This window comes from Streptomyces yerevanensis, assembly GCF_000716805.1.
In the GTDB taxonomy this organism is placed as follows: domain Bacteria; phylum Actinomycetota; class Actinomycetes; order Streptomycetales; family Streptomycetaceae; genus Streptomyces; species Streptomyces flaveus.
Genome location: NZ_JNWJ01000003.1, coordinates 114139 through 227190, shown reverse-complemented (window position 1 = coordinate 227190; position 113052 = coordinate 114139). Strand labels below are relative to the sequence as shown.

The 113052-nt window shown below is 70.7% G+C and carries 106 protein-coding genes and 1 pseudogene (1 of these 107 only partly in view); 55 read left to right on the top strand and 52 right to left on the bottom strand.

The features are described 5' to 3' along the window. From OP79_RS04605 to OP79_RS04595, 3 genes are all read right to left on the bottom strand, one after another. Positions 1–1081 carry the 5' portion of a sensor histidine kinase gene (locus tag OP79_RS04605; protein WP_078491607.1) on the bottom strand. It extends 632 nt beyond the left edge of the window, so only the first 1081 of its 1713 coding nucleotides appear in the window; its start codon is at positions 1079–1081; its stop codon lies off the left edge, out of view. 728 nt (positions 1082–1809) lie between these two features. After that, positions 1810–3165, bottom strand: coding sequence for an FAD-dependent oxidoreductase (locus tag OP79_RS04600; RefSeq protein ID WP_033318617.1), 1356 nt, complete (start codon positions 3163–3165; stop codon positions 1810–1812). Between the two features lie 89 nt (positions 3166–3254). Beyond that, positions 3255–3437 carry a hypothetical protein gene (locus OP79_RS04595; RefSeq protein WP_033318616.1) on the bottom strand — a complete coding sequence of 61 codons (183 nt, stop codon included), beginning with the start codon at positions 3435–3437 and terminating at the stop codon, positions 3255–3257. A gap of 31 nt (positions 3438–3468) precedes the next feature. Here OP79_RS04595 and OP79_RS04590 point away from each other — a divergent pair, with 31 nt between their 5' ends. Next, complete coding sequence (locus OP79_RS04590) at positions 3469–3669, top strand: hypothetical protein (RefSeq protein ID WP_157857279.1); 201 nt, start codon at positions 3469–3471, stop codon at positions 3667–3669. Positions 3670–3834: 165 nt separating this feature from the next. On the opposite strand, the gene pgm is transcribed toward OP79_RS04590, so the two are convergent. Beyond that, complete coding sequence (pgm, locus tag OP79_RS04585; protein WP_033318614.1) at positions 3835–5475, bottom strand: phosphoglucomutase (alpha-D-glucose-1,6-bisphosphate-dependent); 1641 nt, start codon at positions 5473–5475, stop codon at positions 3835–3837. A 258-nt stretch (positions 5476–5733) separates the two neighbouring features. Between pgm and OP79_RS04580 the strand changes: the two genes are divergently transcribed. After that, on the top strand, positions 5734–6696 hold the full coding sequence (locus OP79_RS04580) for a threonine ammonia-lyase (protein WP_033318729.1): 963 nt from the start codon (positions 5734–5736) through the stop codon (positions 6694–6696). A 180-nt stretch (positions 6697–6876) separates the two neighbouring features. After that, positions 6877–7068 carry a hypothetical protein gene (locus OP79_RS04575; RefSeq protein ID WP_033318613.1) on the top strand — a complete coding sequence of 64 codons (192 nt, stop codon included), beginning with the start codon at positions 6877–6879 and terminating at the stop codon, positions 7066–7068. 99 nt (positions 7069–7167) lie between these two features. Here OP79_RS04575 and OP79_RS04570 read toward each other — a convergent pair whose 3' ends face one another. The 4 genes from OP79_RS04570 to OP79_RS04555 are packed head-to-tail and all read right to left on the bottom strand — an operon-like array spanning position 7168 to position 12458. Next, entirely contained in the window at positions 7168–8397 is a 1230-nt protein-coding gene (locus OP79_RS04570; protein ID WP_425428550.1) for an MFS transporter, read from the bottom strand. 46 nt (positions 8398–8443) lie between these two features. Beyond that, a complete protein-coding gene (locus tag OP79_RS04565; protein WP_033318611.1) occupies positions 8444–9688 on the bottom strand; it encodes an NAD(P)/FAD-dependent oxidoreductase in 1245 nt (414 codons plus the stop codon). Then, positions 9685–11136, bottom strand: coding sequence for an amidase (locus OP79_RS04560; protein ID WP_051744411.1), 1452 nt, complete (start codon positions 11134–11136; stop codon positions 9685–9687). Before OP79_RS04560 ends, OP79_RS04565 begins: the two co-directional genes overlap by 4 nt. Then, positions 11133–12458 carry an Nramp family divalent metal transporter gene (locus OP79_RS04555; RefSeq protein ID WP_033318610.1) on the bottom strand — a complete coding sequence of 442 codons (1326 nt, stop codon included), beginning with the start codon at positions 12456–12458 and terminating at the stop codon, positions 11133–11135. Before OP79_RS04555 ends, OP79_RS04560 begins: the two co-directional genes overlap by 4 nt. Positions 12459–12600: 142 nt before the next feature. Between OP79_RS04555 and OP79_RS04550 the strand changes: the two genes are divergently transcribed. From OP79_RS04550 to OP79_RS55900, 3 genes are all read left to right on the top strand, one after another. Then, positions 12601–13599 (top strand): Lrp/AsnC family transcriptional regulator, encoded by a 999-nt coding sequence (locus OP79_RS04550; RefSeq protein ID WP_033318727.1) that lies wholly within the window; start codon positions 12601–12603, stop codon positions 13597–13599. 154 nt (positions 13600–13753) lie between these two features. Beyond that, positions 13754–14095, top strand: a complete 342-nt coding sequence (locus OP79_RS04545; RefSeq protein WP_033318609.1) for a hypothetical protein — start codon at positions 13754–13756, stop codon at positions 14093–14095. Between the two features lie 204 nt (positions 14096–14299). Beyond that, on the top strand, positions 14300–14476 hold the full coding sequence (locus OP79_RS55900; protein WP_169786179.1) for a hypothetical protein: 177 nt from the start codon (positions 14300–14302) through the stop codon (positions 14474–14476). Between the two features lie 116 nt (positions 14477–14592). Here OP79_RS55900 and OP79_RS04540 read toward each other — a convergent pair whose 3' ends face one another. Next, positions 14593–16113 carry a purple acid phosphatase family protein gene (locus OP79_RS04540; protein ID WP_051744410.1) on the bottom strand — a complete coding sequence of 507 codons (1521 nt, stop codon included), beginning with the start codon at positions 16111–16113 and terminating at the stop codon, positions 14593–14595. A gap of 200 nt (positions 16114–16313) precedes the next feature. On the opposite strand from OP79_RS04540, the gene OP79_RS55180 reads away from it, so the two are divergent. After that, positions 16314–16487, top strand: a complete 174-nt coding sequence (locus tag OP79_RS55180) for a hypothetical protein (RefSeq protein ID WP_157857278.1) — start codon at positions 16314–16316, stop codon at positions 16485–16487. A 36-nt stretch (positions 16488–16523) separates the two neighbouring features. On the opposite strand, the gene OP79_RS04535 is transcribed toward OP79_RS55180, so the two are convergent. Beyond that, entirely contained in the window at positions 16524–17420 is an 897-nt protein-coding gene (locus tag OP79_RS04535; protein WP_033318608.1) for a helix-turn-helix transcriptional regulator, read from the bottom strand. Between the two features lie 231 nt (positions 17421–17651). Here OP79_RS04535 and OP79_RS04530 point away from each other — a divergent pair, with 231 nt between their 5' ends. The 3 genes from OP79_RS04530 to OP79_RS04520 all read left to right on the top strand — a co-directional run bounded on the left by OP79_RS04530 (position 17652) and on the right by OP79_RS04520 (position 19468). Then, positions 17652–18059 carry a (R)-mandelonitrile lyase gene (locus OP79_RS04530; RefSeq protein ID WP_033318607.1) on the top strand — a complete coding sequence of 136 codons (408 nt, stop codon included), beginning with the start codon at positions 17652–17654 and terminating at the stop codon, positions 18057–18059. 184 nt (positions 18060–18243) lie between these two features. Continuing rightward, positions 18244–18570: a carboxymuconolactone decarboxylase family protein gene (locus tag OP79_RS04525; protein WP_033318606.1), complete on the top strand. Its 327-nt coding sequence runs from the start codon at positions 18244–18246 to the stop codon at positions 18568–18570. Positions 18571–18742: 172 nt separating this feature from the next. Then, the gene (locus OP79_RS04520) at positions 18743–19468 is read left to right on the top strand and encodes an SDR family NAD(P)-dependent oxidoreductase (protein WP_033318605.1); all 726 of its coding nucleotides are present in this window, start codon (positions 18743–18745) and stop codon (positions 19466–19468) included. A 119-nt stretch (positions 19469–19587) separates the two neighbouring features. Here OP79_RS04520 and OP79_RS04515 read toward each other — a convergent pair whose 3' ends face one another. Continuing rightward, a complete protein-coding gene (locus tag OP79_RS04515) occupies positions 19588–20808 on the bottom strand; it encodes an acyl-CoA dehydrogenase family protein (RefSeq protein ID WP_033318604.1) in 1221 nt (406 codons plus the stop codon). Positions 20809–20980: 172 nt separating this feature from the next. On the opposite strand from OP79_RS04515, the gene OP79_RS04510 reads away from it, so the two are divergent. The 7 genes from OP79_RS04510 to OP79_RS04480 all read left to right on the top strand — a co-directional run bounded on the left by OP79_RS04510 (position 20981) and on the right by OP79_RS04480 (position 28566). Continuing rightward, complete coding sequence (locus OP79_RS04510) at positions 20981–21805, top strand: enoyl-CoA hydratase/isomerase family protein (protein WP_033318603.1); 825 nt, start codon at positions 20981–20983, stop codon at positions 21803–21805. 92 nt (positions 21806–21897) lie between these two features. Next, positions 21898–22530, top strand: coding sequence for a hypothetical protein (locus tag OP79_RS04505; protein WP_245685216.1), 633 nt, complete (start codon positions 21898–21900; stop codon positions 22528–22530). Continuing rightward, entirely contained in the window at positions 22527–25097 is a 2571-nt protein-coding gene (locus tag OP79_RS04500) for a putative PEP-binding protein (RefSeq protein ID WP_033318601.1), read from the top strand. The genes OP79_RS04505 and OP79_RS04500 overlap by 4 nt, the downstream gene beginning before the upstream one ends. After that, a complete protein-coding gene (locus OP79_RS04495) occupies positions 25094–26215 on the top strand; it encodes an acyl-CoA dehydrogenase family protein (protein ID WP_051744409.1) in 1122 nt (373 codons plus the stop codon). Before OP79_RS04500 ends, OP79_RS04495 begins: the two co-directional genes overlap by 4 nt. A 58-nt stretch (positions 26216–26273) precedes the next feature. Next, positions 26274–26693: a Zn-ribbon domain-containing OB-fold protein gene (locus tag OP79_RS04490; RefSeq protein WP_033318599.1), complete on the top strand. Its 420-nt coding sequence runs from the start codon at positions 26274–26276 to the stop codon at positions 26691–26693. Then, a complete protein-coding gene (locus OP79_RS04485; protein WP_033318598.1) occupies positions 26690–27844 on the top strand; it encodes a thiolase family protein in 1155 nt (384 codons plus the stop codon). Before OP79_RS04490 ends, OP79_RS04485 begins: the two co-directional genes overlap by 4 nt. Before the next feature lie 17 nt (positions 27845–27861). After that, positions 27862–28566: an SDR family NAD(P)-dependent oxidoreductase gene (locus OP79_RS04480; protein ID WP_033318597.1), complete on the top strand. Its 705-nt coding sequence runs from the start codon at positions 27862–27864 to the stop codon at positions 28564–28566. Positions 28567–28586: 20 nt separating this feature from the next. Here OP79_RS04480 and OP79_RS04475 read toward each other — a convergent pair whose 3' ends face one another. Then, complete coding sequence (locus OP79_RS04475) at positions 28587–29243, bottom strand: TetR/AcrR family transcriptional regulator (protein WP_033318596.1); 657 nt, start codon at positions 29241–29243, stop codon at positions 28587–28589. A 140-nt stretch (positions 29244–29383) separates the two neighbouring features. Between OP79_RS04475 and OP79_RS58440 the strand changes: the two are divergent. Next, positions 29384–29557 (top strand): annotated as a pseudogene (locus OP79_RS58440) (helix-turn-helix domain-containing protein); the annotation flags it as partial. Between the two features lie 470 nt (positions 29558–30027). Here OP79_RS58440 and OP79_RS04465 read toward each other — a convergent pair. From OP79_RS04465 to OP79_RS04450, 4 genes are all read right to left on the bottom strand, one after another. Beyond that, the gene (locus OP79_RS04465; RefSeq protein ID WP_033318725.1) at positions 30028–31458 is read right to left on the bottom strand and encodes a dihydrolipoamide acetyltransferase family protein; all 1431 of its coding nucleotides are present in this window, start codon (positions 31456–31458) and stop codon (positions 30028–30030) included. A 4-nt stretch (positions 31459–31462) separates the two neighbouring features. Further along, entirely contained in the window at positions 31463–32488 is a 1026-nt protein-coding gene (locus OP79_RS04460) for an alpha-ketoacid dehydrogenase subunit beta (protein ID WP_033318594.1), read from the bottom strand. A 5-nt stretch (positions 32489–32493) separates the two neighbouring features. Beyond that, on the bottom strand, positions 32494–33531 hold the full coding sequence (locus tag OP79_RS04455) for a thiamine pyrophosphate-dependent dehydrogenase E1 component subunit alpha (protein ID WP_169786178.1): 1038 nt from the start codon (positions 33529–33531) through the stop codon (positions 32494–32496). Positions 33532–33643: 112 nt separating this feature from the next. Continuing rightward, entirely contained in the window at positions 33644–34180 is a 537-nt protein-coding gene (locus OP79_RS04450) for a VOC family protein (protein ID WP_245685215.1), read from the bottom strand. Between the two features lie 245 nt (positions 34181–34425). Here OP79_RS04450 and OP79_RS04445 point away from each other — a divergent pair, with 245 nt between their 5' ends. The 4 genes from OP79_RS04445 (at position 34426) to OP79_RS04430 (ending at position 38668) form a co-directional block, all read left to right on the top strand. After that, on the top strand, positions 34426–35691 hold the full coding sequence (locus OP79_RS04445; protein WP_033318593.1) for an aromatic ring-hydroxylating oxygenase subunit alpha: 1266 nt from the start codon (positions 34426–34428) through the stop codon (positions 35689–35691). After that, complete coding sequence (locus OP79_RS04440; RefSeq protein ID WP_078491605.1) at positions 35688–36512, top strand: SDR family NAD(P)-dependent oxidoreductase; 825 nt, start codon at positions 35688–35690, stop codon at positions 36510–36512. The genes OP79_RS04445 and OP79_RS04440 overlap by 4 nt, the downstream gene beginning before the upstream one ends. Continuing rightward, positions 36509–38281, top strand: coding sequence for a PEP-utilizing enzyme (locus tag OP79_RS04435; protein ID WP_245685214.1), 1773 nt, complete (start codon positions 36509–36511; stop codon positions 38279–38281). The genes OP79_RS04440 and OP79_RS04435 overlap by 4 nt, the downstream gene beginning before the upstream one ends. Positions 38282–38353: 72 nt before the next feature. Further along, complete coding sequence (locus OP79_RS04430; protein WP_033318592.1) at positions 38354–38668, top strand: putative quinol monooxygenase; 315 nt, start codon at positions 38354–38356, stop codon at positions 38666–38668. 18 nt (positions 38669–38686) lie between these two features. On the opposite strand, the gene OP79_RS04425 is transcribed toward OP79_RS04430, so the two are convergent. From OP79_RS04425 to OP79_RS04410, 4 genes are read right to left on the bottom strand one after another with little or no spacing between them, the layout of a single operon-like run. Further along, positions 38687–39739 (bottom strand): NADP-dependent oxidoreductase, encoded by a 1053-nt coding sequence (locus OP79_RS04425; protein ID WP_033318591.1) that lies wholly within the window; start codon positions 39737–39739, stop codon positions 38687–38689. Positions 39740–39743: 4 nt separating this feature from the next. Beyond that, positions 39744–39959 (bottom strand): hypothetical protein, encoded by a 216-nt coding sequence (locus tag OP79_RS04420; protein ID WP_033318590.1) that lies wholly within the window; start codon positions 39957–39959, stop codon positions 39744–39746. 5 nt (positions 39960–39964) lie between these two features. Beyond that, positions 39965–40294: a 2Fe-2S iron-sulfur cluster-binding protein gene (locus OP79_RS04415; protein ID WP_245685213.1), complete on the bottom strand. Its 330-nt coding sequence runs from the start codon at positions 40292–40294 to the stop codon at positions 39965–39967. Continuing rightward, on the bottom strand, positions 40291–41700 hold the full coding sequence (locus tag OP79_RS04410) for an aromatic ring-hydroxylating oxygenase subunit alpha (RefSeq protein WP_033318589.1): 1410 nt from the start codon (positions 41698–41700) through the stop codon (positions 40291–40293). Before OP79_RS04410 ends, OP79_RS04415 begins: the two co-directional genes overlap by 4 nt. Before the next feature lie 334 nt (positions 41701–42034). Here OP79_RS04410 and OP79_RS04405 point away from each other — a divergent pair, with 334 nt between their 5' ends. From OP79_RS04405 to OP79_RS04390, 4 genes are read left to right on the top strand one after another with little or no spacing between them, the layout of a single operon-like run. Beyond that, positions 42035–43177 carry a sugar ABC transporter substrate-binding protein gene (locus OP79_RS04405; RefSeq protein WP_033318588.1) on the top strand — a complete coding sequence of 381 codons (1143 nt, stop codon included), beginning with the start codon at positions 42035–42037 and terminating at the stop codon, positions 43175–43177. A 60-nt stretch (positions 43178–43237) separates the two neighbouring features. Further along, positions 43238–44836, top strand: a complete 1599-nt coding sequence (locus tag OP79_RS04400) for a sugar ABC transporter ATP-binding protein (protein WP_051744407.1) — start codon at positions 43238–43240, stop codon at positions 44834–44836. A 16-nt stretch (positions 44837–44852) separates the two neighbouring features. Further along, on the top strand, positions 44853–45968 hold the full coding sequence (locus OP79_RS04395; protein ID WP_051744406.1) for an ABC transporter permease: 1116 nt from the start codon (positions 44853–44855) through the stop codon (positions 45966–45968). Then, positions 45968–47011 (top strand): NAD(P)-dependent alcohol dehydrogenase, encoded by a 1044-nt coding sequence (locus OP79_RS04390; protein ID WP_033318587.1) that lies wholly within the window; start codon positions 45968–45970, stop codon positions 47009–47011. Before OP79_RS04395 ends, OP79_RS04390 begins: the two co-directional genes overlap by 1 nt. 253 nt (positions 47012–47264) lie before the next feature. Here OP79_RS04390 and OP79_RS04385 read toward each other — a convergent pair whose 3' ends face one another. The 3 genes from OP79_RS04385 to OP79_RS04375 are packed head-to-tail and all read right to left on the bottom strand — an operon-like array spanning position 47265 to position 50145. Continuing rightward, positions 47265–48092 carry a ThuA domain-containing protein gene (locus OP79_RS04385; protein ID WP_078491602.1) on the bottom strand — a complete coding sequence of 276 codons (828 nt, stop codon included), beginning with the start codon at positions 48090–48092 and terminating at the stop codon, positions 47265–47267. Between the two features lie 3 nt (positions 48093–48095). Further along, the gene (locus OP79_RS04380; RefSeq protein WP_033318586.1) at positions 48096–48860 is read right to left on the bottom strand and encodes an SDR family NAD(P)-dependent oxidoreductase; all 765 of its coding nucleotides are present in this window, start codon (positions 48858–48860) and stop codon (positions 48096–48098) included. Positions 48861–48915: 55 nt separating this feature from the next. Continuing rightward, positions 48916–50145: an acyl-CoA dehydrogenase family protein gene (locus OP79_RS04375; protein WP_033318585.1), complete on the bottom strand. Its 1230-nt coding sequence runs from the start codon at positions 50143–50145 to the stop codon at positions 48916–48918. A gap of 196 nt (positions 50146–50341) precedes the next feature. Here OP79_RS04375 and OP79_RS04370 point away from each other — a divergent pair, with 196 nt between their 5' ends. The 5 genes from OP79_RS04370 to OP79_RS04350 all read left to right on the top strand — a co-directional run bounded on the left by OP79_RS04370 (position 50342) and on the right by OP79_RS04350 (position 56388). Next, positions 50342–51880: an AMP-binding protein gene (locus OP79_RS04370; RefSeq protein ID WP_033318584.1), complete on the top strand. Its 1539-nt coding sequence runs from the start codon at positions 50342–50344 to the stop codon at positions 51878–51880. 49 nt (positions 51881–51929) lie between these two features. Next, positions 51930–52535: a histidine phosphatase family protein gene (locus tag OP79_RS04365; protein ID WP_033318583.1), complete on the top strand. Its 606-nt coding sequence runs from the start codon at positions 51930–51932 to the stop codon at positions 52533–52535. 32 nt (positions 52536–52567) lie between these two features. Further along, positions 52568–53761 carry an acetyl-CoA C-acyltransferase gene (locus OP79_RS04360; RefSeq protein WP_033318582.1) on the top strand — a complete coding sequence of 398 codons (1194 nt, stop codon included), beginning with the start codon at positions 52568–52570 and terminating at the stop codon, positions 53759–53761. Between the two features lie 58 nt (positions 53762–53819). Then, positions 53820–54779, top strand: coding sequence for a PDR/VanB family oxidoreductase (locus OP79_RS04355; protein ID WP_033318581.1), 960 nt, complete (start codon positions 53820–53822; stop codon positions 54777–54779). Positions 54780–54909: 130 nt separating this feature from the next. Then, a complete protein-coding gene (locus OP79_RS04350; protein WP_033318580.1) occupies positions 54910–56388 on the top strand; it encodes a glutamate-cysteine ligase family protein in 1479 nt (492 codons plus the stop codon). A 12-nt stretch (positions 56389–56400) separates the two neighbouring features. Here OP79_RS04350 and OP79_RS04345 read toward each other — a convergent pair whose 3' ends face one another. Both OP79_RS04345 and OP79_RS04340 read right to left on the bottom strand, forming a co-directional pair. Continuing rightward, positions 56401–57513, bottom strand: a complete 1113-nt coding sequence (locus OP79_RS04345; protein WP_033318579.1) for a Gfo/Idh/MocA family protein — start codon at positions 57511–57513, stop codon at positions 56401–56403. Then, complete coding sequence (locus OP79_RS04340; RefSeq protein ID WP_033318578.1) at positions 57492–58193, bottom strand: ThuA domain-containing protein; 702 nt, start codon at positions 58191–58193, stop codon at positions 57492–57494. Before OP79_RS04340 ends, OP79_RS04345 begins: the two co-directional genes overlap by 22 nt. Positions 58194–58628: 435 nt before the next feature. Here OP79_RS04340 and OP79_RS04335 point away from each other — a divergent pair, with 435 nt between their 5' ends. After that, complete coding sequence (locus OP79_RS04335) at positions 58629–59567, top strand: pectate lyase family protein (protein WP_425428551.1); 939 nt, start codon at positions 58629–58631, stop codon at positions 59565–59567. Positions 59568–59762: 195 nt separating this feature from the next. Continuing rightward, positions 59763–60326 carry a hypothetical protein gene (locus OP79_RS04330; protein WP_078491615.1) on the top strand — a complete coding sequence of 188 codons (564 nt, stop codon included), beginning with the start codon at positions 59763–59765 and terminating at the stop codon, positions 60324–60326. Between the two features lie 78 nt (positions 60327–60404). Here the strand turns inward: OP79_RS04330 and OP79_RS04325 are convergent, their stop codons facing one another. The 4 genes from OP79_RS04325 to OP79_RS04310 all read right to left on the bottom strand — a co-directional run bounded on the left by OP79_RS04325 (position 60405) and on the right by OP79_RS04310 (position 64275). Beyond that, entirely contained in the window at positions 60405–60722 is a 318-nt protein-coding gene (locus OP79_RS04325; protein ID WP_033318577.1) for an antibiotic biosynthesis monooxygenase family protein, read from the bottom strand. A 77-nt stretch (positions 60723–60799) separates the two neighbouring features. Then, the gene (locus OP79_RS04320; protein WP_245685212.1) at positions 60800–62143 is read right to left on the bottom strand and encodes a D-arabinono-1,4-lactone oxidase; all 1344 of its coding nucleotides are present in this window, start codon (positions 62141–62143) and stop codon (positions 60800–60802) included. A 72-nt stretch (positions 62144–62215) separates the two neighbouring features. Then, positions 62216–63448: an amino acid deaminase/aldolase gene (locus OP79_RS04315; protein WP_051744403.1), complete on the bottom strand. Its 1233-nt coding sequence runs from the start codon at positions 63446–63448 to the stop codon at positions 62216–62218. 224 nt (positions 63449–63672) lie between these two features. Beyond that, on the bottom strand, positions 63673–64275 hold the full coding sequence (locus tag OP79_RS04310; protein WP_033318576.1) for a TetR/AcrR family transcriptional regulator: 603 nt from the start codon (positions 64273–64275) through the stop codon (positions 63673–63675). Between the two features lie 218 nt (positions 64276–64493). Between OP79_RS04310 and OP79_RS04305 the strand changes: the two genes are divergently transcribed. The 3 genes from OP79_RS04305 (at position 64494) to OP79_RS04295 (ending at position 67131) form a co-directional block, all read left to right on the top strand. Next, positions 64494–65378: an SIS domain-containing protein gene (locus tag OP79_RS04305; protein ID WP_033318712.1), complete on the top strand. Its 885-nt coding sequence runs from the start codon at positions 64494–64496 to the stop codon at positions 65376–65378. Between the two features lie 34 nt (positions 65379–65412). After that, positions 65413–66267 (top strand): class II fructose-bisphosphate aldolase, encoded by an 855-nt coding sequence (locus OP79_RS04300; protein ID WP_033318575.1) that lies wholly within the window; start codon positions 65413–65415, stop codon positions 66265–66267. Positions 66268–66339: 72 nt separating this feature from the next. Then, positions 66340–67131 carry an AraC family transcriptional regulator gene (locus OP79_RS04295; RefSeq protein ID WP_033318574.1) on the top strand — a complete coding sequence of 264 codons (792 nt, stop codon included), beginning with the start codon at positions 66340–66342 and terminating at the stop codon, positions 67129–67131. Here OP79_RS04295 and OP79_RS04290 read toward each other — a convergent pair. Beyond that, entirely contained in the window at positions 67121–68281 is a 1161-nt protein-coding gene (locus OP79_RS04290) for a methyltransferase (protein ID WP_211270733.1), read from the bottom strand. The two genes, OP79_RS04295 and OP79_RS04290, sit on opposite strands and share 11 nt — an antisense overlap. A gap of 80 nt (positions 68282–68361) precedes the next feature. On the opposite strand from OP79_RS04290, the gene OP79_RS04285 reads away from it, so the two are divergent. Together OP79_RS04285 and OP79_RS04280 are read left to right on the top strand one after the other, a co-directional pair. Then, on the top strand, positions 68362–69024 hold the full coding sequence (locus OP79_RS04285; protein WP_033318573.1) for an alpha-ketoglutarate-dependent dioxygenase AlkB family protein: 663 nt from the start codon (positions 68362–68364) through the stop codon (positions 69022–69024). Positions 69025–69063: 39 nt separating this feature from the next. Next, positions 69064–70305 (top strand): ROK family protein, encoded by a 1242-nt coding sequence (locus tag OP79_RS04280; protein WP_033318572.1) that lies wholly within the window; start codon positions 69064–69066, stop codon positions 70303–70305. On the opposite strand, the gene ilvY is transcribed toward OP79_RS04280, so the two are convergent. Continuing rightward, positions 70292–71143 carry an HTH-type transcriptional activator IlvY gene (ilvY, locus tag OP79_RS04275; protein WP_033318571.1) on the bottom strand — a complete coding sequence of 284 codons (852 nt, stop codon included), beginning with the start codon at positions 71141–71143 and terminating at the stop codon, positions 70292–70294. The two genes, OP79_RS04280 and ilvY, sit on opposite strands and share 14 nt — an antisense overlap. A gap of 88 nt (positions 71144–71231) precedes the next feature. On the opposite strand from ilvY, the gene OP79_RS04270 reads away from it, so the two are divergent. Continuing rightward, positions 71232–72710: a ketol-acid reductoisomerase gene (locus tag OP79_RS04270; protein ID WP_033318570.1), complete on the top strand. Its 1479-nt coding sequence runs from the start codon at positions 71232–71234 to the stop codon at positions 72708–72710. A 6-nt stretch (positions 72711–72716) separates the two neighbouring features. Here OP79_RS04270 and OP79_RS04265 read toward each other — a convergent pair whose 3' ends face one another. The 3 genes from OP79_RS04265 to OP79_RS04255 are packed head-to-tail and all read right to left on the bottom strand — an operon-like array spanning position 72717 to position 74332. Continuing rightward, positions 72717–73130: a tautomerase family protein gene (locus tag OP79_RS04265; RefSeq protein ID WP_033318569.1), complete on the bottom strand. Its 414-nt coding sequence runs from the start codon at positions 73128–73130 to the stop codon at positions 72717–72719. A gap of 24 nt (positions 73131–73154) precedes the next feature. Further along, positions 73155–73733, bottom strand: coding sequence for a DUF4865 family protein (locus OP79_RS04260; protein WP_033318568.1), 579 nt, complete (start codon positions 73731–73733; stop codon positions 73155–73157). Between the two features lie 11 nt (positions 73734–73744). Further along, positions 73745–74332, bottom strand: coding sequence for a TetR/AcrR family transcriptional regulator (locus tag OP79_RS04255; RefSeq protein WP_051744401.1), 588 nt, complete (start codon positions 74330–74332; stop codon positions 73745–73747). Between the two features lie 194 nt (positions 74333–74526). On the opposite strand from OP79_RS04255, the gene OP79_RS04250 reads away from it, so the two are divergent. Genes OP79_RS04250 through OP79_RS04240 form a run of 3 tightly spaced genes read left to right on the top strand, consistent with a single transcriptional unit; the run spans position 74527 to position 78124 of the window. After that, complete coding sequence (locus tag OP79_RS04250) at positions 74527–74808, top strand: SHOCT domain-containing protein (RefSeq protein WP_033318566.1); 282 nt, start codon at positions 74527–74529, stop codon at positions 74806–74808. After that, positions 74805–75566, top strand: coding sequence for an ABC transporter ATP-binding protein (locus OP79_RS04245; RefSeq protein WP_033318565.1), 762 nt, complete (start codon positions 74805–74807; stop codon positions 75564–75566). Before OP79_RS04250 ends, OP79_RS04245 begins: the two co-directional genes overlap by 4 nt. Beyond that, positions 75563–78124, top strand: a complete 2562-nt coding sequence (locus OP79_RS04240) for an ABC transporter permease (RefSeq protein ID WP_033318564.1) — start codon at positions 75563–75565, stop codon at positions 78122–78124. Before OP79_RS04245 ends, OP79_RS04240 begins: the two co-directional genes overlap by 4 nt. Before the next feature lie 26 nt (positions 78125–78150). Here the strand turns inward: OP79_RS04240 and OP79_RS04235 are convergent, their stop codons facing one another. Together OP79_RS04235 and OP79_RS04230 are read right to left on the bottom strand one after the other, a co-directional pair. Further along, positions 78151–78693 (bottom strand): ATP-binding protein, encoded by a 543-nt coding sequence (locus OP79_RS04235; RefSeq protein WP_033318563.1) that lies wholly within the window; start codon positions 78691–78693, stop codon positions 78151–78153. A 185-nt stretch (positions 78694–78878) separates the two neighbouring features. Continuing rightward, the gene (locus tag OP79_RS04230) at positions 78879–79202 is read right to left on the bottom strand and encodes a hypothetical protein (RefSeq protein ID WP_033318562.1); all 324 of its coding nucleotides are present in this window, start codon (positions 79200–79202) and stop codon (positions 78879–78881) included. Positions 79203–79571: 369 nt separating this feature from the next. Here OP79_RS04230 and cds1 point away from each other — a divergent pair, with 369 nt between their 5' ends. Next, positions 79572–80669 (top strand): L-cysteine desulfhydrase Cds1, encoded by a 1098-nt coding sequence (gene cds1 / locus OP79_RS04225; RefSeq protein WP_106972291.1) that lies wholly within the window; start codon positions 79572–79574, stop codon positions 80667–80669. A 167-nt stretch (positions 80670–80836) separates the two neighbouring features. Here the strand turns inward: cds1 and OP79_RS04220 are convergent, their stop codons facing one another. Both OP79_RS04220 and OP79_RS04215 read right to left on the bottom strand, forming a co-directional pair. After that, a complete protein-coding gene (locus OP79_RS04220) occupies positions 80837–81316 on the bottom strand; it encodes an SRPBCC family protein (RefSeq protein WP_033318560.1) in 480 nt (159 codons plus the stop codon). Positions 81317–81412: 96 nt separating this feature from the next. Next, positions 81413–82243: a DeoR/GlpR family DNA-binding transcription regulator gene (locus OP79_RS04215; protein ID WP_033318559.1), complete on the bottom strand. Its 831-nt coding sequence runs from the start codon at positions 82241–82243 to the stop codon at positions 81413–81415. A gap of 324 nt (positions 82244–82567) precedes the next feature. Here OP79_RS04215 and OP79_RS04210 point away from each other — a divergent pair, with 324 nt between their 5' ends. Then, positions 82568–84997 (top strand): hypothetical protein, encoded by a 2430-nt coding sequence (locus OP79_RS04210; protein ID WP_051744400.1) that lies wholly within the window; start codon positions 82568–82570, stop codon positions 84995–84997. Here the strand turns inward: OP79_RS04210 and OP79_RS04205 are convergent. The 4 genes from OP79_RS04205 to OP79_RS04190 all read right to left on the bottom strand — a co-directional run bounded on the left by OP79_RS04205 (position 84967) and on the right by OP79_RS04190 (position 89718). After that, complete coding sequence (locus OP79_RS04205) at positions 84967–87411, bottom strand: right-handed parallel beta-helix repeat-containing protein (protein ID WP_033318558.1); 2445 nt, start codon at positions 87409–87411, stop codon at positions 84967–84969. The genes OP79_RS04210 and OP79_RS04205 overlap by 31 nt on opposite strands. 181 nt (positions 87412–87592) lie before the next feature. Next, on the bottom strand, positions 87593–88198 hold the full coding sequence (locus OP79_RS04200; protein ID WP_033318557.1) for an Rv1733c family protein: 606 nt from the start codon (positions 88196–88198) through the stop codon (positions 87593–87595). A gap of 162 nt (positions 88199–88360) precedes the next feature. Beyond that, positions 88361–89185, bottom strand: a complete 825-nt coding sequence (locus OP79_RS04195; protein ID WP_033318556.1) for an MOSC domain-containing protein — start codon at positions 89183–89185, stop codon at positions 88361–88363. A 65-nt stretch (positions 89186–89250) separates the two neighbouring features. Next, on the bottom strand, positions 89251–89718 hold the full coding sequence (locus tag OP79_RS04190) for a DUF6643 family protein (protein ID WP_033318555.1): 468 nt from the start codon (positions 89716–89718) through the stop codon (positions 89251–89253). A 299-nt stretch (positions 89719–90017) separates the two neighbouring features. On the opposite strand from OP79_RS04190, the gene OP79_RS04185 reads away from it, so the two are divergent. Then, complete coding sequence (locus tag OP79_RS04185) at positions 90018–91316, top strand: TerD family protein (protein WP_033318554.1); 1299 nt, start codon at positions 90018–90020, stop codon at positions 91314–91316. Positions 91317–91332: 16 nt separating this feature from the next. Here the strand turns inward: OP79_RS04185 and OP79_RS04180 are convergent, their stop codons facing one another. Continuing rightward, positions 91333–92508: a glycosyltransferase gene (locus tag OP79_RS04180; protein WP_211270732.1), complete on the bottom strand. Its 1176-nt coding sequence runs from the start codon at positions 92506–92508 to the stop codon at positions 91333–91335. Between the two features lie 59 nt (positions 92509–92567). Here OP79_RS04180 and OP79_RS04175 point away from each other — a divergent pair, with 59 nt between their 5' ends. Then, positions 92568–93353 carry a glutamate racemase gene (locus OP79_RS04175; protein ID WP_033318552.1) on the top strand — a complete coding sequence of 262 codons (786 nt, stop codon included), beginning with the start codon at positions 92568–92570 and terminating at the stop codon, positions 93351–93353. Positions 93354–93449: 96 nt separating this feature from the next. After that, on the top strand, positions 93450–94013 hold the full coding sequence (locus OP79_RS04170) for a hypothetical protein (protein ID WP_033318551.1): 564 nt from the start codon (positions 93450–93452) through the stop codon (positions 94011–94013). 10 nt (positions 94014–94023) lie between these two features. Here the strand turns inward: OP79_RS04170 and OP79_RS04165 are convergent, their stop codons facing one another. Continuing rightward, positions 94024–95088: an O-antigen ligase family protein gene (locus OP79_RS04165; RefSeq protein WP_106972286.1), complete on the bottom strand. Its 1065-nt coding sequence runs from the start codon at positions 95086–95088 to the stop codon at positions 94024–94026. A 218-nt stretch (positions 95089–95306) separates the two neighbouring features. On the opposite strand from OP79_RS04165, the gene lnt reads away from it, so the two are divergent. The 4 genes from lnt to OP79_RS04145 all read left to right on the top strand — a co-directional run bounded on the left by lnt (position 95307) and on the right by OP79_RS04145 (position 100306). After that, positions 95307–96920, top strand: a complete 1614-nt coding sequence (lnt, locus tag OP79_RS04160; protein ID WP_033318550.1) for an apolipoprotein N-acyltransferase — start codon at positions 95307–95309, stop codon at positions 96918–96920. A gap of 67 nt (positions 96921–96987) precedes the next feature. Continuing rightward, positions 96988–97461: an NUDIX hydrolase gene (locus tag OP79_RS04155; RefSeq protein WP_033318549.1), complete on the top strand. Its 474-nt coding sequence runs from the start codon at positions 96988–96990 to the stop codon at positions 97459–97461. Positions 97462–97521: 60 nt separating this feature from the next. Further along, positions 97522–98322: a 3-hydroxybutyrate dehydrogenase gene (locus OP79_RS04150; RefSeq protein WP_033318548.1), complete on the top strand. Its 801-nt coding sequence runs from the start codon at positions 97522–97524 to the stop codon at positions 98320–98322. Between the two features lie 58 nt (positions 98323–98380). Then, entirely contained in the window at positions 98381–100306 is a 1926-nt protein-coding gene (locus tag OP79_RS04145; protein WP_033318708.1) for a helix-turn-helix domain-containing protein, read from the top strand. Positions 100307–100364: 58 nt separating this feature from the next. On the opposite strand, the gene OP79_RS04140 is transcribed toward OP79_RS04145, so the two are convergent. After that, positions 100365–101765, bottom strand: coding sequence for an MFS transporter (locus OP79_RS04140; RefSeq protein WP_033318707.1), 1401 nt, complete (start codon positions 101763–101765; stop codon positions 100365–100367). Positions 101766–102130: 365 nt separating this feature from the next. Between OP79_RS04140 and OP79_RS04135 the strand changes: the two genes are divergently transcribed. Next, positions 102131–104350, top strand: coding sequence for an NADP-dependent isocitrate dehydrogenase (locus OP79_RS04135; RefSeq protein WP_033318547.1), 2220 nt, complete (start codon positions 102131–102133; stop codon positions 104348–104350). 177 nt (positions 104351–104527) lie between these two features. Then, positions 104528–104809 (top strand): metal-sensitive transcriptional regulator, encoded by a 282-nt coding sequence (locus OP79_RS04130; protein ID WP_033318546.1) that lies wholly within the window; start codon positions 104528–104530, stop codon positions 104807–104809. 42 nt (positions 104810–104851) lie between these two features. On the opposite strand, the gene OP79_RS04125 is transcribed toward OP79_RS04130, so the two are convergent. Next, entirely contained in the window at positions 104852–106117 is a 1266-nt protein-coding gene (locus OP79_RS04125) for an alpha-L-fucosidase (RefSeq protein WP_033318545.1), read from the bottom strand. Between the two features lie 200 nt (positions 106118–106317). Between OP79_RS04125 and OP79_RS04120 the strand changes: the two genes are divergently transcribed. Then, the gene (locus OP79_RS04120; RefSeq protein WP_033318544.1) at positions 106318–106716 is read left to right on the top strand and encodes an SseB family protein; all 399 of its coding nucleotides are present in this window, start codon (positions 106318–106320) and stop codon (positions 106714–106716) included. A gap of 13 nt (positions 106717–106729) precedes the next feature. On the opposite strand, the gene OP79_RS04115 is transcribed toward OP79_RS04120, so the two are convergent. Together OP79_RS04115 and OP79_RS04110 are read right to left on the bottom strand one after the other, a co-directional pair. Then, entirely contained in the window at positions 106730–107125 is a 396-nt protein-coding gene (locus OP79_RS04115; RefSeq protein ID WP_033318543.1) for a MarR family winged helix-turn-helix transcriptional regulator, read from the bottom strand. 103 nt (positions 107126–107228) lie between these two features. Next, positions 107229–107828 (bottom strand): TMEM165/GDT1 family protein, encoded by a 600-nt coding sequence (locus OP79_RS04110; RefSeq protein ID WP_033318542.1) that lies wholly within the window; start codon positions 107826–107828, stop codon positions 107229–107231. 367 nt (positions 107829–108195) lie between these two features. On the opposite strand from OP79_RS04110, the gene OP79_RS04105 reads away from it, so the two are divergent. Next, entirely contained in the window at positions 108196–108570 is a 375-nt protein-coding gene (locus tag OP79_RS04105; RefSeq protein ID WP_033318541.1) for an SseB family protein, read from the top strand. A gap of 26 nt (positions 108571–108596) precedes the next feature. Here the strand turns inward: OP79_RS04105 and OP79_RS04100 are convergent, their stop codons facing one another. From OP79_RS04100 to OP79_RS04085, 4 genes are read right to left on the bottom strand one after another with little or no spacing between them, the layout of a single operon-like run. After that, entirely contained in the window at positions 108597–109628 is a 1032-nt protein-coding gene (locus OP79_RS04100) for a LacI family DNA-binding transcriptional regulator (protein ID WP_033318540.1), read from the bottom strand. Next, positions 109625–110530, bottom strand: a complete 906-nt coding sequence (locus OP79_RS04095) for a carbohydrate ABC transporter permease (RefSeq protein WP_033318539.1) — start codon at positions 110528–110530, stop codon at positions 109625–109627. Before OP79_RS04095 ends, OP79_RS04100 begins: the two co-directional genes overlap by 4 nt. Next, on the bottom strand, positions 110527–111450 hold the full coding sequence (locus OP79_RS04090) for a carbohydrate ABC transporter permease (RefSeq protein WP_033318538.1): 924 nt from the start codon (positions 111448–111450) through the stop codon (positions 110527–110529). The genes OP79_RS04095 and OP79_RS04090 overlap by 4 nt, the downstream gene beginning before the upstream one ends. After that, entirely contained in the window at positions 111447–112766 is a 1320-nt protein-coding gene (locus OP79_RS04085) for an ABC transporter substrate-binding protein (RefSeq protein WP_033318537.1), read from the bottom strand. Before OP79_RS04085 ends, OP79_RS04090 begins: the two co-directional genes overlap by 4 nt. Positions 112767–113052: the final 286 nt, after the last annotated feature.

Below are 113052 nucleotides of genomic sequence, written 5' to 3'. Positions count from 1 at the left end.
GTTCCTCCACATAGACGTGGACCTGGTCGATCGGCGCGGAGAAGCTGGTCGCGTTGTCCATCAGTTCGGCCAGGAGGTGCATCACGCCCTCGGCCGCGAACCCGGCCACCGCCGCGTTGCTCGAGCAGTTGAGGCTGACCCTGCGGTATGCGGCGATCCGTCCCACGGCGCCGCGCAGGATGCTCTCCATCGGGATCGGCTTGTTCCAGGACCGGCTCGCCCGCCCGCCCATGAGTAGCGCCAACCGGTCGGTGAGAAGGCCGAGTTGGGAGGTGCTGTGGTCCAGCTCGAGCAGATCGCCGAGGACCGCCTCGCCGTGCCGGTCCTGCATCTCCCGCAGATCCGCCAGGATGCCCACGGCCTGGGCCTGCACCCGGCTCAGCGCCTTCGCGCCGGCGGCCCGGGCAGCCGCGGAACGCCGCTCGCTGACCGCGAGTTCGCGTATGCCGGCCTCCACCAGATCGCGTACGACGGCGTTGGAGAACTCGGACAGCCGTAACTCCGCGCGGACCGTGTCCAGCGAGGCTCCCTCACCCAGTCTCCGTACCGCCGTGGGCAGGGTCTGCGACCTCGCCTTCAGCAGATCGTCGGTGATGCCCGCCAGGGCCCGCACCGCCTGCTCGCGTTCGCCGTCCGCGGTGGCCGCGCGCCGCTGTGCAGCGCCCAGTGTCTCCTCCACCGCGCGCTGCACAGCCCTGAGTTGAGGCTCCGTCGGATGCCAGGCACTGCCCGTTCCCATCGCAGCGGATACGGGATCTCTCGCGGGGTCCTTCATCGCCGCGGACAGCTCCGGGAGCACCGCGTCGGCCAGGTGCGCCGCCTCCGAGCGATGCCGTGCCGACTCCGCCACCGACCTGTCCACCTGCGTTGAGAGCTTGCGGTGCAGCCGGGTGGCCGCCGAGGCGAGCAGAACGAGACAGCTCCCCGCCCCCACGACCGTGCCCGCGACCCAGACGCGTGCGGCGTCCGGTGCGGCGAGCACGAGAGGAGTACCGACAGCCGCGGTCACCACCAGTGAGGCGACCGGCAGAAGCCGCCATGCCGACCTCTGGCGTGGGCTGGACGCGTCGGGATGTGCCATGCCGCGTTCCTCGATGCTTGTCGGGGGTGGTGTGCTTGCCGCGCACGCGTGGGATGCCAAGTCGCCTACGTGCAACGGCGGTTGATGTGTGAACCATGCTAACCACGCATTCCTGGCCGGAACTCGGAACTCCACATCGCCCACACATGCGGAAACAGGTCGACGCATACTGAGCGACGGCGGCCGTACCTGTGATACGCCCCAACCGATGCCGCATCGCTTTCGAATCACGCTGAACACACCCCAGCCAGGGGTGGAGCCGACGTTTTCGGCATTCATCGATACACGCGACCATTACGCGGAATTCCGGGCGGAAGAATGCCGCACGGTGGTGCCGAATTCACGCGGCGACAATCGAACTTCAGCCATTTCGGGCAACGGACGACTGGAAACGGGTCGTCGGGCGCGCGGACGTCAGCGCTTCGCCATATGCCGTGTCGTGGGCCCGCGTACCGGCGGTCAGGTCGTGAGGGCAGCGACCGCGACACCGACAGCGCAGTCCGCCTCTTCGCCGCCCATCGCCGGCACGCCGTCGATGTGATCACCGGGGCCTCCGAACCGAGCTGACTCCGCTCGAGCTCCGCACCGATGCTTCGGCTTTGAGCGGGGCGAGGTCGGGCGGGCAGCCCTTGGCGCGGAGCCAGGTGTCGAGGGCCAGGGCGACGGTACCTTCGCCGCGCCGGGCGCACGCGCAGGGCTCGGCGCCGATCCCGTGCTGCCGACCTCGCTCAGGTACCCGGTTCCTCCGGTGTCGCCGGCGGCTCTGTGGGCGTGGGCGCGGGCGGGCGGAAGAGGACGGCCCGGGCCACGGGCGGGGCGAACAGGGCGGTGACGGGCGCGGAGAGGGTCACTACGGAGCGGAAGGCGCGACCCACGACAGGGGCGCCGGGGGAGCGCTCCTGGACCCGGCGCAGGTACCAGTCGGCGACGCGGTCCGCGGGCCCGCCGGCGACCGCGGTGCCGACCGCGCCCGGCATCTTGCGGTCCGCCCCGGCGGAGATGTCCCACGCCTGCCGGGACGCCGCGAGGAGCGCCCGCTGCACGCGGCGCGTCGTGGGCGTCCGGCGCCGGTCGGCCAGCGCGTCGCGCAGGGCGACCGCGCTCATCGCGGCGACGGCCATGCCCTGCCCGTAGATCGGGTTGAAGGTGCACAGCGCGTCGCCGGTGGCGAGGAATCCGGCCGGGCGGCGGCCGGGCAGGTCGTAGCGGCGGCGGATGTTCGCGGTCCGCCGGTAGCCGAACGCCGGCGAGAGCGGCTCGGCGTCGTCCAGCCACCGGTGCAGGAGCGGATGCGGCAGCCTCTTGGTGTACGTCACGAACTCGTCGTCGTCCGTGGGCGGTTCGTCGCCGCGCAGCCCCGAGACGATGACCAGATGGGTGCCGTCCTCCAGCGGCAGCGCACCGCCGGCGTGCACCTGGTCGGGGTCGGGATAGACGTAGTAGCCGAGGGTCTCGCCGTCGAGGACGCCGCTTCTGCCGCGGTAGACGCGGGAGGCGTACGCGAGCCCCGTATCGATGGTCTCCTCGGGCGGGGTCTCGGCGCCGATCGCCGCGAGCCACTGCGGAGCCTTCGTGCCGCTGCCGGAGGCGTCGACGACCAGGTCCGCCTCGAGGGCCCGCTCCTCCGCGCGGGCGTCGCCGGAGCGGCCCCGCAGCAGCACACCCCGCACGCGCGAGGCGTCACCGAGGAGCCCGACGACATCGGTCCCCTCCACCACGCTGATCACCGGGCTGGCGAGAACCCGCCGCCGCACCCGCTCCTCGAGCTGCGCGCGCGAACCGGTGTAGATGTGCGTCGTCGCGGGCACCCGGCGGAACCAGCGGCCGTTCTGCCACAGCACCATGTCCGAGGGCATGCCCACCCGCGGTGCCCCCGCTGCCCGCAGCTCCGCCAGGAAGCCCGGCAGTAGCGACTCCAGGGCCACCTGGCCGCCCTGCAGCAGGACATGCGGATGCCGACCCTGCGGTACACCGGACCGCGGCTTGGTGCCGTCCGGTAACCGGTCGCGCTCGACGACAGTCACCCGCTCGGCGTGCCCGGCAAGGACGTGCGCCGCGAGCAGTCCCGCGAGGCTCCCGCCCACGACGACCGCATGCCGCCCGCCCCGGCCGCCGTCCTCGCCCCGACGGCCCGTTTCTCCGGCAGAGTTCACCGATCCGCCCTCCCTGGTCGTCACGTCGTGAGAAAGCACCAGTATCCCGCTCTGCAGGGCCAGTTGACCGCGATCCGGCCGTTCTGCACGCCCTGAACACACCCCGTCGGACTGCCGTCGGGCAGCACCGCCGTGAAGTCCGGGATGTGCTGGCTGCGGCCCTGCCTGCGCTCGAAGGCCAGGTTGAACGGCTGCGGCAGCACGTCCCGGAACCAACACGACGAGATGGACGGGATGTTCCGCGATCAGGCACGGAGGCTGGGCCGGACCGCCTACGCGGTCGAGCGCACCATCACCGACTACCTCGACCACCGGATGCGGGTCGTACTCCGCAACCTGAGCGAGGAACTGGCGCGCGCACAGCGATCGCTGGAGAGGACCAACGACGACCTGAAGTCCAAGGCCCACCGCAAGCTGCTGCAACTGGCGCGGTGACGCGGACCGTTGCGTCCATCGGTGCTGCCCATCCGGGGATGGGCAGCCCCGTACCAGGGCCCGCAGTTGATGGCAGCGCGGGCCCATTCGGTATCTCCGCCGCGAACACCCATGACCGATCGCGGCCCCGGCGGCGATCAGCGCCGTCCCCACGGCCTCGTCGCGTCAGGTGCCCAGCGCCGCGAGCACCACGGACCTGGCCTCCTCCTGGACCTGGCGCAGATGGTCCGGGCCGAGGAAGGACTCCGCGTAGATCTTGTAGACGTCCTCGGTGCCCGAAGGGCGGGCCGCGAACCAGGCGTTGGCGGTGGCGACCTTGATGCCGCCGAGGGCGGCGCCGTTGCCGGGGGCCTCGGTGAGCACCGTGGTGACCGGCTCGCCGGCGAGGGTGTCGGCGGTGACCTGGCGCGGGGACAACTTGGCGAGCAGCGCCTTCTCCTCGCGGGAGGCCGGGGCGTCGACGCGCGCGTAGGCGGGGGCGCCGAAGCGGTCGGTGAGCTGCGCGTAGTGCTCCGAGGGCGTCTTGCCGGTGACGGCCACGATCTCGGAGGCGAGCAGGGCCAGGGTGATGCCGTCCTTGTCGGTGGTCCACACCGAGCCGTCGCGGCGCAGGAAGGACGCGCCCGCCGACTCCTCGCCGCCGAAGCCGAGCGTTGCGTCGGACAGGCCGTCCACGAACCACTTGAATCCGACCGGCACCTCGACCAGCTGCCGGCCGACGTCCGCCGCGACCCGGTCGATCATGCCGGACGACACCAGAGTCTTGCCGATCCCGGCGCCCGCGGGCCACTGCTCCCGGTGCGAGAACAGGTACGAAATCGCCACGGCCAGATAGTGGTTGGGGTTCATCAGACCCGCGTCCGGCGTGACGATGCCGTGCCGGTCGGCGTCGGCATCGTTGCCGGTGGCGATGTCGAACCGGTCGCGCTGCTCGATGAGCGAGGCCATGGCGTACGGCGAGGAGCAGTCCATACGGATCTTGCCGTCCCAGTCCAGCGTCATGAAGCGCCAGGTGGGGTCGGTGAGCGGGTTGACCACCGTGAGGTCGAGCGCGTGCTGTTCGGCGATCCGGCCCCAGTAGGCGACCGAGGCACCGCCCAGCGGATCGGCGCCGATGCGTACGCCGGCGGACCGGATCGCCTCCAGGTCCAGCACGTTCGGCAGGTCGGCCACATAGGCGCCGAGGAAGTCGTGGCGGCCGGTGCCGGATGCGGCAAGGGCGCGGGTGTAGGGGATGCGTCGTACGTCCTTCAGGCCGCCGGTGATGATCTCGTTGGCGCGGTCCTGGATCCAGGAGGTCGCCTCGGAACCGGCGGGGCCGCCGCTGGGCGGGTTGTACTTGAAGCCGCCGTCGGCGGGCGGGTTGTGCGAGGGGGTGACCACGACCCCGTCGGCGAGGCCGGAGGTGCGGTTGCGGTTGTGGGTGAGGATGGCGTGCGAGACCGCCGGGGTGGGCGTGTAGCCGTCGGCCTGGTCGATGAGGACGGTCACGTCGTTGGCGGCGAACACCTCCAGTGCCGTGATCCGTGCCGGCTCGGACAGGGCGTGGGTGTCGGCGCCGAGGAAGAGGGGGCCGTCGGTGCCCTGGGCGGTGCGGTACTCGCAGATGGCCTGGCTGGTGGCCGCGATGTGGTCCTCGTTGAACGCCGCCACGAGGGACGAGCCGCGGTGTCCCGAGGTGCCGAACGCCACCCGTTGCCCGGGCTCGGCGGGGTCGGGGTGCAGCGCGTAGTACGCCGTGACCAGGCGGGCCACATCGATGAGGTCCTCGGGTCCGGCGACCTGCCCTGCTCGTGCGTTCTGCATTTTCCCGCTCCTCCGCAAGGGTCGACCTTGTCGTACAGCCCTCATTCTCCCCTGCCCGCCCGCCGGGACGCCCAGCGGGCGGCTGTTGTGGCACGTGTCCAGCGGTCGCGACGACGCAGGTCGGCGAGCGAAGGGACACCGACGTGAGGCGTGAGGACCAACGGCCGCCCACCACCGTGCTGTTCGACCCGCCGGGCCCCGACTACGGGAAGCATGAGTCGGCGGTTGGCGACGCCGCAGTGCGGTACGTTGCTCGTCATGCTCACGACGCGCCTCGATCTTGCCCGGATCCGCGCGGCCCGCCGGGATATCAACCCGGTCTTTCTGGATACTCCGCTGTACCAGTGCGACGCGTTGGGACGCGAGCTCGGCTGCACGGTGAGTATCAAGCTGGAAACGGCGAACCCGGTGCGCAGCTTCAAGGCCCGCGGCACCGAACTTGTCGCCGGCCTGCTGACCGGCCAGGGCCGCACCGCCGCGGTGTGCGCCAGCGCCGGCAACCTCGGCCAGGCACTCGGCTGGTCCGGTCGCCGCCGTGGCCTGGACGTGACGGTCGTGGCATCCCGCAGGGCGCCCGCTGCCAAGCTCGCTCGAATCCGCGCGCTGGGTGCTGAATTGGAGCTGGTCGACGGCGACTTCGAGATGGCCCGCGAACGGGCCGTGACTATCGCTGAGCGGCGCGGCGTCCGGCTGGTCGAGGACAGCCTCGACATCGAGACCTGCGAGGGCGCGGCGACCATCGGCCTGGAACTGGCCAGTGGGGCGTCATCCTTCGACGCTGTCTTGATCGCCCTGGGCGGCGGCGCGATGGCCACCGGCGTGGGCTACGTCCTGAAGACCCTCTCGCCCGACGTCGAGGTGATCTGCGTGCAGCCCCTCGGCGCACCCGCGATGACCCGCTCCTGGCACCAGCGCCGGGTCGTCACCACCGACTCGACGGACACCATCGCCGACGGCGTCGCCGGCCGGTACCCCATCCCCGCGGTCCTGGACGACCTCCTCACGGTGGCCGACGACGCCGTCCTGGTCCACGAGGCGTCCATCGTCACGGGCATGCGGATGCTCCTGGAGCGCGCGGGCCTGGTCGTCGAACCCTCGGCGGCCCTCGGCGTCGCGGCCGTCCTGGAAGACCGTGACCGCTTCGCCGGCCGCCACGTGGCCACCATCATCTGCGGCAGCAACGTCGACCTGGACGCCTACCACCGCTGGGTCCGCACGTGAGCCGGCGAGACGGCAGGCGAGCCACGCAAACGTGAACGCCGCCGGCTCATCCAACCACTTCGACCTGGACGCCGCGGGGGACCCTCCCCGGTGTGCGGTGGTAGGACGGGGCTGTGATCGGCGCTGCGGACAGCAGCCAGAGCGCAGGCCGAACGAGGGGACCGCGAGAGGGAGTTGGGCATGGCGGCGGAGAACATCGATGATGTCGTGGACGGGCTTGCCGGGATCGTGCGGTTGACAGCGCGACCGGGTGGCCTCGTCCGGCCGGCCCTGCAGCTGATCCGGAGCACCGAGAGTGACGACGTGCCGGCCGTCATCACTCATCTGGACAACGCCATGGAGGGGCCCTCCGCCCGGCAGGGGACGAGGTGAGGCCGGCGGATTGACCGTCCGGCATCCCACTGGAGCCGGACCCGCGCACGGCTGGAGCAGCCCACCGCCGAACTGTCGGTGAGGCGGCTCAAGTTGGTGTCAGCTGAGGCGGCGGCAAGCGCGCCCGTCCGCTGCCGCATTTCGTGTCATGAATCCGATGACCGCAGCCGATGCGGCCAGTGCCGCCACACTGATGAGGGCGGTGGGCAGGGAGAACCAGTCCGCCATGAACCCGATGGCGGGTGGTCCCAGGAGCATGCCGCCGTAGCCGAGCGTGGAGGCGATCGCGACTCCGTCGGGGCCGGCCAGCGTGCCGGCGCGTTCGATGGCGACGGGGAAGAGGTTGGCGAGGCCGAGCCCGGTGATCACGAAGCCGAGGAGTGCTGCCCACAGGGAGGGGGCGAGCGCGCCGAGCAGCATGCCTGCGGCGGCGGTCGTGCCGCCGTATGCCAAGGTGCGGGTCTGGCCCAGGCGTTCGAGCATCTTTGTGCCGGTCAGCCGGCCGATGGTCATGGCGAGCGCGAAGCAGGAGTAGCCGACTGCCGCGACGCCCGGTGTGGCGTCCAGGTCCTGCTCCAGGTGCAGTGCGCTCCAGTCGGCCAGGGCTCCCTCGCCGTATGCCGTGCACAGGGCGATCAGACCGAAGGTGATCACAAGACCGCGGGTGCGGGTGTCCATGCGGCGGGGCGCGGACTCCTCGTGCGAGGCGTTCTCCGGCGGTGCCGGGGGACGGAGGCGCAGCAAGGCGGGACCCGCAAGGGTGGTGACGAGCAGACCGATCGCGGTGAGACCGAGCAGATGATGCGTTGGCGACAGCGTCCCTGCGACCAGCGCGCCGAGCCCGGCGCCGATCATTCCACCGAGGCTGAAAGCGGCGTGGAAGCTGGGCATGATGGGCCGTCGCAGCGCACGTACCAGGTCGACGGCGGCGCTGTTGAAGGCGACGTTTATCCCGCCGTATGCGGCGCCGAACGCGAGGAGTACGGCGCCGAGGGCGGGTGCTGAGTGGGTGAGTGGGGGCAGGGCGACGCTCAGCGACAGCAGGACGCCGCAGACCACCGTCACCGGGTGGCTCCCGAAGCGGCGGCAGAGTCGTCCGGTGAGGATCATCGTGACCACAGCGCCCGCAGAGACTCCGAGAAGTGCGAGGCCCAGTGCGCTGGCCGAGGCGCCGGTCTGCTCCTTGATGGCGGGGATGCGGACGACCCAGCCGGCGAAGATGAAGCCGTCCAGGGCGAAGAAGGTGGTGAGGGCGATACGGAGTCGGGTGAGGTCGTTGCCGTTGCCCGGCACGGCGTTGTGCGTTCGGGTTTTGTTTATTAGCGGCACAAAACGAGGCTAGAAGGCGTGCTGCAAGCGAAGCAAGAGCTGCGCTTCAGCGCAGTGGATGCAACGGGGTGAGTTCGGCGGCAGGTCTGCCTGTGACGATCGATTCGGCGAGGAGTCTGCCGCTCAGCGGCCCCAGGGCGATGCCCCACATCCCGTGGCCGCCGCAGACGTGGACGCGCGGTGAGCGGGTGGGGCCGACGAGGGGGAGGCCGTCGGCGGTGCAGGGGCGTGGTCCCACCCATGCGTCGGTGCGGCGGCCGAAGTCGGCGGCGGGCAGCAGGGGGCGCGCGGCGTCGACGATCGCCCGCACCCGGCGGGGGTCCGCGGGACGGTCGGGCCCGGTGAACTCCATCATTCCGGCGACCCGTACGCGGTCGCCCGCCGGAGTGCAGACCACGCGCTGCGCGGCGAAGTAGGTGGGCCGTGAAGGAAGACCCTCGCGCGGCAGGAGGAAGCTGTAGCCCCGGCCGGACTGGACCGGGGCGCGCACGCCGAAGGGTGCCGCCAGCCGGTCGAGCCAGGCTCCCGCGGCCAGGACGGCCACATCGGCGCGCACCTCGGTTCCGTCGGCGCTCCGCGCGGCGATCCCGGTACCGATGTCCCGGATCCGGGTGACCTCCCGCCCCGTGACGATCTTTCCGCCCCGGTCGCGGACCGAGTCGGCGAGGGCCGCGACATAGGCCCCGGGGTTGAGGTGGCGCTGGCCGTGCAGCCGTACCGCCGCATCGATCCGTTCGGACAGCGTCGGCTCCAGGTCCCGTGCCTCGGTGCCGGTGAGCAGGTCGTAGTCGACGCGCTGGCCCGCGGTGCGCACGGCCTCCAGTTCCTCGACGAACGGCGTGCGACCGGCCTGAGTGGTGAAGGCGATGAGGCACGGGTCGCTCGCCCGGGTCGGTTCCGTGACTCCGCCCCGGGCGAGCTCGTCGTACGCGGTGAGGGCACCGCGGTTGAGTGCGGCGAAGGCGCTCATCGCGACCTGCCAGCGCCGGCTCGTGCAGTTCCGGCCGAAGGACAGCAGGAAACGGGCCAGACGGGCGTCGGCGCGGGGCGGAACGTAGAGCGGCGAGGTGGGTGAGAACAGCGTCCGCAGTCCCAGCCGTAGGGCGCCCGGCTCGGGCAGCGGCACGGTGAGGGCCGGGGACAGCCAGCCGGCGTTCCCCCAGGAGGCCCCTGCCGCCACGCCCCGGCGGTCGACGACGGTGACCTCCACGCCTGCTTCCTGGAGATACCAGGCCGTGGCCAGTCCCGCCATGCCCGCGCCGACCACGAGCGCGCTGCGAGGCGTTGTCATGTTTCATCCCCTCCCGCCGAAGCGACGGCCGGCCTGCGCTCCCCTGTACGGGTCGCCCTCTCGAAGGCGTATCCGGCGTCGAGGACTGCCCGGTCCTGTCGGTGCGGACCGACCATCTGCAGTCCGACCGGCAGACCCGCCGGGGTGAAACCGGCCGGCACCGACAGCGCCGGACAGCCGGTGACGGAGATCAGGTAGGCCGAGCGCATCCAGTCCAGATAGGTCTCCATCGGCGTGCCGTCCACGGAGGCCGGGTAGGGCAGCCGGATGTCGAACGGGGCGACCTGGCTCACCGGCAGCAGCAGGAGGTCGTACGACTCGAAGAACTCCCGGATCCGGTGGAAGAGGGCGGCCTGCAGCATCTGCGCACGCCCGAGGTCCGGACCCGTGAGCTTGCGGCCTTCCTCGATGTTCCACACCACGTCCGTCGCCATCCGGTGGCGGTGCTCGTCCAGCAGGGAGCCGTAGGCGAGTTCCATCTGCCAGGCACGCTGGACGAGGAACACCTCGTCGGCCCCGGACAGGTCCGGGCAGGCCTCCTCGACCTCGCAGCCGAGCGAGGCGAAGACGTCGACGGCCGGGCGCAGCGCGTCCCGTACCTCCGCGTCGACGGGGACGGTCCCGCCGAGATCGGGTGACCAGGCGACCCGCAGACCGCGTACGTCCCCCTCCAGCGGCCCGGCGAAGGCGGAACCCGGTGTTTCGAGGGCGAGCGGGCTGCGCGGGTCGGGGCCCGCGAGCACGGACAGGGACAGCGCCACGTCCGTCACCGTGCGGGCCATCGGGCCCTTCACCGAGAGCTGCCCCCACGGCGCCTTGTCGGGCCACGAGGGAACCCGCCCGGGGGAGGGGCGCAGTCCGACGACGTTGTTGAAGGAGGCGGGATTGCGCAGCGAGCCGCCGGTGTCGCTGCCGTCGGCCAGCGGCTGCATCCCGCAGGCCAGGGCCGCGCCGGCACCGCCGCTGCTGCCGCCCGCGCTGCGGAAGGGGTCGTACGGGTTGCGGGTGGCCCCGAAGACGGGGTTGACGGTGTGTGAACCCATGCCGAGTTCGGGCACGTTGGTCTTGCCGACGGTGATCGCCCCGGCCCTCCTCAGGCGTTCGACGACCAGGTGGTCCCGGCCGGGAACGCGGTCGGCGAAGAGCGGTGAGCCGTACGTCGTGCGGATGCCCGCGGTGTCGTGGAGGTCCTTGTGCGCCACGGGCAACCCGTGCAGCGGGCCGACCTCCGCCCCCGCCGCCAGCCGCGCGTCGGCCTCGGCCGCCTGCTCCAGCGCCCGCTCGGGGACGAGGGTGACGATGGCGTTCACCGCCGGATTGACGCGCTCGATCTGTTCGAGGTGGGCGGCGACGACCTCCCGGGCGGACACGTCACGGCGCCTGATGGCGGCGGCGAGTTCGGTGGCGGTCCAGAAGCAGAGATCCGTGGTGGTCACGGTGTGGTTCACAACCCTCCGATCGTTTCCTTGAGTTGTACGACGGCCAGCACTCCGAAGAGGACGAAGGAGCCGGCCAGCAGCACGTTCGAGGCGGCCTTGTTCCGGAACGGCCGCTGGACGCCCCGGCGGTTGAGCAGGACCAGCAGCGCCCCGGACAGCAGAGGCAGGATCAGTGAGCCGACGGCGGCGTACGTCAGGACCAGACGCACCGGCCGTCCCAGGAACGTGACGGCGACGGCGGCGGCCGCCACGTAGAGAAGGAAGGCGCGGAACGGGCGGCTGTACTGGGCGATGTGGGGCTCGGCCGCGTCGTCCGGGACGCCGCGCATGGTCCGCAGGGAGTCGGCCAGCAGATAGCACAGGGCGTTGAACCCGCCGACCAGCGCGCTCAGCGTCACGAGGAAGAACGTGCCGAGGAACAGCACACGGGCCACCGATCCCAGATCGGCGCCGAGTGGGTCGGCGAGCGCGGCCAGCCCTTCGTTGCCTGTGATGGTCCGCCCGCTGCCGTGGAGCAGGCCTGTTCCCACCACCGTGGTGCACAGCACGAACAGGAAGGTGAGGGTGTAACTCACCGCGGAATCCGCGCGCATGACGGGCAGTCGGCTGCGGTCCCGCCAGCCCTTCTCCCGCACCCAGTAGCTGTACGAGGCGATCCCGGCCGTGCCGCCCACGCCGCCGATGAGGGCGAGCACCGTCACCAGGTCCCCCTCCGGCAGCCTCGGGCGCACCGAGGAGAGCAGGCCCGGCAGGTCGTCGGCGGTGGCGAGGGTGGCGACCGCCAGGACGACCATGCCGAGGAACTTGGCCAGCATGAAGACGCTCATCACCCGCTCGAACACCGCGTACCGGCCGACGTACACGATCGCGGCGGACGCCAGCGCGATCCCGATGGCCACCGGCCGCAGCGGCAGGGCGGGGAACAGCGTGGTCAGCGCCAAGGACGCCACCGAACTCAGCGCTGCCCCGTAGAGCAGCCCGATGACCAGGACGAACACGAAGAACGCCACCGGCAGCCAGCGGCCGGCCGAACGCAGGCTCGCGATCACGGTCTGCCCGGAGGCCATGTACAGGCGCCCCACCGCCTCGGTGAGCGCGAACTTCAGGACGACGCCGATGAGGATCGCCCACAGCAGGGCCATCCCGTAGCCGGCGGCGCCCGCGAGCGAGGTCACCATGTCGCCCGCGCCCACGCTCGCGGCCGCCAGCACCAGTCCGGGGCCCAGAAGCGCGAGCCGCCCGCGCAGGGAGGTGGGGAGGGGCGCGGGTTCGGTGGATTCGGCCGCTTGGTGCCGAAGGGAACTTCCAGGCGTCGCAGTCACGTCGACCATCTCCGTACGTGGGTGAGTTACGGGGTCATGGGTTCGTGCGGCTCATGAGGTCCTGTCGGTCCCCATGGCAGGTTCAGGCATGCTGACGGAAGGGAACAAGAATCTCGGCCGAAGTGACGGAATCGGCCATATGCTTGGTCCGATGGACGCACCACAGACCGGTCCCGTGGCGGATTCGCTGGACCGGCGCATCATCAGCGCGCTGCAGATCGACGGCCGGGCCTCCTGGCACCGCATCGCGGCGGCGCTCGGCGAACCCGAACGCACCGTGGTCCGCCGGGGCGCCCGGCTGCTGGAGTCCGGACTGGTGCGCATCGGTGCCATGGAGGCGCGCGGCCGCAGCACGGTGGTCGGCGTGCGCTGTTCTCCCGGACAGGCACGGGTGGCCGCGATGGCACTGGCCCGCCGCCCCGACTGCGTTTTCGCCCACGTGCTGACCGGAACCCCGGACTGCGTCGCGGAGTTGCTCTGCCCGCGTGACCGTCTCGCCGGCCTGGTGATGGACGAGTTGCCGGGGCTGCCGGGCGTGGTGGAGACCTTCACGTACCCGGTGCTGCGCCATGTCCGGACGATCCGCGAATGGCACGCGGGCCTGCTCACCGATACCGAGATCGACGAACTGAGGGGAGCGTCGTCCGAGGCCTCCGCGCCCCCGCTCACCGGTGATGTGCTGCCGACCGGCGATGCGACACAGGAACTCTCCCGCCAGGACCGGCTGTTGCTGCACGCCCTGGCCGAGGACGGGCGCTGCACGTACGACGAACTCGCCCGTATCGCCGGGGTCTCGGAAGCCACCGCCAGACGGCGGCTGGGTGCGCTGAGGCGGGAGGGCAGGGTGCGCATCCGGGCCGTGATCGAGCCGACGCTCCTCGGACTGCCCGTGGAAGCGGTGCTGTGGGTGCGCACCGCGCCGTCCAGGGTCGAGGCGGTCACGGCGGCACTGACGCAGTCCGTCCACGTCCGGTACGTCAGCTTCATCGCCGGTGAACGTCAGATCCTGGTCCTGGGGGCCTTCCCCGACGAGCCGGCCCTCTACGACTTCGTGACGGGGTCCGGCTGGCTGGAGGACGTGATGTCGTTGGGAGTCTCGATGGTCCTGACCTCGCTGAAGCGGGGCGGGATGCTCGCCCCGTGGCTGTGAGACGGGTGCGCGGCCCGGAAGCAGTCCGTCCACGGGACAGGTTGCGTCCAGGGAAGTGGTGTACGTGTTCTCGCCGTCGGGTGAACGGTGACCCTCTGACGGCGGGGCACAGCGACCGCGTACCGTGGAGGCATCACAACCGGAGGTCACGCACATGTCCGCGCTACCGCACGAGCCGGGCCCGCAGGCCGCGGATCCGCACCGACTCGAACACGCCGAGGGCCCGCAGACGCTCGCCGAGCTGCGCACCGCGCTCGCGGTGATCAGCCCCGAAGTGTTGACCGCTTTCAATGCGCGGCTCGACGCCGCGACGTTCGGTGAGGAGCACGCCGAGGTCATCGCCAAGGCCCGCCGCACCGTGGCGTTCTCGAACCGCGCCGAGGTGTCGGCCCCCGAAGCGGCCTCCACCGACGATACGGATGGGGCCGACGGTACGGACGGGGCGCGGCCGACCGAGGATCTGTGGGCTCACCTTGACGTGCGGGACAACGCCTGACGACCCCATCACGCAGGCCCGCCGGCTCGGCCTGGCCAAGCGCTTGCCGGTCGTGCCGCTCCTCGTACCAGGCGCACCCCTCACATCGCATCCGCGTCGAGCACGGCAGCGCCGCCGACGCCAGCCTCTGAACACGCAGTGCCGCACTGGCCCCGTTGCGGTCCCGGGAGGAGCATGGGAGGTGAGCGACCAAGGAGGGTCGTCATGGAGACCGGAGCCTCGGATTACGACCGCTGGCTGTACTCGCACACGCCATCCCAGGCCGAGGGCGAGCGCGACGAACCGGCCGAGCGTGCGGCCATGGAGCAGCACCCGGACGTGCCCAGAACCGAGCCGTCCCAGGCGGAGGGCGAGAGGGTGGACGACATCCGGACCACATGACCGCCGATAAATGATCAACGAAGGGTACAAGCGGCAGAGCCCCGGTACCGCGCGACGCGGTCCGGGGCTCGACAGCGTTCGGCACCGACTGAGAGCGATTGAGCCCGCGCTCAATATCAGGCTGGAAGGGTGCCGGAAGCGGGACAAGGGGCCGCAAGCCGAACAGGGCTGACGCCGGACAGATCGTGCGCCGTCATGCTGTTGCGGTCGGCGACCGAGCGGCCTAGTGCGTGGTGCGGCCACAGGCCTCCGGCCACCCGGCGGCTGCGCTCGCCCCATTCGCGGGCCGCGGCGCTGCTGGTCTTGTAGTGGTTGAGGGCGTAGCCGCCGGAGTGGATCCTCAGCAGGCAGAAGCCGCCGGGATAGTCCTTGACGGCGCTGACCTCCTGCAGGGTGACGTGCGGGGCCTGCGGCAGGACGGTGCGCTTGTTGCGGTGGGTGTGGCCCGCGTGGTGCAGGAAGACACCGGGCGCGGCGGCATAGGCCTCGAGGATGGAGCGGGCCTGGCGGCGGCCCAGGCGCTGCCCCCGGGACACGGGGAAGAGGGAGTCCCGTACGGTCAGCGGATGGTGACCGAACACGATGGTGGGCTGGTCCCTGTGCTCCTTCAACCGGGCCCGGAACCAGGACAGTTGCTCGGCACCGAGCCCGCCCGCGTCGGCGCCGTTGCCGTCCTTCTCGTACGTGTCGAGCCCGATGATCCGCAGCCCGCCGAGGTCGCGGGCGAAGTACGCGGGACCCTCGCCGCCGAGGAACCCGTCACGGAAGGCGTCATCATCGCCGCGGCGACGGGGCCGGTCGTGGTTCCCGCGTACGACGAAGTAGTCCTGCCCGTGTGGGCCGAAGCCGTCCAGGATCCGCTTGGCCTCGGCCAGGTCCCGCGGCGCACCGCCGGCCGAGATGTCTCCCGCGGCCAGCAGCAGGTCAGCCCCACGCCGCCGGGCCTCCTCCACCAGGGCGCGGCTCATGATCTCCGGATACGGCGCGAGCCCCGGCTCCTGCGCCACCCCGCGCATCAGGGGTACGCCGGCCATGAGACCGGAGGTGGTCTCCCCGACATGGAGGTCGTTGCAGAGCGCGATCGACAGCAGATGCCGCCCCGGCGGGGGCTGCGGTGTGGTGAAGGAGTACGGACCCCCGCTCGAGCCGAGCCCGTAGAGGTTGGTGCCGACGGCGTTGCCGCGGATGAGGTGCAGCGGTGTGGGCGTGGCGGCCCTGCCTCGCGAGCGGGCCTGGTAATAGTACGTCTGCCCCGGCTCCAGGCCCGTGAGCTCCACCTGGTGGTGCGCGGTGGGCCGGTCTTCTGCCGCGCTGCGGTCCAGCCGGGCGGGGTGAGTGCCGTAGACGACCTCGCCCTCCGTGACGGCGGGGAGCATGTGGCCCAGCCCGTCGTCGGTGCCGGGTATACCCGTGTACCAGGTGATGACGGCGCTGTCCTCGGTCAGGGTGCCCAGCTCCAGGTGGACGGCGGCCAGGGTGTCGGGGTGACGGTGCTGGCTTTTGCGTGCGGGGCCGTGGAGGGCGGCGGCAGCGGCCCGCAGCAGAGTGGGGGCGAGGAGGGCGCCGGATCGTACGACTTCACACGGTGAGGGCAGGGCCGACAGGGCCGCGAGGGGGGCGGAGAAACAGCAGCGCATGCCTGAGTATGTGCCCGCGCGCAGTGAACACCGACGGCGGTGTCGGCGGCGGTGCCGGGTATGGAATGCGACAACTCCGCCCTGTTGCCGACTTTTCGATCTTTCTCCGTGCTTCGCGCTCTAGTTCACGCAGGCTCAACAGCGTTGTACCGCAAGGGGTTTGGCGGGACCTTGGGGGGCGTCCCGCACGCTGCTTCGGAGTGGCACACCGGCAAGCCGGCCGCGCCTCTCACCCGGACGTGTTTTTCGCCACCTTCTTCACGCGGTTGCCCTGGGCCATAGCCGGGTTGAGCGCGTCGCGCCTCGACAGCGCCTTCTACGAGGACTTCAAGCGCGTCTGCGCCAACTACGGCGGCGGGACGGTCCAGTCGTAGGACGACCGGGCCGGTTCGTGGTGGAGGCAGGCGCGGTCAGCTGTCCGGCGTGGTTTCGCGGGTGCTGCGGTCGGTGGGCAGGGGCTGGTCGCGGGTGGCGGCCCAGGAGGCGAGGAGCTGCAGGGCGTCGTGCTCGGGTGTGCCGGGAGCGGTGCTGTAGGCGGTGAGGGTCAGGCCGGGCTGGGCGGGCAGTTCCATGGCGTCGAAGTCGAGGGTGAGGACGCCGACGGCGGGGTGGTGGAAGGATTTGCGGCCGGTGTGGTGCAGGCGCACGTTGTGCTTGGCCCAGGCGGTGCGGAACTCCTCGTTGCGGGTGACGAGTTCGCCGATGAGTCCGGTCAGGTCACGGTCGTGCGGGGCGCGTCCTGCCTCGGTGCGCAGCAGGGCGACGGTGGTGTTCACGGACTCCTCCCAGTTGGGGAAGAAGTCGTGGCCGCGCGGATCGAGGAACTGGAAGCGGGCGATGTTGGCCGTCTTCGTGGCGTGGTCGGAAAAGAGGGGCGAGTACAGGGCGCGGCCGAGGCGGTTGGCGGCCAGGATGTCCAGGCGGCCGTTGCGTATGAAGGCGGGGGAGTCGGTCATGGACTCCAGGACGCGCAGGACGCTGTCGGGCAGGGGGCCGCGGCGTTTGGCCCGGCGGGCGGGACGCTTGGCGGCGGCGCGCGCCAGGTCGTAGAGGTGGGCGCGTTCGGCGTCGTCGAGCTGGAGGGCGTTCGCCACGGCGTCCAGGACTTCCTCTGAGGCTCCGGCGAGGTGTCCGCGCTCCAGTCGGACGTAGTAGTCGATGCTGACGCCGGCGAGGAGGGCGACTTCTTCGCGGCGCAGGCCCGGCACGCGCCGGTTGCCGCCGTAGGCGGGCAGGTCGGCCTGCTGGGGTGTGATCTTGGCGCGGCGGGAGGCCAGGAACTCGCGGATGTCGCCCTCGGTACTCACGCATTCAAGGCTAGATCGGGCGGCGTACGCGTGGGGGGTTCTGTCAGTACCGGTAACGGCAGACCCTTCTCCAGCTCATTGGCCTGCGTTTTCCTCGATGACGAAGCGGTCGGGGCCGAGGCCGAGGACCTCCTCGCCCAGGTCGACGCCTCTCGCGCGCTGGGCTCGGGCCTCGCCCACACCGACGCCGCCTGACCCATCCCCCAACCCCGCCCATCTGAGAGAGACACCATGGAATTCGTCAAGCAGCAGGCCACTGTCAAGGCTCCCGCGGACTGGTTCACCGGCGACGTCTGGTTCGACGTGATCTACGCGGGCCAGGAGCCGTCCCGGATGCGCGCCAACATGGTCCGCTTCTCCCCGGGCGCCCGTACCCACTGGCACTCGCACGTGCTGGGCCAGACCCTGCACGTCGTCTCCGGCATCGCCCTGATCGGCACCCGTGACGGCACCGTCTTCGAAGCCCATCCCGGCCAGACCGTCACCTGCCCCCCGAACGAGGAGCACTGGCACGGCGCCACCCCCGACCGCTTCATGGAGCACATCGCCATGTGGGAGGGCAAGGGCGACGGCAGCGAGGAGACCACCTGGAACGAGCCGGTCACCGACGAGCAGTACAGCCGCCCCCGCAGCCGCTGACCGGCCCGTGCCGGGAGGCGGCGGACCGGCTCCCGCTCTGTCACCCGGCCGACGTACGAGCCGGCGGCCCGAGTATCTGCGGCAGTCGGGGCGGCGCCACACCACCGACGAGGAAAGCAACGGTCCGTACGTGAGCACGGGCTCCCTGGGCCTGTGACCCGCGGATCGAACGAGAGGAACTTCGATGACCGACCAACAGAAGCAGATCGGCGGCGGACGCCGCACGATCGGTGATTTCGCTCCGAAGCTCGCCGAGCTCACCGACGACGTCCTGTTCGAGGACGTGTGGAATCGTACCGAGCTGGCCGCTCGCGACCGCAGCCTGATCACCGTCGCCGTCCTCGTCGCAGGCGGCGACGCGGACCAGCTCAGCTTCCACCTCGGACGAGCGAAGGAGAACGGCGTCACCGAGACCGAACTCATCGAGGCGATCACTCACCTCGCCTTCTACGCCGGCTGGCCCAGGGCGATGACGGCGATCACGACCGCGAAGCAGGTCTTCTCGGCCTGAATGCCAGGGTAGGAGCTGCCAGGGCGCCTCCCGGAGGCGAACCCGTACAGCGGCTTGGAAGAGAAGGAGGCACTCCCATGCGGGGAGCAGGCGTGCACGTTGCCGATGAGGCTCTCGGGCTCCCAGGGGTGGAGCCCGGCCGTGCCTCTCGGTTGCGAGGGGTGGTGCGATCGTGAGCCGGATCCTGGTGACCGGTTCCGCCGACGGCCTGGGACGTGCCGCGGCGGATTCGCTGCTGTCCGCGGGACACGACGTGGTGGTGCACGCCCGGAACCGCCGGCGCGCGGCGGGCCTCGACGCGCTGGTCGGCCGTGGGGCACAGGTCGTGGTGGGCGACTTCATGGAACGTGACGCCGTACGGGGCGTCGCCGCCGAGCTGAACGACGCCGAGCCGCTCGACGCGGTCATCCACAACGCCGGCGTGTGGAGCGGGCCGGCGGTCATGCCGGTCAACATCGTCGCACCGTACCTGCTCACGGCCCTGCTCCGCGGCCCCCGCCGGCTGGTGTACCTGAGCAGCGGCTCCCATTTCGGGGGGCGTCCCTCGCTCGACGGCGTGGACTGGCGGGGCGAGAGCGCGGGCTCGTACTCCGACAGCAAGCTGTTCGTCACGACACTGGCGGCCGCGGTGGCTCGTCTGCGCCCCGGGGTGCTGAGCAACGCCGTGGACCCGGGCTGGGTGCCGACGAAGATGGGCGGACCGGGCGCACCGGACGATCTGGAACTCGGCCATCGCACGCAGGAGTGGCTCGCCGCCGGCGACGAACCCGAGGCCCTGACGACCGGCGGGTACTGGTACCACCGCCAGCGGCAGCAGCCGCACCACGCGGTGAACGACGAGACGTTCCAGGACCGCCTCCTGGAGGCGTTGGCCGAGGAGACGGGCACCACACTTTGAGCGGTCACCGCCGACAGCGTTGAGGGACTCCACGTCCCTCGTGGTGTGTGGTTCATGCCGTGCACGTGGCGTCGGTGGTGTTGGCACGTCGGCCCCGGCAGGCGCCGGGGCCGACCCGGTCACGAGCCGGCAGCGGCCTCCGGGCGTGGTTGCCGGTAGGGCTTCACCGCGCGGCGGGCGATGGCGAAGCGGTGCGTCTCCGACGGGCCGTCGTAGATCCGAAACGGCCGTACCTCCCTGAGCAGGCGTGCCAGGGGAGCGTCGGCGGCCGAGATGCCGAGTGCTCCGCAGATCTGCACCGCCCGGTCGACGACCCGGTTCACGGCCTCCGCCACGAAGGTCTTGGACACCGACGTGAGTTGCGCGGCGGCGGCGGAGCCGGTGTCCAGTTCCCAAGCGGTGCGCAGGATCAGGGCGCGGCTCGCCTCGATGTCGATCTCGGAGTCGGCCAGCATCTGCTGCACCATGCCGAGGTCCCCCAGCACGGAGCCGAACGCCATCCGGGTGCCCGCCCGCTCCAGCGCGACGTCCTGGGCGCGACGGGCGGCTCCCAGCCAGCGCATGCAGTGGGTCATACGGGCGGGGCCGAGCCGGACCTGGGCGTTCTCGAAGCCGCGGTCCACGGCTCCGAGCACCCGGTCATCGCTCACCACGCAGTCCTCGAAGGCGAGTTCGCTGTGTCCGGCGAAGATGCTCTCGTCCAGGGTCTCGATGTCCCGGACGACGCGCATGCCCGGGGTGTCGGCGTCGACCAGGAACATGGTGGCGCCGCCCGGGTCGCCCGGACTGCCGGAGGTGCGGGCCATGACGATCGCGAAGCCGGCGCCATGGGCCCCGCTGATGAACCACTTGCGGCCGTCGATGCGCCACCCGCCGGGGACCCGGGTCGCGGTGGTCCGCAGGGAGCGGGGGTCGGCGCCCGCGCCCGGAGCCGGTTCGGTCATCGCGAAGCAGGACCGCACCTCGCCCGCGGCGAGCGGCCGCAGGAAGCGGGCCTTCTGCTCCTCCGTGGCCACCTTCTCCAGCAGATGCATATTGCCCTCATCAGGGGCGGCGCAGTTCAGCGCCAGGGGGCCCAGCAGCGAGTACCCGGCGGCCTCGAACACCACCGCCTGTCCGCGCAGGTCGAGCCCGTGCCCGCCCCACCGCGCCGGCACATGCGGCGCGAACACGCCTGCCTCGCGGGCACCTTTCTGCAGGGTCTCGCGCAGGGCCTCCGGAGCGTCGTGCACCGACCCGCCGCACTCGCGCTCGGCCGGGATGACCACCTCGCGTACGAACTCCGCGGTGGCCGTGGCGAGTCGGGCGACAGGTGGATCGACATCGAACTGAATGGGCACGGTTCCTCCCGCCGACGGGCTACGGGCACCGATGCCCGTCGCGTCCTAGAAACTGTACAGCGTCTTCAGTATCTTGCTGCGTGGCGCTCGACGTGAGGAGCGTTGGATCTGAGGAGCGCTTGATCTGGGGAGCACTCGGCCCGGCGGTCCTCGACGACGGAAGAAGACCCCTATGAGCACCCAGCCGGTCCGTGTCGTCCGTCATCCCGACGGAGTCGTCGAGCTGAGGCTGGAGGACCCCGGGAGAGGCAACGCCCTGGACCTCCCGACGGCCGAGGCGCTGCGGGACGCGACCGCCGAGGTGGCCGCCGATCCGGGCGGCGCGGTTCTGCTGCGGGCGGCAGGCGCCGCCTTCTGCGTGGGCGGTGACCTGCGTGCCTTCGCCGGCCGGGGCGAGGAGACGGGCGCCTATGTGCACGCCGTGGCGACCGCCGCACACGCGGCGGTGCGGACTCTGTACGAGCTGCCCGTGCCCGTGGTGACCGCCGTGCGCGGCGCCGCCGCGGGCGGCGGGATCGGTCTCGCCCTGGTCGGCGACATCGTCCTGGCCGCACGGTCGGCGCGCTTCCGGCTGGCGTACACGGCGATGGGGCTCACCCCGGACTGCGGGGCCACCTGGCTCCTGCCGCGCCTGGTGGGCCCCCGTCTGGCGACGGACCTGGTCCTCACCAATCGGGTCCTCACGGGCGACGAGGCCGAGCGGCTCGGCCTGGTCTCCCGGGCCGTCGAGGGCGGCGAAGTGGACGAGGTCGCGTACCGGACCGCCGCCGAACTGGCAGGTGGGGCGGGTGAGGCGCTGCGTGCCGCGAAGCGCCTGCTGCGTGACGGTGCCGACGACGGGCTGAGCCGTCACCTCGACGAGGAGGCGCGGCTGATCGCCGGCCTGGCGGGGAGCGACGAGGCGCAGGCGCGGATGACCGCGTTCCTGGCCCCGCGGGTTCGTACACGGGGGCGCAGTGGCCAGTCCGCGCCAAGCAGTCCGGAAAGTGTTTCTTGATTACCTCTTCACTAACACCTCCGCCGGAGCGTAACCTCCGGGCAACACAGAACTGAGGAACCGGGCGACAGCACCGGGGAAATGGTGTGGCGATGCAATCTGCTGCCGTGGGCCGGACGGACGCTCTCGACGAGAACCTCACCGAAGCCGTGGTCGACCTCGTTCTGCGTGGGATGTGGCGCGGCAGGCCCGAGTCGGACCACCGCCCTCTGGTCGACGCCGGGCTGGCCATGGTGAAGGGCCCGATGGTGCTGCCGACCGAGCCTGCCAGGGCAGCCGCGGCGCGGATCCTGCGGGTTTCCGCCGGTTCCGAACAGGAGCAGCGGATCACCGCCGCCTACGAGGCCTTCCTGCCCGTCAACAGGACACTCCGCGAGGTGTGCACGGCCTGGCAGTGCCGGCCCGACGGCACGGTCAACGACCACAGCGACAGTGTCTACGACGCCGGGGTGCGCGAGTCGCTGGAAGACGTGCACGAGGCCATCCAGCCCGTACTGCGCAGGCTGGACGGGCTTCCGTCGGGCAGCGGGAGTTATGTCACGGCGCTGGAGGAAGCCCTCGACCGCTTCGACGACGGCGCGGTGGAGTGGCTGGCCTCGCCCCTGTGCGACTCGTACCACACCGTGTGGATGCGGCTGCACCAGGAACTGCTGCTGGTTCTGGGGATCAGCCGGGCGCAGGACGAGGCGCTCGAAGAGGAACTGGTCACCAGGAGCCGGGGTTGAGCATCACCGACCGCCACTCCGGCGCACTCGCACAGACGTACACCCCCAGCCACGCCCTGGTGCCCTACGGCCAGGGACGGATCCGAGGGCTGGACGCCGGTGAACTGGGTACGCACGGCATCGCCATGGACCGGCTGGTGGCCCTCGGGCTCCCAGTGGTGCCCGGACTGACGGTGTCGGCGGGCTCGGCCGCGTCGCTGTGCGAGCCGGGTACCGCCCGCGCCGCCCTGGACCTCGTGGAGCAACTGTCGGGACGGCGGATCGGCGACCGGAGCAGGCCGCTGCTGCTGCGTCTGTCGGCGAGCGCGTCGACCGAGGTCGCCGGGCTGCCGCCGGAACTCGCCTGCATCGGTATCACCCCGGCCGACGCCGATGGCATCCGTGCCGTCATCGGCCGCGACGATGTGCTGTACGAGGTATGGGCGGCCACCGTCCGGATGATCGCAGAGTACGCCCTTGACGTGCCCGCACCGGAGCTCGACGACGCATCGCTCGACGCCCCTGATGCCAGGGCCCGCGTCGACGCACTGCTCTCGACGGTCGCCCGGCATGCCGAGCGGCCGTACCCCGACGACCCGGCCGAGCAGCTCGCGCTGGCCGCTCGGGCGGTGCTGGGGCGGTGGGCCTCACCCCGGGCCAGGCGATCCCGCAAAGCCCAGCGGCTCCCCGCGGAGCTGGGCATCGCACTGCATGTCCAGGCCGTGCGCATCGGACCATGGGACCACTCCGGCTTCGGCACGGCGGTCAGCCGGCACCCCGACAGCGGCCGCTTCTCGCCGCAGGGCTCCTTTTTCCGGGGCGTACGCCGCAGCGCGCCGCCCCCGCGCACGGGCGAGCCGCTGGAGAAGCTGGGCGGGAGTTCCGCGCTGCTCGAGCACTCGCTGCTCACCCTCGAACGTCATCTGCACGCCCCGGTCACCGTCGACTTCGAGGTGCGCGACGGCGAGATCTCGCTGCTGGCCGCCTCGGCGCAGAGCCGCCCGCCGCTCCGTGCGGCGGTGTGCCTCGCCGCGGACCTGGCCGGGGACGGAGCACTCGACCGGGAAGAAGCCGTACGACGGATCAGCCCCGCGCAGGTGCAGGAACTGCTGCACCCCCAGCTCCGGCTGACCGGCGGCGAGCAGCTCCTGGTGAAGGGACTGCCCGCCTCCCCGGGGGCGGCGACCGGCGCGATCGTCCTGTCGAGCGAACGTGCCCTCGAACTGGCCGCGGACGGCACGCAGGTCGTGCTCGTGGCCCACGAGACTTCTCCGGCCGACGTCCCCGGAATGCTGGCCGCGGCCGCCGTACTGACCGGCAGCGGCGGCATCGCCTCGCATGCCGCGGTCGTGGCGCGGGGCGCGGGCAAACCCGCCGTGTGCGGCGCCGAGGGACTGCGCGCCGACCGGGCCGCCGGCACCGTACAGATCGGGGACCGGGTGCTGCGCGAGGGCGACGCCGTCTCGCTGGACGGCCGTACCGGAGCCGTCTACGAGGGGACACTGAGCGTCAGTGTCGCCGGACCGCCGCCCGAACTGTCCACCCTGCTGGAGTGGGCGGACGGCATGCGCCGGCTGGGCGTGCGGGCCAACGCCGACACCGCCGCGGAGGTGAGCACCGCCGTCGCCCTGGGCGCGGAGGGTGTGGGGCTGTGCCGTACGGAGCACCAGTTCCTCGGCGACCGGCTGCCGCTGATCCGCCGGGTGATCCTGGCCGCCGACGCCGAGGCTCGCGACGAGGCGCTGTCGGCACTGGAAGAGGCTCAGCACGAGGACTTCAAGGCCCTGCTGGCCGCGGTGGGGGACCGGCCGGTGACCGTACGCCTGCTGGACGCCCCGCTGCACGAGTTCCTGCCTGCTGCCGGGGAGGCTCAGGATGCCGCCGAGGAGCAGCGGGCCGCCGCACTGCGCGAGGCGAATCCGATGCTCGGTCTGCGCGGCGTGCGCCTGGCCCTGTTGCACGAGAGGCTCTACCCGGCGCAGGCCGAGGCGCTCTTCACGGCCTGGGCCGATGTCGCCGCCACCGGAGTCCGGCCCGAGCTGGAAGTGATGATCCCGCTCGTCAGCCTGCCGGAGGAACTGGCCGCCGCGGCCGCGTACGTACGGGGCGCCGCCGAGGCGGTAGCCGCACGCACCGGCGTGCAGGTCCCGTACCGGCTCGGCACGATGATCGAGACACCGCGGGCCGCGCTGCTGGCCGCCGAACTCGCCGAACACGCCGAGTTCTTCTCCTTCGGCACCAACGACCTCACCCAGCTCACCTACGGGTTCTCCCGCGACGACGTCGAGCGCCAGGTACTCGCCTCCTACCAGGAACGCGGGTTCCTGATGGCCAGCCCGTTCGCCCGGCTCGATCCACACGGGGTGGGCGCGCTGATCGCCCTGGCGGTGGAGCGGGCACGGAGCGTACGCCCGGACATCAAGCTGGGCGTGTGCGGTGAGCACGGCGGAGACCCGGAGTCCATCGCCTTCTGCGACGAGCTGGGTCTCGACTACGTCTCCTGCTCCGCGCACCGCGTGCCGGTCGCCCGGATGGCGGCGGCCCACAGTGCCGTGCGGGAGCAGCGCGACGAGAGCGGGAGCGCATGATGACGAGCACCGTGACCGACGGCACGGCCCTGTCCGACGCCGAACTGGACGACCTGCGCGAGACCGTACGGTCGGTGTGCGCCGACGCGGGCGGTACCGCCGCGGTGCGCCGGCTGTCCGAGCAATCCCCGGGCATCGACGCCAAGTTGTGGGACACCCTCGGCGGGCAGGTCGGCCTCGCGGCCCTTGGTCTGCCCGAGGCGACCGGAGGCATCGGCGGCCTCGCCGAGATCGCTGCGGTGTGCGAGGAGTTGGGCCGGACCCTGACGCCGGTGCCCCTGCTGTCGTCCACCGTGCTGGCCGGGCAGGTGCTGGCAGGCTGCGGCACGGCCGAGCGGGCACTGGAGGAGCTGGCCGAGGGCAAGGTGCACGCCCTGGCGGTGGCGGCGCCCGACGGAGTGTGGCGGCCGGACGCGGTGCCGGTGGCCGTCACCTGGCGGGGCGGCGTCCCGCTCCTCGACGGCACCGCTCCCTTCGTACTGGACGGTGCCGACGCCGAGGGACTGGTCGTCGCCGCTACCGGAGCCGACGGCCTGGACCTCTTCCTCGCCGACCCGCGCGAGCCCGGGATGACAGTCCGCCGGGTACCCACCCTGGACCTCAGCCGCGGACAGGCGGTGGTCTCCTTCTCCGGCGCCCGTGCCCGGCCCCTGACCGCCGGGGGAGAGGGAGCGGACATCGTGAGCCGCGCCCTGGACGTGGCCATGGTGGCCCTGGCCGCCGAGCAACTCGGCGGCGCGCAGGCCGCGTTGGACATGACGGTGGCCCATGTACGCGACCGCACACAGTTCGGCAGGGCCATCGGCGGCTTCCAGGCGATCAAGCACACCTGTGCCGACATGCTGCTCCAGGTCGAAGCCGCGCGGTCGGCGGTCGTGCGCGCGGTCCGCGCGGCCGACTCGTCCGAGTCGCTGGCCGAGGCGGCGGCGGTGGCGCAGGCATGGTGCGGCGAGGCGTTCGTGTTCGTGGCCGCCGAGTGCGTCCAACTGCACGGCGGCATGGGCTTCACCTGGGAGCACGACGCGCACCTCTACTTCCGGCGCGCCCAGTCCGACGCCGTCCTACTGGGCGGCGCCGCACACCATCGGGAACGGCTGGCCGGACTGCTGGGCTGGTGACTTCACCCGCGGTCACCGCACCACCGCACGACGACCGTGCAGAAAAGGGCAGGACGGCATGATCAGCAGACTCATCGACGAGGGCCTGTTCGAGAGCGCGAATCCACCGTGCCTCACGGGTGCGCGCTGCTCCGGCTGCGCCACCGTGGTCTTCCCACGGCAGGACTCGTGCCCCAAGTGCTCGGACGGAGCCATGTCCGCGCACGTGCTGCCGGTGAGCGGGCGGGTGTGGTCGTGGACGCTGCAGGCGTTCCAGCCCAAGCCGCCGTACCGGCCGCCGACCGGGGGCTATCGCCCGTACCACGTGGGTTATGTCGACCTCGGTGAGGTGCTGGTCGAGGCGCGGCTGGAGGTTCCCCGCGCCGAGATACGGATCGGGCTGCCGGTCCGGCTCACCACGGTGACCGCCTACCACGACGAGGACGGGACCGAGGTTCTGACCTTCGCGTTCCGCACAGACGGGGAGGGGGAGCGATGAGCCGGAGCGACGAGGTCTATGTCGTCGGCTGTGGCATGCATCCCTTCGGCCGCGACGAGACCGTCACCGGGATGGACATGGCGGAGCGTGCGGTACGCGAGGCCCTGGCCGACGCCTGTGTCGCCTGGGAGGACATCGGTTACGCGGTGGGCGGCTCCGACGTGTCCGGCAAGCCCGACACACTGGTCGGCCGTCTGGGCCTGACCGGTGTGCCGTTCGCCAATGTGCAGAACGGCTGCGCCACCGGTGCCTCGACGGTGCTCGCGGTGGCCAACGCACTGCGCGCCGGCGAGGCCTCGCTCGGACTTGCCGTGGGCTTCGACAAGCACGAGCGGGGCGCCTTCAACGTCTCCGCGGCACGCTACGGACTGCCCGACTGGTACGCCGAGACCGGCATGATGCTGACCACTCAGTTCTTCGCCCTCAAGACCCAGCGGTACCTGCATGAGCACGGGATCTCGGAGCGGGCGCTGGCGAGGGTGGCCGCGCGGGCCTTCCGTAACGGCTCCCAGCACCCCCTGGCCTGGCGGCGCAAGGAGCTGACGGAGGAGGAGATTCTCAACTCCGCCGAGGTCAGTCCGCCCCTCACCCAGTACATGTTCTGCTCGCCGGGGCAGGGCGCGGCGGCTCTGGTGCTGGCGCTCGGCGACCGTGCCTTCGACCTGTGCGAACGGCCGGTCAAACTGGCGGCGTTGGCCTTCAGGACCAGACGGTTCGGCTCGTTCGAGGTGTTCTCGCCCTGGCTGCCGCCCGGACCGCACCGCAGCCCGAGCGTCGACGCCGCGGAGTCGGCCTTCCGCACCGCGGGGCTTCGGCCCGTGGACGTACAGGTCGCCCAACTGCAGGACACCGACAGCGGATCGGAAATGATCCACCTGGCGGAAACCGGACTGTGCGGCCACGGCGAGCAGGAGGAACTGCTCGCCGGCGGGGACACCGACCCCACGGGCCGCATCCCGGTCAACACCGACGGCGGCTGCCTGGCCGGTGGCGAGCCCGTCGGCGCCTCCGGGCTGCGCCAGTTCCACGAGGTCGTACGGCAGTTGCAGGGCCGGGCGCCGGGTGTGCAGGTGCCGGGCGCTCCCCAGGTCGGCTTCACCCATGTGTACGGGGCGCCCGGGATCAGCGCCTGCTCGGTACTGACGATCTGAAAGGCGGCAAACGCACCATGTGGCACGGCGACAGAACCGCACTGGTCACCGGCGGAGCGCGCGGCATCGGCCTGGAGATATGCCGACAGCTCGCGGACCGGGGGCTGAGGGTCCTGGTCGGGGCGCGAAGTTGGGAGGCAGCCGAGGAGGCGTGCCGCGCCATCGGTCCGGCGGCACTGCCGCTGGCCCTGGACGTGGCCTCGGCGAAGAGCGTCGCCGAAGCGGTCCGGGAAGCAGGGGAGTTGACTGGCGGGATCGACGTCCTGGTGAACAATGCGGGAGTGTCCCTGGACGGAGATCTACGGCCCCCGTACCTGGACGAGGAGATCCTGCGCACGACCCTGGAGACGAACCTCGCGGGTGCCTGGCGCATGGCGGAAGCCGTCGCGCCAGGCATGGTGGAGGTCGGCTACGGACGGGTCGTCAATGTCACCAGCTCCTACGGCTCGCTGGCGCTGATGGACTCCGGCCGCCACCCGGCCTACCGGATCTCCAAGACCGCCCTCAACGCCCTGACCCGTATGCTCGCGGCCGAACTGGCGGGCACAGGCGTCCTGGTCAACGCCGCCGACCCCGGCTGGACCCGCAGCGGCATGGGCGGTTCCGCTGCCCCGCGCGGTCCGGAGGAGGGGGCGGACACGCCGGTCTGGCTGGCCACCCTCCCCGAGGGCGACGGGACGACGGGCGGGCTGTTCGCCGACCGCAAGCCTCTGCCCTGGTGAACCGGCCCTGGTGAACCGCCTCAGGCGGATGCGGAGGCCGGCTTCTGCTCGGCGGTGACGATCCGCAGCGCCAGCGATCTGACCGCCTCCTGCACGGACCGGGAGGGCAGCTGGGACAACGGCCCGCCCTCCGCTCTCAGCGCGGTGACCAGCATGGTCGTACTGATCAGCGTGCGGACCGCGAGCGCCTGCGCCGCGTGCCGTGACTTGGCCGCCCGGGGACTGCGCGTGGTGCCCTCCGGCAGATAGTCGTACGCCCGCTGGATGTGCCGCTGCTCGAACTCGTCCCGCAGCACCTTGACGTTGCCGTTGGCGGAGGCGATCTGTACCTGGTACAGCCGGGCCTCCTCCGGGTTCTGCTCCACCCAGTCCCACACCGCGTCGATGACCCGCAGCAGACCCTCCGCGCTACCGGGCTCGGACTCCGGGCGGGCCGCCTCCACCACCGCGTTCAGCTGGTCGAAGACCCGCCGCATGGCGAGTTCGAGCAGCTCGTCCTTGCCGTCGAAGTGGTAGTAGACGGCTGTGGGCACCACCTGGGCCTCGTCCGCGATGTCCTGGATGCTGGTCTCCGCGACTCCGTTGCGTCCGAACACGCGCACGGCGGCGGTGATGATGTGCTGCCGTCGCGAGGGTCGGTGGGCGGGCTGCTTGCCGTTCTGCGTGGTGGCCATCATGCTCCCTGGCGGCTGCCGCGAACCCGCGTCTGTGGGCCCTGTTCACTAACCATGCTATCCAGTAACTCCGCCAGGTCGATGGCGTAATTCCTGCTACACGTGTGCCGTCGGAGTACGAAGATCGCGGCATACTTGACACCATGACGACATCCGGAACCCGTGCCGCGCACCGTCCTTCGCGCAAGCAGTGGGTGATCGAAGCGGCCACGGAGTTGTTCGCCACCCAGTCGCCGGACGAGGTGACGGTGGCCGACATCGCCGCTCGTGCGGAGATGACCTCGGCAGCGGTCTACTACCACTTCTCCTCCAAGGACAAGGTCCTGGTGGAAGGGATGCGGGCGTTCGCCACCGCGCTGCGCGAAGAGCTGCATGCGCTCACGGAGGCCCACACGCCCGGTTCGCCCGTCGGCCCTGCCCTCACCTCGCTGGTGGCCTGGCTGGGCGAACACCGGTCCGCCGCCACCGTGTTCTTCACGTCCTCGGCCGGCATGAGCCAGGAGGCGGAGGCGCTGCGCCACGAGAGCCGGACGCAGTTGCTGGAGGAACTGGTACGGCTGACCCGCAAGGCCCGTGAGTCGGTGTCCGACGCCGAGGCCGCCGTCATCGCCCTGGGCCTGTTGTCGCTGCTGGAGACCTCGGCGATCTCGCAGGTCCGCGGGGACGACGTCTACCGCTCCCTCGGACACCGCTCCTTCGTCCGCGAGGTCGGCCGCCTCGCCGAGCGGATCGCCGACCCGGCGGCGGCCGAATAGCCCTCGTACCAGGGTCAGCTCTCCGCCCAGGATCAGACCAGCAGCCGCAGCGGCTTGCGCAGCAACTCACCGACCGTGCGCAGATACTCGGCCGCCGGTGCCCCGTCGACGGCACGGTGGTCGAAGGTGAGGCTCAGGGTGAGCACCTGCGTCCGCAGCGGCCGGTCGTCCACCCACTCGACACCGTCCCTGAGCCTGCCCACGCCGAGGATGGCGACATTGCCGGGGTTGATCACGGGGGTGAAGAAGTCGACGCCGTATCCGCCCAGCGAGGTGACGGTGAAGGTGGCGCCTTCCAACTGGGTCGGCGAGATCCGCCCCTCACGCGCGGCCTCGGCCAGGGTTCTCGACCGGCGGGCGATCTCGGGCAGGGGCAACCCCACCGCGTCCTCGATCACGGGGACCATCAGGCCGCCCGGAACGGCCACCGCGAAGCCGAGGTGGATGTCGCCGAGCAGATGGATGCCGTCTTCCCGCACCGTCGCGTTGAGCAGCGGATGCTCGCGCAGGGCCAGGGCGGCGGCCTTGAGTAGGAAGTCGTTGAGGCTGGGGACGGGCAGATCGCTGTCGGCCCATTCGTCCTTGAGCTGGGCCCGCAAGGACACGACGGCGTCCATCCGCACCTCATAGCCGTGCGTCAGCTGCGCCATCTCCTGGAGGCTGGCGTGCATCCGGCGGGCGATGGTGCCGCGCATTCCGGTCAGGGGGAGGACGTCTCCCGGTTGGGGTACGGCACTGCGGCGGACGGCCGCTGTTGCGGGCGCCGGTTCGGTCGCCGTGGGGACGGCGTCGAGGTCGGACCTGCGGACCCGGCCGCCGAGCCCGGTGCCGGTCACCTCGGACAGGTCGATGCCCCGCTCCTTCGCCAGCCGGCGTACCAGCGGCGAGACGGGGACGACGGAGTCGCCGGGCAGAACGGAGGGCGCCGGTGCCGTGGGTGCCGCCGAAGAGGCGGCAGCGGCGGCGAGGAACTCCTCCACGTCCTCGGAGACGATCCGGCCGCCGGGCCCGGTGCCGTGTACGACGGCGATATCGACGACGGCCTCGGCCGCCACCCGCCGGGCGTTCGGGGAGGCCAGGAGGCGGCCCCCGGAGCCGTTCGGCGCAGCGCTGCCGTTGAGGGAGAGCGCGCCGGAGGAGGCATCCACGGTCGTGGGCGGCGCAGCCGTACCCGTGGCCCCGGATTCGGCGGGCATCGGCGAACCGGCCAGGTCCGACGGCTGCTCGCCCTCGGCCAGCAGCCAGCCGATGAGCGCCCCGACGGGGAGTGTCGTACCGGCCGGGACCGTGGGATGGAACGTTCCCCCGGCCTCCGCCTCGACATCCACGTCGACCTTGTCGGTGGCCAGCCGCAGCAGTGCGTCGCCCTCCGAGACAGCGGCTCCGGTGGGCACGAGCCACTCGTCGATCGTGCCTTCCTGCATCGTCAGGCCAAGCTTCGGCAGGAGAACCTCGACGGCCACTTCGTCACGACCTTTCGAGGAGACGGCGGCAGCCCTGCGCGATGCGGCCGCGGTCGGGGACATAAGCCTTCTCCAGCACCGGAGAGAACGGCACGGGAGAGAAGGGGGCGCCGATGCGCAGGATCGGCGCGTCCAGATAATCGAAGGCCGCGTCCTGGATCTGGGCGGCGATCTCCGCGCCGAGTCCGCCGAAGGTGACGGCCTCGTGGACCACGAGGGCCCGGTTGGTGCGGCGGACAGAGGTGATCATGGTCTCGGTGTCCAGGGGCTGGACGGTCCGGGGGTCGATCACCTCGATCTCGATGCCCTCGGCGGCGAGTTCGTCGGCTGCCGCGAGTGCCTCGCCCACCATGCGGCCCAGCGCGATGACGGTGACGTCGGAGCCCTGACGCGCGGTGTGGGCCTGCCCGAGCGGGATCCCGTAGATCGGTTCGGGTACCTCGCCCTTGCTGCCGAGCAGGACCTTGTTGAGCATGACGACGACCGGGTTGTTGTCCCGGATCGCCGAGACCGTCAGGCCCTTGGCGGTGTACGCGTCGGACGGCATGACGACCTTGAGGCCGGGCACGTGGGCGAGCCAGGCCTCCAGGCTCTGGCTGTGCTGGGCGGCGGCGCCCAGGCCGGCGCCGGAGGCGGTGGTGATGGTGAGCGGCACGGAGAGGCCGCCGCCGAACATGTACTTCATCTTGGCGGCCTGGTTGACGATCTGGTCCAGGCAGACGCCGATGAAGTCCATGAACATCAGGTCGACGACGGGGCGCAGACCCCGGGCGGCGGCGCCCACGCCCAGGCCGACCAGCGCGGCCTCGGAGATCGGCGTGTCGATCATGCGGCGCGGGCCGAACTCGTCGAGCAGGTTGTCGAACATGCGGAAGACGCCGCCGTATCCGGCCACGTCCTCGCCGGCGACGAAGACGTTCTCGTCCTCGCGCATGGCCTGCGCCAGTCCTTCGTTGAAGGCCTTGACGTAGGTCAGTTTGCGGTCCGTGGCGTCCGGGGCGGCGGTGGGTGCTTCGGTGATGGTGGTCATGGCGGTCACCCCGAGTAGACGTTGAGGAGCAGGTCGGCGGTGTCGGGCAGCGGGCTGGCCTCGGCGTACGCGATGGCGTCGGCGATCTCGTCCCGGGTGCGCTGCCAGGTGTCGTCCAGCTCCGCGCGGGTGGCGGTGCCGTCGGCGAGGGCGCGGGCTTCCAGCAGGTCGATCGCGTCGCGGGCCATCCACTCGTCGACCTCCTCCTGCGAGCGGTAGGGGTGACGCAGTCCCTTGACGCCCTGGTGGTCGTAGAAGCGGTAGGTCTTGGCCTCGATCATCATCGGGCCCTCACCGGCCCGGGCACGTGCGACGGCCTCGGTGGCGGCTTGGTGGACGGCGGCCGCGTCCATGCCGTCGACGATCACACTGGGCATGCCGTAGGCCGCTGCCCGGTCGGCGACGTCGGTGATCAGCATGTGCTTCGACTGGGGCGTGAACTCGGCGTAGCCGTTGTTCTCGCAGATGAACAGCACCGGCAGGCGCAGGATGGCGGCCATGTTGGCGGCCTCATGGAAGCTGCCGATGTTCGTGGCGCCGTCGCCGAAGAAGGTGACGGCGACGCTGTCCTCGCCCTTGTACTGGGCGGCGAAGGCGGCGCCGACGGCGATCGGAATGCCGGCGCCGACGATGCCGTTGGCGCCGAGCATGCCGAGGCTGAGGTCGTTGATGTGCATGCTGCCGCCGCGCCCGAGGCAGGCTCCGGTGACCCGGCCGTACAGCTCGGCGTACATGTGCCTGAAGCTGACGCCCTTGGCCACGGCGTGCCCGTGTCCGCGGTGGGTGGAGGTGATCTGGTCGTCGTCGCGGAGTGCTGCCATCACCCCCGCGGCCACGGCTTCCTGGCCGACGTACAGGTGCAGGAAGCCGGGCAGTTTGCCGGCCTCCATGAGCTTGCCCGCCTCGGTCTCGAACAGCCGGATGCGCACCATGCGCTCGTGCAGGTCCCTGATGACCTGCGCGGATGCCTGGTTCGCGACCGGATCGGCCGACTTCTTCGATGCCCTGGATGTGCTTGATGTGCTTGAGGCCCGTTGAGCCATCGTCCGCCCCTTCGCCCGAGGGAGGTGTGCTGGTGTGCCACGCAATCGGACTTTGTAGTGCCGGTCTACAGTAAGTAGCAGTGGGCACCTTACTGAACAGGCTCTCTAATTACTACGCCTCTGTCCGATCCGGTCCCGGATCCCCGCCCCGCCCGTCGACCAACTCCACCGCGTTGCCTTCCGGGTCCGCCCAGAAGCTGATCCGCCGCCCCCGCGCCCGGACGACGACCGGAGACGACAGCGGGCGAGCACCGGCAGCCGGCAGTGCGGCGACGACCGGCGCGATGTCCTCCAGGTGGAACGTGAGATAGGACAAGCCGCGGTGTGCGGTCAGCGGCACGGCCGACGAGGCGGGGGCGGGTACGGCACTCACCCGAGGCTGCACCAGCTTGATCCGCCCGCCGGAGGGCGTCCCGGACGCCGCCCCGACGGGCACCTGAAGCCATACGACCAGAAGCGGTCCGCCCAGCCCGGCGGGGCCACCGATCGATTGCGGGATGTGCGACCGGTGCACCGGAACGCAGCCGAGCGCCTCACGGTAGAAGCGCTCCATCAGCTCCAGGTCGCGCACCACGACACCGGCCTCGAAGGGTTGGGTCATCGCCGCCCTCAGGGCGGCCCTGGCCGGATCGGGCGCGTCATGGGTCACCGGACCACCTTCCGTCGGGCCATTGCCCACCGTACTCCCGCAGCTGGAGCCGATCCCTAGAAAGATCGAGTCGGGCCAGGGCTACCCTCGCAGCAGATAGCGAAGATGACCTGCGGAATGTCGTGCAGCCGACTTCGGCACTTTCTATTGACACACAACACTAACTCCTGTTGTTGTGGCGATCGCAGCGGAGCTGTAGCACCAGAACCCTTCACCAGCTCGCGGCTGGGAGGATTGAGGACATCGTGGTCCAGATCAATTCACCGGAGACCCGAGCGGCAGGCGACGAGCGTCCCCTGCCGCCCGCCCCGGAATACCACTCATGGATCGGCCAGAACCACGCCACCGATGCCGCGAGCGCGGCCATGCGGCAGGACGCGGCCGAGCTCGCCGAGCGTGTCATCGAGCACTACCGCAACAACACGACCCATGAGGTCGAGGAGCAGTGGACGGAACCCGTCGACAACTACCTCGACGCCGACCGCTGGCTGCGGGAGATGGACGCCGTCCACCGGAGTGTTCCGCTCCCCCTCGCCATGTCGGCAGAGCTTCCCAAGCCCGGGACCTACAAGGCGTTGGACGTGCTCGGCGTCCCCATCCTGATCACCCGGGACCGCAAGGGCGAAGTCCACGCGATGATCAACGCCTGCCGGCACCGCGGCGCCGAGCTCGTCGAGCCGGGCTGCGGCGTGGCGAAGCGGATCACCTGCCCGTACCACGCCTGGTCCTATGACCTGTCGGGGGAACTGCGCGGCGTGCACGCCGAGAAGACCTTCGGCGACGTACCGCGCGAGAAGCGCAGCCTGATCCAGCTCCCCGTTGGTGAGCGTGCCGGCATCGTCTTCGTATCGCTCGATCCGAACGCCGAGCACGACCTGGACGCCTGGCTCGGAGACCTGCAGCCACTGCTGGAGGGGCTCCGCTTCGCGGACTGCCACCACTACGCCACCCGCGAGCTGACCAGCCCCAACTGGAAGGTCACGCTCGACGGGTACCTGGAGACCTACCACTTCGCCTCGCTGCACACGAAGACGGTCTTCGAGACGAACTTCTCCAACATGATGGCCCACGACACCTGGGGCCCTCACCAGCGCCTCGGCGCCGCCCTGCGGCCCGTCGCGGACGTGGTGGACCTGCCGCCGGACAAGCGTGACCCCGGCGACGTGGTCGGAGCCATCTACTGGCTCTTCCCCGGCCTGGCCATCGCCGGCACCTGGCGCAACAAGATCGCCGTCTCCATCGTGATCCCCCGGACAGCCACCGAATCGGTGACCCAGCAGATCATCCTGCTGCGCGAGCCGGCCGTCACCGAGGAGGAGCGGCACGCCGCCGACCAGTTCGGCGAGTGGTTCTACGAGGTGGTCCGCGACGAGGACTACGCGACCACCTACGGAGTGCAGCGGGGACTCAAGGCCCTCGCCGGGACCGACTTCGTCTTCGGACGCAACGAGCCCGGACTCCAGCACTTCCACCGCACCATTCACGGCCTCCTGGACGAAGCGTCCAGATGACGAACCCTCAGAACTCGCAGGAGAACAGCATGGTGGCTACGGGCAGCCTCGACGGACGTGTCGCGGTGATCACAGGCAGCACGCGCAGTATCGGACGCGCCATCGCCGAGGCCTTCCTGGCCGACGGGGCCACGGTCGTACTCAGCGGCCGCTCCGAGATCAAGGGCAAGCAGGCGCTGGAAGAACTCCAGGCCGGCGACAAGGCCGTCTTCCACGCCTGTGACTCGAGCCGCCAGGCGGACATCGAGGCGCTGATCGACTGGACGGTCGAGCGGTTCGGCCGACTCGACATCATGGTCAACAACGTCGGCGGCACCGAGGGGTTCGCCCCGGTCCACCAGCTCAGCGACGAGGCGTGGCACAAGGCGCTCGACCTGAACCTCAACGCCTACTTCTACGGCACCCGCCGCGCACTGGGGCCCATGCTGGAGGGTGGCTGGGGCCGTGTCATCAACATCTCCTCGGTCGAGGGCAAGCAGGCCAACAAGCCGGCGATCAGCCACTACATCACCAACAAGCACGCCATCCACGGACTGACCAAGGCGACCGCCTTCGAGTACGGCACCCAGGGCATCACCTGCAACGCCATCTGCCCCGGCGCCGTCGACACCGACCTGATGCGGGCCGCGGGCCCCGCCGCGGCCGAGGCCGAGGGCATCTCGTACGAGGAGTGGCTGGGCCGGTTCGCCGAGCACGCCGCCACCAAGAAGATCACCACCGTGGAGCAGATCGCGGGCGTCGCCTCACTGCTCGCGAGCGACGCCGGCGCGGGCATCACGGGCACGCTGATCAGCGTCGACGGCGGAACGTCGCAGTGGTGAGCGAGGGAACGGACGGCGGGAGCCCCATCGCCATGAAGCACTGGATCACCGACTGGCAGCGCAGCGAGCGACTGCCCCACTACACCCGGGCCAACGCGGGCGAGACCCTGCCGGAGCCGGCCAGTCCGCTGGGCTGGTCCCTGATCTGGGGGCGCGGTCTGCAGGGCTGGCGCCGCGGCTTCGTCGAGTTCGGCATCTACCGCGGGGACGAGATCACCGGCGACCGGCCTCCGTTCGTGGGAATCTTCGGCGGTTACTTCTATCTCAACCTGTCGCACCTGCGGCTGTTCGGCATCCGTATGGGGCAGACCGCGGCCGACATCGACGCGGCCTTCGTCGGCCAGCGCTCCGACACACCGGTGTACGTGCCGCATCCCGACGATCAGGACCCGGAACTGACGGCCAAGGCCGGGGGGACGCTCCAGCGGATGCTCGGCCAGGCCGACTATCCGCAGGGCGACGCCGACCAGGAGCGGCTGCGCCGGATCCGCCGCGAGCGACCCGAACTGGCGTCCCTGTCCGACGTAGAGCTGGTGGCGTACGCCCGCTCTTTGCTGGACGAAGTGGAGACGACCTTCCAACGGCACGTCGAGACCTCCCTGCCCGCGTCGGTCGGACCGGCGATCCTCGGCCCGCTGTGTGCGAGCGTGGACCGTCCGGGAACCATGCTGGACCTCATCAGCGGTCTCGGTGATGTCGATTCGGCCTCCCCCTCGACCGGGCTGTGGACGCTGTCCCGCCAGGTGGTGGCCTCGGCCGAGCTGACCGCGCTGTTCGACCAGGGTCCGGCCGCGGTGGAGGGGGCGCTCGACGGGGCGAGCGGGGACGTGAAGGCGTTCCGCGACTCCTTCGAAGAGTTCCTGGCCGCCTCCGGCGACCGCGGGCCCAACGAGTGGGACATCCACGCGCTGTCCTGGGAGGCCTCGCCCGTCCAGGCGCTGACCCTGGTCGACCGGATCCGGCACAGCGCCGACGACGACTCCCCCGGGGAACGTCACCGCCGGCTGGCGGAGAGGCGCGAGCAGATCGCCTCGGAGATCCGGGCCCTGCTCCCGGAGGACGCGCAGCCGATGTTCGACGCCGGAATGCACGCCTCCCAGGTGTGGATCCCGGCCCGCGAGCGGACCAAGGCGAACTGTGTGACCGTCATCAACGAGATCCGGATGACGGTACGTGAACTCGGCCGCCGCGGCGTCGAGGCGGGGCGCTTCGCCCGGCCGGAGGACGTGATGATGCTGCTGGACACCGAACTCGACGACTATGTCGCCGACCCGGAGTCCTTCGGCCCCGTCATCGCGCAGCGCCTCGAGGAGTACGCCGGGCTGCACGAGCTGGAGCCGCCGTTCTTCGTCGCCGGTGACGCGGAGACCGAGATCGACAGCTGGCCGCGGCGCGCCGAGGGGCGGACCGAGGCCGCGACCGAGGGCGATGTGCTCAGCGGAGTGGGCGGCAGCCAGGGGACGTACACCGGAAAGGTCCGCGTCGTCACCGACCCGGCCTCCTGCGAGGCGCTGGAGCCGGGAGAGGTACTCGTCGCGCCGATCACCGACGCGGCCTGGACCCCGCTGTTCCTCGTCGCCGGAGCCGCCGTCGTGGACGTGGGCGCGCTCAACAGCCACGCCGTCGTGGTCTGCCGCGAGCTCGGCATTCCGGCCGTCATCTCCGTCGAGGGCGGTACGCGACGGCTGCGGGACGGCATGGTGATCACGATCGACGGCGACAAGGGAACGGTCACCGTGGACAGCGTCCCGGCGGCGCTCGTCATCTGAACCGCCGCGGGCCCGTCGCTTCCCCTGACAGGGGCGACGGGCCCGCGCGCATGACCCGAGGAAAGGACCACCGTGTCAGAGGAAGTCATCGTCGCCGGCTGGATGGACTACGAGGCCGGCGACCGCGACACGATGCTGGGGCAGCTGGTCGAACTGGGGCACCGGACTCTCGAAGAAGAGCCCGGTTGTCTGGACTACGCCATGACCGCGGACCCCAGCGACGAGCGGCGGATCCGTGTGTACGAGCGCTGGGCCTCCCAGCAGGCCCTCGACGAGCACTTCACCACCCCGCACATCAAGGACTTCCGGGCCGCCGTGGCCGGGCTGACCCGCGTGGGCGTCTCCTTGCAGGCCCACGTGGTCGCAGCATCCCGCTCCATGCGCTGACGGCGAACCCCCTGCGGTTTACGCGGAATCGCCCAGCCGGACCAGCATCTTGCCGACGTTGCCACCGTCCAGCAGGGACAGCAGCGCCCCGGGAGCGTTCTCCAGACCGTCAACCACCGTCTCGCGCGCGGTGATCCGGCCCGTACGGAGCCAGCCCGCGACCCGCTCCTCGAACTCCGGCCGCAGGTCCTCGTGATCGCGGACGATGAAGCCGCGCAGCGTCAGCCGCTTGAGCACCGCCTGGATCAACTGGTTGATGTCGGCCGACCGCTGGCTGCTGCCTGCGGACCGCCGCTCCCCGCCGAACTGCGACATCATGCCGCACAGGGCGACCCGGCCACCGGTCCGCAACGCGTGCAGGGCGGCGGCCAGTTGTTCCCCGCCCACGTTGTCGAAGTAGACGTCGACGCCGTCGGGCGCCATCCGGGCCAGCGCCTCGCGCACCGGCTCGGCGCGGTAGTCCGCGGCGGCGTCGTAGCCGAACTCCTTCACCAGCAGGGCGCACTTGTCCGGCCCTCCGGCGGTCCCGACGACCCTCTCCGCACCCAGCAGCCGCGCGAACTGACCGGCGGCACTGCCCACGGCCCCGGCCGCCGCCGACACGAAGACGGTGTCTCCGGGGCGTACCTCGGCGATCCGTGCCAGCCCGACGTACGCGGTGAAGCCGGTCTGCCCGAGCAGCCCCAACCAGGTGGGCAGCGGCGCGATTTCGGGATCGATGCGACCGGCGCCGTCGGTGTCCGCGGCGTCCAGCACGGCCCGCTCCCGCCAGCCCAGCTGGTGGCGCACGTACGCCCCCGCCGGCACGGAGGCGCAGCGGCTCTCCTCCACGACGCCCAACGCCCGGCCGTCAAGCGGTGATCCGGGCGTGAAGTTGTGCGTGTAGTGCTTCTCGGTGCTCTCCAGCCGCCCGCGCATGGACGGGTCGACGCTCATGTAGAGGTTGCGGACGAGCAGTTGACCCTCGTCAGGGGAGGGGAGCGGGCGTTCCTCGACGGCGAAGTCACCGGGGACCGGTTCTCCGTCGGGCCGGCGCAGGAGACAGACCACGCGGGTCGTACGGGGCGTCACGGGGTCACTCCTCCGGCTGCTCGGGGACGCGACGCCGGGCGAGGCGGCCCACCCAGCCGGCCATCTGGAGGTCGGCATGGCGCAGCTCGCCCGACTGCCAACGGGCCTGGAAGTCGAAGATGCCCCGTGCTCCGGACTTCGGGTCCGTCACCTCGACCAGACCGTCCTCGGTGAGCCGGTACACATGCCCGGTCAGCGGATGGATCACTTGCTTGGACATGGGGCTCACTCCTGCACTCGGCGGCGTACGCCGCGCTTGGTCACGGTCACCGGGCCCTCGACCCTGAGCCGGCAGGCGAGCCGGGTCAGGCCGTCCACGGGTTTGCGCAGGGCTTCGATGCCCTCGCGTTCCAGCGGGTCCACAGGTGAACAGTTCTCGGTGCCCTCCTCGACCGCCACGAAGCAGGTACGGCAGGTGCCCTTGCCACCGCAGACGGTGGGCCAGCGGTATCCGAGCCGCTGGGCGGCGCTGAACAGGTCTTCGCCGTCGAGCACTTCGAGTTCGACGCCGGAGGGCCTGACCGACACACGATGGGCCGCCACACGGTGGGTCACGTGTTCATCCACCGGTCGAGCGTCTGGTTGAAGTGGCGGATGCGGCTCTCCTGGTAGTTGGCCAGGGTGATGCCCGGCTTGCGCATCGCCTTCAGCCCCTGCTGGACGTAGGGGAGGTTCTCGCAGTCCTGGTCGAAGACGGGCCCGAGGACACCGAGTTCGGGGATGTCCGCGAAGAGCATCTCCTCCGGTACCCAGCGGATCTTGGCCGGGGGCGGCATCTCGCCGGGCTTCTTCGGGGCGGACATGAAGATGATCTCGGCGGTGCAGGAGTCGGGGTCGAGACCGTTGGGTTTGAACCGGTAGATGATGTTGGACTTGGCGCCGCCCCAGGGGTTGAAGTTGGGGAACAGCAAGTAGTTGATGGCGTCCAGCAGTTCGGTGTCGGCGGTCTGGGAGAAGTCCTGGGTCGAGGTGGCCGCCAGCTGTGCGCGCATCCGCTCGGCGAGGACCTGGCGGGCGGTGCCACCGGCCGGGATCGCCGGCATTTCGTCCCCCTCCTGCATCACCAGGTCACGGCCCTGGGCCGCCGCGTAGAACGCACGCGAGTCGTAGAACGTCTCCAGGACGTCCTCCTCCGTGACGGAGTCCGCCACGTGGGGGCTGGGGGCGCCCTGGATGTTGATCATGCGGTTCCAGTTGGGCTGGTCCGCCATGACGTCGTACTGGGAGTTGGCGTCTGCCAGCCACGGCAGCATCTGCGGGTGGGTGGCGATCACATGGAAGGACTCGATGAACGCGTCCTGGGCCACCTTCCAGTTGCAGGGCAGCACCTTCGCGATGTGCAGCGACTTGTAGCGGTCCTCCAGCGGCCAGATGTAGTACTCGTCGAAGGTGCCGCGGTAGCTCTCGAAGGACTCCGCGTACGGGTCCATGTTGATGAAGACGAAGCCGCGCCAGGTCGCCACCTGAGCCTCGGGGAGCGCGAACTTCTCCGGAGTGACATGTGGGAAGTCCCAGGAACAGGGCGGAGTCTGCATGGTGCCGTCGAGGTTCCAGGCGAAACCGTGGAACGAGCAGCGGAACTCGCCGACGTTGCCGCCACTGGTGCGCAGCTTGCGGCCGCGGTGCAGGCACACGTTGACGTACGCGCGGATCTCGTCGGGGGCCGTCCGTACGACGATCAGCGAGTCGTCGCCGATCTCGTAGACCTCGTGGTCGCCGACCTCCGGGATCTCGCTCTCCAGGCAGGCGAACTGCCACACGCGCCGCCACACCTGCCGCATCTCGCGTTCCGCCCATTCGCGGGAGACGAAACGCGCGGAGTCGATGTCCTCGCTGCCGATGTAGTCGTTCCTGTCGTGCCTCAGCGCGGCGGGAACGGGGCGGCTGTCCTGGTCGAGGTAGTCCTGGACGGTGGGCCCGGGGCACCGCGCGGTGACCGACTCCGACGTTTCGTCCATCATCTCTCCTCTGGCAGAAACTTTAGAGTGAGTGTAGTTAGCGGGTGCGGCCGGGAGCAACACTCGCGACGCTGTCCGGATCCCGCATCGGTCGAGGTTGTCGAGGAAAAGTCCCGTACTGGCTTGAATTTGTGGTGACGAACCTCTCCCCAAGGCCGCCGGGGCGTGTCACACTCCGACGCACTTGAGGCTGTAGTGCCTCATAAGTTTCTTGGCCCGAGCGGAGTTGCGCCGCCTTGGCCGCAGTGCCGCACGGTCACCCCGGCGGCCCGCGCCGTACCCCACGACGGCGGTTCACGCAGCCTTCTCGACCCTTTATGCGTGGGAGCACTCAACGATGAGTTCCAGACCCCGTCGCGCGGTCCGCCGCGCCCTCACCGCGATCGTCCCCGTCACCGCTCTGCTGACGCTCTCCGCGTGCGGCGGCGGTGCCACTCCGGCCGCCGAATCGAAGCCGGAGGCGGCGTCCGACTCCCCCGGCCTGGCCGCAGCCTCGAAGGCCATGGAGCAGTACACCCAGCGCCCGGCCAAGATCCCCGTCACCGAGCCGGTGGGCAAGAAGATCCCCAAGGGCAAGAAGATCGATTTCATCCTGTGCGGCGTCCAGTCCTGCAAGGACCTGGCCGACTACTTCACCGCCGGAGCGAAGGAGCTCGGCTGGGAGGTCAAGCAGATCCCCACCCAGGGCACCCCGGAGTCCGTGCAGGCCGCCTACGAGCAGGCGGTGCGTGACAAGCCGGACGCCGTCGTCGCCTCCGGGTTCCCGCGCGCGGTGTACGCCAAGCAGTTGGCAAAACTGAAGAAGGCCGGCATCCCCGTCATCCAGTCGAACGCCGACGAAGTGGTGGGCGACGGCATCTCCCTGCTGAAGAACGGGCCGGCGGACGTAGACGTCCAGGGCACGATGATCGCCTCGTGGGTCGTGTCGAACAGCGGCGCGAAGGCCGACACCGTCTACTTCGACCTGCCCGCGTACACGATCCTCAAGCCCGTCAGGGACGGGTTCGAGACCAAGTACCGGGAGTGGTGCGAGGGCTGCGGCCTGGACACCGTCGACGTGCCGATCACCGCGATCGGCAAGGACATGCCGGACCGGGTGGTGTCGTACCTACGCTCGCACCCGAAGGTGACCCACGTCGTCTTCTCACTGGGGCTGCTCAACGTGGGCGTCCCGGCCGCGCTGAAGACCGCCGGCATCAACGGCAAGCGCATCATCGTCAACGTCGGTGACGCACAGAGCTACCAGTACATCGAGAGCGGTCTCACCGACGCCGCCATGGCCCTGAACACGTACGAGACCGCCTGGATCCAGGTCGACGCGCTGGCCCGCCACTTCACCGGCCAGCCCATGGACGCGGACCAGAAGGCGGAGCTGCCCAACATGCTGATCACCAAGGAGAACCTGCCGTCCGCCGACGGCGACTTCCCGCTCGTCGAGGACTACCAGAAGCAGTTCAAGGCGCTCTGGGGCCTGAGTTGACCGGCACGGCCCGCCGCCGGCCCCGTGCCGGCGGCGGCGCCATCCACGGATGGAGGAGCGGTGCACGCTGACACGTCGGCGCAGACGTCGCACGGGCGGCACGCCGGGACGGCGGAGGCGGACCGCCCGGTACTACGGGTGGAGGGGCTGTCGAAGCGATTCGGCGGAACCCAGGCGCTGAAGGACGTGGACCTCGAGATCACCCACGGCGAGATCCACGCGCTGATCGGGCCCAACGGTTCCGGCAAGTCCACCCTCATCAAGATCCTCGCCGGATATCACGACGCCGAGCCCGGAGCGGTCGCCGAACTCGACGGCGAGCCGTTCGACCTGGGCCATGTCACCGGTTCGCGGCACGACCGGCTCCGCTTCGTCCACCAGGAACTGGGACTGGTGGAGGAGCTGAGCGCCACGGACAATCTCGCGCTCAGCCGCGGCTTCGCCCGTACGGCGTTCGGCAACATCCGCTGGCCGGAGATGGAACGGCGGACGACCGCACTGGTCGAGCGATTCGGCCTCGGCATCGACGTACGCCGGCCGCTGGCCACGGCCACCCCCGTCCAGCGCGCGGTGGTGGCCATCGCCGCCGCGCTGCAGGGCTGGGAGGGCCGGCGCGGCGTGCTGGTGCTCGACGAGCCGACCGCCGTGCTGCCGCCGGGCGAGGTGGCCCGCCTCTTCCAGATCGTGCGGGAGATCCGCGACGCGGGTGCCGGCGTGCTGTACGTCTCGCACCGCATGGACGAGATCTTCGCGCTCGCCGACCGGGTCACGGTGATCCGTGGCGGACGCCGGATCGCCACCCGCCGGGTCGCTGAGCTCACTCCCCGGTCACTGGCGGAGCTGATGGCAGGTCAGGAGGCGGAGACTGCCCACCGGCCGCAGCCGCCCTCCGGCGCTGTCGGCGGGGCCGGCAGGGTCGGCGAGACGGGCGAGGCCGCGCTGGAGGTCAGAGATCTATGGGTCGGCCCGCTGCGCGGCGTCGGCTTCGATCTGGCCAGGGGCGAGCGGCTGGGCATCACGGGCCTGGTCGGCTCCGGCCACGAGGCGGTGCCGTACGCGGTGTGCGGGGCCTGGACCGGGCCGGTACGCGGCCGGGTGCGGATACCGGAACGCTCCCCACGGTGGGTCGACGCGCGGGACGCCGGCGGACTCGGCATCCCTTTGGTGCCCGCCGACCGGGCGACCGAGGGGGTGATCGGCGACTTCTCGGTCGCGGAGAACCTGACCCTCCCCCTGCTCGACCGGCTCCGCGCCCGCTTGGGCCGACTGCACCGGGGGCGGGAGAGCGCCCTCGTCGAGGAGTGGATCCGGCGCGTGGAAGTGCGTACGGCCGGACGCGGGGCCCCGATCACCACGCTCAGCGGCGGCAACCAGCAGAAGGTCGTCATGGCCCGCTGCCTGGCCCAGCGGCCGCCGGTGCTGGTGCTGTGCGAACCGACGGCGGGCGTCGACGTCGCGACCCGGCAGCAGCTGTACGAGCTGATCGAACGTCAGGCGGGCGACGGCATGGGGGTGATCGTGTCCTCGTCCGACACGGAGGACCTGCTCACGCTGTGCACCCGCGTCCTGGTGGTACGGGACGGCCGGATCGTGCGGGAGATCAGCGGCCGGGACATCACCGAGCCCGCGCTCGTCCACGCCATGGAAGGAACCGAGTGAGAAGGAACCGAGTGACATGACATCCACCCCGACCCGGGCGGCGGAACACCGGCCGGTCACCGAACCGGACGCCTCCGCGGTGTTCACCGCGGGGACGCCCGTCGCGCTGGGCCGGCGGGCGGCGGCCGCCCTGTCGTTCCGGAACATCGGCGCCGTCTACGTGTGGCTGCTCATCGCCGTCATCTTCTCCGTGTGGGCGCCGGAGACGTTCCCGACCGCCACCACGGTCAAGCAGGTACTGAACGGCAACGCCGTGGCCGGTCTGGTGGCGCTCAGCGTCGTCGCTCCGCTGGCCGCACGCGTCTTCGACCTCTCCGTCGCCTTCACCATGTCGCTGACCAGCGTGCTGACCGCCCATTTCCTGGTCAACGCGGGCCTCGGCTCCGGCACCGCGATCACCCTGGCGATGACGGCCGCCCTGCTGGTCGGGGTGATCAACGGAATCGTGGTGGTGGTGCTGCGGGTCGACTCGTTCATCGCCACGCTGGCCACCGGCGCGCTGATCCAGTCCCTGATCACCATGGTGACCAACGACAGCTCGATCACCGGCCTCCAGCTGCTGGCCAAGCCGTTTGCCAGCATCGCCCAGCTGGACGCCGGCGGCATCACGCTGCCCGTGCTGTATCTGCTCCTCGCCGCGATGGCCATCTGGTTCATGCTGGAACACACCGCCACCGGCCGCCGGCTGTACGCGACCGGCTTCAACGAGAACGCGGCACGTCTGCAAGGAGTACGCACCGGCCGACTGCGCTTCATGACCCTGGTGACGTCCGCGCTGCTCTCCGGTTTCGCCGGGGTCGTGTTCGCGTCCTCCGTCGGATCCGGATCGCCGACCGCCGGCACGCCGTACCTGCTGTCGGCCTACGCGGCGGCCTTCGTCGGAGCGACCCAGCTGCGTGCGGGGCGCTTCAACGCCTGGGGCACAGTGATCGCCGTACTCCTGCTCGGCACCGGAATCACCGGGCTCGGCCTCGCCACCAGCGCGCAGTGGGCCACGAGCCTGTTCACCGGCTCGGTCCTCATCGTCGCGCTGGTCCTCACGGGTGGGCGGATCGCACTACCGGCGGTTCTGCGCCGCCGGAAGTCACCGCCCGCCGAACCTGTCACCACCCCTGACAAGGAGGTCTCATGATGAAAGCGGTTCAGTACCGGACGGTGGGAGCCGGGCCCGAGGTGGTCGAGGTTCCGGTGCCCGAACCGGGCCCGGGCCAGGTGCTGCTGAAGGTGACGGCCGCCGGGCTGTGCCACTCCGACCTGGCGGTCATGAGCTGGCCCGAGGAACAGTTCCCCTACGCGCTGCCGATGACGCTCGGCCACGAGGGCGTCGGCACCGTCGCGGCTCTGGGCAACGGTGTCACCGAGGTGGCGGAGGGCGAAGAGGTGGCGGTGTACGGACCGTGGGGCTGCGGCCGCTGCCGTACCTGCGCCGAGGGCAGGGAGAACTACTGTCCGCACGCCGCCGGGCTCGGCATCATGCCGCCCGGTCTGGGCTCTCCCGGTGCCCTCGCCGAGTACATGGTCGTGGACTCGCCCCGCCACCTGGTGCCGTTGGGCGGACTGGACCCGGTGCAGGCGGCACCGCTCACCGACGCCGGGCTGACGCCGTATCACGCGATCAGGCAGGCGCTGCCGAAGCTGGTGCCCGGCAGTACGGCGGTGGTCATCGGTGTCGGTGGGCTGGGGCATCTCGCCGTGCAACTGCTCCGTGCGCTGACTCCCGCCCGGGTCCTCGCCGTTGACGTGAGCAAGGAGAAGCTCGAGCTGGCGCGCACGGTTGGCGCGCACGAGGTGCTGCTCTCCGACGGTGAGGCGGCGGCACGGGTACGGGAACTCACCGGCGGCACCGGGGCGGAGGTCGTGCTGGACTTCGTGGGGGCCGAGGCGACCTTGGCGGTGGCCGCCGCGTCGGTGGCGGTGGCGGGGGATGTGACCGTCGTCGGTATCGGGGGTGGGACTCTGGCGGTCGGCTTCGGTGGGGGACTGCCGTTCGGGGTGTCCGCGTCGGCGCCCTACTGGGGGAGCCGGGTGGAGCTCATCGACGTTGTCGGGCTTGCGCGGGAGGGGCTGGTTTCCTCCCATGTGGAGACGTTTTCGATCGAGGATGCTCCCTTGGCGTACGAGCGCCTGCATGCCGGGGAGATCAACGGCCGTGCGGTGGTGCTGCCGCACGGGTGAGCCGGGGCGGCCGCGAGGGTTTTTCGCCCCCGCCGCCCCTTCCCGTCCCATCTTTCTGAGGCTCCGCCCCAGACCCCGTCGGGGGCCAGCCCCCGAACCCCCGCTCCTCAAACGCCGGAGGGGCTGATTTTCCGCGGCCTGGGCTGATTTCCGCAGCTGAGATTCCGCTGCCCAAGCGGATCCTTGCCCAAGGGGCACTTTGCAGCCCAGTCCCGCATCAATCAGCCCGTCCGGCGTTTGAGGACGAGGCCGTTCAGGCCGAAAGCGGGGGTCTGGGGGCGGCAGCCCCCAGGGACGGGACGGGAAGGGGCGGCGGGGGCGAAACCACCCTCTCCACACACCGCCGCAACACCGTCACGAACTCCGGCGTCTCCCAGGGCCCCCGGTCCACCCGCCCCGTGTCATCCACACCAAGGTCCTGCACGTCGTACCGCCCCCGGCAGTGCCCGAGAGTGAAGCAGCACACCTCCCCGGAACCGTGCCGCTTCAGATACAGCACAGGCCGCGGCGCGTCGTCGAGCGCCGCCGTGTCGCCCTCGGCGAAACCGCGGCACGGCCCCGTGTACTCGGCGTGCAGCAGCACCTCCAGCTCCCCGTGCAGCTCACAGACGTACAACTCGTCGGTGACCGTGAACGGCTCGATCCCGGCGACCAGCGGATGGCCGGGCCGGGTGACCTGGACCTCGTACGGCTCGATCGGCGGATGCGCGACGAACTGGCTGCCGAGCACCTCGGCGAGCTCCCCGAGGAGCCGCGGTGTGCTGAACACCCGCGGCCCACCGGACGCCGGCGCCTCGATCACCGCATTGGTGCCGTGCAGGGCGAGCCAGCGCCCGCCCCGCTCGACGAAACGGGCCAGCGCGGCCCGCTGGGCCGGGCGGGGCCGTACGTCGCAGGTGTAGGTGACCAGCAGGTCGGCCTTCTTCAGCGCGTCGACACAGTCGTAGTCCTGGTGGACGGTGGTCCGCACCCGCGGGTGATCACCGAGCAGTTCCAGCAGCCGCAGCCGCGCATAGTCGAAGTCGTGCCATTTGCCGCCGCAGACCAGCACGGCGTCCAGGCGGCCGGCCGGGCCCGCCACAGCTCAGTACTGGACGCGGGTCAACAGCCCGCCGTCCACCACGAGGTTGACGCCGACGCAGAAGGAGCCGGTCCGCCCGAGCAGGAACGCCACCGCCGCGGCCACGTCCTCCGCGGTGCCGTAACGGCCGACGGGCAGCTTGGCGAGGACCTCCTCGTAGACCTCCGGGCGGCTGGTGCGGATGGTCTCCCAGGCGCCGCCGGGGAAGTCGATCGGGCCGGGGGAGACCGTGTTGACTCGGATGCCCTTCGGAGCGAGGGAGTGCGCCAAAGCCGAAGCGTGCTGGACGACAGCCGCCTTCATGGCGGAGTACGAGTTGGCTCCGGCCGGCCGGGCGGTGTCGGAGGCGTTGGTGGTGCCGATGGCGACCACGGCGGCCCGGTCGGAGGCCTCCAGGAAGGGCATGGCTGCCTCGACGAGTCCGGCGAACGGGACCAGGTCACCGCGCAGGCTGGCCTCCCACGACTCGGGGCCCTTGACGTTGCCCGCCGAGACGTTGGACACCAGCAGGTCCAGGCCGCCGAGTTCGCCGGCTGCCCGCTCCACGAAGCCCGCGAGTGCGGCCGGGTCGGTGACGTCGACCGGCTCGGCGAACACCGTCGCCCCCTCGCCGCGCAGCTCGGCGGCGGCCTTCGCGAGTGCCTCCTCGCCCCGGGCGCACAGCGCCAGCGCGCAGCCCTCCGCAGCCAGGGTTCCCGCGATCGCCCGCCCGATGCCGCGGCTCGCACCGGTCACCAATGCCTTCGCACCTGTCAGTCCCAGATCCATTTAGGTCACTCCTTTGTGATGACGTGATGGCGTGGTGGCCGTAGCGGCCGGTGTGTCAGTTGCCGGGAAGCTGTGAGAACGGCACCCGGTCCACCCGCGGTTCCGGCGGCAGTTTCAGTACGCGCTCGCCGATGAGGTTGCGCTGGATCTGGTCGGTGCCACCGGCCAGCCGGTACCCAGGGGCGCCGAGCAGGTGCTGGGTCCAGGCGAACGTGCCCGGTTCCCCGGTGTCGGCGCTGATCCGGGCGCCCATCAGTTCGGCGGCGACCTGCCCGGTGCGGCTCAGCAGGTCGGAGGCCATGAGTTTGGTCAGGGACGCTTCCGGGCCCGGCTTGTCACCGGCGGCGCTAGCCCTGGCGACGCGGTCCACGGTGGCGGCACGGAGCGCGGTACGCACGTACAGGTCGGCGAGCTGCTGGCGAACCAGCGGATCTCCCGTGCGGTCGAGCGAGCGCGCGAGGGCGAGCACATCGTCGAAAGTGCCGCCCTTGCGCCGATTGCCGCTGCCGGAAGCGGTCCGTTCGAAGGCGAGGGTGGTCGTGGCGACCTCCCAGCCCTGCCCCGGACGCCCGATCCGCAGCCGGTCCGGAACGCGTACGCCGCTGAGGAACACCTCGTTGAACGAGGCACCGCCGCTCATCTGGCGGATGGGGCGCACCTCCACACCGGGCGCGTCCATCGGGACCAGGAACGCGGTGATGCCCGCCTGCTTCACGACGTCCGGATCTGTGCGGGCGAGCAGTAGCCCGAAGTCGGCGAACTGGGCTCCCGAGGTCCACACCTTCTGACCGTCGATCACCCACTCGTCGCCCTCCTGCCGGGCGCGCGTACGCACCGCGGCGAGGTCGGATCCGGCGCCGGGCTCGCTGAAGAGCTGGCAGGCCAGCAGGTCCGTACGCAGAAACGCCCGTGCGTACTCGTCGCGCTGCTCGGCCGTTCCGAACAGGGAGACCGACATTCCGACCAGGCGCACGGTGACGCTGATCAGCTCGGTGGAGGGCGGAACCTCGAAGGCCGACTCCTCCTGGGCGAAGGCCGCCACGTGGGCGGCGGTCAGGCCTGCGCCGCCCTTGTCCCCGGGGAGGGTCAGGGCCTGGTACCCGGCGTCGAAGCGGGCGCGCTGGTAGACGCGGCAGCGTTCCAGCAGCAGGCGTTCCTCGTCCTCGGGGAGGTTGTGGAAGACGGCGAGGTCACCGGTGGCCTCGGTTTCCCGGACCGGTTCGAGCACGGTGGCCAGCCACTGCCGGACCTGTGTGCGCCATGCGTCCAGATCGGGCTGGGACATGGCTCCTCCTCAAGTGCAGTTACGAGATGGCGGGTTCAGTAACGGGGAGGGCGTGTGCGGCCCCTTGCCCGCCGGAGCCATGGGCGGATGCTTCCGGCTCGGGTCAGAGTGTTCCGTACTTTCTTGATAAACGCTACAGTCTCGCCATTGACTCTCCCACGCACCGGGAGGGGCCCGAGGAGCCGCCGGAGGAGCCATGTCTCTGCTACCACTCGACCGTCGCGCCCAGGAGACACCCCATGAGCCCGCTCTCGTCGACGATCAGGACGTGCTGACCTGGTCGGAGCTCGCCGACCAGGTCGCGCGGGTGGCGGCACGGCTGCTGGAGATCGCACCCGGTCCCGACGACCGGGTCGCCGTCCTCGGCGACAACGCGATTCCCACCCTGGTGGCCCATCTGGCCGGTCTGCGCGCCGGAGTGGGAACCGTCGCCACCTCCCGGCACCTGATGGTGGGCGAACTCGTCGACCAGATCACCGACGCGGGCGCGACCGGGATCATCTCCGGACCCGCCGGTGCGGTCCCCGCCCTGGAGGCGGCCCGCGAACTGGGCCTGCCGCTCGTGATGCACGGAGCCCCGGCCATCGGGCACGCCTTCGAGTGGGACCTGTGGCTGGCGGCGGCGCCCACCGGGCAGACCTTGCCCACGGGCCGGGCCGCCCGGCCGCCCCTCGTCTACACCTCCGGAACCACCGGCCGGGCACGCGGCACCGAGGTGCGCTGGGTGAGCGGTCCGGTCGCCGACAGCTCCGCGTACCTGGCCGCGATGGCGGCCCGTCCCGGATTCCCGCCGGGACCGCACCTCGTGTGCGGCCCGCTGCAGCACAACGCGCCGCTGACGTCCCTACGGCACCTGGCGGCCGGTCAGCAGGTGGTCGTACTCGGCGGATATGACGCGGAGGCGTTCCTGCGCCGCGTCGAGGAGTGGCGGGTCACCTCCACGGTCATGGTGCCCACCCACTTCCAACGGCTGCTCGCCCTGCCGGAAGAGGCGCGCAGCCGGTACGACGTCTCCAGCCTCCTCCAGGTCTCCCACACCGGGTCCGCCTGCCCGCCGGACGTGAAGCGGACCATGATCGAATGGTTCGGGCCGGTGCTGACCGAGTCCTACGGTGCCAGCGAGGCCGGCACTGTGGCACGCATCAGCAGCACCGAGTGGCTGGAGCATCCCGGTTCGGTCGGGCGCGTCCAGCCCCCGTACGAAGTCCTGGTGACCGACGACGACGGCCATCCGCTGTCGCCCGGCGAGCTCGGACTGCTGGCGTTCCAGGCGCCTGAGGGCGGGGGAGTGCGGTACCACGCGGACCCGGACAAGACCAAGGCCGCCTATCTCGCGCCGGGCGTCTTCACGCTCGGCGACATCGGTTACGTCGACGCGAGCGGCTACATCTTCATCACCGACCGGGCCGCCGACGTCGTGGTCTCCGGCGGGGTCAACCTGTACCCGGCCGAGAGCGAGGCCGTGCTGCGCGGGCACCCTGCGGTCGCCGAGATCGCAGTCATCGGTGTGCCCCACCCGGACTTCGGCGAGTCGCTGCGTGCCCTGGTTGTGGCCACTGGGGACGAGCCGTCGGCCGAGGAGCTGGACCGGTTCTGCCGCGACCGGTTGGCCGCCTACAAGTGCCCCAAGTCGTACGAGTTCGTCCCGAGCCTCCTGCGCAACGCGATGGGCAAGCTCGACAAACGCGCGATGCGCCGCCCCTACTGGCGCTCCGAGCGGACCATCGCCGGCTGAGCCACCACAAGCAACCTGTGCCCGCCCCTCGTACGTACGAAGGATCCCCATGACTGAACTCCTCCTCATCCGGCACGGCCTTCCCGTGGCGGGCGTCTACGACCCGGGCCTGTCGCCGGAGGGCACCGCCCAGGCCGAGCGCCTCGCGGCCTGGCTCGTGCACGAGGACGTCGACGCCCTCTACACCAGCCCCTTCCAGCGGGCCCGCGAAACGGTGGCCCCGCTGGAGCGGCTCACCGGCATGACCGCCGCCGTCCTCGACGACCTGCGCGAGTGGGACACCGACGTGTCGCACCCTTACACGCCGCCGGAGCAGATCAACGCCGACGACCCCCGTTCGGTGGCGCTCTCCGAGGGACGGTACGAGGACTTCGTGCCCGACCTGGACTGGGACGCCTTCCGGGAGCGGGCGGCGCGGGCCATGGACACCATCCTGGACGCCCACCCCGGCGGGCGGGTCGCGGTCGTGTGCCACGGCGGCATCACCAACACCTACCTGGCTACGGTGCTCGGCCTCTCCCGCATGTTCTGGTTCCACCCCGGCTACACCTCGGTCAGCCGGGTGCGACGGATGCCGGGCGGACGCATCGTCCTTCACTCGGTGAACGAGACGGCCCACATGGTCGCCGAGCGCGCCGTCGACGCAATCGCCTGACTTGCCCCCATCCCCTTCAGGAGGTCCCGTCCGTGCCCGGATCCGTCATCGTCGCCGGCGCCAGAACGCCCATCGGCAAGCTGATGGGCGCCCTGAGCCCGCTGTCCGCCGCCGACCTCGGCGCACACGCCATCAGCGCCGCCCTGGCCGCCGTACACCTGGACCCGGCCGCGGTGGAAGCCGTCGTCATGGGCCATGTCGTCCAGGCCGGAGCCGGTCCCAATCCCGCACGGCAGGCCGCCGTCAGCGCAGGCATTCCGTTCGCCGTACCGGCGAGCACCGTCAACAAGCTCTGCCTGTCCGGCCTGCACGCCATCGCCCTGGCCGACCTCATGATCGCCTCCGGCCGCCACGAGGTGGTCGTCGCGGGCGGGATGGAGTCCATGTCGGGGGCTCCGCACCTGCTGCGCGGAGCCCGCACCGGCTGGAAGTACGGGCCCGCCGCGGTCGAGGACGCCCTCGACCGGGATGCCCTCGTCTGCGCCTTCGACGGGGTCTCCATGGGTGCGGCCACCGAGCGGTACCAGCAGCCGTTCGGCTTCACCCGTGAGGAGCAGGACGAGTACAGCGCACGATCGCACCAACTCGCCCTGCGCGCCCGGGAGTCCAGCGCACTGGCCGCGGAGATCGCCCCGGTCACGGTGGCCGGGCGCCGGGGCGGCGAGACGGTGGTGGCGACCGATGAAGGGATACGGCCGGGGAGCACCGCGGAGAGCCTGGGGCGCCTGAAACCCGCCTTCTCCGCCGGGGGCACCGTCACCGCGGGCAACTCCTCACAGCTCTCCGACGGCGCCGCGGCCGTCGTTGTGATGAGCGCGGAACGCGCCCGGCGGGACGGACTGACCCCTCTCGCGGAGATCGGCGCCTACGGCACCGTCGCGGGCCCCGACCCCTCCCTGCTCGTCCAGCCGGCCGGCGCGATCCGTGACGCCCTGTCCCGGGACGGCCGGCTGAAGACCGTCGACCTCGACCTGTTCGAGATCAACGAGGCGTTCGCCGGTGTGGCCCTGGCCTCCGTACGGGAGCTGGACATCCCCCTGGAGAAGGTGAACGTCAACGGCGGCGCGATTGCCCTGGGACACCCGGTCGGCATGACCGGCACCCGGCTGGTGCTGACCCTCGCGACAGAACTGGGGCGGCGTGGAGGTGGTACCGGAGCGGCGGCCCTGTGCGGGGGCGGCGGCCAGGGCGACGCACTGCTGCTGCACGTACCACCGCGAGCCTGACCCCGCACCTCCCGCCCGCGTCCGTCCCCCCATCCGTACGAGACCAGGTTGACCCACCATGACCGACCAGCTGCCCCTGGACGAGGAGCCCCTCGTCGTGGCGACCCGTACCCACGTCGCCGACGGCGTCGTCTCCCTCACCCTGCGCCGCCCGGACGGCCGGCCGCTCCCGTCCTGGACGCCGGGAGCGCACATCGATCTGTTCCTGGACGGCGGCCTGATCCGCCAGTACTCGCTGTGCGGGGACCCCGCCGAACCGGACGCGTGGCGCATCGCCGTCCTGCGTGAGCCGCAGGGCCGCGGCGGCTCCGCGTACGTCCACGACCACCTGCCGGAAGGCACCGCCGTGCGCGTCCGCGGGCCGCGGAACAACTTCCCGCTGCGGCCGGCGACGCGCCATCTGTTCATCGCCGGCGGCGTCGGCATCACACCGATCCTGCCGATGGTCGAAGCCGCCGAGGCGGCCGGGGCCGACTGGCGTCTGCTGTACGGCGGCCGAACCCGTACCTCCATGGCATTCGTGGACCGACTCACGCCCTACGGGGACCGTGTGCTCGTCCGCCCACAGGACGAGTACGGCCTGCTGGACCTCGGCGCCTTCCTCGGCTCACCCGAGGAGAGCACCCTGGTGCACGCCTGCGGCCCCGAACCCCTGCTGCGTGCGGCACAGGAGCAGTGCGCCGACTGGCCCGCCGGCACGCTGGGCGTCGAGCGGTTCGCCCCGGTGCAGGCAGCCGAAGCCCGCCCCGCCGTGGCCTTCGAGGTGGTGCTCGCCCGCGCCGGGCTCACTCTCACCGTGCCGCCCGACCGCTCGGTGCTCGAATCTCTCGAGGAGGCAGGCGTCGACGTGGACTTCTCCTGCCGCGAAGGCACCTGCGGCACCTGCGAGACCGACGTACTCGACGGCACGCCCGACCACCGGGACTCCCTGCTCAGCGAGGACGAGCGGGCCACCGGCGACACCATGCTCATCTGCGTCTCCCGCTCCTGCGGGCCGCGCCTCGTCCTCGACCTGTGACCGGCCCGGCACCGCCCGCTCGCTCGGTACCGCGAAACCGCGACTGTGCGCTGACTGTCCGGATTCCGCCCCAAGTGCGACGCTTGGGGGCACGAGAGGTATCCGCCGAGGGAACTCGGGAGGGGCCACTATGGGACGTGACGTGCCGGCCCTGGTGTTCACGCGGGAGGACCGGCGTCGGTACCGGGACAAGATGCACACCTGCCTCGATGTGCTGACGCAGATGTTGCGCGAGTCGGCTTTCGAGAGCGAGCGCCCCCAGGTCGGGCTGGAGATCGAGCTCAACCTGGTGGATGCCGACGGGCGGCCGGTGATGCGGAACACCGAGGTCCTCCAGGCGATCGCCGACCCCGCCTGGGCGAGCGAACTGGGCCGCTTCAACCTGGAGATCAACATCCCGCCCCGGCAGCTGACCGCCGGGGGGCCAGGCGACTGGGAGCAGGAGATCCGTGACGCGCTCAACCACGCCGAGGAACGCGCCTCGGCCGTGGGCGCGCACCTGATCATGATCGGTATCCTGCCGACCCTGGGGGAGGCGGACGTGGGCGAGGCCGCCCTGTCCGGTGATCCCCGGTATCGGCTGCTCAACGAGCAGATCTTCGCGGCGCGGGGTGAGGACCTGCGGATCAGGGTGGACGGCGTGGAGCGCCTGTCGATGTACGCCGACGCCATCACGCCCGAGGCGGCCTGCACCAGCACCCAGTTCCACCTGCAGGTCGCTCCGAAGCAGTTCGCGGACTACTGGAACGCGGCCCAGGCCATCGCGGGCGTACAGATCGCCCTGGCGGCGAACTCGCCCTTCCTCTTCGGCAGGGAGCTGTGGCGCGAGACCCGTATCCCTCTGTTCGAGCAGGCCACCGACACCCGCCCCGAGGAGATCAAGGCTCAGGGGGTACGACCCCGGGTGTGGTTCGGAGAGCGCTGGATCACCAGCGTCTTCGACCTCTTCGAGGAGAACGTGCGGTACTACCCGGCGCTGCTGCCCCTGTGCGACGACGAGGACCCGCAGCAGGCGCTCGACCAAGGCAGCGTCCCGCAACTGGGAGAACTGACGCTGCACAACGGCACGATCTACCGCTGGAACCGCCCCGTCTACGCCGTCACCGACGGCCGGCCACATCTGCGCATCGAGAACCGTGTCCTGCCCGCAGGCCCCACCGTGGCCGACATCATCGCCAACGGCGCCTTCTACTACGGCCTGACCCGTGCCCTGGTCGACGAGGACCGGCCGGTGTGGACACGGATGTCCTTCGCGGTCGCCGAGGAGAATCTGCACACCGCGGCCCGCGACGGCATCGACGCCCGCCTCTACTGGCCCGGCGTCGGCGAAGTACCCGTCACGGAACTGGTGTTGCGGCGCCTGCTGCCCCTGGCCCACCGCGGCCTCGAGCTGACCGGCATGGACGCGGAGTGGCGCGAACCCCTGCTGGGGATCATCGAGCAGCGCTGCGTCACCGCCCGCAACGGCGCCCTGTGGCAGGCGGAGACGGTCCACCACCTCGAGAAGGCCGGCACCTCCGACCGGTGGGAGGCGCTGCGGCAGATGACCACGACGTACATGGACTACATGCACATGAACGCGCCCGCGCACACGTGGCCCGTGGACTGACACCCGCCGGCTTCACCAGGCGGCGTTTCCTCGCCACTCCTCGGCAGCCGTCAGCGGAACCGGAACAGGTGGCTCTGCCGACGTCGTCAGCTCGATCCGGCGCCCCTCGGCCGACGAGCGCAGGAGGGCACTCATCGTCTCCAGCACGTGCAGGGCGAGATCGCCGTTCGCGCGAGGCGCCCGCCGCACGTCGGCGGCGATGAAGTCGAGCAGCCCGACGCCCCGTGCGCCTCCGGCGTAGCCCGCCGACGTCGGAAGCGTGCGCCACTGAGTGTCGCCGAGTTCGAAGAGCCGCACCTCGCCGTCGAAACCGTTCGGATCCGGAACCGTGAGGGTCCCCGTCTCGCCGTGGACCTCGATCGGCGCGGCCGTGGTGGCCACGCCGTCGAAGCTCGTCGTGATCGTCGTCAGGGTCCCGCCCACGTGCTCGAGCACACCGGAGACATGACTGTCCACCTCGACCGGTATCCGCTCGCCCGCACGCGGGCCGGAACCGATGACGCGCTCGGCACGGAGCCGGCCGGCCGCCCCGATCACGGCACGCACCGGACCCAGCAGGTGGACGAGCGATGCCAGGTAGTACGGGCCCATGTCCAGCAGGGGGCCACCCCCGGCGGTGTAGTAGAAGTCGGGGTGGGGGTGCCAGCGTTCGTGCCCCGGGGTGACCATGACGGCCGAGGCGAACAGAGGGCGCCCGATGCTTCCCGCCGCCACGGCCGCCCGCGCCGTCTGGATTCCGGTGCCCAGGACGGTGTCCGGCGCGCACCCCACACCGACGCCCGCCTTCGCGGCGGCCTCCATGACGGCGTGGGCGTCGGGGAGGGTCGCGGCCAGCGGCTTTTCTCCGTATACGTTCTTGCCGTGGCCGATGGCGCCGAGGGCGATCCCGGCATGGGCCGCGGGCACGGTGAGGTTCAGCACCGTGTCCACGTCCGGGCTGCTCAGCAACTCCTCGACGGTCAGCGCCTCGACGCCGGGCAGTTCGGCGGCGACCGCCGTAGACCGGGAGGCGTCGAGGTCGGCGACCGCGGTGACGCGCACGGCGGGATGGCCGCGGAGCGTGTCCAGGTACGCGCGGGAGATGACTCCGAGACCTACGACGCCTATGCGGTGCGCGTCGCCCACAGCATGCCCCTTTCGACGATGGTGCGGACGTTGGGGTTCTCCAGCACGTCGGGGCTGTGTCCCGGTGTCGTCACCACGATGCGCCCGGCGCCCCACTGACGGGTCCAGACCGCCGGCGAGCGGACCGGCCGGTGCCAGGGCTGCCACGACTGGGCAGGATGGGTGGTGGTGGCCAGGACGTCGATGAGGTCGTCGTGGAGCACCCAGTACTGCTCGGTGTCCAGCTCGAAGTCCTCGATGCCCGCGGTGACGGGGTGGTCGCGGCCGGACTCGGTGATGTCGATGGTGTGCGGCAGGTAGTTGTCCTCCGCCTCACCCCGGCGCTCGCACGGTTCCTTGCCCGGGTGGGTCGCGAACTGGCCTCCCACCAGATGGAGATAGTCGGAGGAGGCGCGGAACGAGTCGGCGATGCCGCCGTGCCAGCCGGTCAAGCCGGTGCCCGCCACGACCGCCGCACTCAGTCCCGCCAGCTGCTCGGGGGCGATCTCCGACATGGTGATGCACTGCACGACGAGGTCGGTGGCGGCCATCTCGGAGCTGTCGGCGTAGACGTCGGTCGACTCCTCGACCCGGACGGTGTATCCGTTGCTCTGCAGGAAGGGCAGAAACAGCTCCGTGGCCTCGACCGGCTGATGCCCCTCCCACCCGCCTCTGACCACCAGGGCTTTCTTCCGCGTCATCTTGTCCCTTCATGGGGGCCGGTAGAACAGCGCCATCACTATGCGTCAGCTGCCCGCGCCCCCGAAAGGGGTGCCGGACATCGCGAAAGTTTCGCAAACCGGACGGGCCGCCGACCCGGGTCCAGTTCGCCAAGCACTGACCCCGCTGGCGGCCGCTGTCTGCTGCGGAGTTCCGTACTCCGATCCGTTGACATGCTCAAAACACCTGATTAGCATTCAGGAAATCTTGGAAAGCGCTTTCTCCCTGCTCGTGCCTCTGCATTCACACCTCCGCGCATCCGGCGCGCGGGGTGCATCTCCTGACGGGAGAGTGCCGACATGCACTCGAGGAACCGTACGAAGGCGTCGTTCCCGAAGACGCCCGCAAGGAAGCGTCCGTTACGCACCGCCCGCGGCGTTCCCGCACTTGCGCTCGCCCTGTTGCTCGGCGCGACGATGGTGCCCGCAGGCAGCGGCAGTGCCACCGCGCAGACATCGACGCCACGGGCCGAGACGTCGCCCACCGGCTTCGCCGCGGTCAACGCGCTAGGCCAGAACGGCACCACCGGCGGAGCCGGAGGGCAGGTCGTGACCGCCACCAACACCGAGCAGTTCCTGGAGTACATCGACACAACAGGTCCGCTGGTCATCCAGGTTCAGGGCACCATCGACATCACCAGCAAGCAGGGTGTACGCCCCAACAAGACCATCGTCGGAGTCGGTTCCTCGGCCGTCATCAACGGTGGCGGCCTGGACTTCTATCGCTCGTACAACGTCATCGTGCGGAACATCAAGTTCACAGGCGCTGAGGACGACGCCGTGAACGTCGGCCAGGAGTCGCACCACATCTGGATCGACCACAACGAGTTCGTCGGGGCCGTCGACGGGGCGATCGACATCGTCCGCGGCTCCGAGTACGTCACCGTGTCGTGGAACTGGTTCAACAAGACCGACAAGAGCATGCTGCTCGGCCACTCCGACAGCAACAGCGGCCAGGACACCGGCAAGTTGAAGGTCTCCATCCACCACAACTTCTTCGACGGCTCGCGGCAGCGTCACCCGCGCGTACGGTTCGGCGAACCGGTGCACGTCTACAACAACTACTACAAGGGGAACGCCCTGTACGGCGTCGCGTCGACCATGAACGCGGGGGTGCTGGTCGAGGGCAACCACTTCGAAGGCGTTGAGTACCCCTGCTACTCCGCCTCCGGGTACGACGAGTCGGGGCCGGGCCGGCTGGTGCAGCGGAACAACGTCTTCACCGGGTCAGGAACGTGCGAGACCAACGGCACCGTGACCGAGCCGCGCACCTACTACTCGTACACGCTGGACCCGGCTGCCGACGTTCCCTCGCTCGTACGGGCAGGGGCGGGCGTCGGAAAGATCGGTGGCTGAGCGTCACGAACCCGGCATACGACATTCCGCCGCAGCAAGACAAACGGACCGGACTGACCTGCCGTCATCCCCACACCCGACGGCCCACCCCCACAGGAGGACCCTTCCATGAGCCGCAGACGGACGCCGGTGCCCACCGAGCGCGCATCCATACCCTGGCGCAACACGGTGGCCGTGGCCGCACTGGCAGCCGCAATGCTGGCCGGGCCCGGCGTTGCGCAGGCCACCCCGCAAGCCGCTCCGCAGGCCGCACCGGCAGCGCAGCAACGGGTGGCGGCGGCCAGCATCACCTGGAGCCTCGAGCGGGCGAGCAACCCGACGCAGGATCAGCTGGCGGCGTACGACCTCATCACGAGGGCGATGAACGCGGCGGTGGCCCGATACAACAACATCAGCGACCTCGGCAAGAACATCACCGTCCGCTACGACCCGGGCGTGCCCACCGCTGACGGCAACATCAACGGAACCATCCGCTTCGGCAATCGCGCCTACATGACCGAGCGGACCGCTCTGCACGAGATCGCCCACACCATCGGCGTGGGGACGAGCTCTGGCTGGTCCCGCCTCGGCGGCAGCGGCACCTGGACCGGTGCGCAGGCCACGGCACTGGTCAGGCAGTTCGACGGTTCGGGTGCCAAACTGTCCACCGGTGGTGGCCACTTCTGGCCGTACGGACTGAACTACGAGAACGAGTTCTCGAACACGGCGGCCGACCGTCACGTCCAGATCGTCGCCGCAATGGTCCGCGACGGTATGTGACCCAAGGGGTCCTGAGGGCCCCAAGGGGCCGGTGCTTGGGAGCGGCCTCCGCTCCCAAGCACGTCGGCGGGAGAACGGTCAGTCGGACTTCGGTTCCGCCTGCTGCAGGACCTCCATGGTCCACACGGTCGAGCCGCTGGCAGCAGGCTTGGGCCGGTCGCTCCCGCCCTGGTGTGCTTCCTTCATCGAACCCTCCATCCAGGCCTGGAACGACGCCTCGTCGCGCCACCGGGTGTAGACGAGGTAGTTGTCCGTGCCGTCGACCGGGCGGAGGAGCTCGAACCACTCGAACCCGTCGGCACTCTCGACGAGTCCGGCTCGCGAGGCGAAGCGCTTCTCCAGCGTCTCGCGCTGCTCGGCCGGCACGGTGAGGACGTTGATCTTGACGATGCTCATGGGTTCATCCTGCCGCACAGAACGTCAGCGATGGCGGGCGGCCCAGGCGTACGGGACCTCCAGTGCACCCGGCCGGATCAGTCCCCCAGCACCTGGCGCAGATATGCGTTGCCGAAGCGCCGGTCGGGATCGAGGCGGTCGCGCAGTTCGGTGAACTCGCCGAAGCGCGGGTACGCCTTGGCGAAGTCGTCGGCGCCCCGCGTATGCAGCTTGCCCCAGTGCGGGCGGCCGTCGTGGGCGGTGAAGATGCGTTCCGCGGCAGAGAAGTACTGGTGGTACGGCGTGCCCCGGTACACGTGGACGGCGATGTAGGCGCTCTCGCGGCCCGACGCCGTGGAGAGCGTGATGTCGTCGGCGGGTGCCGTACGGACCTCCACGGGGAAGCCGATCCGCAGGTCCGAGCGGTCGACCATGGCCTTCAGTTCGCGCAGGGTCTCCACCAGGGCCTCGCGCGGGACGGCGTACTCCATCTCCGTGAAACGCACCCGGCGCGGCGAAGTGAACACCTTGTAGGGGATCTCCGTGTACGTGCGGGCCGACAGGGCCCGGCTCGAGATCTTCGCGATCGCCGGGATGGTGGCCGGCACGCCACGGCCCAGCGAACTGACCACCTGGAACAGCCCGTTGGAGAGGAACTCGTCCTCGAACCAGCCGCTCAGCCGTCCCACCGGGGCGAGCGGACCCGCGCTGCGGTTGTTGCGCTTGGTGTTGCAGCTGTCGGTGTGCGGGAACCAGTAGAACTCGAAGTGTTCGTTCTCCGCGTGGAGTTCGTCGAAGGTGGCGGTGACCTGGTCGAAGGTCATCGGTTCTTCGCGTGCGGTGAGGAGGAAAAGCGGTTCCACGGCGAGGGTGACCGCGGTGACGACTCCCAAGGCGCCCAAGCCGATTCGAGCAGCGGCGAACACTTCCCGGTTCTGCCGCTCCGAGCAGGTGAGCAAAGAGCCGTCCGCTGTCACGAGTTCAAGGCCGCGGACCTGTGCCGCTATCGAAGCCGACTCACGGCCGGTGCCATGGGTGCCCGTACTGATCGCGCCCGAGACGGTCTGCTCCATGATGTCGCCCATGTTCGTGAGCGACAGGCCTTCCCGGGCCAGGGCCAGGTTCAGTGTCTTGAGCCGCGTACCCGCATCCACGGTCACCGTGCCGGCCGCACGGTCGATGGCACGGATGCCGGCGAGGTGGTCGAGCCGTATCAGGATGCCGTCGGTCACGGCGGCAGGGGTGAAGGAGTGGCCGCTGCCGACGGGCTTCACCGTCAGTCCGTCCTCGGCTGCCTGGCGTACGACGGCGCGGAGTTCCTCGACCGAGGCGGGAGCGATGTCGCGTACCGGGCGGGCGGTGACGTTGCCGTCCCAGTTCTGCCACACCCTCCTGCGCTCGTGCGCCTTGCTCCGGGGCGTACGGTAGCGGGTTGTCTCCACGACCTTCCTTCCTGCTAGCGGCGTAACTGGCTACGAAAATCGACGAGTTGGCGGGTCAGGTGAGTTGGCGGGTCAGAGGAAGGCATGTCCCTCGCCGCGGTACGTCGGGACCTGGTCGACGACCTCCCCGCCCGCCACCAGGTGGAGCGTGTTCACGCGCTCGCACAGCTCGCCCGCCTTGGCGTGCCGGAACCACACGTGGTCACCGAGCCGCAGTCCCTGCGCCGCCCTGCCGAGTACGGGTGTCTGGACTTCGCCCGCGCCCTCCATGGGGTTCATCCGCAGGCCCTGGGGCCAACTCAGGGTGGGCAGACGGTCTTTGCCGTGCGGGCCGGAGGCGACCCAGCCGCCGCCGAGGACGGTGGCGATCCGGTCGGACGGGCGGCGTACGACGGACATGACGAAGTAGGCGGCGGGCCGCGGGCGGAAGTGCCGGTAGAAGTCGAACAGTCCCGGCCCGTAGAGCCCTGATCCCGCACCGACCTCGGTGATCACGTGCTCCGACGCGGTCTGCTCGATGGAGCCGGTGCCGCCGCCGTTGACGAACTCCAATGGCTGCACGGCCTCGACGGCGGCGATGGTCGCGGCGCGCCGCTCGGCCAACTCGCGGGCGGAGAAGCGCTGCATGGCGCGGAGCGCGGCACGCTTGAGGGGAGACCCCGGCTGGTTGTCGCCGAGTCCGGCGATCTGGCCCTCGTACGACATGACCCCGGCGAGGTGGAACCCGGGTCGGCCCACGATCGTCCTGGCGAGTTCCGCGGCCTGCCCCGGAGTGTGTACGGGGGAGCGGTACGGGCCCAGGTGGAGGCGTCCACCGGCCAGTTCCAGCGAGGCGTCCAGGTCGATGCATAGGCGGAGTTCCGGTCGGCCCCCGCCCAACACGGCGTCCATGAAGTCGAGTTGGCTGACAGAGTCGACCATGAGCGTGATACGTGAGGCCGCGCGCTCGTCCTTCGCCAGTTGCCGCAACGCGGTGCGGTCCGTGGTCGGATAGCCGATGACCACGTCTTCGTGCTCCTGAGCCAGCCACAGGGCTTCGGGCAGCGTGAACGCGAGAATGCCGCGGTAGCCCTCCCGGTCGAGCGCACGCCGGATCAGGTGGCGGCTGCGGACCGACTTGCTGGCCAGCCGGATGGTGGCGCGTGAGCCGGTCCGGCGTGCCAGATCGGCGGCGTTGGCGTCGAAGGCGTCCAGGTCCACCACGGCGAACGGCGGGTCCAAGTGCTCGGTGGCCCGGTCGAGTTGGGCCATCCGGACCTCGCTGAGACCGAGGAGGACGGAGGTTGCCGATGCCGTCTGTTGCATTCCAGAGGCTCCCTGCTGGCACGGGGCTTACGTCGCCCGGGCTGAGTTGGTCATACGTACAGGACGCTTGACTCGTACGGGTGACCGTCTCATTCCGAATGAACAGAAGTCAACGTTCTGGAGGCGCGGAGACAGGAAGCCATGGAGACAGGAAGTCACGGAGACGGGGAAGCGGGCATGGCGAAGCTCTTCGCCTCCGGAGCGGAGTATTGAACAGAGGAGTGTCAGTCGTCCTCGCCGGCGAGGGTCATGAGGTGCTCGCCCGCCAGGCGGAGGACCTCACGGCTGTGCTCGCTGTTGCGGTCGGCCAGCCAGCACAGCGTCACGCCGTCCAGCACCGCGTTGAGGTAGCGGGCCAGGACGGGAAGGGGCACGGTCCACCGGATTCCCGCGCTCTCGGCGGCTTTCACGAGGAACTCCTGGTGGACTTCCAGGTAGTGGTCGTACTGCCGACGGGCCAGTTCCTCGAATCCGGCCTGGCGCAGGGCGTAGTGGGTGAGTTCGTAGCCCACCTGGTGCTCTCCCGGGCTGAGTTCCACACCCTCCCAGAAGGTGAACAGGGTCTTGGTGACGCGCGCGCCGAGGTCGTCGCCCTCTGTCGCGAACACGTCCCTGGCTTTGGCGACGCTGCTGTCCGTGAGGCGGGTGATGACCTCTTGCAGAAGCTCCTCGCGCGAGTTGAAGCAGTAGTGGAAGACGCCGAGCGGCATGTTCGCCTCGCCCACGACGGCGCGTGTCGTGGCCTTGGTGACGCCGTCGCGGACCATGACGCGGATCGCCGCGGCGATCAGTTCTTCCCGTCGGTCCTTCGCTGCCATGCGAGCCATTCGGCCGCCGCTCCTTCAAGCATTCAAGAGGGGATGCGTACGAGCATGCTATCGCGGCGTCTTGGACGCTCGACCAACATAACGGCTTCGGCGCGCTCGCACAGCAGCCGGTCGACCGCGGTCTCTCCCGCAAGAACACTCAGCCGGCCCATCCCCGAGCAGTGCGCGACGATGGGGCCATGTCAGCCATCCAGTCGGCCATCCGGGGAGAGCGCGGCGTGAGCCATGTCGAGAACGAGCTGAACAGTCAGCCCGAGTGCTGGATCCGGGCGGCAGAGCAGGCCGCGGAGCACACGGCCGTGCTGCCCGCCGCGGGGGAGCGGGTCGCGATCGTGGGCTGCGGTACGTCGTGGTTCATGGCGCAGGCTGCCGCGGCGCTGCGCGAGCAGGCGGGCCAGGGCGAGACGGACGCCTTCGCCGCCTCCGAGTTCCCGTACGGGCGGACGTACGACCGCGTCCTCGCCCTCACCCGCTCCGGCACCACCACCGAGGTGCTCGGACTCCTCGGCCGGCTGAAGGGGCGTACGCGCACCGTCGCGATCACCGCGGATCCGCGAACTCCCGTGATGCAGGCGGCGGATGACGTGATCGTGCTCGACTTCGCCGACGAACGGTCCGTGGTGCAGACCCGGTTCGCGACCACCGCGCTCACGCTGCTGCGGGCCCACCTCGGCCTACATACCGAGGCTGTCGTCGCCGATGCCCGCACCGCACTGTCGGTGCCGTTGCCTGAAGGGCTGGCCGACTGTGTGCAGTTCACGTTCCTGGGCCGCGGCTGGAGCGTGGGGCTCGCGAACGAAGCCGGGCTCAAGATGCGCGAGGCCTCGCTGGCCTGGGCCGAGGCCTATCCGGCGATGGAGTACCGGCACGGCCCGATCAGCATCACCTCCGCCGGAACCGCGACCTGGATGCTCGGCGGGGCGCCGGACGGTCTGGCCGAACAGGTGCGGGCCACGGGCGGGTTGTGGGTCGAGGGCACCCTCGACCCGCTCGCCGAACTCGTCCGCGCCCAGCGACTCGCCGTGGCCGTCGCCGCGGCCCGCGGCCTCGACCCCGACCGGCCGCGCCACCTCACCCGCTCGGTCATCCTCACCACGCCCTGACCGGCGAACCCGCCACGCCGAAAGGAGAGGCGCCATGCCCCTCGCAGCAACCGGTGAGCTGGTCACCCGGGCGGCCACGGAACGCACCGCTGTCGCCGCGTTCAACATCATCACGCTGGAGCACGTCGAAGCCGTCGTCGCCGGTGCCGAATCCGTGAACGCACCCGTCATCCTCCAAGTCAGCGAGAACGCCGTGAAGTTCCGCGGCGGAAGGCTGCTCCCGCTGGCCCGTGCCGCGACCGCGGCGGCCGAACAGGCCTCCGTGCCCGTCGCGTTGCACCTGGACCACGTGCAGAGTGACGGCCTGCTGCGACAGGCAGCCGAGGCCGGATTCAGCTCCGTGATGTACGACGCCTCGCGGCTGCCGTATGCCGAGAACCTCACCGCCACGCGGACCGCCGTCCAGTGGGCGCATGACCAAGGACTGTGGATCGAGGCAGAGTTGGGAGAGGTCGGCGGCAAGAACGGCCGGCCACCGCTGGACGCCCACGCCCCCGCGGCTCGGACGGATCCCGCCGAGGCACGCGCCTTCGTCGCCGACTCCGGCGTGGACGCTCTCGCCGTGGCGATCGGCAGCGTCCACGTCATGACCACCCGCACCGCCGTCCTCGACCACGACCTCCTCAAACGCCTCACCGCCGCCCTCGACGTGCCCCTCGTACTGCACGGCTCGTCCGGCCTCCCTGACGCCGAGCTGACGGCAGCCGTCGCGGGCGGCATCACCAAGGTCAACTTCGGAACAGCCCTGAACCTCGCGATGACCGGCGCGATCCGCGACTTCCTCACCGCACACCCCGAGACGGTGGACTCACGCAAGTACCTCACGGTGGCGCGCGAGGCGATGACGGAGGAGGTGGCGCGGATCATGAGGGTGGTACGAGCCTGCTGAGCTCCGTACAGAAGCACCGCGAAGGCCGATCGAGTGGCTGGTAGTGCTCGGTACCGTTGGTAGTTTTTCACCATGCGAGAGACGCAGGTCCACCTCGGGGAGCCGCCCGTCGTGGTGAACGCCGGAGTGGGCGTGCACGGCGTCGCCAGCCGTACCGATGTGTTCCGGCTGCCCGAGCTGTGGCAACTGCACCTGTACCAGTACGACGCCGAGCTGATCGTCGACGGCACGTCGCACGCCGTCCGTCCCGGCCGGGTCAGTCTCGTACCGCCCGGCACGGCCGTCCGTTTCCGCTACCAGGGCCGCTCCGAACACCTCTACGCGCATCTGCGCATCGCCCCTGCCGGACCGCCGCGCACCATCCCTGTCATGCAGGACGCGGGACCCGAACTCCCCACGCTCACCGGCCTGTTGCTCCAGGCGATCGCCTCCGTGCCCGGCGCGCCCGAACGCACCCGGGCCGAGATCTGGACGGCCCTGTGGCGCATCGCCCACCTCACGCCCGACGCCGGCCTCCCGGGGCCGCATCCGGCCGTCACCGCCGCGATCGCGTACATCGAGGCGAACCTGGCCGCCCCGCTCACCGTGCCCGCCGTCGCACGCGCCGCGGGCGTCTCGCACAACCACCTCACCCGGCTCTTCCGCACCACGACGGGCGACACGGTCGTCGCGTACGTCCGACGCCGCAGACTGGATCGTGCCCACCACCTGCTGCGCGCCTCGACCCTCTCCATCCCGGCCGTCGCCGCGTCCGTCGGCATCCCCGACCTGCAGGCCTTCAACAAAGCGTGCCGACGCGAACTGGGAGCCTCGCCACGTGCCCTGCGCGGCGAGACCGGCCCGCTGCCCGGTGCTACTTCCTGACGGCCTTCAGAATCACGAACTTCGCATCGCTTGCGACGACTTGGCTGTTGCCGAAGAGGCGTCGCAGCTTCACGTGGTAGCCGAGGTGCCGGTTGCCGACCACCCACAGCTCGCCGCCCGGCCGCAGCGCCCGGCGCGCTTCCGTGAACATCCGCCAGGCCGTGGCGTCGGTCGTCGCCTGGTGCGAGTGGAAGGGCGGGTTGGTGAGCACGAGGTCGACGCTCGCGGGCGGGACGCCGGTCAGTCCGTCGCCGACCCGGAACTCCGCCTTGCCGACACTTCCCTCGGCGCTTTCCCGGTACGTCGCCTCCGCCGAGGCCACCGCCGGGTACGACTCGTCCACGAACAGCACCTCGGCCTCCGGGTCGGCCAGCGCCATCGCCGTACCGACCACGCCATTGCCGCAGCCCAGGTCCACCACGCGCCCGGCCCCGGGCCCGTACGGCAGATGCTGGAGGAAGAACCGGGTGCCGATGTCGAGACGCTCGGCACAGAAGACGCCCGCGTGGTTGACGACGGTGCGGCCGGAGACGGGACCGATGCCGTCGGGCAGCGTGTAGGTGTGCGGCCAGGGGTTCTTCGGCCGGGTGAGCGCGGGGTCCGGCTCGCAGAAGATCAGCCGGGCCTTCTTCTCGGCCAGGGAGGTCCTGGTCGGGCCGAGGATCCGCTCGAACAGCCGCAGCGTCGAGGTGTGGATCTCCTTGACCATGCCGGTACCGACGACGACCGTCCCCTCGTGCACTCCGGGCGCCAGACGCAGCAACTGGTCCTCCAGGAGCGCGAGGCTCTTGGGTACGCGGATGAGGAGCACGTCGATCCGATCGGGCGGCGGATCCTGGGTGGTGAGCAGGCGCACCGAGTCCGCGTCGACTCCGCCCCGTGCCAGATTCGCGCGGGTCGCCTCCCGGGCGAGGAACGAGTCCGTGATCTGCACCGGCCGCAGCGAGTGAAGGGCGGTGACGAGAGCGCCCCAGCGGTCGCCCACCACGACGACGGTTCCGTCCAGTGGCTGTCCCCGCTCCGCGAGTTCCGCGAGATGCTGCAGCAGATACGTGTCGGAGGCGTCCCAGGCGCGCAGCCGCTCACGGGGGTCCTCGGGGAAACGGGCCAGCTCGTGCTCGCCCCATGGTGTCGCCATACGCTCGGTCATCGTGCGCCCAGGCTAGCCGAGCCCGCAGCTCATGACGTTTTTCGCCCGTACGTCTCCGAGCAGTGCGCGACCATGGAGCCATGAACGCCGAGCTGTTTCCCCGGAGTCGCACGGAGGTCGCGCCGGGCGCGGTGCATGTACCGGACTGGCTGGAGGCCGGACGCCAGCGCGAACTGCTCGAAGCCTGCCGCGACTGGTCGCGCCCACCCGCCGGCCTGCGCACGGTCCACACACCCGGCGGCGGCACGATGACGTCCCGGCAGGTCTGCCTCGGCTGGCACTGGTATCCGTACGGGTACGCGCGCACGGTCGTCGACGGTGACGGCGCGCCCGTGAAGCCGTTCCCGGAATGGCTGGGCGAGCTCGGCCGTCGCGCGGTGGCCGATGCCTTCGGGGGCGACGACGCCTTCGAGGGCGAGCCGACAGCTCCGTACGACATCGCCCTGATCAACTTCTACGATGCTGACGCCCGCATGGGCATGCACCGTGACAGCGACGAGAAGTCCGACGCCCCGGTGGTGTCGCTGAGCCTCGGCGACACGTGCGTCTTCCGCTTCGGTAACACGGAGTCGCGTACGCGCCCGTACACGGACGTGGAGCTGCGCAGCGGCGACCTCTTCGTCTTCGGCGGCCCCGCCCGCCTCGCGTACCACGGCGTACCGCGCGTGCACCCGGGCACCGCACCCGAGGAACTCGGCCTGACGGGCAGGCTCAACGTCACGCTGCGGGCCAGCGGTTTCTAGCCCGTCCCCCATCAGACCGGATCATGGGAGACTCCCCTCATGAACGGCAAGCCGACGCCCCGAGCAGCGGGAGAAGGAAGCACGCGGACCCGGCTGGACCGCGGACGCGGCGCGCTCGGGCCCGCGTTGGAGCTCGTGCACACGGGACGCGCGCCGACGCGGGCCGTGCTCACCGCCGAACTGGGGGTCACGCGGGCGACGGCCGGCGCGGTGGCCGCGGAGCTCGAAGCTCTCGGGCTGATCCGGGTCGACGCGCGCCCCGGCGCCGCCGCCGGCTCGCAGGGCCGGCCCTCGCACCGGCTCCGGCTCGCCGAGGACGGCCCCGTCGCCCTCGCCGCCCAGGTGCACGCCGACGGCTTCCGCGCGGCGCTGGTCGGGCTCGGCGGTCGTATCGTCGCGACCGCGCCCGGCTGCGAGATCGTCGACGCCGACCCGGCGAAGGTGCTCGGCTCGGTCGTCGACGCGGGCGCCCAGCTGCTCCAGGAGACGGGACGCCACTGCGTGGGCGCCGGACTCGCCGTGCCGTCCGCCGTCGCCGAACCCGAGGGCACAGCCCTCAACCCGCTCCATCTGGCCTGGCCGGCGGGCGCACCCGTACGGGAGATCTTCGCGGAGCGGATCCACGCGGCCGGGATCACCGGCCCGGCGTTCGCCGCCAACGACGTCAACCTCGCCGCACTCGCCGAGCACCGGCACGGCGCGGGCCGCGGCGCCCGCGACCTGCTGTGCGTGGCCACGGGACACCGCGGCGTCGGCGGCGCGCTCGTACTCGACGGCCGTCTGCACACGGGCAGTTCGGGCCTGGCACTCGAAGTCGGCCATCTCACCGTCAACCCCGAGGGCCGCCCCTGCCACTGCGGCAGCCGAGGCTGCCTGGACGTCGAAGCGGACCCGCTCGCCTTCCTCACCGCGGCGGGCCGAGACCCCGGCCCAGAGGTCTCGCTCCTCCAGGAAGCGAACGACCTGATCCGCGACCAGTACGCCGACCCGGCCGTCCGCACGGCCGCCGAGGCACTGATCGACCGGCTGGGCCTGGGACTCGCGGGGCTGGTCAACATCCTCAACCCGGACCGCATCATCCTCGGCGGACTCCACCGCACCCTCCTCGACGCCGACCCGGAGCGCCTGCGCGCCGTCGTCGCCGACCGCAGCCTGTGGGGGCAGAGCGGCGGCGTACCGATCCTCGCCTGCACGCTCGACCACAACAGCCTGGTGGGAGCGGCCGAGTTGGCCTGGCAGCCGGTGCTCGACGACCCGCTCGCCGCGCTCACGCCCCAGTAAGGCTCCAGAGGGCTGACACCAACGGCCGCCGCAGATCGGCGCGTCGTACGCACAGGCCGATCGGGAACGGCTCCGGTGGGGGAGTGGCGGGCAGCACGGTCAGCCGGTCACGCACCGCGCTGTTCTCGAGCACGAGACGGGGTACGACACCGGTGCCGCAGCCGAGGGCGACCAGCGTCAACAGCCCTTCGTGGCCGTCGGGTTCGGCCGCCACCTCAGGTGTGACACCCCGCGCGCGGAACCATCGGTCGGCCGCCTCGCGCACCAGTCCACGGTGCGGCAGCACGAACGGCCCACCGAGACCGGCGTCCGCACGGTCGCGGGCCGTCACAAAGACCAGCTCGGTCACCGCCACCGTCCGACTGACCAGCGGCCCCGGCAGCCGCGCCGGAATGCCTGCGACCGCCGCGTCGACCTCGCCCTCGTCGAGCCGGGCGAGCGCGGCAGCCGCGTCGCCGGTGCGCAGGTCGAGACGTACCTGCGGATGTGCGGCGCGAAAGGGTGCGAGAAGGTCGGGCAGCAGAGCCTGACATGCCGTCACGGTCGCGAACACGGCGAGCCTGCCGGTGAGTTCGGCCGGATCCGGGTGCTCCTCGCGGTACGTGCGCCACAACTCCAGCGCCTCGATCGCGTACGCGCGGAAGCGGTGCCCCTCCGCCGTCAGCGACACCCCGCGCGGACCACGGTCGAAGAGCCGGTGGCCGAGCCCCGCCTCGAGGCGCTGCACGGTGCGGGTGAGCGTCGCGGGGCTGACATGACAGTCCAGACTCGTCCGGCCGAAGTTCAGCGTCTGCGCCAGATGAAGGAACAGCCGCAGCTCGCGATGGTCATTGAGCATGCCTTCACCTGTGCCTTTCATTTACCACAACGCCCCGCTCCATAAGTTGCGCTTGCCGCAACACACGGGCAGAGCCTACAACTCGACCATGACCCCGACCGTGACTTCGACGTATGCCTCCACCGTCTTCCCCCTCGAAACCATGACCGTCCCCGGCGGCACCGAGACGATCCTGCGCGGCGGCCGCCACCTCTTCCCCCTGCTGCCGAAGGCCTTCGCTGGCGTCCACCGCATCGGCATCATTGGCTGGGGCCCTCAAGGCCGCGCCCAAGCAAGCAACTTGAGGGACTCCCTCGCCGGTACGGACATCCGCGTAGCAGTCGGACTGCGCCCCGGTTCCGCCTCGGCCGCCGACGCCCGCGCGCACGGGTTCACCGAGGCGGACGGCACGCTCGGCGACTGGCTCGCCGTCACCGCCGAAAGCGATCTGGTGATCCTGCTGATCGCGGACGCCGCGCTCGCCGCCCACCACCGGGAACTCTTCGCGGCGCTGAAGCCCGGCGCCACGATCGGCCTGTCACATGGCTTCCTGCTTGGTCACCTCCGGGAAACCGGCGGCGAGTTCCCGGCCGGGCACGGCGTGATCGCCGTCTGCCCCAAGGGCATGGGCGACTCGGTGCGACGGCTGTACCTGCAGGGCGCGGAGATCAACGGTGCCGGAATCAACAGCAGTTTCGCCGTGCACGCCGACCTCGACGGTCACGCCGTCGACCGGGCGCTGGGCTGGTCGGTCGCGCTCGGCTCCCCGTACACCTTCCACACCACACTGGACAGCGAGTACCGCTCCGACATCGTCGGCGAGCGCGCCGTCCTGCTCGGCGCCGTCCACGGCATCGTCGAGAGCCTGTACGCGCGCTTCCGCCTTGACGGCGACGACCCGGTGACCGCGTACGAACGGTCCTGCGAGAACGTCACCGGCCCGATCGCCCGCACCGTCTCACGCTCCGGCCTGCGGGCGGTGCGCGAGAACCTCGACCCGTCGGGGCGGGACACCTTCGACCGCGCGTACACGGCGACCTACGGCCCCGCCCGTGACCTCGTCGCCGAGATCTACGACGAGGTCGCCGACGGCACCGAACTGCGCAGCGTGATCCTCGCCGAACAGCGCCTCGGCACCCGCCCGATGACCGAGATCGGCGGCTCGCCCATGTGGGTGGCGGGCGACGAGGTACGCGCCCGGCGAGCCCAACGCGCGCTGCCTGTCGACCCGTTCACGGCAGGCGTCTTCATCGCCACCATGACAGCCCAGATCGACGAGTTCGCCGAGCGCGGCCACCCCTGGTCGGAGATCGTCAACGAGTCGGTCATCGAGGCCGTCGACTCGCTGCTGCCGTACATGCACGCCCGCGACGTCGCGTACATGGTCGACAACTGCTCGCGCACGGCCCGCCTGGGCGCCCGCCGCTGGGGCCCACGCTTCCAGGCGGCGTATGAGCAGATCGCCTTCCCCGCCTCCGAAAATCCCGCGGACCAGGCCCTGCTGAACGCCTTCACCACGAACCCGGCGCACGAGGCGCTGGCCGCGGCGGCCAAACTCCGGCCGTCCGTGGACATCGCCGTGGTCTAGGGGCCTCTAGGACGAAGGCCCGGTCGCAGCGGAGGAGACGGCGTACTGCGCCACGCCTTCGCCGAAGGACCAGTCGATCGGCTCGTTCTCGATCAGGTTGACGAACACGTTCCGCGGCTCGGTCCCCGCATAGGCCAGGGCGAGTTCGGCGATCCGCCGGTACAGCGCCTGCTTCTGCGCGGGGGTCCGCCCGGAGCGCAGGGTGATCGTGACGTACACGAGGCCGTCGTCCCGGTGGATCCCGAGGTAACCGTCGTCGTAGCGCAATGTGCTGCGGCTGCCGTCATGGCCGACCAGGACCTGGAACCGGTCGTCGGGCGGGATCCCTATGGCCTCCACCAGGGCGTCGTGCACGGCACGGCCGAGGGCGTCGAGCCGATCGGGGTCGGCTCCGAGGGCGTCTATGCGCACGAAAGGCATGGCTCTCCTTGTCGAAAAGGGTACTTACAGGGCTTGCGGCAGCCGGTCCCGTCCCGGCGCCGACACGTGCAGCACCTCGTACGCGTCGCCGTCCGCCTTGGGCATCTCGTGCTCCCAGAGGGAGAAGTGGACGAGCTCCCAGCGGCTGGTGTCCACGGCAGCCGCCGCGAGCAGCGCGCCGTCCTCGCCGGCCAGCCGACGGGTCTCGCGTACGGCCTCCTCCGCGATCTCGGTCAACGGCACGCCGTCCGCCGCAGGTTGGCGCCGCAGCACCGCGACGCGCGCGGGGGAGCGGGCGGCGCCACCCTCCTCGTACGCCAGCCCGGTCCACTGCCGGACCGACGGCCGCCCGAAGTCGTCGACGATGCCCTGGAAGGGGCCTTCCCAGAGGAAGGAGTTCATGCCGGCCACGGTGTTCCACAGATAGAACGGGGCGTACTGGTTGACCGGCGACCCGTGTACGCCGCGCTCGCGCATCAGGTACGTCTTGAAGCCGAGGCCTTCCCAGCCGTCCAGTAGGTGCCCCTTGCGGGCGACCCGGTCGCGGATGACGGCCATGTCGTAGTCGGCGGGGAGGGTGAGCGCGTACTGCATGGCGTGCAACGAGTGCCTCCTCAGGCGGGACGGGCGGGACGGTCTTTCGGGGCGGCGGTCGCGAGCAGGGAAAGCAGCCCCCGTACACCCGCGTCGAAGGCCGCGGGTGAACCGGACGCGCGGGCCAGGACATAACCGCCCTGGACGGTCGCGACGACGGCTGCCGCGATCTCCTCGCCGTCCAGCGAGGGCGCGAACTCGCCCTGTTCCTGGCCCTCTTCGACGATCCCGGCGAGCCGTTCCCGCAGCCAGTCGAGCGTCTCGTCGACCGGTACGCGCAGCTCGTCGCTGGCGATCACGTCGGGGTCCATCGTCAGCCGCCCTATGGGGCAGCCGCGCAGTACATCGCGCTCGCGCCGCAGATACGCCTCGATGCGCTCGTACGGGGTGCCCGGCCCGTCGAGTACTCCCGCGGCGGTAGCACGCATCTCCTCGGCGGTCCGCCGGATCGCGGTCAGGGCGAGGTCCGGCTTCCCCTTGAAATGGTGGTACATGCTGCCCTGCCCGGCGCCCGCGCGCTCCAGGATGGCCTTGGGGCTGGTGCCCACGTAACCGCGCTCCCACAGCAGCTCACGGGTGGACTCGATCAGACGCTCCGGCGTGCTCATACAGGAACTGTACATACTAGTAGTTACAGAAGTCGATCCCCGTGAGGAGCAACGGTGAGCAGCCCGCGTACTCCCTCGGAGGTACGCGCACTGCCGCTGGCCGTACGACGACCCAGGACCCCCTGCGGGACGACTCTCGGAAGCGACACGCAAGGACATCGCACAGCACATCGCTACTGAGGAGTTGACCGATCATGCAGACTCTCGCGCACTTCGGCGACGGCGGGCCCGGCCCGTGGATCCTGTTCTTCCCGGTGATCTGGGCACTGGTCATCGGCGGCGGCATCGCGCTGCTGCGCCGCACGGTGTGGCGTGGACGCCGCGGCCCCTGGCGGCCGGCCGCCGAGGACAACTCGCCCATCACCGTGCTCGGCCACCGCTTCGCCTCCGGCGAGATCGACGAGGACGAGTACTGGCGCCGGCTGTCCGTCCTGGACGAGCAGTTCGGCCGGACCGGCAAGGGCGGTGCGACATGACCGCGACGACGACCACCACGCGTACCGCAGCCAGCGTCGTCGACGCCGTGAAGGTGTACGGCAGCGGCGACACCAGCGTGCGGGCCCTGGACGGGGTGAGCGTCGACTTTCCGGTCGGCCGCTTCACCGCGATCATGGGGCCCTCGGGCTCCGGCAAGTCCACCCTGATGCACTGCGCGGCCGGACTCGACACGCTCACCTCGGGCACCGCCCACATCGGCGACACCGAGCTGAGCACCCTCGACGACCGCCGCCTCACCCTGCTGCGCCGCGACCGCGTCGGCTTCGTGTTCCAGGCGTACAACCTGGTGCCGACGCTGACCGTGGCGGAGAACATCACGCTGCCGCTGGACCTCGCGGGCGGCAAGGGCGACAGCGGCGACAAGGAATGGATCGACGCGCTGATCGACGTCGTCGGCCTGCGCGGCCGGCTGCACCACCGGCCCTCCGAGCTCTCCGGTGGCCAGCAGCAACGCGTCGCCGTGGCACGGGCGTTCGCCGGCCGGCCGGACGTCGTCTTCGCCGACGAGCCGACCGGCAACCTGGACTCCCGCTCCGGCGAGGAGGTCCTCGGCCTCCTCGGCCGCACGGTGCGTCAGACGGCCCGCACGGTCGTCATGGTCACCCACGACCCCGTGGCCGCCGCGCACGCCGACGAGGTCGTGTTCCTCGCGGACGGGCGCCTGGTCGACCGGATGACCTCCCCGACCGCCGACAAGGTCCTGGACCGAATGAAAGCCTTCGAGGTGCCGTCATGAACGCGTCTGTGCGCATCAGCGTGTCGTCCCTGCGCGCCCACAAGCGGCGCTTCGCCGGTACGTTCCTGGCGGTGCTCCTCGGAGTCGCGTTCCTGACCGGCACCCTCGTCATGGGCGACACCCTGCGCGCCAGCTTCGACACGATGTTCGGCAACGCGACGAGCGGCACCGACGCCGTCGTCCGCAGCGCCGACACCATCACCACGCCGGGCGAGAGCCAGGGCGTACGACAGCCCGTCGACACCGGCCTGGTGAAGAGGATCGAGGACACGCCCGGCGTCGCCGCCGCCGTGCCCAACATCGAGGGCGCGGGACAGCTCATCGGCGCCGACGGCGACCCCATCGGCGGCGCGGGCCCGCCCACGCTCGCGGGCAACTGGATCGACGACCCGAAGCTCAACCCGTACCAACTCGCCGAAGGACGCGCCCCATTGAAGTCCGGCGAGGTCGTCGTCAACCGAGGCACCGCCGAGCGGGGCGACCTGAAGATCGGCGACACCACGACCCTGCGTACGCCCGACCCGGTCAAGGTGACGATCGTCGGTCTCGCGACCTTCGGCGGCGAGGACGGCATGGCGCAGGTGACCTTCACCGGCATGACGCAGGCCGACGCCGAGAAGTACCTGACCGCGAAGCCCGGCGAGGCTGCGACCATCCAGGTCCGGGCCGGTCCCGGCACCAGCCAGCAGGAGCTGGTGGAGGCCCTGACTCCCGTACTGCCCAAGGGAATCGAGGCGAGCACCGGCCAGGAGTCGGCCGCGGAGAACACGGAGATGATCTCCGGCCAGTTTCTGAGCCTGTTCACCACCTTCCTGCTGGTCTTCTCGGGCGTGGCGCTGCTGGTCGCGACCTTCTCCATCCACAACACCTTCGCGATCGTGGTCGCCCAACGCGCCCGGGAGAACGCCCTGTTGCGTGCACTTGGCGCCTCGCGCAGGCAGGTCACCGTCTCGACGCTCGTCGAGGCGAGCGCAGTCGCCGTCGTGGCGTCCGCGGCGGGTCTCGCGGGCGGTGTCGGTATCGCGGCCGGGCTGCAGGCGCTGTTCCCGGCGATCGGATTCCCGTTCCCGGACGGCGACTTGGTGATCAGCGGCATGTCGATGCTGCTGCCGCTGGTGGTCGGCATCGTGGTCTGCCTCGGCTCCGCGCTGCTGCCCGCCGTCCGCGCCGGACGCACCGCACCGCTCGCCGCGCTGCGGGAGACGGCCGTCGACCAGTCCGGCGCGTCCCGTACCCGTGCCGTCGTGGGTGGCGGACTCGGCGCGCTGGCCGTAGCGGTCACCCTGACCGGGGTGTTCGTGAGCCCGTCCCTGTGGCTCGCCGGCTCCGGCGCCCTCCTGGCGCTCGCCGCCTTCGTGGTACTCGGCCCGGTAGCCTCCACCACGGCCGTACGCGCCCTCGGCAGCCCGCTCGACCGGCTGCGCGGTGTCACCGGCGGACTCGCCCGCCGCAACGCCCTGCGCAGCCCGAAGCGGACCGCCGCCACCGCGAGCGCGCTGATGATAGGCGTGGCCGTCGTCTCGCTGTTCACGGTGTTCGGCGCCTCGCTGAAGGCCACCATGGACCAGACCGTGTCGCGGTCCTTCGCGGGCGACGTCGCCGTCAGTACCCCGTCGTTCGGCGCGGGCGGCAGCGGACTGAGCCCGCGGCTCGCCGGCGCCATCGCGGAGCGGCCCGAGGTGGACACGGCTGTAGGGCTCGGCCGCGGTGTCGCCGAAGTCGACGGCAAGGGGCGCGCGTTGACGGTCACCGACCCGGCCGCGCTGGAGCGCACCTTCGACCTCGGCACGGTCCAGGGCTCGATGCGGAACCTCGGCACGGACGGTATCGCCATCACCGAGAACGAGGCCGCCGAGCAGGGCCTCAAGACCGGCGACACGGCCCGACTCACCTTCACCGACGGCAAGAAGGAGACCTTCACGGTCCGGGCGCTCTACGGTCAGTCGGAACTCGCGGGCGAGTACGTCATCACCCGCGAGGCCTGGGCCCCGCACCGCACCCAGGACTCCGACACCCTCGTCGCCGTCTCCTTCAAGGACGGCGTGAGCGCGGCCGACGGCAAGGCGGCGGTCGAGAAGGTCGCGGCGGCATACGGCAACCCCGAGGTGCAGACGCGCGACGAGTACGCACAGTCCTCGGCCGGCGGCATCGACATGATGCTCACCCTGGTCTACGCACTGCTCGCCCTCGCGGTGCTGATCGCGCTGCTCGGCATCGCCAACACGCTGACTCTCGCGATCCATGAACGCACCCGCGAACTGGGCCTGTTGAGGGCGGTCGGGCAGACCCGGGCGCAGCTGCGCGCCATGGTCCGCTGGGAGTCGGTCCTGGTCGCCGCGTTCGGCACGGTGGGCGGACTCGTCCTCGGCGGCTTCCTCGGCTGGGTGCTCGTCAAGGCGTCCGACGGCGCGAGCGACAGTGCGTTCGCTTTTTCGCTGCCTCCGACCCAGCTCGCGCTGGTGGCGCTCGTGGGCGTCGCGGCCGGAGCGCTTGCCGGCCTGCGCCCGGCCCGGCGGGCCGCACGCCTGGACGTGCTGCGGGCCATCGCGACCGAATGAGGAGCGACGTCCTGGTCACCGCCCGGTCAGCCGGCAACGGCCGACCGGGCGGGAGCGTGTCCGGACCTGACCCTGCCCGCCACATGCTCCACCTCCGCGAAGCTGCGGGACACGGCAGACGCAGTCTCCGCGGCTGCCCGGTACGACGGACGGGCGGGTAGTTCCACCGCGGGGCAGGGCGCCGCGAGCGTGAACCACACGACCTTGCCCGACTCGCCGTCCGGCCGAACCCCCCAGCTCTCGCTCAACGCGGCGACCATCGCGAGGCCGCGACCGCAGGTGGCGGTGACGTCGGCGTCCCGTACCTCGGGAAGCCGGGGATCGTGGTCCCGCACCGAGACCGTGAGACGGTCGAGCAGCAGTTCGATCTCCACGGTGCACAGCTTGTCGGGCTCGGCATGTCGGTGAACATTGGTCAACAGCTCGGTCACACCGAGCGCGGCCCGGTCTATCAAGGGGTCGAGATGCCAGTAGCGCAATTGCGCCGAGACGATCCTGCGGACCTGGCCGATCCGCGACGGCAGGGCTTGGAGCTCCACCGTGCAGTGCCTGCTTGGCTGACTGATCACGGCTGCGACTCCCCGAATTGAGGTCCGGAAGAAGACGAGTACGGATCCAGCAGGGTGCCTGCGTGCAACGGCCGCCTGCTGTTCATGACCGGCGTGCGCTGATTCGCAGCGTAATCGCCGGTGAACCCAGAGTGACGTGGGATCAGCGTGACTCAGGGGATGGGGTCCTGCAACTCGTGGCACTCTCAGTGCCCGCGCCCCGCCGCCCTGCGCACCGCTTCGATGAACCGGCGGGCGGCGGGCGGTCCGGGCTCCCCCGGAGCGGGGTCGTGTTCACCCAGGGTGAGCGTGTAGCGGGTGCCGTTGACGTCCGCCAGGGCGCGGTCGTCATGGGCGAACCACGGCTTCGACGCGCGGACCGCCTGCACCGGGGCGCTGTCGATCTCGCTGCCGTAACTGGTGAGCAACTCCAGCCTCCCGTCGCTGATCCGGACCTGTCCGGCCCGGGTGAGCGAACGCAGCCTCTTCCCGATCCGCACGCCCGTGGCCGTGAACTCCGGCTCCGCCATGATGCCCCGCCCCCTTGTGCGCTACGGCTGTGCTCCGGTCCTGATCCAGTGTGCGTCGCGCTCGGGATCGCCGTCTCGTACTCATGCGTCGGGTTCGCCGTCCCCTGCGGTGCAGTCTGCACGTCTCCCGCGTCGAGCACCAGTGCGCACGCGGGCGTCAGGCGCACGGTCCGGCGCACTCGGACGGATGCGCCCCCCACCGCTGTGTACCAGTGATTCCTTTGAGGTGCTCAAAGGTACGTTTATGCAGGTGAGAAGCGTGCGGAAGCTGTCTATGATCGAGGCGTCCGACCCGCCGAACCGGCGTCGGCCCACCCCTTAAGGAGCCCGGCCGTGATAACCCCACAGCAGGCCCGCACCCACGAGCCGATGGCCACACTCGACGTCGACCACAGCGACACGGAGTACCGGAGCTGGCTCAAGGAAGCCGTACGCAAGGTCCAGGCCGACGCCAACCGCTCCGCCGACACCCACCTGCTGCGCTTCCCGCTGCCCGAGAAGTGGGGCATCGACCTGTACCTCAAGGACGAGTCCACCCACATCACGGGCAGCCTCAAGCACCGCCTGGCCCGCTCGCTGTTCCTGTACGGCCTGTGCAACGGCTGGATCCGGCGCGGCCGACCCGTCATCGAGGCGTCCAGCGGTTCCACGGCCGTCTCCGAGGCGTACTTCGCGAAGCTGATCGGGGTCCCCTTCATCGCGGTCATGCCCCGCACGACCAGCGCCGAGAAGTGCCGACTGATCGAATTCCACGGCGGGCAGTGCCACTTCGTGGACGACCCACGCAAGATGTACGAGGAGTCCGCCGCCCTGGCGTCCGAGACCGGCGGCCACTACATGGACCAGTTCACCTACGCGGAACGGGCCACGGACTGGCGCGGCAACAACAACATCGCCGAATCGATCTTCCGTCAGCTGAAGTTGGAGCGCTACCCCGAGCCCGCGTGGATCGTCGCCACGGCCGGCACCGGCGGCACGTCGGCGACCCTCGCGCGCTATGTGCACTACATGCAGTACGACACCCGTATCTGCGTGGCCGATCCGGAGAACTCCTGCTTCTTCGAGGGCTGGACGACGGGCAACGCGGACGTCACCACCGACTGCGGCTCACGCATCGAGGGCATCGGCCGGCCACGCATGGAGCCGAGCTTCGTACCGGGCGCCGTCGACCGGATGATGAAGGTGCCGGACGCGGCGAGCGTGGCCGCCGTACGCGCACTGGAGGCGTCCATCGGCCGCAAGGCGGGCGGCTCGACCGGCACCGGGCTGTGGAGCGCGCTGAAGATCGTCGCCGAGATGGTTGCCACGCGCCGCACGGGAAGCGTTGTCACGCTGCTGTGCGACCCCGGGGACCGCTACCTGGACAAGTACTACTCGGACGAGTGGCTGGCCGGGCAAGGGCTGGACATCGCACCGTACGCGAAGGCGATCGAGTCGCTGCTGGCTACGGGGATTTGGCCGGACTAGCGAACTTGCCGAAGTCCGGTGCGGTACCACGCCTCTTAGGGCGCGGGGCTGTATCGATTTGCGGCTCCGCCGCGATGGGGGTCCCCCCGCTCGAGCGGAGCCGAGAGTGGGGGGAGCGACCAGCCACAACGTACCCGCAACTTCGAACCGCCCTTCCAGCGGAGCGCCTACGCAGGTGTTGACGCGAGCCGCCGGTCCAGCTTCACCACCGCGTCCCGGAACGCGCGCCCCAACCCCGGTCGCCCCAGCTTCACCGCGAAGTGGAACGCCGCGGTTCCGTCGGCGGCAAAGGTCCACTGCACCCGCGTACCCGTGCCGTGCGGGGTCAGCCGCCACTCCTCGACGAGGGCACGGACGCCGGGGGCGTTCGTCTCGTCCACGCGGTACGTGTACACCTCGGCGGGCTCGGCCGCGAGCACCGTCTCCTGGAAGCGCGTACCGCCCTTGAGCCGGATCTGCCGCCCGGCGCCGCCCTCGGTCGGCCGGGCCAGCGTCACCGCCGAGAACCACTCCGGCCAGCCCGCCACGTCCTCGGCCAGCGCGCGGAAGACCGCCTCCGGAGGCGCGCTCACCACTCTCGCGAACACCAGACGCACAGGAGCGGCCTGGACGAAGTCGAGCCCCACCGGGCGCAGTTGGCGAGCCACGTACGAAAACCCCCTCGCGAGAACGGAATCCGGACAGCGTCAAACCCGAGGTGAATGGTGGAACAAGGGCGCACGGGCACGATAACTGGCGGCCCGTCAGATGTCTGTACCCTCCTCGGGCTCGCCCGCCACCACCAGGCGCCGCAGATGCTCGGAGACCTCCGCACGCGCCTCGGCGGGCAGCCCGGCGTCCGTGACCAGCGTGTCGACCTGCTCCAGCGCGGCGAACGAACTCAGCCCCACCGTGCCCCACTTGGTGTGGTCCGCGACCACGACGACGCGCCGCGCGGACTGCACGAGCCGCCGGTTCGTCTCGGCCTCCGCCAGGTTCGGCGTCGACAGGCCCGCCTCGACCGAGATGCCGTGCACACCAAGGAACAGCACATCGAAGTGCAGCGCCCCGATCGCCTGGTCGGCGACCGGCCCCACGAGCGAGTCCGAGGGCGTACGCACACCACCCGTCAGTACGACCGTGGCCGCACCCTGTCGCTGTCCGGAGGTGCGCTGCGCCGCATGGAAGACATCGGCCACGCGCACCGAGTTGGTCACGACAGTCAGGTCCGGCACATCGAGGAGCTGATGGGCGAGTGCGTACGTCGTCGTGCCGCCCGACAGGGCGATCGCCGTGCCCGGCGCGACCAGGCTCGCCGCGGCCCGCGCGATGTCCTCCTTGGCGGTCAGCTCCAGTCCCGACTTGGCCTCGAAGCCCGGCTCGTGGGTGCTCGCCTCGACCACCGGGACCGCGCCGCCGTGCACCTTTTCCACCACGCCCTGCCGGGACAGCGCGTCCAGATCGCGGCGGACCGTCATGTCGGAGACGCCGAGCTTCCTGGTGAGTTCGTTGACGCGGACGCCGCCGCGCCGCCGGACCTCGTCGAGGATCAGAGCGCGGCGCTGCTCCGCGAGGAGGTTCTGATTCTCACTCACGTCCGCTCCGGTCCCTTCGCCTTGTCCTGCCCGACACTGCCTCGAACCCCCTCCGCCCCGTCCGACCCCCTCCGACGAGGACATTCTCCCCGACTGAGGCCCCAAGGGCGTCCCATACTCGCACGGGTGACCACCTCTTGCGCCACTGCCTGTGTCCACACGCACACGTCACGCGGGCAACGCAGAGCCGTCACTGTCACACGGATCGGGGAGATTCGGTGACCAGGGGTGCGCACCGACCCCGGAGCCGGGATTCTTGTACCTGCACATGACACATGCCCACAGGCATCACGCCCACAAGGCATCACGGGGGAAGCGAAGACAGTGGAGCGTTCACAGGAGCGTGCCTCGACGGGACCGGCGACCAGCGCCGAGCGGCGGCCCGAAACGGCCGACACCGCACTTGAACTCCTGGTCCACGGCGTGGGCGGCACCACGCCCGAGGAGATGCTGAACGATCCGCGCACCGTGCGGATCACCGGCGACGAGACGGCCGCCGTCTTCCGCCGTATCGACGACGCCGACGCGGAGAAACGGCCCGACGACTACCGCGGCAAACCGGTGCCCGAGGCGTACGTCTGGTGCAACCTCACCTCCGGAAACGGGTCCCGCGCTCTGTGGCTGCTGCTCCTTCCGTTCATGGTGGTCAATCTCGCCCACTGGATGCGGCCCACGGTGAGCGACAACCGGACGAGGACGGTACGCCTCTACGGCCTGCTCGTCCGACTGGTGAGCCTCACCCTCACGGTGCTGCTGGTCGCCGCCGCCTGCGAGGTGGCCCTCGACCTGGCCGCCTGGCAGTGCGCGGGCACGCGCGCGTGCGCAGCCGACCACTCCTGGCTGGGCTTCCTGGCACCCGTCGAGTCCGGCGACGGCTGGTGGAGCCAGCCCGGCCGCCGCCTCGCCCTCGCCGCCCTGGTGCCGGCCGCCCTCACCGGCCTGTTGTGGTACCTCTCCCACCGCACCTGGAGCGCGTACGAGTCCCAGCAGCCGATGACCGACGGGACCGACCTGGACGAAGACACCAGCCGCCTGGGCCTGGGCCGCCCCGGCTTCTGGTACGGGCGCCGCCTGGTGGCCCGGCTGCGCGCCGCCCACACCGCCGCGGGCCTGCTGACGGTCACCGCCGGCGTCGGCACCTCCGCCGCCCGCCACGACCGCGGGGGCGGCGGGCCTGTCGTCCTGGAGGCGCTGGGCTGGGTCCTGAACGCAACTCTCGTGGTGGGTGCGGTCGTTGTGGTGTGGGTCGTGTGCCGCAGGGGCCGCAGCGAGCGCCGTCTCGACCGGCAGCTCGACGGGGCCCTGGTGCGCTGGCTGCCCGTCGGTTCGCTGGTCCTGCTCGTCCTCACCATCGTGTACGCGGGCTGGTCGCGTCCTCAGTGGCGATCAGCCGCGCGGCTGCCGGGCGACGCGACCTTCGGCGGCATCGTCCTCGCCCAGGGCGTGCTGGTGATCGCGATCGGCGTGGTCGCCCACCTCCTCTACCGTTCCCACCCCGACCCCCGCACCGCGATGCGCGGACTGGCCGGGCCCGCCGTCGCCATGCTGGCCTGTGCGCTCGGCGGCGTGTTCTCCGGGGGCGTGGCCCAGCGCGTCGCCGACTGGCTGGATGGCACCGGAGGCTCGATCAAGGGCCCGCCGGTGTTCCTGACCTGGCAGGCGTCCGTCATCCCGCCCCTCCTCGTCGTCCTCCTGGCGCTCTTCGCCTGGCTGGCCCGGCGCACGGTACAGCTGCGCCGCGTCGCGATGAGCGAGGTGGAACAGGACTACCCCGCCGAACCCAAGGACACCGAGCGCACCCGGCGCATCGCGCGCACGCGCGCGATGGCCTCGCTCACCGACCGGGCTCCCCGCATCATCGGCATCACCTCCGTGGTGACGCTCCTGTTGGGCGTCGTGGCCCTGGTGGGCGCCATGACGGCCGACGAGGTGCCGGGCGAGGCCGCGCAAGGGACGTACGCCTTCGTGGAGGGCGCGGCCGAGACCGCGCAGGCGCTCGGCTCCTGGCTGATCGGCGTCGGCTTCATACTGTTCGTCACCTGGGGCCGCCGTGCCTACAAGGACCCTTCCGCCCGGCGCACCATCGGCATCCTGTGGGACGTCGGTACGTTCTGGCCGCGCGCGGCACATCCCTTCGCGCCCCCCTGCTACGCCGAGCGCGCCGTGCCCGACCTGACCTGGCGCATGGCCACCTGGACGCGCACCACAGGCGGACGGCTCGTCATCTCCGGGCACTCCCAGGGCAGCGTTCTCGCCGCCGCGGCGGCCTGGCAGCTCACTCCGTCGGTCCGTAAGCGAGTCGCGCTGCTGACCTACGGCTCACCCCTGGAGCGCCTCTACGGGCGCTGGTTCCCGGCCCACTTCGGCCAGTCCGCGCTCAGCGGCCTGCACCGCGAGATCGACTGCTGGCGCAATCTGCACCGGGCCACCGACCCCATCGGCGGCCCCGTCCGGCTGCCCGGCGACTGCGGCCCGAAGGTCGACCGCGAGCCGCTCAAGGACCCCCTCGCATACGGCCGGACCGCCGAACACCCGCTGCCCGCGCCGATCCTCGGGCACTCCGACTACCAGGCGGACCCCGCCTTCGCCGAGGAGCGGCAACGGCTGCTCACCCGGCTCAGGCCGGATGTGCCGGGACCGCGCCCGGAGGGCGAGCCTCCGCCTGGTCCTGGTCCTGGTGCGGACGGTGAGCCTGAGCCCGATCCGGGCGCGGACGTCGAGCCTCAGGGCAACTCGGGCAGGTCCTCGGCGTAAAGCAGGGTGAGGTCGTCCGTGCTCGGCTCGGTGAACTGGGCGACCCGGCCCGCGTGCCGCTCCACCATCGCCTCGAACGTCTGCCGTGCGGTGCGGCCGTTGCCGAACGCGGGCCCCTTCGGGATGGCCGTGAAGTACTTCAGCAGCGCCTCGCCCGCGCCCGGCGCCAACCGGTACTCGTGCTCCTCGGCCTGCTGCTCCACGATCCGCAGCAGCTCCTCGGGAACGTAGTCGCTGAAAGTGATGGTCCGTGAGAAGCGGGACGCCACCCCGGGGTTGACGCGAAGGAAGCGCTCCATCTCGGCCGTGTATCCCGCGACGATCACCACCACTGCCTCCCGGTGGTCCTCCATCAGCTTCACGAGCGTGTCGATGGCCTCGCGCCCGAAGTCGCGTCCCGAGTCCTCCGGCGACAGTGCGTACGCCTCGTCGATGAACAGCACGCCTCCACGCGCCTTGTCGAAGGCCTCCTGCGTACGGATGGCCGTGGAGCCGATGTGCTCGCCGACCAGATCGACCCGGGACACCTCGACGAGATGGCCCTTCTCCAGGACGCCCAGCGAGGCCAGGATCTCGCCGTACAACCGGGCGACGGTCGTCTTGCCGGTGCCGGGGGAGCCCGTGAAGACCAGATGGCGCCGCACGGAGGCCGCCTTGAGGCCCGCCTGCTGGCGGCGGCGGCCCACCTCGATCATGTCGGTGAGGGCCCGCACCTCGCGCTTGACGCTGTCGAGGCCCACCAGCGCGTCGAGTTCGCCGAGCACGGCCTTCGATGTGCGTGCGGGCTGCTCCGGCTGCCCGGGTTGCTGCGCGGTGACGAGCGGCTCCTGCTCGGTCGTGCGCTGGCCCGGGATGGCGCCCAGCAGACCGGGGGAGTGGCTCGTCGTCTCCACGGCCGTCTGAGCTGCCGGAGGCCGCACCCCGGCGCTCTCGTCGCTCGTGCAGTCCTCGACGACGGGCCCGCTGCCGGAGGCCTGGTCGCCGCCCGCGTCCGCGAACTCGTAACCTCCGCGCGCGCAGCGCTCCGTACGGCATTTCCTGAGCGTCGTACGGCAGCCGTCGATCACATGGAAGCCGTAGCCCCCGCTGCCCGTGACCCGGCAGCCGTGGAAGCTGCCGCGGCCCCCGGCCGAGACGTAGAAACCGGCCTCCGCGGGTGAGTCGACCGTGCAGCGCTCGACGGTGGGGTCGGCTCCCTTGGTCACGATCACACCCGTCTGCGCACCGTCGATGGTGCAGCCCGAGAGCGTGCCGCCGCTGCCGTGATCCCGGAACCAGGCGCCGGTGGCGGCGTCACGGATACGGCAGTCGTCGAGCTGTGCGGTGGCGCCGTCGCTCACCGACACCGCGGTGTTGCGCACCTGCCACAGATCGCTGTCGACGACATCGGCGCGTGAGCCGCGGTCGAGCACGAAGAGGGCGTCCGGCACGTCGTGCACCCGGCACGAGTCGAGTACGACGGTCGCGCCGTCGCTGACCCAGACCGCGGGGTAGTCGCCCGTACTGTCATGGATCTCGCACTGGTTGGCGTCCACGCGGGTGCCGGGGTCCCACACCGAAAGGCCGTTGCGCCCGAACTGCCGCACCGTGGAACGGGTCATCGTGAGGACCGAGCGGGAGCGAAGATCGACCGCGTTCTCCGGGATGTCGTGGATCCGGCAGTCGGCGAGCGTCAGAACGGCGTCCGTGTCGAGCGTGACACCGTCCGCCGTGGTCCGGTGCACCACGCAGTCGGTGAGATGCGCCGTCGCCCGCGCGGTGACCTGGACGCCGCTGCCCCTGACTTCGTACACCTCGCAGCCGACGGCCTCCAGCGCGGAATGCTCACCGGTCACCGACAGGCCCGCCCCCGAGGCGTGGTGCACCCGGCAGCGCTCCAGGCGCGGGTGGGCGGCGCCGCGCACGGCGATGCCCGACTGGCCGGCCGCCATGACCTCGCAGTCCTCGAACACCCCGCCCCCGCTGTCCAGTACGGCGATGCCGACGCCCGCAGGATTGTCGACCGTGCAGCGCCGCACGGTCGGACGCGCACCGCCGCGCACCTCGATCCCGGCCGCGGAACGCGTGACGATCCGGATGTCTGTGAGTTCCGGCGCTCCCTCCTCGACGAGCAGCGCGGGCGCCGCCGCGTCCTGGCCCTCCACGAGCAGGTCCTGGACCACGGCGGACGCGCGCACCGTGAGCGGCACACCGTCGACGGGCGCGATGCGCACGGAACCGGGGGAACCCTCCGGGCCACGCAGAGTCACCGTTCGCTGGACGACGAGGTTCTCCCTGTACGTACCGGGTGCGACAGTGAGCACATCACCGTCGCCCGCGGCCTCCAGGGCGGCGGCGAGCGATGCGTACTCACCCGTGCGGCGTCGCCACCGAGACGTGCCGGTGTGCGTCACCTGGACCGTGCCCTGTGCCATGGCGCTGTTGTGCCCCCACCTCGTCGTACGCGGGTCCTGAGAGGCTCCTCGTCGCTCCCCCTCGCCCCCGACCGGTCAGCTCACGGGGGTTCGGAAACAGCCTCTCACGACGATGCCGAACAGTTCGGCCGGTCCACCGTAGCGTGCGCGGGCAGGGGGAGTTGACCGGAGCGGGAGGCTGTCAGCTGCCCGTGCCGGTCCTTCCCCAGTCCGGTCCGGCCTGCGACCACGCCAGGTCCCAACGGGAGTACCGGCGGCGCACCATGCGCCACAGGACCAGCCTCCGGGAGCCCTCGACGAGTCCGGCGCAGACGGCTGCCGCGCCGAATCCGGCGAGCACGGCGTGCGTCGTCGCGGTGGCGGTGTCCAGGGGGCGGCCCACTATTCGGCCCTGCTCGTCGGTCCACAGCGTGAACCGGTCGCCGGCCTGCGGGGACTCGAGGGCGGCCATGACCGTGCCCTGTTGCTCGGTGCCGTCCGGGCCCTTCCAGTTGGCGAGCACACGGTTGTGGGAGTCGCGCGCCGAGGATGTCTCGGGGTCGGGGTCCAGTGGGGAGCTGTCCGCCTTCTTCACGACGGTCGCCTCCACCAGGTGACGGTCCAGGCGCTGCTGCCGTACGGACTCCCGCAGGGCGTCCTGGGCGACCGAGCCGACCCACGCACCGACCACGGGCGCGGCGACCAGGATGAGCAGCAGAGCAGCCATGGCCACCCAGGCCTCGACGAGATCGGTCGTACGGCGCAGCGGATTGCGCCGCCAGCGCCAGAGTCCCCTGATGGCCCGCAATGTCCCGCACCCCCTTCCGCGTCCGTGATAACCCCCGGCGGAGCCGTCCACGCACGGGGCCGGGGAAGAGAGAGTGAAATCACCCCTCGCGCCGACCCTTTCATGAACTTCTCACAAGGCCTCAACGGGCGTGCCCAGCGCCGTGGTTCCCCACGCGAGGGTCTATTCGAGGATTCTGACCGGATCTCCCACGCGCACGGTGCCGAGGGACTCCGGCACGAGGTTCTGCCCGAAGACCAGCTTGCCGTCGAGGCGGCGGTGGCGGCCGAGCGTGCGCAGCGGTTCCCCGCCGCGCACGGCGGTGTCCTGGTCGGTGGTGGTCACGACGCAGCGCCCGCACGGCTTGGCGATCCGGAAGGTGGCCTCGCCGACGGCGATCCGCGACCAGCCGTCCTCGGCCCAGGCGTCGGCACCGTCGACGACCACGTTCGGCCGGAAGCGGTTCATGGGGAGCGGGCCCTCGTCGGGCCGCTCCCCCCGCGCTATCAGGGAGTTGAGGGCGTCGAGGGACGCGAGGGTGGTGAGCAGCAGGGGATAGGCGTCGGCGAAGCTGACGGTCTCGCCCGGACGCGCGTACTCCGGATCGAGGGGCCGGCGGGTGGCCGGGTCGTCGAGATGCACGAGACGCACGTCGAGCCCGAGATACTCGCTGAACCATGCGTGCGCCGCGGCGTCGGCGGGAACCCCCTCCACCTTGTCGCGCACCATCTCGACCGTCGTCGTGCCGATCGGCTCGGGCACGGGAACGGCCAGCGATTCACGGCCGGGTCCGGACAGCAGAACACCGCCGCCGGGCTGTGGCTCGGCGGCGGCCAACGCCATGCGCGGATGCGCACGTTGGGTGATGACCTTGCTCGTCTCGTCGATCAGCACCCAACGCCGGTCGCCCGCCAGGCCCCATGGCTCCACGACGGCCTCGCGTGTGGCAAGGCCCCTGGCCGCCTTGAGCGGATAGACGTGGACCGAGTGCAGCACCGACATCGACATGAGGTCATCCTGCCAGCCGGCACTGACAACCTCCTCCGAGGGAGCCGGCAGATCGGAGCGAGGCCTCAGTATCCGCCGCGGTATTGCTGCTGCTGCCCGTTGTACGGATCCTGATACGGCGCCGGAGCCGGGCGGGGAGTTGCGGGGCGCATCGCCTCATAGCCCGTACCACCCGCCACGGGACGCTGCGGCTGTACCGGACGCTGAGGCTGCTGGCCCTGGGCACCCGGGTAGCCGCGCGGCCCGGCTGCCTGCTGCTGCGGGATGTACGGCGCGGCGGCCTGCTGCAGCGGCTGGGGCTGCTGGGCCTGCGGGTAGCCGTACGACGGCATCTGCGCAGAAGGGCCGGCCGGCAGGGCGGGCAGCGCTGCCGGAAGCGCGGGCAGGTGGCTGCCCGTGTCGTACGCCGAGGGGACCCGGATCGGTGCGATCTGCGGGGTACCCCGCTCTGCGACGAGCGAGTCGTAGATCGGAGTGTCCGGGAAGGAGGCGGAGTAGTAACCGCCGCCATAGGTGGAGCGGAGGGAGGTCATGGCACATAAGTTAAGCCCACGATGTGCTGGTTGGGGAGACCGATAAGAGGGTTGTTTTTCGTGTCGGCAGTGACGGGCCATCCCTAATGTGAGCGAACTTGTAGAAAAGGGGCAGCGGTTGAAGTTGAGATCTGGTAAAGGCCGAGTTCCGGAAGGGTTACTGGCGAGTCGGGTGACCTTCCCGCGAACCGGGTCATGGGCGTTCGGTGTTCGCTGGAATAGGTTGGCGAAGAACGGCTTCTTGTACTGAACTGAAGCGCGATCCGGCGCGGAGACACCCGATGGGGGCGGACATGTCAATGCCTAAAGGTTCGAATGTTCCGGTGCCGACGTCCGGACTTCGCGTCGAATTGGGGTGGGGTTCCGGCCCCGGTGTCCCCGACGCGGATGCCTCGGCGCTGTTGCTGGTCTCCGGGAAGGTCCGGTCGGACGACGACTTCGTCTTCTTCAACCAGCCGACGCACGCGTCCGGCGCGGTGCGACGCGAGGGCAAGAAGGACGCCGGCGGCCAGGTGACCGACACACTCATCGTCGACCTCGCGCGCGTGGAGCCCGCGATCGAGACGGTGGTGCTCGTCGCCTCCACGGACGGTGGCACGTTCGGGCAGGTGCCCGGCCTGTACATCCGGGTCCTCGACGCACAGCAGGGCACGGAGGTCGCGCGCTTCGACAGCGAGGGCGCGACCGTGGAGACGGCCTTCGTGCTCGGGGAGTTCTACCGCCGTCAGGGCGCCTGGAAGTTCCGTGCCGTCGGACAGGGCTACAGCAGCGGACTGGAAGGGCTGGCCACGGACTTCGGGATCACGGTGGACGAACCGCAGCAGGCGGCGCCGCCCGCGTCCACGACGCCATCGCCCGTGCCCTCGACGCCACCGCCACCCGCGCCCGTCGCCCCGCCGGTCACGGCCGCGCCCCCGGTGACGCCGCCGGCCGCGCCGCCCGCCCAGCCCGCCGCCCCGGTACGCCTGACCAAGGTCACGCTCACCAAGGAGGCCCCGTCGGTCTCACTCACCAAGCAGGGCGGCACCTCCGGTGCCATGCGCGTGAACCTCAACTGGCAGGTGCGCAAGCAGTTCTCGGGGTGGCGCAGCAAGCTGGGCCAGGCCGTCGCCATGCACGCGGACCTCGACCTCGACCTGTGTGCCCTGTACGAACTCTCCGACAGCAGCAAGGGCGTCGTCCAGGCGCTGGGCAACGCCTTCGGGGCGCTGCACCAGCCCCCGTTCATCCATCTCGACGGTGACGATCGCACCGGGGCCTCGGCGAGTGGCGAGAACATGAGCATCAACCTCGACCACCAGCAGTACTTCCGCCGCATCCTCATCTTCGTCACCATCTACGAAGGGGCGCGATCCTTCGCCGACCTGGACGCCACGGTGACCCTCCAGCCGCTGCACGGTGCGCCCATCGACTTCTCGCTCGGCGAGTGCACCGTGCCCTCGACGGTGTGCGCGCTGGCTCTCATCACCAACACCGGCAGCGATCTCGTCGTCCAGCGCGAGGCCCGCTTCCTGGTTCCCGAGCGCGGCGTGAGCCCGCAGCGCACCGTCGACTACGCCTACGGGTGGGGCATGAACTGGACCCCAGGCAGGAAGTGACCCCGAAAGCGGCCTCTCACCGCTGCTCGGGCGCCGTATCGGGACGGGTGTAGGTGCGCCCCTTCCACGCGGCGCCGCGCCCCCTGTAGTGCTGCACCGCGGAATCCACCGTCATGAGGAGGTACAAAAACGCGGTGACCGGCAACAACAAGGCGAGCGGGAGCGGCTGTCGGTAGTAGCGGAGCATCGGCAGATACGTCGCTGTCATCAGCAGCCACGCGAGCCCGCCCGCCGTCGCCGCCCCGGCGCTCCCCGCGGCGAGACCCACGAAGAGCGCCACAGGGGGCACCAGGTACACCACGACCAGGCCGACGGCCGTGCCGACCAGCAGCAGCGGGTTGTGCCGCAGTTGGGCGTACGCGCTGCGCGAGACCATCCGCCACAGGTCGTGCAGTCGCGGATAGGGGCGCACGCTGTCGACCTTTTCCGCGAGCCCCAGCCAGATGTGGCCCCCGGAGCCCTTGACCGCCTTCGCGAGCGCCACGTCGTCGATGACGGCGTGCCGGATGGCGTCCGGAATCCGGGCCTGCTCGGCGGCGTCCGCGCGCAACAGGACGCAGCCGCCCGCCGCGGCGGCTGTCCGCGACGCCTTCACGGCGATCCGGCGGAACGGATACAGCTGCGCGAAGAAGTACACGAAGGCGGGTACCACCAGCCGCTCCCAGACGCTCTCGACCCGCAGCCGCGCCATCTGCGAGACGAGATCGAAGCCTCCGGTGCGGGCCGCGGACACCAACTCCCGCAGGCTGTCCGGGGCATGGGCGATGTCCGCGTCCGTCAGCAGCAGATACTCGGGTGCACGCGTGCGTGCCAGGCCGATTCCGTGCCGTACGGCCCAGAGCTTGCCCGTCCAGCCCGCGGGCGGCTCCCCGGGCGAGCCGACGGTCAGCGGCAGCCCGCCGTGCCGCTCGGCAAGCTCGCGGGCCAGTTCCCCGGTGCCGTCCGAACTCCCGTCGTCGACCAGGAACACCTCGGCCCGCCCCGGATAGTCCTGCGCGAGGAGCGACGGCAGGCTGCGCGGCAGTACGGCGGCTTCGTCCCGCGCCGGTACGACGACGCAGACGGACGGCCAGTCCTCCGGCTCCCGGCGCGGCGGCAACCGCAGATCCGTACGCCAGAAGAAGCCCTGTCCCAGCAGCAGCCACAGCCATGCGGCGAGCGATCCGGCGGCGGTCCACACAAGGGCGTTCACGGGCCGCAGTCTGCCCCACCCAAGGGGGCCCGTTGGGGTGGATCGTCTATGGTGACCGGGTGAAGATCGCGCTCATGGACTCCGGAATCGGACTGCTCGCGGCAGCCGCCGCGGTACGTCGTCTGCGGCCCGACGCCGATGTCGTTCTGTCCTCCGCCCCCGAGAGCATGCCCTGGGGGCCGCGTACTCCCGCGGACGTGACCGAGCGCGCCCTCGCCGTCGCCGAGGCGGCGGCGGCCCACCGGCCCGACGCGCTGATCGTCGCGTGCAACACCGCCTCCGTGCACGCCCTGCCCGCCCTGCGCGCCCGCCTCGAACCGGACCTGCCGGTCATCGGCACGGTTCCGGCGATCAAGCCCGCCGCGGCGGGCGGCGGACCGGTCGCGATCTGGGCCACGCCCGCCACCACGGGCAGCCCCTACCAGCGTGGTCTCATCCGGGAGTTCGCCGCCGGAGTGACCGTCACCGAAGTGCCGTGCCCGGGACTCGCCGACGCGGTGGAGCAGGCCGACGAGGCCGCCGTCGACCGGGCGATCGCCGCCGCCGCGGCGCTCACTCCGGACGATGTAAGGGCCGTTGTCCTGGGCTGCACCCATTACGAGCTGGTCGCTGAGCGCATCCGCGCGGCCGTGCGGCAACCCGGGGGCGCCTCGCTCGTCCTGCACGGCTCGGCCGGCGCGGTGGCCGCCCAGGCGCTGCGCCGCATCGGCGCACATCCGGCTCCGGGGGCGCCCGCGCGGGGCACTCTCACGGTGTTGCTCAGCGGACAGGAGGCGGCCCTGCCCGCGGCGGCGCTGACATACGCCGAGGGCAGGCTGCTGCAAGCCGTCAGCCCCGCGCGCTGAACCTCTCGCCACGAACCGGACGCCTGACATCCACTCGGACCAGTAACTGTCCGCAACCCGATGCCCGCGCTGCGGAATCTGAGTAGTCTCAAAGCCATGAGGCATCCCCACGGCGAGAAGGACGCTGACGACGCCCCGCATCCCGAGGTCTGGCACGGCCGCGCGACCAACCGGGTGCAGTGGCTGCTCGCGCTGAGCGGCGCCGCCTGTATGGCCCTGGGAATCGAGCTGGCCGTCGACTCGGCCTGGACGTCGGGCATCGTGCCGCTCCTCATGTCCGTGATCGGCTGCATCGCCGGGGGACTCCTGGTCCTCTTCGGCACGCTCGCGTTCGTGCACGTCGCCGTGAAGGTCGACAAGGAGTGCCTGGAGGTGCGCTGCGGCCACATGGGCCTGCCGCGCCGCCGGATCCCCCTCTCCCACATCACCGGCGCGGACTTCCTGCCCCGGGTCACCCCGCGCCACTGGGGCGGCTGGGGCTACCGCTGGCGGCCCGAGAAGGGGACCGCTGTGGTCGTACGGCGCGGTGAGGGCTTGGTGCTGCGGCTCGGCGACGGCCATTCCTTCACGGTCACGGTGGACAACGCGGAGGCGGCCGTACGGGTCATCCGGGCCCGTCTCGCGTCGACGACATCGGCCACCCGGGGCACTGCGCTCTGACGCAGCCCGGTCACGGACCTGATCGGCCGCTGTGGGTGCGCCCGCCCTCCTCCACCGTGCTCTGCGGCACTTCGGGCAGGGGACGGGCCGTGGCGAGCCCCGCGAGCAGTCCCGCGCCCGCCGTCACCGTGGGGAAGCTCAGTGCGTTGCCGACCGCGGCGATCGCGGCCAGCGCAGTGAGCGCGGCGCCCGCGGTGAGCGCGACCGACGTGGGGCGCGGCGTGCGCCACAGTGCGTACAGGACCCAGCAGAACACCGCCGCGAGCAGCACCACGCCGAGGAGCCCCTGCTCGGCCGCTTGCTGAAACGGCGCGGAGTACGGCTTGCCGTCCGTCGTCGGCGATTGCGTGACCGTCGGGCTGAGCTCCGGGAACCGTCCCGGGCCGACGCCAAGGCCCGGCTCCTGGTGGGCCATGTCGAGCGCGTCGCGCCACAGCTGGACCCGTTGCTGGGTGAGCTGGCCCTCCAAGGAGGAGGTCAGGCCGTCCGGCAGCGCGTTCTCGGCGACGGCCCAGGTCGCGCCGGTCACCAGGCCCGCAGCGAGGGCGAGGCCGGCGAGTCCTGGGCCGCGGCGCATGCGGTCGGCGGCGAGGGAGCACAGCAGTACGCCCGCACAGGCGACACAGCCCGCCGTCGAGCCCAGGAAGGCCGAGGCCACCCCGATCCCGGCGGCCAGCAGCCGCAGCCCGAGCCGCAGCGCCGGTGGGCGTGCCGCCCAGGCCGCACAGCACGCGGCCCCCGCGGACAGGGTCAGCAGAGCCGCGGTGGAGCCGGTCTGCCCGAGCGGCGAGATGACCTGCGGCCCCGGTGCCGTGTTCGGGGCGGCGATCGCGAGGCCAAGACCGGCAAGCGCCCCCGCGCCAGGAGCGGCGACCGGCAGGTACGAACCGCACATCCGCCCCGAGGCGTAACCGGCGGCCACGGCGAGCACCGCGAGCAGCACCCCCTCGGGTCGGCCACCGTGCACCGAGGCGGAGATCACGGACCAGGTCGCGCAGCCAGCGAGCACGATCACACCCGTCACGTCCGAAACGGTGCGTCTGTCGTGCGCCGACACCGGCTCGGCCGACGTCATTCCCGTGGACCCCACCCGCCGCCCCCCGACCCATGACGGACCCCGACCGAATGGCCGGATACGGCCGTACGTGAAGGGCTTCGGCACACCGTAACGGGTGGTGCGCCGCTTTGTGGACGAGTTGCGCAGAAACGATGCAGCTGTCGGGTGGAGCCGCCTGGCCAGGGGTGAACGGGCCGCGTTGTCGGTGGCCAGGTCACGCGCCGTACACTCCCCGAGTGACCGCCACAGCAACATCCGTAGACCAGCCGGAACAGCTCGGACCGCAGGACCGGCCCGCATCGCGCGGGGCACGGCTGGTGCGGCGGTTCGGTCCGGCCGTCGTCGCGGCGCTCTCCGGAGTGCTCCTCTACGTCAGCTTTCCGCCGCGCACCCTGTGGTGGCTCGCCCTACCGGCCTTCGCGGTCTTCGGCTGGTGCCTGCGCGGGCGCACATGGAAGGCGGGCCTACGGCTCGGCTACGTCTTCGGCCTCGGCTTCCTGCTGCCCCTGCTCGTATGGACCGGGGTGGAGGTCGGGCCCGGGCCGTGGCTGGCCCTCGTCGTCATCGAGGCGGTGTTCGTCGCGCTCGTCGGCGCCGGCATCGCGGCGGTGTCGAAACTGCCCGGCTGGCCCGTGTGGGCGGCTGCCCTGTGGACCCTCGGCGAGGCGGCACGCGCGCGCGTGCCGTTCAGCGGCTTCCCCTGGGGCAAGATCGCCTTTGGCCAGGCGGACGGGATCTTTCTGCCGCTCGCCGCGGTGGGCGGCACTCCGGTGCTCGGCTTCGCGGTCGTCCTGTGCGGCTTCGGGCTGTACGAGATCGTCCGCCAGGTCGTCGAAGTGCGGCGCACCCATGTCGTACGACGTGGGGCCGTCGCCGCGGCACTGCTCAGCTTCCTGCTCCCCGTAGTGGGCGCTTTCGCCGCCCGCCCTCTGGTCAGCGACACGGCGGAGGACGGCACGGCGACCGTCGCCGTCATCCAGGGCAACGTCCCGCGCGCGGGCCTCGGCTTCAACGCCCAGCGGCGCGCCGTGCTCGACTACCACGCCCGGGAGACCGAGCGCCTGGCCGCGCAGGTCAAGGCGGGCAAGGTCCCTCAGCCGGACTTCGTACTGTGGCCGGAGAACTCCTCCGACATCGACCCGTTCAGCAACCCCGACGCGCGCGACGTGATCGAAGCGGCCGTCAAGGCGATCGGCGCGCCCATCTCGGTCGGCGGCGTCGTCGAGAAGAACGGCAAGCTCTACAACGAGCAGATCCTGTGGGACCCCGACAAGGGGCCCGGCGACACCTACGACAAGCGGCAGATCCAGCCGTTCGGCGAATACCTCCCGCTGCGCTCGCTCGTCGGCGCCATCAACGAGGACTGGACGTCCATGGTGCGCCAGAACTTCAGCCGCGGCAGCGAGCCGGGCGTGTTCACCATGGCGGGCACCAAGGTCGGGCTCGCGACCTGCTACGAGGCTGCCTTCGACTGGGCCGTGCGCGACACGGTCACCGACGGCGCCCAGATGATCTCCGTACCGAGCAACAACGCCACGTTCGGCCGCAGCGAGATGACCTACCAGCAGCTCGCCATGTCCCGGGTCCGCGCCGTCGAGCACAGCCGCACCGTCACCGTCCCGGTCACCAGCGGCGTCAGCGCCGTGATCATGCCCGACGGGAAGATCACACAGCGCACCGGAATGTTCGTGGCGGACTCGCTGGTCCAGGAGGTGCCGCTGCGCTCCTCCCAGACCCCTGCCACGCGTCTCGGCGTACTCCCGGAGGCGCTGCTCGTGCTGGTCGCCGTCGGCGGCCTCGGCTGGGCGGTGACGGCGGGAGTCCGCGCCCGACGCGCCGGTGACGTGTAGCCGTACGCCGGTCGTACGCGCCCTGCGCCTCGCCGGAGTGACGGAGCCGGGCCGTTAGGGTCGCTCCATGGCTACTCCTGACTTCATCACCGCCATCCGGGCCACCGCCGGCCGGCAACTGCTCTGGCTCCCCGGAGTCACCGCGATCGTCCTCGACGACGAGGAGAGAGTGCTGCTGGGACGCCGCTCGGACACCCGCAAGTGGTCGGTGATCGGCGGCATGCCGGACCCGGGTGAGCAGCCGGCGGCCTGTGCGGTGCGGGAGGTCTACGAGGAGACGGCGGTGCGCTGCGTTGCCGAGCGGGTCGTCCTGGTGCAGGCCCTGGAGCCGATCACCTACGAGAACGGTGACATCTGTCAGTTCATGGACATCACCTTCCGCTGCCGGGCCGTGGGTGGTGAGGCACGCGTCAACGACGACGAGTCGCTGGAGGTCGGCTGGTTCCCGGTCGACGCCCTGCCGGAGCTGAACGAGCACGGACTGTTCCGGATCAAGCAGGCGCTGTCCGAGGAACCCACGTGGTTCGACCCCATGGCCTGAGGGCGAAGTGTGGGTGACGACCACATCGGTTGGGGCGTGGCTGCTGCCTAGGGTCGGGGCATGACCGCGCCCAGCGCCCTCGCAGGCCCCCACGTCCCGTCCCTCGACCTCGGCGGCCGCACCGCCCTCGTCACCGGCGCCGCAGGCGGCATCGGCCGTGCGTGCGCACTGCGGCTCGCCGCGGCGGGGGCCAAAGTGCGGGCGGTCGACCGGGAGGCCGGGGGCCTGGAAACGCTCGGCGAACAGGCTCGGGGCCTCGCGGGCACCGTCGAACCACACGTCCTCGACCTCACCGACCTGGACGCCGCGGAGTCCGCCGCCGCGGGCACCGATGTCCTCGTCAACAACGCCGGGCTGCAACTGGTGCGCCCGATCGAGGAGTTCCCGCCCGACACCTTCCACACCGTGCTGACCGTGATGCTGGAGGCCCCGTTCCGGCTCATCCGCGGGGCACTGCCTCACATGTACGGGCAGGGGTGGGGCCGCATCCTCAATGTGTCGTCGGTCCATGGGCTGCGCGCCTCTGCTTTCAAGGCGGCGTATGTGGCAGCGAAACATGGACTGGAGGGCCTCTCCAAAACCGCTGCCCTGGAAGGCGCCCCCCATGGCGTCACCTCGAACTGTGTGAACCCTGCCTATGTGCGCACCCCACTGGTCGAGAAGCAGTTGTCCGACCAGGCCGCGGCCCACGGGATCCCCGAGGAGCGGGTGCTGACCGAGATCCTGTTGCGGGACAGCGCCGTCAAGCGGCTCATCGAACCGGAGGAGGTCGCCGAGGCGGTCGCGTACCTGTGCAGTCCGCAGGCCTCCTTCGTCACCGGGACCTCGCTGGTCCTCGACGGTGGCTGGACCGCGCACTGAGCGTGAGTTGTCCACAGGGCTGGTCGGGCTGTCGGTGCGGTGAGTAATCCTGGTGGACATGTCTCGCGATCAATTGCAGTCCGCAGGGCGCTCCGAGGCGAGCGCCGAGGCGCCGTTCCTGGAGCTGCTGGCCCGGGGCGCGTCCGCCGACGCGTACGAGCAGCCGGTGCTGCTCGCCCGTGCCGACGGACTGCCGCCCGAGCGGGTCGCCGCTCTGGAGCACGCCAAGGTGCTCGCGCTGCGCGTGCGTTCCGAGATGGAGGGACGCCGCCGACGCGAGGCCGAGCTGTCCGCGCTCTTCGAGACGGCCCACGACCTGGCCGGGCTGCGCGACCTCGACGCCGTGCTCCAGGCGATCGTGCAGCGCGCGCGGTCGCTGCTGAGCACGGACGTGGCGTACCTCACCCTGAACGATCCGGTCGAGGGCGACACGTACATGCGGGTCACCGAGGGCTCGGTGGCGGCGCGCCTCCAGCAGTTGCGGCTCGGCATGGGGGAGGGGCTCGGCGGGCTCGTCGCCCAGACCGCCCGCCCTTATGTCACCGACGACTACTTCCAGGACGACCGTTTCCAGCACACCTCGGCCATCGACGCGGGCGTTCGGGACGAGGGCCTGGTGGCGATCCTCGGCGTGCCCCTGATGCTCGGGCCGCATGTCATCGGCGTGCTCTTCGCGGCCGACCGCCGGGCACGGGTCTTCGAGCGGGAGCAGATCGCGCTGCTCGGCTCGTTCGCCGCCCTGGCGGCCGCCGCCATCGACACCGCGAACCTGCTCACCGAGACCCGCGAAACACTCGGGGATCTGGAGCGGGCCAACGAGATCATCCGGGACCGCAGCGGGGTCATCGAGCGCGCCTCGGACGTGCACGACCGGCTCGCCGAGCTCGTCCTGCGCGGCGGCGGGGTCCACGACGTGGCGGCCGCGGTCTCCCAAGTCCTCGACGGCACTGTGGAGTTCGCCGAGGCGGGCGCCGCACCCGGTGATGCCCTCGAGGCATCACGCGCCGAAGGACACGCCGTCCGGCACGGGGACGACTGGGTCGCGGCCGTCGCCGCCGGCGGTGAACTGCTTGGCGCACTGCTGCTGCACGGCCATCCGGGGCTCGACCCCGTCGACCAGCGCACCCTGGAGCGGGCCGCCATGGTCACCTCGCTCCTGCTGCTGGCCCGCCGCTCGGCCGCCGAGGCCGAACAACGCGTCCGCGGCGAGCTGTTGGACGATCTGCTCGACGCGCGCGACCGCGATCCCCGGCTGCTGCGCGAGCGTGCCGCCCGGCTGGACGCCGACCTCGACGGCACCCACGTGGTGCTGGCCGCTCGTCTCGACTCCACAGCCGCCGACGCCGACCACGAGGCCGCCGCCCGCCGCAGGCTGTGGTCCGCCGCGTCCCACCTCGCCGCCACCCGGCACGGCCTGGCCGCCGCCCGCGACGGTGGCACAGTCCTGCTCCTGCCCCTGCGTCCCGGTGACACCGCGACGGACCTGGCCCGCCGCACGGCCGGAGACCTGGGCACCGCCGTCTCCGAGGCGGTCACCGTCGGCGCCTCCGCGCCCGTCGAGAACCTCACCGCCCATCCGGACAGCGTGGCCGAGGCCTACGCGGAAGGGCAGCGATGCCGCGACGCGCTGCGACTGCTCGGCCGGGCCGGGGACGGCGCCGCCGCCGAGGACTTCGGGTTCCTGGGGCTCCTCCTCGCCGGGAGCCGGGACATCTCTGGCTTCGTCGAGCGCACCATCGGCCAGGTCGTGACGTACGACGCGAAACGCGGCACCAATCTCCTGCGCACCCTCGACGCGTACTTCGCGTGCGGCAGGAGCCCGGCGCGCACGAGCGACGAGCTCCACGTCCACGTCAACACGGTCGCGCAGCGCCTGGAGCGGGTGGGCCGGCTGCTCGGACCCGACTGGCAGAGCCCGGCCAGGGCCCTGGAGATCCAACTCGCCGTACGGCTGCACCGGTTGTCGTCCACGGCGCGACATTGACCCCCGCACGCACGGGCGCACGGGGGTCGGTCTCGGGGAAGCTCGCCGTGGAACCGGCTCAGACGGGACGGGCGTCAGCGGCGCGGGCCGACGTCGTCGCGGGCTCCGCGTCCTCCTGGCCGTCCTCACCCTCCCATTCCGCGAGGTCACGGTGCCGGGTCTCCTTCGCCACCCCCACCGCGATCAGTGTCAGTACGGCCGCCCCGACCACGTACAGGGCGATCGGAGTGGAGCTGTCGTAGTCGGCCAGCAGTGCGGTCGCGATGAGCGGCGCGGGCGCGCCCGCCGCGACGGACGAGAACTGTGCGCCGATCGAAGCGCCCGAGTAGCGCATACGGGTCGCGAACATCTCCGAGAAGAAGGCGGCCTGCGGTGCGTACATGGCCCCGTGCAGGACCAGGCCCACGGTCACGGCGAGGATCAGGTTCCCGAAGCTCCCGGTGTCGATGAGCGAGAAGAACGGGAACATCCACACACCGACTCCCGCCGCGCCCAGCAGATACACAGGCCGACGGCCGACGCGGTCCGACAGGGCGCCCCAGGCCGGGATGACGGCGAAGTGCACGGCGGAGGCGATGAGCACCGCGTTCAGCGCGGTCTGCTTGGAGAGACCGGCCGATGTGGTGGCGTACACGAGGATGAAGGCGGTGATCACGTAGTAGCTGATGTTCTCCGCCATACGCGCGCCCATCGCGATCAGGACGTCGCGCCAGTGGTGCCGCAGCACGGACACGAGCGGGAGCTTCTCGGCGGGTCCGTCCTGGGCCGCCTTGCGAGTTTCGGCCTGCGCGAGGGCCGCCTTGAAGACTGGCGATTCATCGACAGACAGACGAATCCACAAACCGACGATCACCAGCACGCCCGACAGCAGGAACGGAATACGCCAGCCCCAGGACATGAAGGCGGCGTCCGAGAGGACCGCGGTCAGCAGCGACAGCACACCCGTCGCCAGCAACTGTCCGGCGGGCGCCCCGGTCTGCGGCCACGAAGCCCAGAACCCGCGCCGCCGCGCGTCCCCGTGCTCCGACACCAGCAGCACGGCGCCTCCCCATTCGCCGCCCAGTGCGAAGCCCTGCACCAGGCGCAGCACGGTGAGCAGCACCGGGGCCGCCGTACCGATGGTCGCGTGCGTGGGCAGCAGTCCGATCGCGAAGGTCGCCCCGCCCATCAGCAGCAGACTCAGCACCAGCAGCTTCTTGCGCCCGAGCCGGTCGCCGTAGTGCCCGAAGACCAGCGCCCCGAGAGGCCGGGCCGCGAATCCCACCGCGTACGTCAAGAACGAGAGCAGCGTGCCGACGAGTGGGTCGGAGCCCGGGAAGAACAGCTTGTTGAAGACGAGCGCGGCGGCGGATCCGTAGAGGAAGAAGTCGTACCACTCGATCGTGGTGCCGATGAGGCTCGCGGCGACGATCCGGCGGAGGTTCGAGGGCGGTGGGGGAGCGGTTGTTGCGGAGGCCATGAACACCACTTCCAGGCGGGCGGGGACGCTTACTTGTCGGCACAACCTAGGAAGGTGCACGTCCATGGCACATGTGGGGGGACAACATAGTTTTTGGCGACAGTGTGCGGCCACTCACCATGAGCGGGCGGATGGTCCGGCGATGACGGCTGGCGGGGGGAGCGTCGACTACTACGTACGGCTGGAACAGGGCCGCCAGAGGAAGAGGCACTGCGCGTGATGGCGAAGACCTGAGGGCGGAGACCAGCTGAGACCCCGGGGTGTGACGCAGCCATGGCTCACTTGTGCGGGCTCCTGTCCGCCGATGGCCGATCACGAGATATCTTGATGTCGAGCAATGTTGCAGACGTGGAGCGGAGCACCCGGTGACTGACTCGACCATCATCTATACGCACACTGACGAGGCCCCGGCCCTGGCGACGCATTCGTTCCTGCCGGTGATCCAGGCCTACGCCTCGACGGCCGGGGTCACCGTGGAGACGCGGGACATCTCCCTGGCGGGGCGGATCATCGCTCTCTTCCCGGAGTACCTCGAAGAGGGGCAGCGCATCCCGGACGACCTGGCCGAGCTGGGCGCTCTCGCCAAGACGCCCGAGGCGAACATCATCAAGCTGCCGAACGTCTCGGCGTCGATCCCGCAGCTCAAGGCCGCGGTCGCCGAGCTGCAGGAGCAGGGCTACGCGCTGCCGACCTACCCGGACGACCCGAAGACCGACGAGGAGCGCGACATCCGCGCCCGCTACGACAAGGTCAAGGGCTCCGCCGTCAACCCGGTCCTGCGCGAGGGCAACTCCGACCGGCGCGCCCCCGCCTCGGTGAAGAACTACGCGAAGGCCCACCCGCACCGCATGGGTGCCTGGACCTCCGAGTCGAAGACCAACGTCGCGACCATGGGTGTGGACGACTTCCGTTCCACGGAGAAGTCCGCGGTGATCTCCGAGGCCGGCGCGCTGCGCATCGAGCTGAAGGGCGACGACGGCTCCACCACCGTGCTGCGCGAGTCCGTACCCGTACTCGCCGGTGAGGTCGTCGACGCCTCCGTGATGCGGGTCGCCGCGCTGCGCGAGTTCCTGACCGCGCAGATCAACCGTGCCAAGTCCGAGGGCGTGCTGTTCTCCGTGCACCTGAAGGCCACGATGATGAAGGTCTCCGACCCGATCATCTTCGGTCACGTGGTGCGCGCCTTCTTCCCGAAGACGTTCGCGAAGTACGGCGAGAAGCTCGCCGCGGCCGGTCTCACCCCGAATGACGGACTCGGCGGCATCTACAAGGGTCTCGAGTCCCTGCCCGAGGGCGCCGAGATCAAGGCCTCCTTCGACGCCGAACTCGCCGAGGGTCCCGCACTTGCGATGGTCGACTCCGACCGCGGCATCACCAACCTGCACGTTCCCTCCGACGTCATCGTCGACGCCTCCATGCCGGCCATGATCCGCACCTCCGGCCACATGTGGGGCCCGGACGGCGAGGAGGCCGACACGCTCGCCGTCCTGCCGGACAGCAGCTACTCGGGCGTCTACCAGGTCGTCGTCGACGACTGCCGCGCGAACGGCGCCTTCGACCCTTCGACCATGGGCTCGGTCCCGAACGTCGGCCTGATGGCGCAGAAGGCCGAGGAGTACGGCAGCCACGACAAGACCTTCGAGATCCCCACCACCGGCACCGTCCGCCTTGTCGACCAGGCCGGGAACGTCGTCATCGAGCAGACCGTCTCCGCCGGCGACATCTTCCGTGCCTGCCAGACCAAGGACGCCCCGATCCGCGACTGGGTCAAGCTGGCCGTCACCCGCGCCCGCGCCACCGGCGACCCGGCCGTGTTCTGGCTGGACGAGACCCGTGCCCACGACGCGCAGCTGATCGCGAAGGTCGAGCAGTACCTGCCGGAGCACGACACCGAGGGCCTGGACATCCGCGTCCTGAACCCGGTCGAGGCGACCAAGCTCTCCGTGGAGCGCATCCGCCGCGGCGAGAACACCATCTCGGTCACCGGCAACGTCCTGCGTGACTACCTGACCGACCTGTTCCCGATCCTGGAGCTGGGCACCAGCGCCAAGATGCTCTCGGTCGTCCCGCTGATGAACGGCGGCGGCCTCTTCGAGACGGGCGCCGGCGGGTCCGCGCCGAAGCACGTCCAGCAGCTGGTCAAGGAGAACTACCTGCGCTGGGACAGCCTGGGTGAGTTCCTCGCGCTGGCCTCCAGCTTCGAGCACCTCGCGCAGACCACGGACAACGCGCGCGCCCAGGTCCTCGCGGACACCCTCGACCGCGCGACCGCCCTGTTCCTGGAGAACGACAAGTCGCCGAGCCGTCGCGTCGGCGGCATCGACAACCGCGGCAGCCACTTCTACCTGGCCCTCTACTGGGCCCAGGAGCTGGCCAAGCAGAACGACGACGCGGCGCTCGCCAAGGCGTTCGCCCCGCTGGTCGAGACGCTGACCACGCAGGAGCAGACCATCGTGGACGAGCTGATCGCGGTGCAGGGCTCGCCGGCCGACATCGGCGGCTACTACCGGCCCGACCCCGCCAAGGCGTCGGCCGTGATGCGTCCGTCGGCGACCCTCAACCAGGCGCTCGCCACGCTGGCCTGACGGCTCGGTTCGCGAACAGGCTTCGCGAGCAGGACGAACACGCCAGAAGGAACCCGTTCCGCCCCGGTCGGCAGTCCGCCGACCGGGGCGGTCCCGTCTCTGTACCGAGAGCCCGGCAGGCCGGGGGAGCGGCGGCGTAGAGTACCGGGCGGGGTATACGACGAGGGAGCGCTTCGTATGGAACTGCAGATGGCGGCCGACGAGCTGAAGTCCGTGATCAACCGGCTCAAGCGAGCCCAGGGGCAGATAGCGGGCGTGATCAACATGATCGAGCAGGGCCGCTCCTGCGATGAGGTGGTGACCCAACTGGCCGCCGCCTCAAGGGCGTTGGACCGTGCCGGGTTCGCGATCATCGCGACAGGCCTGGAGCACTGCATGGCCCCCGAGAACGGCGAGCCGGACATGGACCGCGACCAGATGCGGGCCCGCCTCGAGAAGCTCTTTCTCTCCCTCGCCTGACCCGGAGTACTCGGGGCATACGAGCGCTACCGCGGCGGAGCCTCAGTCCCGCCCCGCCCCCCGGTACAGATCCAGCTCCCCTTCCAGCTCGACGGCCAGCACCGTGGCCTGATCGTCCAGATCGGCCGCAGCGGGCGCGTCGATCCAGGTCACGCCCGGAACCGCGTCCAGGCCGCCGGTGACATGGTGGCCCAGTTCGGTGCCCGTACCCAGGACCGTGGCCCGCAGGACGCGGTTGCGCAGTCCGCGTACGGAGACGGTCTCGCGCGGTGCGTCGAAGCACACCAGGTACAGCGTTCGACGGTCGGCGGACAGCGTGCTGGGACCGTAGTGGTGCCCGGCGGGCAGCCCGGCGACCGTCCCGTACACGGCGTCGGCATGACGCGCGATCCACGCGCCGAGGCCCTCCAGGCGTTCGACCTGCTCCTCGGGGATCGTGCCGTCCTCCCGCGGCCCTGCGCCGAGCAGCAGATTGCCGCCCATGCCGATCGTCTCCGCGAAGTAACGCACCAACTGGCGCACCGACTTGAAGTCGCGGTCCTGCGGCCGGTAGCTCCACGAGTCGTTGATCGTGAGGCACAGCTCCCATGGACCCTCCGGGGCCTGGAGCGGTGCACCCTGTTCCGGAGTGGCGTAGTCGCCGTAGCCGAGCATGCGGCCGTTGAGGATGGTGTCGGGGTTGCCCGCGAGGATCAGTTCGGCGAGCTCGCGCATCCGCCACTGCTCCTCCGTGCGCTCCCATTCGCCGTCGAACCAGAGGATGTCGGGGCGGAAGCGCTCGACGAGTTCGCGGACCTGGCCGTCGCGGTACGTGAGGTAGCGCGCCCAGGTCTCCGGGTCTTCCTTGCCGGGCTCGGCGTGCGAGTAGGCGTTGGGCTCCACGAGGTGCGGTCCCGGGTGCCGCTCGCTCGGGTAGTCCGGGTGGTTCCAGTCGGAGTGCGAGTAGTAGAGGCCGACCTTGAGGTCCCTCGCGCGCAGCGCGTCGACGAATCCGGTGACGAGGTCGCGGCCTGCCGGTGTGTCCCGGACGACATCGAGATTGCGGTGGTCGGTGTCCCACAGGGCGACGCCGTCGTGGTGCCGGGTGGTGAGCACCGCGTACTTCGCGCCGATGCGGGCGAACAACTCGGCCCAGGCGTCCGGGTCGTAGCGCGACGCGGTGAAGCCGTCGAGCTGTTTCATGTACTGCTCGTGCGTCATCTCGCCGGTGTAGAAGGACCAGGACTCGGCAGCGCCGCCCACGGCGTAGACGCCGTAGTGGATGAAGACGCCCAGCTTGGCATCGGGAAACCAGGGTTGCATCGGCATACGCCCACGCTATGCGCGACGCCGCGGACGGCGCGTGGGCGGCGGTCACCACTACTGGTCCGTTTTCACCATGCGCGGGGACTCGGCAGTACGATCCGGAAGTGTAGGTATGCCAGGACGTCCGAACGGGTACGCGAGTCACGCGCCCGGGGCGAATGGTGTCCCGGGTGGCCGAGAACGCCACTACGTCGGGATGTGCCATGGAGATACCCTCGAACGACAGCGCCACCTCGGAGGCCGAGCGGGCGCTGAGTGTGCTGGCCGAGAACGCTGAGGACGACGCGGCGCTGGACACGCTGGCCGGCACGGACGTGCTGGTCCCGGTGCCTGATGACGCCGACGACGAGGCGGTGGCCGATCCCGCGATGGTGGCGCTGCCCGTACTGGAGCAGGATGGCGAGGAGCCGCTCGTGCCGGTGTTCACCTCGGAGGTGCGGATGGCCGAACTGCTGCCGTATGTCTCCCGCTACCGGCTGGTGCCGCTGGGCGCACTGGCCTCCCAGTGGCCCACTGGGGATCTTTCGCTGACGATCGACGCCAGCTCCCCGCACGGCCTGACGCTCAACTCGGAGGGCGTACGCACGCTCCTCGTCCGTTAGCGGAGCGTGCGCCTCACTCGCCCTTCAGCATGCGCGCGAGCGCCGCGCGCTGCAGTGGGCGTACCTCGGTGTGCAGGTCGCGGCCCTTCTGGGTGAGCGCGACCCACACCCCGCGGCGGTCCTCCTGGCAGATGGAGCGCTCCACCAGGCCCTCCTTCTCCAGGCGGCCGATGAGGCGGGACAGGGCGCTCTGGCTCAGGTGGACGCGCTCGGCGATGTTCTGCACGCGGCACTGCTCGCCCGGATGCGTGGCCGCGTCCGACACCAGGATGTCGAGGACCTCGAAGTCGCTGGCTCCCAGGCCATGTGGATGCAACTCGCGGTCGATCTCGCACATCGTGCGCGCATGCACCGACAGGATGTCCCGCCACCGCTCCTCGAGCCGGGAATCGGTCTTCTCCGCTGCCATGTATGCACGGTAACAGAAAATGAACCTTTGTTGACTATGCAACTAGTGTGCGCGCATGTAAGCGCCACGCGGGCAGGGGAGCGCAGCTCCAGGGGCCGGCAAGTCAGCCGGTGAAGATCTCGACCGCCGACCACACGGCCAGGCCCAGCATGCACAGCCCGCCGATGCGCTGGACGGTCTTCAGGGGTACGCGCTTGGCGATGAAGCGGCCCGCCAGCAACGCGAGAGCGGAGACCGACATGAGGGCCGCCGCGGAGCCGAGGGCCACGGACGCGATCCCGTTCGTGGCCGCGAGGTTGGCGGTCGTGATCTGCGTCAGGTCGCCCCACTCGCTGATGAAGACGGCCATGAAGGCGGTCGTGTAGACCGGCCAGAACCCGGTGACCGTCCGGCCGTCCGCGTCCACCTCGTCGTCCCCTTCGCCGCGCAACAGCATGAAGGCGCCGAAGGCGAACAGCGCGGCCGAGACGGTTTTGACGGTCCAGTCGGGCAGCAGGCCGATGAGGCTGCCGGCGCCGACGGCGATCGCGACATGCACGACGAACGCGGTCGACGTGCCGAACCACACGTACAAGGGCCGCATGCGGGTGCCCATGGCCAGCGACGCGAACATCGTCTTGTCGGGCAGTTCGGCGAGGAAGATCAGCCCGAAGGCGGTGATGACCGCCAAGGGGTCGAAAGACGCCAGGGGGGCGAGAGACATCCGGGTGGCTTTCTGTACGGGCCGGGCCCTCCGGATCTTCGCGAAGCGCCCTCGGCTGGGGCGACGGGAGAACCGATCGGCCCGGCATGACGGGTGCACCGCACGGCGTGCGAGCACATCAATGCCTGGCCGAAGGTCTCGCCCACCCGCATGTTCACGCGGGCCCGGCCACCGGGAACCCGTGGGCTCCAGTGTGTCGACGACCGGTTCGCAGAGCTACTCCCCTTCGCGATCACCCAGTCTACCGGTCATTCGCGCGTGCTTCGCATGAGCGTGCGGACGGAGGGTAGGCGAGAGTTGTCCCACAAGGACGGTCCCACGCGGACGGAACACCTCGTCCGCGGGACACGAACGAAACGCCACCCCCATGACCAGCCCTCCCGACGAAGACACGTCCGCCGGCATCCTGCGCGCCCTGGGTGTCCTGGCGTACGACGGACAAGACAGCGAGGCGCGGGCCCTGTTGGCCGGGAGCAGAGTGCTGGTGCCGGCCGACCCTCTCGACGACGTGGACGCCCCGGAACTGAAGCTTGCCCTGACGGGCCGTGCTGTGGAGGTCTTCACCTCGGAGGAGCGGATGGCCCAGGCGCTGCCGGACGTGCAGACCTACCACCTCGTACCCCTCGGCCTGCTCCCGGCCCACTGGCCCGAGAGGGGCCGCTCGCTCACCATCGACCCGGGTTCGCCGGACAGCCTCACGCTGTCGGCGGACGGCGTACGGTTACTGCTCGGCGAACCCTGAAGCTGCGCCCATTCTGTTTGGAGCTCTCAGGTCGACCGGCGCTTCACCAGCTCCGTCGGCAGGATCATCGCCGCCGGGTCCTCGCCGCCGATCTGGGCGAGCAGCAACCGCACCATCTCGGCGCTGATGCGGTCGTAGGGCTGGCGGATCGTCGTGAGGGCCGGAGTGGCCTCTGTCGCCGCGCTGGAGTCGTCGAAGCCGCCCACGGACACGTCCTCAGGCACCCGGCGGCCCGCCCGGCGCAGCGCCGCCAGGGCGCCCTGTGCCATCAGGTCGGAGGCCACGAACAAGGCGTCCATGTCGGGGGCCTGCGCCAGCAGCCGTTCGGTGCCCGCCTCGCCGCTGGCCCGGCTGTAGTCGCCGGAGACAATGAGCCGTTCGTCGATCTCGACGCCGGATTCCGTGAGCACCTCCTTGTAGCCGGCGAGGCGGTCGACACCGCCCGGGGTGTCCAGCGGGCCGCTCACCATGCCGATACGGCGCCGCCCCAGCGACAGCAGGTGGCGCACCATGTCACGGGCGCCGTCCCGGTCGTCCGCGGCCACGTAACTCACCTTTGAGCTGAGCCCCATCGGCTTGCCACACTGGACGAGGGGCACCCCCGCCGCACGCAGTTCCTCGGCGACCGGGTCACCGGAGTGGCTGGAGACCAGCAGCACCCCGTCGACATGACCGGCCGTGATGTACCGCGTTATGCGCCGCCGTTCGTCCCGCGTGCCCGCCAGCATCAGCAGCAGCGGGATGTCGTGCGTCGCAAGTGCCTGCGTGCAACCGCTCAGCAGGACATTGAAGTTGGGGTCCTCGAAGAACCTCTCCTGCGGTTCGGTGAGCAGGAAACCGATCGAGTCCGAGCGTCCGGTGATCAGCGAGCGGGCGTGCCGGTTGACGACGTAACCCGTCCTGCGGATGGCCGCGTTGACCGCCTCCTGCGCCGTCGGGCTCACATAGTGCCCGCCGTTGAGTACGCGGGAGACGGTGCCGCGCGAGACACCGGCCTCGCGCGCCACGTCATGGATCGTCGGCGGCTTGCGCCGGCCCCCCGTCGAGTGCATGGTCATGACTTTACGGCTCCGGACAGCAGGTCGAGGCTCCAGAACCGCTGGATGACCAGGAACAGCGCGATCAGCGGGATCACCGCGAGCAGAGCTCCCGTGATCACCAGCGTGTACAACGCCGGGGTGTTGGCGCCCTGTTCGAGAAGCGTGAACAGACCCAGCGTGATCGGGAACTTCTCGTCGTCGCTGAGCATGATGTACGGCAGCAGGAAGTTGTTCCACACCGCCACGAACTGGAACAGGAAGACGGTCACCAGACCCGGCACCATCATCGGCAGCGCGACCCGAGTGAAGATCCGCCACTCGCTCGCCCCGTCCATCCGCCCGGCCTCGACCACATCACTCGGCACGGCCGCGGTGGCGTAGATGCGAGCGAGATACACGCCGTACGGCGACAGGATCAGGGGCAGCAGCACCGACGCGTACGAATCCGTCAGGTCGGCCTTGGCCAGCAGCAGATACTGGGGGATCGCCAGGATCACCGGCGGCATCAGCACGCCCGCCAGGAGGATGTTGAACACGGTCTCGCGGCCACGGAAGCGGTAGATCGCGAGGGCGTAGCCGCTGAGCGCGGAGACGGCTGTCGACAGGAGGGCGCCGAGGCCCGCGTAGAGGGCGGAGTTGCCCATCCACTTCCAGTAGACGCCGTCACGATAGGCGTTGAGGTCCTTCACGTTCTCGGCGAAGCCCGTGCCCGGCAGGAACGTGAACGTCGAGAACAGCTCACGGCCGGACTTGGTCGCCGCGATCAGCACCCAGGCCACGGGCAGCAGGCAGTAGACCGCACCCAGCAGCAGCGTGACCGTCGGGACGAAGGCGATCCGGCGCCGCAGCGGCGGCCCCTGAGCGGTGCCGGATGTCGTGCCCGCGGCCGGAGCGGCCTTGCGGACGGCAAGAGAACTCATCGTGCTTCCTCCTGCTTGGTACGGGAGTTGGCGACGCGGAGGAAACCGAAGGACAGGACGAGTGTGACGAGGGCGATGATCACGGCCGCTGCTGCTGCCGAGTGGATGTCGCCCTTGCCGAAGGCGTCCTGGTACACCTTCATCAGCGGACTCCAGGTCGTGGAAACGGAGTTGGTGAGCGGCTTGAGGGTGGTCGGCTCGCTGAACACCTGGAGCGTCGCGATGATCGAGAAGAAGAAGGTCAGCACCAGCGAGGGCGCCACCATCGGGATCTTGATCCGCACTGCGATCTGCAGCGGGGTCGCACCGTCCAGCTTCGCCGCCTCGTGCACCTCGGCCGGGATGGCCTGCAACGAGGTGTAGATGACGATCATGTTGAAGCCGGTGCCGCCCCACACCGCGATGTTCGACAGCGCGGCGTACAGCCCTCCGCCGTCCAGCAGGTCCGGCTGCGGCAGCCCCAGCTTGTCGAGCACGAAGTAGAAGGGGCTGACGTCCGGCAGATACAGGAAGCCCCACAGCAGCGCCGCGACGACGCCGGGAATGGCGTACGGCAGGAAGATCGCGAGCCGGGTGAAGGGCGCGAGGCGGACCCGTTCGGTGTCGAGCATCAGCGCGAACAGCAGGGCGAGGCCGAGCATGACCGGGACCACGATGGCGCCGTACCCGAGCACGCGCAGCGCTCCGTCGAGCAGCTCCGAGTCGGTGAGGGCGTCGGTGTAGTTCTCCAGGCCCGCCCAGACCTCGCTGCGGGCGCCCGAGCCCAGGCCCAGGCCCTTGACCTGGACCTTGTGGAGGCTGAGCCAGATCGCGTAGCCGATGGGCAGCGCGAAGAACAGGGCGAAGAGGATCGTCGCGGGAAGAAGGAAGGCATACGGGGCCCCCTTGACCCCGTACGACTTCCGGCGTGCGCTCGTCACTCCGCGACCTCGAAGCCCTGCTTCTTCATGTCGGCGACGGTGTCGTCCTGCATCTTCGTGAGGGCGGCACCGAAGTCCGACTTGTCCTTGGCGGCCTTGCCGAACGCATCCTTGAAGGTGGTGTACGCGACGTTCACGTTCGGGCCCCACGCGGAGGGTGCCGTGGTCTTCGCGATCTCGGAAGCCTGGGTGTAGAAGTCCGGCTGGTTCGAGAAGAAGGCCGGCGGCTCGGCGAACGCGTCACTGGTCTGCGCGGTCGTGGCGGCAGGGTAGATGCCGCCCTCCTTCGCGAGCGCGGTCAGCGCGGCCGGGTCCGTGTTCAGCCAGGAGGCGAACTTCGCGGCGGCCGACTTGTTCTTGGAGTCCGTGGTGACGGCCGTGGAGGAGCCGCCCCAGCTGCCCGTCACGTTCTCGCCGGCCGACCACTGCGGCAGCGGGGCCATCGCCCACTTGCCCTCGGTGTCGGGCGCGGCGGTCGTCAGCGTGCCGGGCGCCCAGACCGCGCTCACCCAGGCGATCTGCTTGCCGGTGTTGAGCGCCTTGTTCCAAGCCGGCGTGTACATCGGCTGGTTGTCGATCGCGCCCTCCTTGACGAGACCGCCCCAGAAGTCGGCGACCTTCTGCGTCGCCGCGTCGTCGATGCCGACCTTCCACGTCTCGCCCTCGGTGGTCCACCACTTGGCGCCCGCCTGCTGCGCGAGACCCGCGAACTGCCCGGAGTCGTTGGCGGAGAACGTGGTGAGGTCCGTGTCCGGGGACTTCTTCTTCAGCGCGCGGGCGGTCTGAGCGAACTCCTCCCAGGTCTTGGGGACTTCGAGTTCGTACTGCTTGAAGAGGTCCTCGCGGTAGTAGAACATCATCGGTCCGGAGTCCTGCGGAATCGCGTACACCGCGTCCGAACCCAGCGTCGTCTGCTGCCAGACACCATCGGCGAACTTGTCCTTCACGCCGTCCACCTCACCGGCTATGTCGGCGAGCGCGTCATTGCTGACCAGGGTCGGCAGGGCCTGGTACTCGGCCTGCACCAGGTCCGGGGCCTTCTTGGCCTTGTGCGCGGTGAGGATCTTGGTGACGAGGGTGTCGCCGGACGCCTGCTTCTTCACCGTGACGGTGATCTGCTCGTCCTTGCCCGGGCCCTTGTTCCACAGGTCGGCGACCTTGTCCATGCCCGGCGTCCAGGACCAGTACGTCAGCGAGACCGGCCCCGAGTCGGCCTCGCTGTCCTCGTCCGAAGAGCCGCAGGCGGCGAGTGCGGTGGCGCCGAGCGTGACGGCGACCGAGATGGTCACGAGGCGACGCAGCTTCGTGTGTGGCATGGATGTATCTCCCTGACCGTGGTCTCCGCCTGCTGCGGAGGCCTGCCCCTTTTTCTTGTGCGGCTCGCCCCCGGGGCGCTTCAGCCGGTGTCGAGGGCACGACCGTGCTCAGCCATTCAGGCCTCCGCGCGCTCGCCCCTCGACACCGGCGCGCCCCTGCGGCTCGCCCGTGCTGCTTCTGTGAGCGTTCACAGTAGAGAAACATCCAGGACACTTGTCAATGGTTGTTGCTGTGCGGTTATGTTGGGCTCGTGCCGACAGCGATGTGTGTGCACGTTCCCAACTG

Bases quoted from the DNA above. Each gene is read 5' to 3' on its own strand.
- OP79_RS04590 (WP_157857279.1), top strand. From the start codon at position 3,469: ATGTTCCGCGATCAGGCACGGAGGCTGGGCCGGACCGCCTACGCGGTC.
- pgm (WP_033318614.1), bottom strand. From the start codon at position 5,475: ATGCAGAACGCACGAGCAGGGCAGGTCGCCGGACCCGAGGACCTCATC.
- OP79_RS04580 (WP_033318729.1), top strand. From the start codon at position 5,734: ATGCTCACGACGCGCCTCGATCTTGCCCGGATCCGCGCGGCCCGCCGG.
- OP79_RS04575 (WP_033318613.1), top strand. From the start codon at position 6,877: ATGGCGGCGGAGAACATCGATGATGTCGTGGACGGGCTTGCCGGGATC.
- OP79_RS04565 (WP_033318611.1), bottom strand. From the start codon at position 9,688: ATGACAACGCCTCGCAGCGCGCTCGTGGTCGGCGCGGGCATGGCGGGA.
- OP79_RS04555 (WP_033318610.1), bottom strand. From the start codon at position 12,458: ATGGTCGACGTGACTGCGACGCCTGGAAGTTCCCTTCGGCACCAAGCG.
- OP79_RS04550 (WP_033318727.1), top strand. From the start codon at position 12,601: ATGGACGCACCACAGACCGGTCCCGTGGCGGATTCGCTGGACCGGCGC.
- OP79_RS04545 (WP_033318609.1), top strand. From the start codon at position 13,754: ATGTCCGCGCTACCGCACGAGCCGGGCCCGCAGGCCGCGGATCCGCAC.
- OP79_RS55900 (WP_169786179.1), top strand. From the start codon at position 14,300: ATGGAGACCGGAGCCTCGGATTACGACCGCTGGCTGTACTCGCACACG.
- OP79_RS04540 (WP_051744410.1), bottom strand. From the start codon at position 16,113: ATGCGCTGCTGTTTCTCCGCCCCCCTCGCGGCCCTGTCGGCCCTGCCC.
- OP79_RS04530 (WP_033318607.1), top strand. From the start codon at position 17,652: ATGGAATTCGTCAAGCAGCAGGCCACTGTCAAGGCTCCCGCGGACTGG.
- OP79_RS04525 (WP_033318606.1), top strand. From the start codon at position 18,244: ATGACCGACCAACAGAAGCAGATCGGCGGCGGACGCCGCACGATCGGT.
- OP79_RS04510 (WP_033318603.1), top strand. From the start codon at position 20,981: ATGAGCACCCAGCCGGTCCGTGTCGTCCGTCATCCCGACGGAGTCGTC.
- OP79_RS04505 (WP_245685216.1), top strand. From the start codon at position 21,898: ATGCAATCTGCTGCCGTGGGCCGGACGGACGCTCTCGACGAGAACCTC.
- OP79_RS04495 (WP_051744409.1), top strand. From the start codon at position 25,094: ATGATGACGAGCACCGTGACCGACGGCACGGCCCTGTCCGACGCCGAA.
- OP79_RS04490 (WP_033318599.1), top strand. From the start codon at position 26,274: ATGATCAGCAGACTCATCGACGAGGGCCTGTTCGAGAGCGCGAATCCA.
- OP79_RS04485 (WP_033318598.1), top strand. From the start codon at position 26,690: ATGAGCCGGAGCGACGAGGTCTATGTCGTCGGCTGTGGCATGCATCCC.
- OP79_RS04480 (WP_033318597.1), top strand. From the start codon at position 27,862: ATGTGGCACGGCGACAGAACCGCACTGGTCACCGGCGGAGCGCGCGGC.
- OP79_RS04475 (WP_033318596.1), bottom strand. From the start codon at position 29,243: ATGATGGCCACCACGCAGAACGGCAAGCAGCCCGCCCACCGACCCTCG.
- OP79_RS04460 (WP_033318594.1), bottom strand. From the start codon at position 32,488: ATGACCACCATCACCGAAGCACCCACCGCCGCCCCGGACGCCACGGAC.
- OP79_RS04455 (WP_169786178.1), bottom strand. From the start codon at position 33,531: ATGGCTCAACGGGCCTCAAGCACATCAAGCACATCCAGGGCATCGAAG.
- OP79_RS04440 (WP_078491605.1), top strand. From the start codon at position 35,688: ATGACGAACCCTCAGAACTCGCAGGAGAACAGCATGGTGGCTACGGGC.
- OP79_RS04420 (WP_033318590.1), bottom strand. From the start codon at position 39,959: ATGTCCAAGCAAGTGATCCATCCGCTGACCGGGCATGTGTACCGGCTC.
- OP79_RS04410 (WP_033318589.1), bottom strand. From the start codon at position 41,700: ATGATGGACGAAACGTCGGAGTCGGTCACCGCGCGGTGCCCCGGGCCC.
- OP79_RS04405 (WP_033318588.1), top strand. From the start codon at position 42,035: ATGAGTTCCAGACCCCGTCGCGCGGTCCGCCGCGCCCTCACCGCGATC.
- OP79_RS04395 (WP_051744406.1), top strand. From the start codon at position 44,853: ATGACATCCACCCCGACCCGGGCGGCGGAACACCGGCCGGTCACCGAA.
- OP79_RS04390 (WP_033318587.1), top strand. From the start codon at position 45,968: ATGAAAGCGGTTCAGTACCGGACGGTGGGAGCCGGGCCCGAGGTGGTC.
- OP79_RS04380 (WP_033318586.1), bottom strand. From the start codon at position 48,860: ATGGATCTGGGACTGACAGGTGCGAAGGCATTGGTGACCGGTGCGAGC.
- OP79_RS04375 (WP_033318585.1), bottom strand. From the start codon at position 50,145: ATGTCCCAGCCCGATCTGGACGCATGGCGCACACAGGTCCGGCAGTGG.
- OP79_RS04370 (WP_033318584.1), top strand. From the start codon at position 50,342: ATGTCTCTGCTACCACTCGACCGTCGCGCCCAGGAGACACCCCATGAG.
- OP79_RS04365 (WP_033318583.1), top strand. From the start codon at position 51,930: ATGACTGAACTCCTCCTCATCCGGCACGGCCTTCCCGTGGCGGGCGTC.
- OP79_RS04355 (WP_033318581.1), top strand. From the start codon at position 53,820: ATGACCGACCAGCTGCCCCTGGACGAGGAGCCCCTCGTCGTGGCGACC.
- OP79_RS04350 (WP_033318580.1), top strand. From the start codon at position 54,910: ATGGGACGTGACGTGCCGGCCCTGGTGTTCACGCGGGAGGACCGGCGT.
- OP79_RS04340 (WP_033318578.1), bottom strand. From the start codon at position 58,193: ATGACGCGGAAGAAAGCCCTGGTGGTCAGAGGCGGGTGGGAGGGGCAT.
- OP79_RS04335 (WP_425428551.1), top strand. From the start codon at position 58,629: ATGGTGCCCGCAGGCAGCGGCAGTGCCACCGCGCAGACATCGACGCCA.
- OP79_RS04330 (WP_078491615.1), top strand. From the start codon at position 59,763: ATGCTGGCCGGGCCCGGCGTTGCGCAGGCCACCCCGCAAGCCGCTCCG.
- OP79_RS04325 (WP_033318577.1), bottom strand. From the start codon at position 60,722: ATGAGCATCGTCAAGATCAACGTCCTCACCGTGCCGGCCGAGCAGCGC.
- OP79_RS04315 (WP_051744403.1), bottom strand. From the start codon at position 63,448: ATGCAACAGACGGCATCGGCAACCTCCGTCCTCCTCGGTCTCAGCGAG.
- OP79_RS04310 (WP_033318576.1), bottom strand. From the start codon at position 64,275: ATGGCTCGCATGGCAGCGAAGGACCGACGGGAAGAACTGATCGCCGCG.
- OP79_RS04300 (WP_033318575.1), top strand. From the start codon at position 65,413: ATGCCCCTCGCAGCAACCGGTGAGCTGGTCACCCGGGCGGCCACGGAA.
- OP79_RS04295 (WP_033318574.1), top strand. From the start codon at position 66,340: ATGCGAGAGACGCAGGTCCACCTCGGGGAGCCGCCCGTCGTGGTGAAC.
- OP79_RS04290 (WP_211270733.1), bottom strand. From the start codon at position 68,281: ATGACCGAGCGTATGGCGACACCATGGGGCGAGCACGAGCTGGCCCGT.
- OP79_RS04285 (WP_033318573.1), top strand. From the start codon at position 68,362: ATGAACGCCGAGCTGTTTCCCCGGAGTCGCACGGAGGTCGCGCCGGGC.
- OP79_RS04280 (WP_033318572.1), top strand. From the start codon at position 69,064: ATGAACGGCAAGCCGACGCCCCGAGCAGCGGGAGAAGGAAGCACGCGG.
- ilvY (WP_033318571.1), bottom strand. From the start codon at position 71,143: ATGCTCAATGACCATCGCGAGCTGCGGCTGTTCCTTCATCTGGCGCAG.
- OP79_RS04270 (WP_033318570.1), top strand. From the start codon at position 71,232: ATGACCCCGACCGTGACTTCGACGTATGCCTCCACCGTCTTCCCCCTC.
- OP79_RS04265 (WP_033318569.1), bottom strand. From the start codon at position 73,130: ATGCCTTTCGTGCGCATAGACGCCCTCGGAGCCGACCCCGATCGGCTC.
- OP79_RS04255 (WP_051744401.1), bottom strand. From the start codon at position 74,332: ATGAGCACGCCGGAGCGTCTGATCGAGTCCACCCGTGAGCTGCTGTGG.
- OP79_RS04250 (WP_033318566.1), top strand. From the start codon at position 74,527: ATGCAGACTCTCGCGCACTTCGGCGACGGCGGGCCCGGCCCGTGGATC.
- OP79_RS04245 (WP_033318565.1), top strand. From the start codon at position 74,805: ATGACCGCGACGACGACCACCACGCGTACCGCAGCCAGCGTCGTCGAC.
- OP79_RS04240 (WP_033318564.1), top strand. From the start codon at position 75,563: ATGAACGCGTCTGTGCGCATCAGCGTGTCGTCCCTGCGCGCCCACAAG.
- OP79_RS04230 (WP_033318562.1), bottom strand. From the start codon at position 79,202: ATGGCGGAGCCGGAGTTCACGGCCACGGGCGTGCGGATCGGGAAGAGG.
- cds1 (WP_106972291.1), top strand. From the start codon at position 79,572: ATGGCCACACTCGACGTCGACCACAGCGACACGGAGTACCGGAGCTGG.
- OP79_RS04205 (WP_033318558.1), bottom strand. From the start codon at position 87,411: ATGGCACAGGGCACGGTCCAGGTGACGCACACCGGCACGTCTCGGTGG.
- OP79_RS04195 (WP_033318556.1), bottom strand. From the start codon at position 89,185: ATGTCGATGTCGGTGCTGCACTCGGTCCACGTCTATCCGCTCAAGGCG.
- OP79_RS04190 (WP_033318555.1), bottom strand. From the start codon at position 89,718: ATGACCTCCCTCCGCTCCACCTATGGCGGCGGTTACTACTCCGCCTCC.
- OP79_RS04185 (WP_033318554.1), top strand. From the start codon at position 90,018: ATGCCTAAAGGTTCGAATGTTCCGGTGCCGACGTCCGGACTTCGCGTC.
- OP79_RS04170 (WP_033318551.1), top strand. From the start codon at position 93,450: ATGAGGCATCCCCACGGCGAGAAGGACGCTGACGACGCCCCGCATCCC.
- OP79_RS04165 (WP_106972286.1), bottom strand. From the start codon at position 95,088: ATGACGTCGGCCGAGCCGGTGTCGGCGCACGACAGACGCACCGTTTCG.
- OP79_RS04155 (WP_033318549.1), top strand. From the start codon at position 96,988: ATGGCTACTCCTGACTTCATCACCGCCATCCGGGCCACCGCCGGCCGG.
- OP79_RS04150 (WP_033318548.1), top strand. From the start codon at position 97,522: ATGACCGCGCCCAGCGCCCTCGCAGGCCCCCACGTCCCGTCCCTCGAC.
- OP79_RS04145 (WP_033318708.1), top strand. From the start codon at position 98,381: ATGTCTCGCGATCAATTGCAGTCCGCAGGGCGCTCCGAGGCGAGCGCC.
- OP79_RS04140 (WP_033318707.1), bottom strand. From the start codon at position 101,765: ATGGCCTCCGCAACAACCGCTCCCCCACCGCCCTCGAACCTCCGCCGG.
- OP79_RS04130 (WP_033318546.1), top strand. From the start codon at position 104,528: ATGGAACTGCAGATGGCGGCCGACGAGCTGAAGTCCGTGATCAACCGG.
- OP79_RS04125 (WP_033318545.1), bottom strand. From the start codon at position 106,117: ATGCCGATGCAACCCTGGTTTCCCGATGCCAAGCTGGGCGTCTTCATC.
- OP79_RS04120 (WP_033318544.1), top strand. From the start codon at position 106,318: ATGGAGATACCCTCGAACGACAGCGCCACCTCGGAGGCCGAGCGGGCG.
- OP79_RS04115 (WP_033318543.1), bottom strand. From the start codon at position 107,125: ATGGCAGCGGAGAAGACCGATTCCCGGCTCGAGGAGCGGTGGCGGGAC.
- OP79_RS04110 (WP_033318542.1), bottom strand. From the start codon at position 107,828: ATGTCTCTCGCCCCCCTGGCGTCTTTCGACCCCTTGGCGGTCATCACC.
- OP79_RS04105 (WP_033318541.1), top strand. From the start codon at position 108,196: ATGACCAGCCCTCCCGACGAAGACACGTCCGCCGGCATCCTGCGCGCC.
- OP79_RS04100 (WP_033318540.1), bottom strand. From the start codon at position 109,628: ATGACCATGCACTCGACGGGGGGCCGGCGCAAGCCGCCGACGATCCAT.
- OP79_RS04095 (WP_033318539.1), bottom strand. From the start codon at position 110,530: ATGAGTTCTCTTGCCGTCCGCAAGGCCGCTCCGGCCGCGGGCACGACA.
- OP79_RS04085 (WP_033318537.1), bottom strand. From the start codon at position 112,766: ATGCCACACACGAAGCTGCGTCGCCTCGTGACCATCTCGGTCGCCGTC.